Origin of the sequence: Paenibacillus oryziterrae, assembly GCF_042610485.1 — a bacterium.
In the GTDB taxonomy this organism is placed as follows: Bacteria; Bacillota; Bacilli; order Paenibacillales; family Paenibacillaceae; genus Paenibacillus_AQ.
Map to the genome: position 1 here is coordinate 1 of NZ_JBGJZO010000018.1, position 96,233 is coordinate 96,233.

General features: G+C 48.5%; 72 protein-coding genes, 1 rRNA gene, 1 pseudogene and 1 riboswitch. Of the genes and pseudogenes, 17 read left to right on the forward strand and 57 right to left on the reverse strand.

Translation table 11 applies throughout. The features are described 5' to 3' along the window. Window positions 1-71, reverse strand: a 16S ribosomal RNA gene (locus ACAN55_RS17155); the annotation flags it as partial. A 677-nt stretch (window positions 72-748) separates the two neighbouring features. Here ACAN55_RS17155 and ACAN55_RS17160 point away from each other — a divergent pair. Next, window positions 749-2,023, forward strand: a complete 1,275-nt coding sequence (locus ACAN55_RS17160; protein ID WP_379135402.1) for a molybdopterin-dependent oxidoreductase — start codon at window positions 749-751, stop codon at window positions 2,021-2,023. Window positions 2,024-2,077: 54 nt separating this feature from the next. Here ACAN55_RS17160 and ACAN55_RS17165 read toward each other — a convergent pair whose 3' ends face one another. The 25 genes from ACAN55_RS17165 to ACAN55_RS17285 all read right to left on the reverse strand — a co-directional run bounded on the left by ACAN55_RS17165 (window position 2,078) and on the right by ACAN55_RS17285 (window position 30,320). Further along, on the reverse strand, window positions 2,078-3,067 hold the full coding sequence (locus ACAN55_RS17165) for a hypothetical protein (RefSeq protein ID WP_379135405.1): 990 nt from the start codon (window positions 3,065-3,067) through the stop codon (window positions 2,078-2,080). 13 nt (window positions 3,068-3,080) lie between these two features. Next, window positions 3,081-4,310 (reverse strand): ABC transporter permease, encoded by a 1,230-nt coding sequence (locus ACAN55_RS17170; protein WP_379135408.1) that lies wholly within the window; start codon window positions 4,308-4,310, stop codon window positions 3,081-3,083. After that, complete coding sequence (locus ACAN55_RS17175; protein WP_379135412.1) at window positions 4,297-5,022, reverse strand: ABC transporter ATP-binding protein; 726 nt, start codon at window positions 5,020-5,022, stop codon at window positions 4,297-4,299. Before ACAN55_RS17175 ends, ACAN55_RS17170 begins: the two co-directional genes overlap by 14 nt. Before the next feature lie 12 nt (window positions 5,023-5,034). Further along, window positions 5,035-6,756: an alkaline phosphatase gene (locus ACAN55_RS17180; protein ID WP_379135415.1), complete on the reverse strand. Its 1,722-nt coding sequence runs from the start codon at window positions 6,754-6,756 to the stop codon at window positions 5,035-5,037. 788 nt (window positions 6,757-7,544) lie between these two features. Continuing rightward, the gene (gene ligA, locus ACAN55_RS17185) at window positions 7,545-9,557 is read right to left on the reverse strand and encodes an NAD-dependent DNA ligase LigA (protein ID WP_379135418.1); all 2,013 of its coding nucleotides are present in this window, start codon (window positions 9,555-9,557) and stop codon (window positions 7,545-7,547) included. 81 nt (window positions 9,558-9,638) lie between these two features. Beyond that, a complete protein-coding gene (gene pcrA, locus ACAN55_RS17190) occupies window positions 9,639-11,990 on the reverse strand; it encodes a DNA helicase PcrA (protein ID WP_379135420.1) in 2,352 nt (783 codons plus the stop codon). A 39-nt stretch (window positions 11,991-12,029) separates the two neighbouring features. After that, window positions 12,030-12,743, reverse strand: a complete 714-nt coding sequence (gene pcrB / locus ACAN55_RS17195) for a heptaprenylglyceryl phosphate synthase (RefSeq protein WP_379135423.1) — start codon at window positions 12,741-12,743, stop codon at window positions 12,030-12,032. Window positions 12,744-12,899: 156 nt separating this feature from the next. After that, complete coding sequence (locus ACAN55_RS17200) at window positions 12,900-13,748, reverse strand: phosphatidylinositol-specific phospholipase C/glycerophosphodiester phosphodiesterase family protein (RefSeq protein ID WP_379135426.1); 849 nt, start codon at window positions 13,746-13,748, stop codon at window positions 12,900-12,902. Between the two features lie 35 nt (window positions 13,749-13,783). Further along, window positions 13,784-15,190, reverse strand: a complete 1,407-nt coding sequence (locus tag ACAN55_RS17205; RefSeq protein ID WP_379135429.1) for an undecaprenyl-phosphate glucose phosphotransferase — start codon at window positions 15,188-15,190, stop codon at window positions 13,784-13,786. Next, window positions 15,187-16,140 carry a glycosyltransferase family 2 protein gene (locus ACAN55_RS17210; protein ID WP_379135432.1) on the reverse strand — a complete coding sequence of 318 codons (954 nt, stop codon included), beginning with the start codon at window positions 16,138-16,140 and terminating at the stop codon, window positions 15,187-15,189. The genes ACAN55_RS17205 and ACAN55_RS17210 overlap by 4 nt, the downstream gene beginning before the upstream one ends. A gap of 120 nt (window positions 16,141-16,260) precedes the next feature. After that, a complete protein-coding gene (locus ACAN55_RS17215) occupies window positions 16,261-17,217 on the reverse strand; it encodes a glycosyltransferase family 2 protein (RefSeq protein WP_379135435.1) in 957 nt (318 codons plus the stop codon). Window positions 17,218-17,317: 100 nt separating this feature from the next. Further along, window positions 17,318-18,175: a dTDP-4-dehydrorhamnose reductase gene (gene rfbD / locus ACAN55_RS17220; protein ID WP_379135593.1), complete on the reverse strand. Its 858-nt coding sequence runs from the start codon at window positions 18,173-18,175 to the stop codon at window positions 17,318-17,320. An 8-nt stretch (window positions 18,176-18,183) separates the two neighbouring features. After that, window positions 18,184-19,206, reverse strand: coding sequence for a dTDP-glucose 4,6-dehydratase (gene rfbB, locus ACAN55_RS17225; protein WP_379135438.1), 1,023 nt, complete (start codon window positions 19,204-19,206; stop codon window positions 18,184-18,186). 38 nt (window positions 19,207-19,244) lie between these two features. Continuing rightward, window positions 19,245-19,793 (reverse strand): dTDP-4-dehydrorhamnose 3,5-epimerase, encoded by a 549-nt coding sequence (gene rfbC / locus ACAN55_RS17230; protein ID WP_379135440.1) that lies wholly within the window; start codon window positions 19,791-19,793, stop codon window positions 19,245-19,247. Window positions 19,794-19,814: 21 nt separating this feature from the next. Then, window positions 19,815-20,558 carry a sugar phosphate nucleotidyltransferase gene (locus tag ACAN55_RS17235; RefSeq protein WP_379135443.1) on the reverse strand — a complete coding sequence of 248 codons (744 nt, stop codon included), beginning with the start codon at window positions 20,556-20,558 and terminating at the stop codon, window positions 19,815-19,817. Window positions 20,559-20,580: 22 nt separating this feature from the next. After that, on the reverse strand, window positions 20,581-21,591 hold the full coding sequence (locus ACAN55_RS17240) for a glycosyltransferase family 2 protein (RefSeq protein WP_379135445.1): 1,011 nt from the start codon (window positions 21,589-21,591) through the stop codon (window positions 20,581-20,583). Beyond that, window positions 21,588-22,541, reverse strand: coding sequence for a lysylphosphatidylglycerol synthase transmembrane domain-containing protein (locus ACAN55_RS17245; RefSeq protein WP_379135448.1), 954 nt, complete (start codon window positions 22,539-22,541; stop codon window positions 21,588-21,590). Before ACAN55_RS17245 ends, ACAN55_RS17240 begins: the two co-directional genes overlap by 4 nt. Continuing rightward, complete coding sequence (locus ACAN55_RS17250; RefSeq protein WP_379135450.1) at window positions 22,538-22,951, reverse strand: DUF2304 domain-containing protein; 414 nt, start codon at window positions 22,949-22,951, stop codon at window positions 22,538-22,540. The genes ACAN55_RS17245 and ACAN55_RS17250 overlap by 4 nt, the downstream gene beginning before the upstream one ends. A gap of 1 nt (window position 22,952) precedes the next feature. After that, entirely contained in the window at window positions 22,953-23,654 is a 702-nt protein-coding gene (locus ACAN55_RS17255; protein WP_379135453.1) for a glycosyltransferase family 2 protein, read from the reverse strand. A gap of 17 nt (window positions 23,655-23,671) precedes the next feature. Next, window positions 23,672-25,114 carry a DUF2142 domain-containing protein gene (locus ACAN55_RS17260; protein WP_379135456.1) on the reverse strand — a complete coding sequence of 481 codons (1,443 nt, stop codon included), beginning with the start codon at window positions 25,112-25,114 and terminating at the stop codon, window positions 23,672-23,674. A 19-nt stretch (window positions 25,115-25,133) separates the two neighbouring features. After that, window positions 25,134-25,700 (reverse strand): hypothetical protein, encoded by a 567-nt coding sequence (locus tag ACAN55_RS17265; RefSeq protein WP_379135459.1) that lies wholly within the window; start codon window positions 25,698-25,700, stop codon window positions 25,134-25,136. 10 nt (window positions 25,701-25,710) lie between these two features. Continuing rightward, window positions 25,711-27,912: a glycosyltransferase gene (locus ACAN55_RS17270; protein ID WP_379135462.1), complete on the reverse strand. Its 2,202-nt coding sequence runs from the start codon at window positions 27,910-27,912 to the stop codon at window positions 25,711-25,713. Between the two features lie 13 nt (window positions 27,913-27,925). After that, window positions 27,926-28,786: a glycosyltransferase family 2 protein gene (locus tag ACAN55_RS17275; RefSeq protein WP_379135465.1), complete on the reverse strand. Its 861-nt coding sequence runs from the start codon at window positions 28,784-28,786 to the stop codon at window positions 27,926-27,928. 17 nt (window positions 28,787-28,803) lie between these two features. Further along, window positions 28,804-29,541, reverse strand: a complete 738-nt coding sequence (locus ACAN55_RS17280) for an ABC transporter ATP-binding protein (protein ID WP_379135468.1) — start codon at window positions 29,539-29,541, stop codon at window positions 28,804-28,806. A gap of 14 nt (window positions 29,542-29,555) precedes the next feature. Next, the gene (locus ACAN55_RS17285) at window positions 29,556-30,320 is read right to left on the reverse strand and encodes an ABC transporter permease (RefSeq protein WP_379135595.1); all 765 of its coding nucleotides are present in this window, start codon (window positions 30,318-30,320) and stop codon (window positions 29,556-29,558) included. A 142-nt stretch (window positions 30,321-30,462) separates the two neighbouring features. Here ACAN55_RS17285 and ACAN55_RS17290 point away from each other — a divergent pair, with 142 nt between their 5' ends. Further along, a complete protein-coding gene (locus tag ACAN55_RS17290; protein WP_379135470.1) occupies window positions 30,463-32,919 on the forward strand; it encodes an O-antigen ligase family protein in 2,457 nt (818 codons plus the stop codon). A 127-nt stretch (window positions 32,920-33,046) separates the two neighbouring features. On the opposite strand, the gene galU is transcribed toward ACAN55_RS17290, so the two are convergent. From galU to ACAN55_RS17315, 5 genes are all read right to left on the reverse strand, one after another. Beyond that, the gene (gene galU, locus ACAN55_RS17295) at window positions 33,047-33,931 is read right to left on the reverse strand and encodes a UTP--glucose-1-phosphate uridylyltransferase GalU (RefSeq protein ID WP_379135473.1); all 885 of its coding nucleotides are present in this window, start codon (window positions 33,929-33,931) and stop codon (window positions 33,047-33,049) included. Between the two features lie 257 nt (window positions 33,932-34,188). Next, window positions 34,189-36,747: a U32 family peptidase gene (locus ACAN55_RS17300; protein ID WP_379135475.1), complete on the reverse strand. Its 2,559-nt coding sequence runs from the start codon at window positions 36,745-36,747 to the stop codon at window positions 34,189-34,191. Window positions 36,748-36,997: 250 nt separating this feature from the next. Then, window positions 36,998-38,908, reverse strand: coding sequence for a stalk domain-containing protein (locus ACAN55_RS17305; RefSeq protein ID WP_379135478.1), 1,911 nt, complete (start codon window positions 38,906-38,908; stop codon window positions 36,998-37,000). A 27-nt stretch (window positions 38,909-38,935) separates the two neighbouring features. After that, window positions 38,936-40,108 carry a S1C family serine protease gene (locus ACAN55_RS17310; protein ID WP_379135598.1) on the reverse strand — a complete coding sequence of 391 codons (1,173 nt, stop codon included), beginning with the start codon at window positions 40,106-40,108 and terminating at the stop codon, window positions 38,936-38,938. A 156-nt stretch (window positions 40,109-40,264) separates the two neighbouring features. Further along, complete coding sequence (locus ACAN55_RS17315) at window positions 40,265-40,474, reverse strand: hypothetical protein (protein WP_379135481.1); 210 nt, start codon at window positions 40,472-40,474, stop codon at window positions 40,265-40,267. 429 nt (window positions 40,475-40,903) lie between these two features. On the opposite strand from ACAN55_RS17315, the pseudogene ACAN55_RS17320 reads away from it, so the two are divergent. Next, window positions 40,904-41,954, forward strand: a pseudogene (locus tag ACAN55_RS17320) (oxidoreductase). 110 nt (window positions 41,955-42,064) lie between these two features. On the opposite strand, the gene uvrA reads toward ACAN55_RS17320, so the two are convergent. Both uvrA and uvrB read right to left on the reverse strand, forming a co-directional pair. Next, window positions 42,065-44,944: an excinuclease ABC subunit UvrA gene (gene uvrA / locus ACAN55_RS17325; protein WP_379135483.1), complete on the reverse strand. Its 2,880-nt coding sequence runs from the start codon at window positions 44,942-44,944 to the stop codon at window positions 42,065-42,067. Window positions 44,945-45,315: 371 nt separating this feature from the next. After that, window positions 45,316-47,307, reverse strand: coding sequence for an excinuclease ABC subunit UvrB (gene uvrB, locus ACAN55_RS17330; protein ID WP_379135485.1), 1,992 nt, complete (start codon window positions 47,305-47,307; stop codon window positions 45,316-45,318). 218 nt (window positions 47,308-47,525) lie between these two features. Between uvrB and ACAN55_RS17335 the strand changes: the two genes are divergently transcribed. Further along, window positions 47,526-48,296, forward strand: coding sequence for a flagellar motor protein (locus ACAN55_RS17335; protein WP_379135490.1), 771 nt, complete (start codon window positions 47,526-47,528; stop codon window positions 48,294-48,296). After that, window positions 48,293-49,171 carry a flagellar motor protein MotB gene (locus ACAN55_RS17340; protein WP_379135492.1) on the forward strand — a complete coding sequence of 293 codons (879 nt, stop codon included), beginning with the start codon at window positions 48,293-48,295 and terminating at the stop codon, window positions 49,169-49,171. Before ACAN55_RS17335 ends, ACAN55_RS17340 begins: the two co-directional genes overlap by 4 nt. 156 nt (window positions 49,172-49,327) lie before the next feature. On the opposite strand, the gene gcvH is transcribed toward ACAN55_RS17340, so the two are convergent. Next, on the reverse strand, window positions 49,328-49,720 hold the full coding sequence (gcvH, locus tag ACAN55_RS17345) for a glycine cleavage system protein GcvH (RefSeq protein WP_379135495.1): 393 nt from the start codon (window positions 49,718-49,720) through the stop codon (window positions 49,328-49,330). Window positions 49,721-49,903: 183 nt separating this feature from the next. Further along, window positions 49,904-50,002: riboswitch (glycine riboswitch) on the forward strand. A gap of 181 nt (window positions 50,003-50,183) precedes the next feature. Between gcvH and gcvT the strand changes: the two genes are divergently transcribed. From gcvT to gcvPB, 3 genes are all read left to right on the forward strand, one after another. After that, the gene (gene gcvT / locus ACAN55_RS17350) at window positions 50,184-51,293 is read left to right on the forward strand and encodes a glycine cleavage system aminomethyltransferase GcvT (protein WP_379135498.1); all 1,110 of its coding nucleotides are present in this window, start codon (window positions 50,184-50,186) and stop codon (window positions 51,291-51,293) included. 380 nt (window positions 51,294-51,673) lie between these two features. Beyond that, the gene (gene gcvPA, locus ACAN55_RS17355) at window positions 51,674-53,026 is read left to right on the forward strand and encodes an aminomethyl-transferring glycine dehydrogenase subunit GcvPA (protein ID WP_379135501.1); all 1,353 of its coding nucleotides are present in this window, start codon (window positions 51,674-51,676) and stop codon (window positions 53,024-53,026) included. Then, window positions 53,023-54,525: an aminomethyl-transferring glycine dehydrogenase subunit GcvPB gene (gene gcvPB / locus ACAN55_RS17360; protein ID WP_379135504.1), complete on the forward strand. Its 1,503-nt coding sequence runs from the start codon at window positions 53,023-53,025 to the stop codon at window positions 54,523-54,525. The genes gcvPA and gcvPB overlap by 4 nt, the downstream gene beginning before the upstream one ends. A gap of 100 nt (window positions 54,526-54,625) precedes the next feature. Here gcvPB and ACAN55_RS17365 read toward each other — a convergent pair whose 3' ends face one another. Beyond that, on the reverse strand, window positions 54,626-55,438 hold the full coding sequence (locus tag ACAN55_RS17365) for a helix-turn-helix domain-containing protein (RefSeq protein WP_379135507.1): 813 nt from the start codon (window positions 55,436-55,438) through the stop codon (window positions 54,626-54,628). A gap of 221 nt (window positions 55,439-55,659) precedes the next feature. On the opposite strand from ACAN55_RS17365, the gene ACAN55_RS17370 reads away from it, so the two are divergent. Beyond that, entirely contained in the window at window positions 55,660-56,847 is a 1,188-nt protein-coding gene (locus ACAN55_RS17370; RefSeq protein WP_379135509.1) for a copper amine oxidase N-terminal domain-containing protein, read from the forward strand. Between the two features lie 401 nt (window positions 56,848-57,248). Here the strand turns inward: ACAN55_RS17370 and ACAN55_RS17375 are convergent, their stop codons facing one another. Together ACAN55_RS17375 and ACAN55_RS17380 are read right to left on the reverse strand one after the other, a co-directional pair. Beyond that, window positions 57,249-57,956 (reverse strand): hypothetical protein, encoded by a 708-nt coding sequence (locus ACAN55_RS17375; protein ID WP_379135512.1) that lies wholly within the window; start codon window positions 57,954-57,956, stop codon window positions 57,249-57,251. Window positions 57,957-58,110: 154 nt separating this feature from the next. Continuing rightward, window positions 58,111-58,605: a hypothetical protein gene (locus tag ACAN55_RS17380; RefSeq protein ID WP_379135515.1), complete on the reverse strand. Its 495-nt coding sequence runs from the start codon at window positions 58,603-58,605 to the stop codon at window positions 58,111-58,113. Between the two features lie 540 nt (window positions 58,606-59,145). Between ACAN55_RS17380 and ACAN55_RS17385 the strand changes: the two genes are divergently transcribed. From ACAN55_RS17385 to ACAN55_RS17395, 3 genes are read left to right on the forward strand one after another with little or no spacing between them, the layout of a single operon-like run. Beyond that, window positions 59,146-60,180: an ABC transporter ATP-binding protein gene (locus tag ACAN55_RS17385; protein ID WP_379135517.1), complete on the forward strand. Its 1,035-nt coding sequence runs from the start codon at window positions 59,146-59,148 to the stop codon at window positions 60,178-60,180. Beyond that, window positions 60,177-60,977 carry an ABC transporter permease gene (locus ACAN55_RS17390; RefSeq protein WP_379135520.1) on the forward strand — a complete coding sequence of 267 codons (801 nt, stop codon included), beginning with the start codon at window positions 60,177-60,179 and terminating at the stop codon, window positions 60,975-60,977. The genes ACAN55_RS17385 and ACAN55_RS17390 overlap by 4 nt, the downstream gene beginning before the upstream one ends. An 18-nt stretch (window positions 60,978-60,995) precedes the next feature. Then, window positions 60,996-61,793, forward strand: coding sequence for an ABC transporter permease (locus ACAN55_RS17395; RefSeq protein WP_379135523.1), 798 nt, complete (start codon window positions 60,996-60,998; stop codon window positions 61,791-61,793). A gap of 84 nt (window positions 61,794-61,877) precedes the next feature. On the opposite strand, the gene ACAN55_RS17400 is transcribed toward ACAN55_RS17395, so the two are convergent. The 5 genes from ACAN55_RS17400 to ACAN55_RS17420 form a co-directional block, all read right to left on the reverse strand. After that, window positions 61,878-64,886, reverse strand: a complete 3,009-nt coding sequence (locus tag ACAN55_RS17400) for an efflux RND transporter permease subunit (protein ID WP_379135525.1) — start codon at window positions 64,884-64,886, stop codon at window positions 61,878-61,880. Window positions 64,887-65,101: 215 nt separating this feature from the next. Next, window positions 65,102-66,232 (reverse strand): cation:proton antiporter, encoded by a 1,131-nt coding sequence (locus tag ACAN55_RS17405; protein WP_379135528.1) that lies wholly within the window; start codon window positions 66,230-66,232, stop codon window positions 65,102-65,104. A 142-nt stretch (window positions 66,233-66,374) separates the two neighbouring features. Beyond that, a complete protein-coding gene (locus ACAN55_RS17410) occupies window positions 66,375-67,532 on the reverse strand; it encodes an ABC transporter permease (protein WP_379135530.1) in 1,158 nt (385 codons plus the stop codon). Next, window positions 67,525-68,694 (reverse strand): ABC transporter permease, encoded by a 1,170-nt coding sequence (locus tag ACAN55_RS17415; RefSeq protein WP_379135534.1) that lies wholly within the window; start codon window positions 68,692-68,694, stop codon window positions 67,525-67,527. The genes ACAN55_RS17410 and ACAN55_RS17415 overlap by 8 nt, the downstream gene beginning before the upstream one ends. A 16-nt stretch (window positions 68,695-68,710) precedes the next feature. Continuing rightward, the gene (locus tag ACAN55_RS17420; protein ID WP_379135537.1) at window positions 68,711-69,646 is read right to left on the reverse strand and encodes an ABC transporter ATP-binding protein; all 936 of its coding nucleotides are present in this window, start codon (window positions 69,644-69,646) and stop codon (window positions 68,711-68,713) included. A gap of 125 nt (window positions 69,647-69,771) precedes the next feature. Between ACAN55_RS17420 and ACAN55_RS17425 the strand changes: the two genes are divergently transcribed. Together ACAN55_RS17425 and ACAN55_RS17430 are read left to right on the forward strand one after the other, a co-directional pair. Further along, the gene (locus ACAN55_RS17425; protein ID WP_379135541.1) at window positions 69,772-70,971 is read left to right on the forward strand and encodes a sensor histidine kinase; all 1,200 of its coding nucleotides are present in this window, start codon (window positions 69,772-69,774) and stop codon (window positions 70,969-70,971) included. A 47-nt stretch (window positions 70,972-71,018) separates the two neighbouring features. Beyond that, window positions 71,019-71,678, forward strand: coding sequence for a response regulator transcription factor (locus ACAN55_RS17430; RefSeq protein ID WP_379135544.1), 660 nt, complete (start codon window positions 71,019-71,021; stop codon window positions 71,676-71,678). Window positions 71,679-71,748: 70 nt separating this feature from the next. Here ACAN55_RS17430 and ACAN55_RS17435 read toward each other — a convergent pair whose 3' ends face one another. From ACAN55_RS17435 to ftsE, 5 genes are all read right to left on the reverse strand, one after another. After that, window positions 71,749-73,056 (reverse strand): PDZ domain-containing protein, encoded by a 1,308-nt coding sequence (locus ACAN55_RS17435; protein ID WP_379135601.1) that lies wholly within the window; start codon window positions 73,054-73,056, stop codon window positions 71,749-71,751. A gap of 188 nt (window positions 73,057-73,244) precedes the next feature. Next, window positions 73,245-74,714: a S41 family peptidase gene (locus ACAN55_RS17440; RefSeq protein WP_379135547.1), complete on the reverse strand. Its 1,470-nt coding sequence runs from the start codon at window positions 74,712-74,714 to the stop codon at window positions 73,245-73,247. Window positions 74,715-74,834: 120 nt separating this feature from the next. After that, window positions 74,835-76,094 carry a murein hydrolase activator EnvC family protein gene (locus ACAN55_RS17445; RefSeq protein WP_379135550.1) on the reverse strand — a complete coding sequence of 420 codons (1,260 nt, stop codon included), beginning with the start codon at window positions 76,092-76,094 and terminating at the stop codon, window positions 74,835-74,837. Between the two features lie 62 nt (window positions 76,095-76,156). Next, window positions 76,157-77,071, reverse strand: coding sequence for a permease-like cell division protein FtsX (gene ftsX, locus ACAN55_RS17450; RefSeq protein WP_379135552.1), 915 nt, complete (start codon window positions 77,069-77,071; stop codon window positions 76,157-76,159). Next, window positions 77,061-77,747 (reverse strand): cell division ATP-binding protein FtsE, encoded by a 687-nt coding sequence (gene ftsE / locus ACAN55_RS17455; RefSeq protein WP_379135555.1) that lies wholly within the window; start codon window positions 77,745-77,747, stop codon window positions 77,061-77,063. Before ftsE ends, ftsX begins: the two co-directional genes overlap by 11 nt. Before the next feature lie 285 nt (window positions 77,748-78,032). Here ftsE and ACAN55_RS17460 point away from each other — a divergent pair, with 285 nt between their 5' ends. Further along, entirely contained in the window at window positions 78,033-79,448 is a 1,416-nt protein-coding gene (locus ACAN55_RS17460; RefSeq protein ID WP_379135557.1) for a VanW family protein, read from the forward strand. A 144-nt stretch (window positions 79,449-79,592) separates the two neighbouring features. On the opposite strand, the gene ACAN55_RS17465 is transcribed toward ACAN55_RS17460, so the two are convergent. The 7 genes from ACAN55_RS17465 to ACAN55_RS17495 all read right to left on the reverse strand — a co-directional run bounded on the left by ACAN55_RS17465 (window position 79,593) and on the right by ACAN55_RS17495 (window position 87,214). After that, a complete protein-coding gene (locus ACAN55_RS17465; protein ID WP_379135559.1) occupies window positions 79,593-80,186 on the reverse strand; it encodes a hypothetical protein in 594 nt (197 codons plus the stop codon). After that, window positions 80,170-81,786, reverse strand: coding sequence for a pilus assembly protein PilM (gene pilM, locus ACAN55_RS17470; protein WP_379135562.1), 1,617 nt, complete (start codon window positions 81,784-81,786; stop codon window positions 80,170-80,172). Before pilM ends, ACAN55_RS17465 begins: the two co-directional genes overlap by 17 nt. A gap of 15 nt (window positions 81,787-81,801) precedes the next feature. Continuing rightward, a complete protein-coding gene (locus ACAN55_RS17475) occupies window positions 81,802-82,542 on the reverse strand; it encodes a prepilin peptidase (RefSeq protein ID WP_379135565.1) in 741 nt (246 codons plus the stop codon). 73 nt (window positions 82,543-82,615) lie between these two features. After that, on the reverse strand, window positions 82,616-83,053 hold the full coding sequence (locus ACAN55_RS17480) for a type II secretion system protein (RefSeq protein ID WP_379135567.1): 438 nt from the start codon (window positions 83,051-83,053) through the stop codon (window positions 82,616-82,618). A gap of 198 nt (window positions 83,054-83,251) precedes the next feature. Beyond that, window positions 83,252-84,457, reverse strand: coding sequence for a type II secretion system F family protein (locus ACAN55_RS17485; protein WP_379135570.1), 1,206 nt, complete (start codon window positions 84,455-84,457; stop codon window positions 83,252-83,254). Continuing rightward, complete coding sequence (locus tag ACAN55_RS17490) at window positions 84,457-85,506, reverse strand: type IV pilus twitching motility protein PilT (RefSeq protein WP_379135573.1); 1,050 nt, start codon at window positions 85,504-85,506, stop codon at window positions 84,457-84,459. The genes ACAN55_RS17485 and ACAN55_RS17490 overlap by 1 nt, the downstream gene beginning before the upstream one ends. A 43-nt stretch (window positions 85,507-85,549) precedes the next feature. Further along, entirely contained in the window at window positions 85,550-87,214 is a 1,665-nt protein-coding gene (locus ACAN55_RS17495; RefSeq protein WP_379135577.1) for a GspE/PulE family protein, read from the reverse strand. Window positions 87,215-87,583: 369 nt separating this feature from the next. On the opposite strand from ACAN55_RS17495, the gene ACAN55_RS17500 reads away from it, so the two are divergent. Further along, window positions 87,584-92,140 carry a collagen-binding domain-containing protein gene (locus ACAN55_RS17500; RefSeq protein ID WP_379135579.1) on the forward strand — a complete coding sequence of 1,519 codons (4,557 nt, stop codon included), beginning with the start codon at window positions 87,584-87,586 and terminating at the stop codon, window positions 92,138-92,140. Between the two features lie 121 nt (window positions 92,141-92,261). On the opposite strand, the gene ACAN55_RS17505 is transcribed toward ACAN55_RS17500, so the two are convergent. The 3 genes from ACAN55_RS17505 to ACAN55_RS17515 are packed head-to-tail and all read right to left on the reverse strand — an operon-like array spanning window position 92,262 to window position 95,142. Further along, entirely contained in the window at window positions 92,262-94,070 is a 1,809-nt protein-coding gene (locus ACAN55_RS17505; RefSeq protein WP_379135581.1) for a hypothetical protein, read from the reverse strand. Window positions 94,071-94,085: 15 nt separating this feature from the next. Further along, window positions 94,086-94,610, reverse strand: a complete 525-nt coding sequence (locus tag ACAN55_RS17510) for a prepilin-type N-terminal cleavage/methylation domain-containing protein (protein ID WP_379135584.1) — start codon at window positions 94,608-94,610, stop codon at window positions 94,086-94,088. Further along, window positions 94,594-95,142, reverse strand: coding sequence for a type IV pilus modification PilV family protein (locus ACAN55_RS17515; RefSeq protein WP_379135587.1), 549 nt, complete (start codon window positions 95,140-95,142; stop codon window positions 94,594-94,596). The genes ACAN55_RS17510 and ACAN55_RS17515 overlap by 17 nt, the downstream gene beginning before the upstream one ends. A gap of 186 nt (window positions 95,143-95,328) precedes the next feature. On the opposite strand from ACAN55_RS17515, the gene ACAN55_RS17520 reads away from it, so the two are divergent. Further along, complete coding sequence (locus ACAN55_RS17520) at window positions 95,329-96,126, forward strand: alpha/beta hydrolase (protein ID WP_379135590.1); 798 nt, start codon at window positions 95,329-95,331, stop codon at window positions 96,124-96,126. The last annotated feature ends 107 nt before the right edge of the window (window positions 96,127-96,233 follow it).

A 96,233-nucleotide genomic window follows, 5' to 3' on the forward strand; every position in this document is an offset into this window, starting at 1 on the left:
ATCCGCTCGACTTGCATGTATTAGGCATGCCGCCAGCGTTCGTCCTGAGCCAGGATCAAACTCTCCAAATTGGTATTTAGAAAGAACGATAGCTCATTTTGAAACTGACGATTCATTAAATGAATCAATAAAAATTAACGCGTTCCATTTGTTCAGTTTTCAAAGAACTTGCTCCCGGCAGTTGAGTAATTTATCTCGTGCACAGGAATTATAGGATAACATCTTTACTACTTCGTTGTCAACTTATTATTTCATCACGTCTTTTTCAAAACCGCGATGTCTCATAAGCACAAGAGATAATATAACATGCCATTTCAATCTTGGCAACCCTTTTTATTTCTTTACCGTTATGCTTCACTTGTAGCCAAAATAGGGGCCAGTTATGGGCTGCCATTCTTCTGCGGATTGGAGGCTTCATTCTATTGTCCAGCTTTATGGTCACTGATATCTATACACAGAGGCTGTACCTCGGACATCTAATTGACTGGGCCGGGATTTCAAGCGTGTTCATTCCCTGCGGCTTATTCCTCTGCCGGGGCTGCTGGCACTCCTGCTGCCTAACGATGAAAAACCGGAGTAATGGACTGCGGATTAAAGGGTGAAAATGAAGCTCACTATCCTGTTTTTTAGGGAGAGCGGGCTTTTTTAGGTCTTGCATCCCGGATATTATTCAAAGCAGAAATTTTGATGTACAATTAATTAAAAGTTGAAATAGATGATGCCACTCTGAACGATGGGAGGACTCCCGGTGAAGAAAGGTTTAGCACGATTCCGAAAAGGTTACGGGAAAAAGCTTGTCTCTATCCATAAGTGGAATGCCTGGCTGGTATTGTTTCTGGCGCTTAGCGGTCTGATGCTGCTCGGGGGATTTTGGCGTGAAGTACTTGGTGAAGGCCGGGTATGGTTGAAGTGGAGTCATATTGTATTCGGATTAGTCTTGCTTCTTCCTGTCATCTACTATTTATTGCTTGCGGCAAAGCATTGGAAACAGCTCAAAGGACGCACCTCGCAAAAAGCCAATGTTATTGCTGTTCTGGCACTGCTCATCGGCTGGATTGTATCAGGTATTGTCTTATGGCAATTCAAGATGGCCGGACCACGCGCTGCCAATGCCGCATTGTTTATCCACGACCTTCTTACATGGATAGGATTGCCCATTATCATCTACCACTCGATCACCCGGACGAAATGGCTGAAGGAGCCAAAAAAACGTGTGATCCAAGCTACTGTTGAAGAGCCCGGGGAGGGCTCGGCTATTCCAGTCAAACCGAATGCCAAAACCCCCGCCACTCCACAGCCCGTGTACACACGCCGCAGCTTTATCAAGCTCGCCGTTGGAGCGGGGCTGGCGGTAACACTTGGTCCTACCTTTGGACGTTGGCTGGGACAATCCTTTAGTCTGCCAGGAGTTAATGACGAGGCTGTAAACAACGCAAATACCCTCCTACCTGAACCCATCCCTCTTCCGGAGTCAGCTCCTCCAATTGGCGGCGGTGCAGATGGACATTTCCGCGTATATACAGTGACGGATATCCCCTCCTTTGACAATTCCAACTGGTCTTTTACCGTGGATGGCCTGGTAGACAAGAAGTTCAGCTGGAACTGGGAGCAATTCGTACAGCTGCAACGGGAGGTTCAGGTGAGCGATTTCCACTGTGTGACCGGCTGGTCCGTGTACAAAAATACCTGGGAGGGCATCCCGCTCGCCAAACTTTTGGGGATGGCCGGCGTCCAGAATCAAGCAACAACCGTAAAACTGTACTCGGGCGATGGTGTCTATACGGACTCCCTAACGATTGAACAGGCATTAATGGAAGATATTATGGTAGCCGTAATGCATGACGGCAAACCTATTACCAATCAGCTAGGCGGCCCTGTACGACTTGTAGTCCCGCAAATGTATGCCTACAAATCTGTGAAATGGCTAAACCGGATTGAACTTATCGAAGGCGATCACATTGGTTATTGGGAGGAGCGGGGATACGATATCGATGCGTGGCTTCCGGATGCGAAACGGGTATAAGTCACAAAACAAACTCCCGCATGGATATCAGCATGTGGGAGTTTGTCTGTCTAGCTATTCTATTTCCTTAAAAGATGCGTCATAGAGACGGAACATGGTCTTATAACCGGATTCGTCTATTTTGATGCCAACGTCCAGCCGGCCTGTAATCTGAAGAGGCCCGGACTTGTGCCTCAGCTTCACATCATCAGGGACAAAAACAATCATAATCTTGTTCCAATACGTCTCGTCGCCATTATCAAAAGGGCATTCGGCTCCCGGCTCTGGAATCAGCAGGAACCAGCGTTTCTCGAAGGATAGCACCTCTCCCATAAAGCCTTTAATCGTTACTGTACTCCCATGGAGATCCCAAAAACGTTCTGAAGGCCGGGTCTGATTCTCACCGTCAAAAAAATCCGACCAGCCAATCTCAGTTATCCCCTGCGAATTCGATTTTGGAATGCTTGTTGTTCGAGCGAGCGGAGCCGTTGATTTCTGTTCTTCACCGCTACCCGCCTGATCTCCAACAGCAATTTCTTTAGTACCGGACTGCGTCTGTATTTGAGATACCGGTTTTGCATTGCCGGAATGCGCCTGTGCCTGAGAGACCGGTTTTGCAGTATTGAACTGTGTTTGTGATGTTGTGGTTATGGTGTTCGCGGCAGTCTGCTTTTGAGGTGTAACTGTTGGTGTTGGTGCTGCTTTTATTGACTGCAGTGCAGATGCCTTTTGAACCTTATCTTCCGAACCGGAAGCCGGAGAGCTAGCCGCAGCTTCGTTGTCAGCGTCAGGAGTAATGGATGGAAGACTCGATGCGACTGTTGCCGCTTCACTATTGGTATACGTATTTTGAGCGCCGGAAATCACACCCGTTGCCGGGTCAGTGGCTTGTGGAGAAGCAGTTACGGCTATTGCCTCCTCACCTGGATCAGCAAAATCACTAACCGCAGCAAAGGATTCCCCTCCGTTAGCCTCCTCATTGTTCTGTCCGCATCCCTGCAGAAGTCCAATCACACTTACCATAGCCACTAAGACCAGACCCCGCCTTATTCCCTTTATCTTCAAAAGAGCCGACCTCCTAGGATTTAAAAAGAGCCAACGGGCTAAGCCGATACATTCTAAACGCAGGCCCGATCGAAGACAACAATCCAATGAGCAAGGTTCCTACAGCAATCATCCCGTGATTAGCCGTCAAATGAAACGGTTCAATCTGAATTCCGGCTTGAGCAAACAAGGCATCCTGAAGCAAATAAGCTCCCAAATGTCCCAGCACCAGACCCAGCACCAGACCTGTAGCAGTTATCAAAAGTCCTTCGCTTGTCAATGTCATCCATACATATCCCCTGGATTTTCCCAAGAGACGAAGCAGTCCTACATCTTTGGTTCGTTCACCGGCCGCAGCAATCAGGGACAATAAAATAGAAATGGCTGCAAGTACAACACATAAAGACGTCAGAATTCCAATAAGCCGTGAGCCTTGATCTACTGCATTTACCACATCAGAGACAGCCTTACTGGTATATGTGGCTTGTACTCCATTCGACCCGTCGAGCTCTTTTTTAAGATCATGAGCGCCGAGCAGACTGCCAGGCTTCACCAATACTGCTGTAATTTCTCTATCATCAGCTTCCAGTCCATGAACAGCCCAGGCATAATCTACTGTTGTGAAAATAGCCCGATCATCAGGCGTATTCAGATGGGGCAGTATGCCTACGACCGTATAACGAAAGCTCTCATGACTATGCCCCTCACCCTCATGTGCCTCTTGCTCCTCAGCACCGGCATGTTCATCTTCGAGGTGCCCCTCCTGGACAAGACCGTGCGCTCCATTGAAAACATCACCCACCTTCAAATTCAACATACGGGCAATATATGAGCCAACAATGGCCTCACCAGTCTTCCTAAACAGAGTTCCCTGCTCCAGATGGCGATCTCCATAACGGGTTAAAAAATACTCCGGATCTATGCCTACTATCGGAAATCCGTTGTGATTATCTCCTGTTGTCATTGCATAAGCCTTATCTACACCAGCATCCGCTTTAGCCTGCTCCAGTACCGAAAGCGGAATATTGCCGGTAGGAGCGCCGATATGATAGAACGTATTCAGCACAAGCTGGGTTTCGCTGCCCTCTGCGCCAATGACAAGATCAAATGGGCCATATCCCTTCTCCGCCCCCTGCTCTACACTATCCTGCGCTAGAGATGCCAATACAATAAATGCAACGGTGACTGCGACTGCACAGATCGTGAGCAGAGATAAAAACCGGCGATGCAGCACATTGCGGAGGGTAAGTTTAAAAAGACTCATTCCCTAATCTCCTTCCGCTCGTCCCTGCAACAAATGCACTTCCGTTAACCCCGTAATTACGGTTAATATCCAAAATACTCAGGCATACCGGAAAGCGCCGTGCCATATTCAAATCATGGGTGACAACAATTAGAGTTTGAGATTCACTGGACCGAAGATGGAGTAAAAGGTCAGCAATCTCATCTGCTGTCTCCCAGTCCAAACTGCCAGTAGGTTCATCAGCAAGCAAAAGAGGCGGATCATTAACAAGAGCGCGTACAATTGCTACGCGCTGCTGTTGACCACGGGATAACTGGGAGGGAAGGTGGCTGCTGCGGTCCTGCAGCCCCACCTTCTCCAGCCAATTACCGATGAGCTCATTCTTTTGTTTAGCTGATAAGCGCTTGGTCAGAGCAATTTCAATATTCTGCTGAACCGTCAGCGAAGGAATGAGATGGAAATCCTGCAGCACATATCCGATTTGGCGGGCCCTGAGCTTATCCCGCTCCGCCTCCTTCAGTTGATGCAGTGGAACATCATCCAAAACTATTTCTCCCTTGTCCGGCTGCAAGATTCCGCTGATTAGATGGAGCAGTGTACTTTTACCACTGCCACTGGGGCCGGTAATCGCTACTTTCTCCCCCTTGCCCACATGCCATTCCGCAATATCGAGGATCGGCAGGGAACGCCCATCTATCCGAAATTGTTTCTCCAGACCGCGAATAACCAGCACTAAACTTCACTCCTATCGTAATACAATCCGTTCGGAGAGCGTATCCCATTTCAAGGTTTTACCCGTCAAATCACTGAATGCTGAAAGCGGGAGATACAACTTACCGTTATCAATATCCACCGTGTATGAAGTTGTGCTGCCGTTCAGAGTTGCAGTTTTGGCCGTCAGGTTCACGGTGACAATGTTTTTGCCAATGGTAAGAGTTACTGCTGAAGCATCACCGTTAAAGGTTCCGTCCAGTGCTTTAACCAGAGCATCGGCAGGATAGAGAACCTCGTTCTCCCGGTTGATTTTAAATTTAGGATAGACATATTTGGATTGAAGTTCGGAAGATCTCTTATCCAGGTCAACGCCGATAATGCTTGCCCCAACCTTGGCGATTTGGGTGTTGTCTACCTGGCCCTTGATCTTATCAGCCATCGGTCCGTATGCCCAAATCCCAACATCCACCGCGGAGTGCCCATGACCGGACCAGCCGACTAGCAGGCGTTTGGAGATCACAGCGTTATAAGCTCCTTCGCGTTTGTAAGAAGAACCGTCCCCCGCCATAATCTGCTGAATCTCTGCATCAGTAAGATCAGTAATCCAAGTATTTGCGGTTACGATGCTGCGAATTTCTTCAGGTGTCTTGGCCGCTTCAAGTGAAGCTGCAAGGCTTTCGGAAGAGTGCTTTTGCTTATCCCAAAGATCGATGTTGACTTCGTAAATGTTGTCCCGGGACAGGGAGAGTCCGCCCGTTTCATGATCCGCCGTTACTACAACGGAGGTATTGCCGTCTTTTTTCGCGAATTCAATGGCTGCCTTAAAGGCGGCATCAAAGTCGAGCACCTCTTGCACCATAGTCGGCAGATCGTTGGCATGTCCGGCATGGTCGATCCGTCCGCCCTCGATCATCATCACGAAGCCATCTTTATCTTTTGAGAGAATATCCAGCGCTTTCGTGGTCATTGCTGCAAGGTTCGGGATTTCAGGCGTGCGGTCTGGAACATAAGCTACGTGGGAGTTGCCGAACAAACCGAGTACTTTTGTCGTATTCGCCGGAAGGGAGTTAAGGCTTGTGGTATTCTCTACAACCGTATATCCCTTCGCCTGGAAGTCAGGCAGCAGGTTTTTATCCGTGCGTTTGCCTTTCTCGGCTGTCGTTACAAAAAACTGCTTGCCTCCACCTAAAAGAACGTCAACGCCACTCTCCAGGTATTGCGAAGCGATGGCCGATTCATTATCGCGGTTCCGGACGTGGGAAGCATAAACTGCTGGTGTAGCATGAGTAATTCTGGCCGTGGTTACCAGCCCTGTAGCTTTGCCGGTATTCTCAGCTGCTTCAATAATTGAGGCAAAAGGCTTCGAGACGTCCTCATTGGATACACTGATGCCTGCATTATATGTCTTATGGCCTGTTGCAAAAGCCGTTCCTGCAGATGCGGAGTCGGTTACGATACCAGAAACGATTTTGCCGCCGTCTTCACCGCGATCCGCGTATGTAGTGGCTTGCCCGACATAGTAAGGATCTAAACTAAGATGGCTGATGCCTTTCGTATACTGCTGAAAATAACGTGCGGCGGAGACTTGGGCGGGTCCCATGCCATCGCCAATCAGAACGATAAGATTTTTGGACTGGGCTTTGGCGGGAGCCGGTGTTTTCGTTGTGCTAGTTGCTGCTCCGACGATAGTAGTGCCTGATACCAATGCTACTGCTAATCCACTGACTACCATACTCTTCATGAATTTATTCATTTCGTTCCCCTTCCTGTTATCGAGATCTCATCAAGCTTACCTCTGGAAGATTAACGAATTGTCAAATATAGTAACCTAATAGATTAAATTTTTACTATTTTATCAATTTTGTAAAGGCTCATGCCGTACGGATTAACTTATAACTGAAGACTCATTCAATAAAGCGCCGAGGGGGGTGAAGAAATCAATAGACTGTTCAAGTAACTATTCCAGGATGGAAATATTGAAAAAGTACACAAGCTGCGTGGTAGAGATAATATGAATGTATATGAAAAACAGCAGCCGCCCTGTGATCAGGACAGCTGCTGTTTGTCTTATAAACCTAAGGTTCCTCTGTAAAGGTAATCCTTGGGTTAGGAGGTTTGAAGTTACGACTGGTTCGCTCGAATTTACCTTGAAAAACTGGAGGTAATCTCAAGGGGAGGGCGTGTTTTGAACGTTTACATGGAATAATCGGCGCTAAATTAAGAATTACGCTCAACAAAGTTTATTTTACAGTAGATTAGCGGTACTTTTTCCTGTTAATTTATCTTCGAAATAGGAATCTCGTTATTTAACGGTACTTTTTCCTACTAATACACTTTTACGGTGATAATACGCCCGTGTTGTTAACTGATATGGCCAACAGGTGGGTAACATGCCTGCCGCAATCTGCTGGACCTACCAGGAACCGTTGAACTACTGGGAACTGCTAGCCTACGAGTAACTCCGGGACTGCCGGGTTCTCCATTGGTGCAAGAAAACAGGCTGGTACTTGCGTCTTGTCTTGTGGATTGGAAGGATGGCCTTTAACCGTTCAGAAGCCGCAGCAATTCTTCCTCGTCCTCGATGACTTGAATGCCAAGCTGCTGCGCTTTAGCCAGCTTGCTGCCAGCTTTTTCACCGGCGATCACGAGATCCGTCTTCTTGCTGACGCTGCCGGAAACTTTCGCTCCCAGTGCTTCCAGCCGCGCAGCCGCTTCCTCACGCGAAAGCTGCTGCAGCGTTCCGGTCAGGACGACTGTTTTACCGCTGAAGAAAGAATCCGTACTAACAACACGCGGTGCCTCAGGCGCCTTGGCTTCAACACCGAGTGCCAGCATGCGCTGAATGCTCGTAACTACAAAAGGATCGGAGAAAAAGCCCACGATACTCTCGGCAACAATGCCTCCGACATCTGGCAGACCCGTTAATTCCTCGACGTCCGCTTTCATTACAGCTTCCAGACTGCGGAAATGATCGGCCAGCATCCGGGTAGTCGCTTTTCCGGTATTCGGGATGCCCAGGGCATAAAGGAACGAAGCCAAATCCCGGCCTTTGCTCTGTTCCAGCGCCTGAATGAGATTACTTGCTTTCTTCTCTCCGAAACGTTCCAATGTTACAAGCTGCTCGAAGGTAAGTTCATACAGGTCTGCTGGCTCACGTACGCTCAGTTCCTCATGGAGCTGCCCCGCTGTTTTTTCACTGAAGGTCTCAATATCCATGGCGTCTCTGGAGGCGAAATGAGTAATGCGGCTAATAATTTGCGGCTTACAGTCCAGCTTATTGTTGCAGAACAGGTGCGCGCCACGCATCTCCAGCGGAAATCCGCAGGCCGGACATTGCTCAGGAAAGATAATCTCTCCGCCATCATTCTCTTCTGTTACCTTACCAAGAATTTCCGGAATAACATCGTTCGAACGCCGAATGAAGACGCGAGTGCCCAAGGCAAACTTCAGATTCTTGCGTTCAATATCTCCGACATTGTTCAACGTACAGTTCTGCACCGTCACACCGGCAAGCTCTACTGCCTCAACACGGGCCAGTGGAGTTACTTTGCCGGTCCGGCCTACATTCCAGCTCACGGATTCCAGAATGGTCGTGGTCTCTTCTGCCTCGAATTTGTACGCTACCGCCCACCGCGGGAACTTGTCCGTATAGCCCAGCACTTCACGCGTACGAAAATCCGTGATTTTAATGACTGCTCCGTCGATGAGATAATCCAAGCCGGAACGCTTCTCTACAATCTCAGCAAGCTGCTCGGCCACATCTTCAAAATTGCTGAAGTACGTCAAATAAGGATTTACTTTAAATTGGTTACTGCGCAGGAAGTCCATCATTTCCTGATGATCGGCGAACTGCACCCCTTCCGCATAACCCACATTATAGAAAAATGCGTTCAGCCGGCGCTCGGCCGTCGTCTTAGGATTCAGGTTCCGGAGGGCTCCGGCTGCCCCGTTACGGGCATTCTTCAACGGTTCTGCCGCCCGGGTATTATAATCTGCGAGCACCGACAGATTCATGATGCCTTCGCCTTGTACCTCGATTACGCCTTCTTTAAAAGGAATCGTCAGCGGAACGGATTTAATCGTCTTCACCTGAGCAAGAATTCCTTCCCCCGTTACCCCGTTACCCCGCGTAGCCGCCTGCACAAGCACACCATCGCGGTAAGTCAGGTTAAGGGTTAAGCCATCGAACTTCAGCTCCACGGCATAAGAAGGATCCGGGAGTGGATGATCCGGATTGCGGGTGTTGTAATCATTCACCAGCTTCAGCACTCGGGTATTCCAACTGCGGAGCTGCTCCACATTCTGTGCTTTATCAAGACTCCAGAGCGAGGCCAGGTGGCGGTGAGGGGTGAAGCCTTTCAGCAGTTCCCCTCCAACCCGCTGCGTAGGAGAATCCGGGAGTATAAAGCCGGATTCCGCTTCCAGTGCCACAAGCTTGTCATATAAAGCATCGTATTCCTTATCGCTGATCTTGGGCGCATCCAGGGTGTAATAGTGATAGTTAAGTTGATTCAGTTCCGCCACAAGCTCTTCCATCGTATGCATCAGATCCATGCGGGAATATTCCTCCGTCCATATATTTCGTATGGTCTAGCGTGATCCAAAAGTAAACATCTTACTCCTGCTGAAGACGCCTTATTCCACTTTAGAGATCGGCGCAAATCCGGCGAGCAGCCGCTTGATGCCTACCGGCGCCGGGAAAGCGATCTGCAGCTCGGTATCATTGCCGCTGCCTTTAACGGAGACTATGGTGCCCACACCCCATTTACCATGGGATACTTTGTCGCCCGACTTGAAGCCGCCGGATTCTCCAGCCGCTGCTCCGGACGCACGCTGCGCTCCGGTGCCGGAGGTGACCACTACGCGGTTGTTGCCTGCTGCGAGCGGGCTTGCCTTGGCGGTGCTGCCGCCAAGCGATGATGCTGCAGCGGATGCCGATGAACCTCCGCCGCCGAAGTTGCCACGCCCTCCGCCGCCGAAGCCACGTCCGCCATAAGCCCCCCCTACATCCGTACCGCCCCGCCGGAATCGGTCAGAGGTCATCACGGTGTCTTCCTTCAATTCTTCCGGAATCTCTTCCAGGAAGCGGGACGGCGGATTCGCCGTTGTCCGTCCGAACAGAGTACGCATGCGCGCGCAGGAGAGGAACAGCTGCTTCTCTGCGCGGGTAATTCCCACGTATGCCAACCGGCGTTCTTCCTCCAGCTCCGCATTATCCTGGAAAGCACGGCTGTGCGGGAATACGCCTTCTTCCATACCTACGATAAAGACGGTCGGGAATTCCAGACCCTTGGCACTGTGCATGGTCATGAGCACTACTGCGTCACTGCGTTCTTCATCGTCGTTCACACTGTCAATGTCGGCGATAAGTGCAAGATCAGTGAGGAAGGAAACCAGAGATTTATCTTCATTATTCTTCTCGAACTCCATAGTCACTGACAGGAACTCATCGATATTCTCCAGCCGGGCACGTGATTCAAGTGTGTTCTCCGTCTGCAGCTCGATCCGGTATTGGGACAATTCTAATATCTTCTCTGTCAATTCAGTAACGGAGAGGAATTCCACCATCCGGTGCAGCGCCTCGATCATATCGTAGAACTCTACGAGCGCATTCCGGGTCTTACCGGCAAAGCCCAAATCGTCCACGGTCTCCAGAACCCGGAAGATGGAGACTCCGCGTTCCGCTGCTGCAGCAGCCAGCTTGCCCACCGTTGTATCGCCCAGTCCACGCTTGGGAACATTGATAATGCGCGTCAGGCTGATATCATCATCCGGATTGGACAGAAGGCGAAGGTAAGCCAACAGATCCTTAATTTCTTTGCGGTCGTAGAACTTGATCCCGCCCACAATCTGATAAGGGATGTCGGATTTAATCAGAATTTCCTCGATCACCCGGGACTGGGCATTGGTCCGGTAGAGAATGGCATGACTCTGGTAGTTCTTGCCGAGCTTCACATTCTTGCTGATCTCCCCGGTTACGAAATACCCTTCATCATGTTCGGAGTCCGCACGGTACACTTTGATCTTCGGACCGTCTTCGGAGTCCGTCCACAGCTTCTTAGGTCTGCGGCCCGTGTTCAGCGCAATTACGCCGTTTGCTGCATTTAGAATATTTGAAGTGGAACGGTAATTCTGTTCCAGCAGGATGACTTCGGCTTCCGGGTAATCCTCTTCAAAGTTCAGAATGTTGGAGATGTCCGCTCCGCGCCAGCGATAGATTGACTGGTCACTATCACCGACTACACAGATGCGATGATGGCCGTCCGCCAGCATTTTACACAGCATATACTGCGCACGGTTCGTATCCTGGTACTCATCCACATGAATGTATTTAAATTTCTTCTGGTAGAAATCCAGTACTTCCGGAACATCCTTGAACAGCTGGATGGTCAGCATAATCAGATCGTCAAAATCAAGAGAGTTGTTGCTCTTCAGACGTTTCTGGTATTTCTTATAGACCTTGGCTACGAGTCCCTCCAAATAATCGCCGATCTTCATTTCATATTGCTCAGGAGTAACCAGTTCATTCTTCGCCGTGCTGATCATAGCCTGAACAGCTTTCGGTTCAAACTTCTTCGTATCAATATTCAGATCCTTCATGCAGTTACGGATAACGGAGAGCTGATCACTGGAATCCAGAATAGAGAAATTAGATGTAAAACCGATACGCTCAATGTCCTTACGCAGGATGCGCACACACATCGAGTGAAAGGTCGATACCCAAATGTCCCGGCCCTCAGGTCCGACCAGACGGGAGACACGTTCCTGCATTTCCCGGGCAGCCTTATTCGTAAAAGTAATTGCGAGTATCGCCCACGGTGGAGCTTTGCGGCTGGCAATCAGCCAAGCGATACGGTGCGTAAGCACACGGGTCTTCCCGCTCCCCGCTCCGGCCATAATAAGCAGCGGATTCTCGGTGGATTCCACCGCCTGCCGCTGGGGAGGATTGAGCCGGCTTACGGCTTCTTGTATGTTAACAAGTTGCATGTTGAACATGCTCCTTTCCAAATAGAAGTGAATGTAAAACTAAGACCAGGGCTCCGTCTTCTTGACAGCCTGAACCGTAAGCAGTGCCTGCTGAATATCACGATATATAATATTGCCCACAACAACAGTGTCACATAAGGCTGCAGCCTGTTCTGCCTCAGCTTCAGTGGTAATGCCGCCTCCATAAAAAAGCTGTGCATGCTCCACAGACTCCCGTACGCTCCGCACTGTCTCCATATCTCCAAATCTGCCGCTGTATTCCAGATAAACGATGGGCAGAGACATTAGCTTATCCGCAATTTGGGCATAGGCTTCCGCTTCTTCGGCGGTAAGAGCAGTCTCCGCTCCGGTGAGCCGTGCCACAGAGGAATCCTCATTAAGCACGATATAACCTTCCGTCAGCAGCAGCTCCCACGGGATAAAACTGCCGTACCGCTCAATCGCCCGGCGGTGATGGCCTACAATCCAGGAGGGGTCCGGGGTATTCAGCACCATAGGTATCATATAGAGGTCAAAGCCGGGAACGGCCGCTTCCAGATCCGACACTTCCAGCGCACAAGGCAGGCCAAAATGGCGCACACGGGACAGAAGGTCCACCGTATTCTCGTAGGTTACCCCTGTAGAGCCGCCAATCAGGATGGCATCACTGCCTGATAAGCAGACAGACTCCAGTGCCTCATCGCTAATGGACCGGTCCGGGTCCAGCTTGAACACATGCCGCCACGGCTTTATCTTTGACTGAATTGATTTCATCTAGTTCATCCTTATTATTCATTTGAACACATCAAAACGCTCTTGCCGGGGCAAAAGTTATAAATCTAGTCTATGTCAGGAGGGGTAGCCTGTCAATTTACTACAACAAAAAAATGCGAACATTTCTTCGCATTTTTTTCACAAGATATGTATAGACTACATTTCACTTTCCGAGATGAAATCTGTGTAGAAGCCGTCGACTCCCATACGGGAGAGCTTGCGTATTTCTTCCTGGTCATTGAGTGTGTGGACGTAGACATTCGATCCGGCATGCTTCAAAGCTTTGACGAATTTGCTTGTCGCCCGGTTAACGGGCATCGTAATATCAACACCGCGCTCCTTCGCAAAGCTAATCACCTGATCATCACTGTCCTGCGATTCGTATAACGTATAGATGATATGAGGGAAAGCATAAATATCATTCAGCTCATCAAGCATGGGACGATTGTAGATTTGCGGAACGATCCGCGTTAGCAGAGCAGGATCACGGCGTCTTGCCGCATCTGTCAGCATCTGAAATTCCTGCATCATCAGGCCGGAGTCAAACTCCTTGGTATCTGTCACGATGTATATATCGGGATAATGCTGCATCAGATCCAGAATCTTCTCAAAATCCAGCGGAGTATACAGATCAAGAATAGGCGTCTTCATAAACTGATCATAATCCAGTACTGTTCCCTGCTTGTCGACAGGCAGCACCTCCAGTTGACCAAGCAGCTCACTCATATAGGTTGTCCATTCATGCCGGGCCACAAGCTTGCCATCCGCCGTCAACAGAAGATCGGTCTCAAAAATCCGTGTGCCCTGTTCATAATTAGCGACAAAGGCCTCAAACGAATTCGTATAGGTGTGGCCGTTAATACCACCCATGGCGTGAGCCACGATGCGGTAATCATCAAATTCGGTACCGGAATCCTTCTCCTCCCAGGGTGCAAGCGTGATAACCACCAGCAGCCCGAAGGAGAGGAGCATAATAACAGATGCGAGGATCTTTTTATTGTTCATCATTTAGAATTCCTTTGCAGATCAGCAAGACTGATTTAGTAGGCGTTCTTATTGATAAATCCGTTATGAATCGTTTTGACGATAATCCGTATATCAAACAGCAGCGACCAATTCTCAATATAAAAAATATCATGTTTAATCCGGTCTTCGATCGAGGTGTCCCCGCGGAGGCCGTTACTCTGCGCCCAGCCCGTAATCCCGGGCCGCACATGATGTTTAACCATGTATTTCGGAATTTCGCCGCGGAACTGCTCCACATAAAAAGGACGTTCCGGTCGCGGGCCTACCACGCTCATATGTCCCATAAGCACATTAAAAAACTGCGGCAGCTCATCCAGGCTGGTCCGGCGGATAAAAGTTCCGAACCGGGTCCGGCGGGGATCCTCCGGGGTACTCCATCCCGTATCCTCTTCACCATCCTGCTGAAGCCGCATGGAACGGAACTTGTACATCATGAAGTTGCGGCGGTTCAGGCCGACTCTCTCCTGCTTAAAGATCACCGGTCCCCGGGAGGTAATCCGGACACCCATGGCAACAATAATCATAATCGGCAGCGTGACGATGATGGCGAAGAGTGAGAAGAGAATATCGAAGATTCTTTTGGACAAGCGGTTGCCTGTCATATCTAAAGGAATATCACGGACATTAATCATCGGCATGCCGGCAAAGTTATCGAAATAAGGACGGGCCGGCAGATAGTCGAAGAAATCCGGAATAATCAACGTCCGTACACCCGCGCTCTCACAAGCGGCAATAATCGCCGGATATTTGAAATGGGCATCCAGCGGCAGCGCCAGAATAACCTCGTCGATAGGCATACTCTCCAGCTTCTCAGACAGCTCGTCCACCGTTCCAAGGATCGGTTTGTACTTCCGCTCCTCAATCCCGTCCCATCTCTGGTAATCATCCAGGAAGCCGACGGCTTCATACCCGAGTTCAGGGTACAGTTCCAGATTGTTGTAGAATCTTTTACCCAGCGTACCCGCACCGAGAATCAGCACAAACTGCCGGTTGTACCCTTTTTCACGAAACGATATAAGAATCTTCTTCAGCACGAAACGGTACAGCATTGTTAAGAACAGGTTGAAGGTCATATAAATCGCAAGATACATCCGCGAAATATCCAGTTCCTTCACAAAAAACATCAGGCCCAGAACTACAAAAATACTGAAGATGTGGACCTGAAAAATTTTGAGGGATTCATCGGCAAACCGCTTTTTGCGTTTCGGCAGGTAGAGAGACACTACAACCCCTGTCAGAACAGCGACCATCCCGTAAATCAAACTCCAGTAAGCATAGGACTCTACCGGAAGCGGGTTGATATAGGGAATCCAGCCGCTTCTGAATTTAAGCCACCACGCGATCAAAAAGGAGAGCTGGATCACGGCAAAGTCTGCAACCATATAAAGTTGTGTCAGAAACCGCTGATTCCGGCGGATCATAATTTCACCTCTTCACTCGTTTGGGACTTCAGGGTAGCATCGGATGCCGCCGACAGACTCTGTGCTGGAAGAACTGCCGGCTTCGGAGCGACCAAGGCATTCTTAAGCAGCGCTGCTGCGAATTTCATGGCAATTCCCGCGTATACCGCACTGTTCACCAAAATATTGTAACGTTTGCTGTAGTGCTTACGGTGGAATAATACCATGGCCCGGTGAAACTCATAGACAATCTTAAACGGTCTCCGCCGGGCGCTGCCGCCCTTTAAATGCACAATACTTGTTCTCGGATAATAATAAATACCCCAACCGGCTTCTTTAATCCGGTAACACCAGTCCAAATCCTCACCGTACATAAAAAAATTCTCATCCAGCCCGCCCACCTCAGCAACCGTCTCCCGTCTGACCAGCATAAACGCGCCAACCAGACTGTCTACCGGGTATTCAGCATCCGGGTCAAGATATCCGAGCTGATAGCCGTTAAAGCGGGGCCGGTCCGGGAACATTGCACTAAAGCCGAAGGCATAATAAAACGAAGCTGAGGGAGTAGGAAATCCTCTCCGGCAGGCCTTATCGAGCGAACCATCCGGCAGGATCAGCTTGCATCCTGAAGCACCCAAGTCGGGCCTGCGGTCCATTAAGGAAATCATCGTCTCCAGCGTGTCTGTTCGTACAACGGTATCTGAGTTCAGCAGCAAGATATATCTTCCCTGTGCTGCCGCCATCCCCTGATTATTAGCCCGGGCAAAGCCGGTGTTCTCCTGATTAGCTATGAGCGTAATATCCGGAAACTCAGTTCGAATCGTCTCTACGGAATGATCCCGGGAGTTATTATCTATTAATATAATTTCATAGGAATATTTCGTTTCTGAAGCATACACCGACCTTAGACAGTCCGTCGTCAGGCGGCAGGTGTTGTAATTAACTATGATGATGCTGACATCGGCATTCACACAGGCGCACTCCTGACATTTATAGTAATCTATCGACAATAATTATAGCACAAAACCTTCCCAAGAAGACCGTGACCGGCAGGAAGGTTTTGTAAGATATACATATAGACTGACACTACCTCATCCGTTGTTCAGCTTGTTAATCCTGCTCTGAATCAGCTTCCGCTTTCTGCTTAAAACGGAAAGTTGAGAGAAGAACAACCACCATGCTTTTATCAGACCCGGTTCTCTAAGCAGCATGTAGCCAAATGCTGCCGTTTCATAGGGAAGCGACAAGAGGAGTGTCTTCATCAGACTCCGTGCCGGCTCGTTTTTATAGATCATTTTATAACGGTTAATATAAGAAATTCTACGGATAAACATCGCCTTGCCGCTCCGTCCGGACGGTTTCCATCCGCGTTCATGATACCCTAGCGCATCGGCATCGAAATACCCGTGCCAGCCCATGAGCTCCGCTCTCCAGGCCACATCGACATCTTCCTTGTATGCAAAAAAATCAGCGTCGAAAAACTCCCCTTCCACACTGATATCCTCAATCATCCGCCGTGAATACATCGCTGCAGCGCCGGATACGCCGAATACTCTACCCGATTTAGTCCAGTCACTTGCAAGCTGGCCCGCCCCACGGTCAAACGCCCTGCGGGCTTTGTTCATCGTCAGCCCTGTGCTGTCCACAATTTCCGGTTGTGCCTTCAGCACCAGCTTGCCTGTGCCACTTCCGATTTCCGTATCTTCTTCCAAACGCCGGACCAGCCTTGAAACATAGTCAGGGGCAAGGGTCACATCGGGATTGAGTACCAGTACATAATCGCACGGATTGCAGGCTATAGCCTGGTTATGTGCGGGGGCGAAACCCGTATTAACTGAATTCTCGATAAGCAGGAGACGGCTTGTCTCCTCACCGGCGAACCAGCCGCTACATTCTCTGGCTCTGGCTACCGATTGATCGGAAGATGCATTATCGATCACAATAACCTGAGCAATGTGATAATCCTGGGCTGCTACCGCCCGCAGACAATCCGTAATATCATCTTCACTGTTGTAGGTAACAATATTTACGCTAACGGTTTTGTTCATGTCATCTTCCCCGAACTTCTCTATATTTCTCTCTATTATAACGAAAACTCCCGGACCGTATGACACGATTCGGGAGTTTCCATAAATTAATGTTTTATCCTTACAGCTCCCGCAGAAAATCCCGTAATCCTTCACGCCAGTGACGCAGATCCTGGAGGCCGTTCGTGCGGATGGCCATGTGCTCCAGCACTGAATTAGCCGGACGCGGCGCTGGACGCGGGAACTGCGAGGTATCGCATGGCTCCAGACGTGCAGACATACTGAGATGAAGAATATCCTGCGCTTCGGCAAAAATAGCTTCCGTAAATTCATACCACGTGCAGACCCCCGTGTTAGAGGCATGGTAAATACCGTATTTCTCAGTCTGCACCAGCTCCAGCAAAAACTCAGCCAAATCGGCGGTATACGTCGGTGAACCCTTCTGATCGTTGACTACCTGCAGCAGCGGCTTCTCCTGACCAAGTTTCAGCATCGTTTTGACAAAGTTATTTCCGTATTTACCGTAAACCCAGGACGTCCGGACAATAAACCAGCGGGAACACAGGCTCTGCGCCAGAATCTCCCCGGCACGCTTGGACTTTCCATAAATGCTCTGAGGGTCCGCATTATCATATTCATGATAGGGAAGAGAACCTTGCCCGTTAAAGACATAATCTGTGCTGATATAGATCAGCTTGGCCCCAGCCTTCTCTGCGGCAAGCGCTACATTCCGGGTTCCCATGGCATTGATGGCATATGCGCTGTCGATGTCAGTCTCAGCAGCATCCACTGCCGTATGAGCCGCGCAATGGATAACTGCATCCGGCACAAAAGCGCCTATGACCTCTGCACACTGCTCCAGATTGGTAATATCCATCTCCTGACGGTCACAGCCCAATACCTGATGACCTTCCCGCTGAAGAAGCAGTATTAATTCCTGTCCAAGCTGACCGGCTGATCCCGTAACAAGCACCTTCATCCCGGCCATTACAGGGCCTCTCCCAAACGGCTGCCGTACTGCAGCTCCGCATACTTCATGTATTCTCCCGACTGGATCCGGGTCCACCATTCCTTATTGTCCAGATACCACTGAATAGTTTCCTTGATGCCTGTCTCAAAGGTATGCTTCGGTTCCCAGCCCAGCTCATTCATAATCTTAGCCGGATCAATGCCATAACGGCGGTCATGGCCCGGACGATCCTGAACGTAAGAGATCAGTGAATCCGGCTTGCCCAGCTCCTGCAGAACCGTATTGACAATATGCAGGTTGGTGCGCTCATTATTGCCACCGATATTGTACACTTCGCCAACCACACCTTTATGGATGACGAGGTCAATTGCACTGCAGTGATCCTCCACGTAGAGCCAGTCCCGGATGTTCAACCCGTCCCCATATACCGGCAGTGCCCCATCGGCTAATGCACGTGAAATCATCAGCGGGATGAGCTTCTCCGGGAACTGGTAAGGACCGTAATTATTCGAACAGCGGGTGATATTCACCGGAAGCCCAAAGGTCTCATGATACGCGCGTACCAACAGATCCCCTCCTGCCTTACTGGCAGAGTATGGACTGTTGGGAGACAACGGGGTTTCCTCGGTAAATAGACCCGTGTCGCCTAGTGATCCGTATACTTCATCCGTAGAGACCTGTACAAACTTGGTGACACTATATTTTTTAGCAGCATCCAATAAGACCTGTGTTCCAAGTACATTGGTCTTCACAAATATGCCCGGGTCAAGAATGCTCCGGTCCACATGGGACTCCGCCGCGAAATTCACTACGATATCTATCCCCTGTGCCATTAGAGAATCCATTGCCGCTGCATCGGTAATATCGGCTTTGACAAAGGTATGTTTCGGGTGGCCTTCCGCCGACTTAAGGTTTTCCAGGTTGCCCGCATAGGTCAGGGCATCTACATTGACAATTTCATAATCCGGATGCTTCTTTAGCATGTACAATACAAAGTTGCTTCCAATAAATCCGGCTCCTCCGGTGACAAGCAGTTTCATCAGGGGACCTCCTGTTCACATGATTATATAGGAATATTCTAGTCAAAATTCAATTCGGCATCTTTCAGCAGAGGGTGGCGCTTGTCTTTGTCGGACAAAATAGGACTTGAAACCGGCCAATCCACACCAAGCTCCGGATCATTCCATAATATGCCGCGGTCATGCTCGGGGGAATAATATTCGTCTACCTTATACATAACCAGTGTATTCGGCACAAGCGTACAAAAGCCGTGAGCAAAACCTTGCGGCACAAGCAGCTGGCGCTTGTTATGTTCACTCAGGATTACCCCGACCCATTCACCAAATGTAGGAGAACCGCGCCGGATATCGACAATAACGTCGTAAATAGCACCGGCCAGTACACGGATCAGCTTCGTTTGGGATTTGGGATTCAGTTGGTAATGGAGACCGCGAAGGACTCCTGCCTCTGCAGAAAGGGATTGGTTATCCTGAATAAAACGTTCTGTAATTCCCAGCTTATGAAGTACATCCTCATTGTAGCTTTCCATAAAATAACCGCGTGCGTCCCCATGAACGACCGGTTCGAGGAGCTTGGCACCTTCAAGCTTTAACGGAATACCTTTCATCTCCAGCTTCCTTTCCAGACTTTATATTTTCAAGGTTCCGAATTCGTTGCCGAATACCAGACCTTGCGCCAACTCATTTGCCCGTGCAAGTGAAGGATGCGTTCCCGCATCGGTCCACCAGCCTTGTAAAATATCAAAGCTCAAAGCCGCTCTTGTAATATATGCATTATTTACGTCAGTGATCTCCAATTCGCCCCGTGCCGACGGCTTTAATGTTTTAACGATGTTGAATACTTCGCTGTCGAACATATAAATACCCGTTACCGCATAATTGGATTTAGGGTTCGCCGGTTTCTCCTCAATGGAGAGAATTCGGTCTCCCTGAAGCTCAGGGACTCCAAAGCGAGCCGGATCGGCAACTTCCTGGATCAATATTTTAGCTCCAGACCCTTGTTCAATGAAATTCTGTACATAAGGTGTGATATCATCCTCAAATACATTATCCCCGAGGATAACCACCATTTGATCGTTCCCTACGAAATGCTCAGCCAAATCCAGTGCCTGCGCGATGCCGCCTGCCTCGTCCTGAACCTTGTACGTGAATGTAACACCCATCTGGCTTCCGCTGCCGAGCAGATTGACTACATCCCCCATATGCTCCTTGCCGGTTACGATCAGAATATCAATGATACCCGCCTGCTTCAGCTTATAGACGGAATGAAAAATCATCGGATACTTGCCGACTGGAAGGAGATGCTTGTTCGTTACTTTGGTTAGAGGATAGAGACGGGAGCCTGTACCTCCAGCTAGTATGATTCCTTTCATCGTTTAACCTCCAGTTTAGGGTTCAGGAATTGAATAAGCTCTTTAAAGATATATGATGCTGCTTCATCCAGCCCTTGATTTGTTTATTTGTAACTTTCTTAGTCCGGTAGATTCTCTTTCTCTTCCCAAGCATTACAAAGACCGACTTCCACGCATCCCGGTGTGCCCTAAGCAAAGTGAAAGCCAGTTCTTTCTTAGGAGTGTTGCTCATCAGCTCGCTTGTTGCACTCTGCTGCCTAAACATATTGATAACTTGATAGAAATAAAGGGATACCGTATATACCGGATTCATAAACACAATAGACGGAGGGAAATTCTTCAGGACCACCCAAAAGTGATTCCGCTCGATCAAATATGTCTTGAACATCGAATACTTGCCTGCTGTTGCCGAGTATCTATGATAAACAACCGCCTGGCTCACATACATGCATTTCCATCCGGCAATCTGCAGCCGCAATCCGAGATCCGTATCCTCACAGTAACAGAAGAAATCCTCGTCGAATAATCCCGTCTCTTCCAGTGCCTGTCTTCTATAAAGAGCTGCGCAGCCGCTAGGAATTAGAATTTCTTCAGGGCTGGCGTACAATTCGCTTCTCTCGTTCCGTCCCCTGCCCCGGGACATTCCGCTGGCATGAAGCACAAGCCCCGCCGAATCCAGCAGGTCCTGTTCATAATAAGACAAGATCCGGCAGCCGCAGCTTCCAAAGTCAGGGTGATCATCGAGTACCCGCGCCATCGTCTCTAGCCAGTCAGGCTCTGCTGTCGCATCATTATTCAGCAGCGCTATGTACTCTCCCTTGGCCTTCTCAATTGCAAGATTATTACCTTTGGCGAAACCATGATTTTCCTCAGCTTTAATCAAATGTACAAAGGGGTACTTCTGAATTAATTCGATGGAATTGTCTTTTGAATCATTATCGAGGATGACAATCTCCCAATGGGTGTATGTTTGAGCCACGACGGATTCAATACATTCTTCAATATAGTCTGCACCGTTATAATTCACGATAATGACTGAAATTAACTTATTCATTCTTCACCCGCTTTTGAAGTCAGTTTTCGATTCCTGATGATCGTTATGCTATAGGGAAGCAGTGGAAGAGCATAAAGTATCAGAATGAAATAAGTGAACAATTTGCTGGCCAAAATAGGCGTCAGCACATTAATAGTAGTAAATCCCCACAGGTGTAATATAGCAATCATTGAAATCTCCGTGCTCCCCTGGCCCCCCGGTATCATGCTAATGACACCGATGATCATGCCAAACGAATGCACAATAATAACCTGCGGCAGGGAGATGCCGATATTAAACGCATGAAAAATAAAATACAAATAACTATACTCCAATATCATCGTGAATAGCGACACTACAACAATAGTAAGTCCCAAAACCGGCTGTTTGAAGGGGATCAGCAGGCTTTGCTTAATATTATTCACAATCGACGCCAGTTTCGGTCCCATAAACCGCTTCAACAGGAAAAGAACGATAATAAGCACAAGAACGGCTGCAATATACCAGTATTGACGACCGGAGCCTTCATTTCCGTTAAAGAGTCCTGAGAAATAGGTCAGCAGATCCTTGGAGAAGAACAGAATCGATACCGCCGAATATAACAACACGCATAATAATTCAATGATTTTATCTAAGAATAAAAGTGGAAGCACCTTAGAGATATCAACGGCATGCTTCAGCTTCAAATATGCAGAAATCAGAATTTCGCCTGCCCGGCCTGGAATAAATGCACCCATCAATTGGCTGGAAGCCGTTAACGTTACCGTGTCCTTATATTTGGCAGGTGTATATACATTGATCATCTTATTCATTTTAAATGACCGCAGGCCCAGAACCATAGAATAGACCAGGAGAGCGATAATGAAATAGGAATAATTGATATTCGAATAAAATTTATGGACAATCCACAAACCAGACAATACTGCACCTATGCTAATCAATACAATGTATAACGATTTTCTTGTATTCAACGCTCATCATTCTTCTCTCCGCAGGGTATGGATTCACCGGATGAGGATGCTTGTGATTCTTTGATACCCAGTTGTTTTTTTAACAGTCCGATCTCCTGGCTCATTTGCCTTACCTTCGAGGACAGGCTGGAAATCGATAAGCTGAGGCTAAAAATTATAATCAGGCTGATTAGAATCCCCAATAGAAACACAAAGTTCACCGGCTGCTGAAAACCAAATAAATGGGTGAAAAAATAAGCTATATTCGGCGCAACAGAAAGCACCAGCATAATGAGAACTAGAAAAATCCACAAAATAGCATACTTCAGCTGAAGCTCATATTTCTTGATCATATTAAGCAGCAGCAAAAGGAATACAATGGATATAATAAACAGAAACAATTGCAGCTTTAGCGGGAACATCTGAACCATCCTAACTCACCTGTTGTCTTCTGGTGAAATCGATTATGATCGCGAGCGTCACCTTAACCATATAATATAGAGATCTAAAGGCTTTAATCGACGAAACCCCGCCGCCCCGTTCTCTCATGCGCACCGGGATCTCTTGGATGTTATAACCGTTTCTGCTGAGAGCCATAATGGATTCAGGTTCCGGATAATCCGTCGGATAGTGCCTGGAGAAGTAGTCGATAATTCGTTTATTGCAAGCTCTGAAACCCGATGTCGGATCGCTCACTTTCTGCCGGGTCAGCAGCCGCAGCAAGCCAGTGAAGTATACAATCCCCATTCTCCTTGTAAAAGAGGACTGAAAGCCCTCCTTGTTGATAAACCTCGAGCCGATCACAAAATCAGCCCTGCCTTCTATAATAGGTGCTATTAAATCCTTTATATATTTAGGGTCATGCTGACCATCCCCATCGATTTGAATGGCGATATCGTAATTGAATTGCCTCGCATAAATATAACCGGTCTGAACGGCTCCACCGATCCCCAAATTACACGGAAGATTAATAACATTGGCGTTGGCGCGTTCACACAAGGCAGAAGTGGAATCTGTCGAATGATCGTTAATAATGACAATGTCCAGCAGGTCGGAATAATGGGATAACTCCTGAATCAGGGCTTCAATGTTATCCTGTTCATTGTAGCAGGGAACAATTCCGAGAATTTTCACAGTTCACACTCCTTTCGTTACAGTACCGGTATCCAATATCGTAATAATAGTATAATCGTTGTCAGGATCATAGAGAAAATGACAAAGCTGGGAACTACAGCTTCCAAAGTGTCTGAAATCCGGCCTGCATATTTGCTTCTGCTGAGCAGATTATTCTTGGCAATAATCAGGAGAGTGAGAGAGATCGGCAGAAAGTACCTGCTCTGTACGCCGGATATTACCGGTGCCCCGACCCCGCCGATTCCGTCAACGGATGTCCAAATGACATAGAGTGCCGTTTCAATGAGGACAATGATCAGCAGACCCATCAAAAAGATGATCCCTTTATTCCGCATGCTTACCTGAATCCCAGGTTTCACTCTATCCAGTAAGACCGAAGCTATCAAAACAAAATAATACATGAAGATGAACAAGTACGGGAAGTTCGTGTCCAGCCAGCCTAAATTCCCGACAAAGCCGATAAAATAGAACTTGGCGCCTTCCAGCAGGGAATGAACCAGAATACGCGCATACTCCATTGGCGAACCAAGAATGAACTTGACCTGGTCCAGTGCATGACTAACGGTAGTACTGCTCCCCCCTGCCAGCAGCAGCTTCATGAAGATGCTCCAGAGAACATAAGAGGCGATCCCGGAAGCCAGAATAATGAAGAACCAGCGTATTTTTTCCTTCTGGTCCTGAAATTTGCTTAATGGAATCAGCCAAACCAGCAGCATCAAAGGATAATAAACCTGTTTGAACTGGATTAGCAGAATGGAAAAGACAATAAAGGTGTACAAGTCCCTTTTGGTTACCTTCGGAACGCCGGAATCGAAACATAATCTGAACAACACCGCGACGAATAGTAGAATGGTGCTGATAATTATGGCATCATAGCTCAGCGAGGCGGCCAGACTAAAGGTCATCGGCATTAGCGCAATCAGAAACAGCGTTGTCTTCATGAAAGGGATGATTCGGATTGCAAAATAACAGGCAATCAGATAGAACAGAAGATTAAACATTCTTCCCGCATAAATATAATTCGCCGGAGATATACTGTCACCCCAATGAAATACGGGATTATCCACCGTGATCTTGAGAAGGAACATTCCGAGTGATTGCGGAAGGAAAAGAATAGGATTAGCACCCGATGTCGAATACTCCGCAAATACGCCTGCACCCTTATTTACTTCCAAATGGGTATCAAAATATAGACTCTTGTACGTGTACTTGGCATCCATATTGCCCATTAGAAACCGATGATTACTCTCGAAATCCAAAATCGATTGGGGGATATAACTTCCAATAATCCCGTCCTGGTTAACTTCAGGAAATAAATGAAGGGATGAGATCATATACGATTTCTTAAAATGGCTGTCTTCATCGGCCGTCTGCAGCGGGGGAATAAGGAATACAAACAGCAGGCCAAATATGAGTCCCAGGGAAAGAAAGGTGTTCTCCAGCTTGTTTCGCACTCCCACGAAATTAACCTCCTATGTTCTAAAACCACCCGCTTATATTCTCATAGATATAAGCGAATATTGTCCGGTTGTAATAAGCCTTAAAGGCAAGATCGCCAGGTTGAGGTTCGCCGTTAATCGTAAACTCTCCCCCGGCATAAGTATCTTCTGTACTGGAATAGGCGGTTATGGCCTGGTCCACCGGGCTGTCCTCTGACTTGATATACACATAGTAGTCATTGCCCTTGGAGAACTTAACCGGAGGAAATCGGAAGTCAAACCATTCATTATCGATAATGCTGTCTGCCTGAATGGATGTCTGATAGATATCTCTTGTGCTGCCAAGATTTCTTATCCCCACGACCAGCGTACCTTCATTCTTCCGCATAAAGGTTCCCAGCTGAAAGGAGACCCCGCTTAAATTATTTTTGTTGAAATGAAAGGTTTGGCCATACTCATCCTGTGCAGCAAGACCATCTGACGCAATATCTGCTTGATTCTGTGTAATGCTTTCACTGATTAACCCTGCATTCCCCACATAGACGTACAGAAAAAACACGCTCAACAGCAGCAGAAAAACCGGCTTAACCCACTTCGTTTTTGTCATAGGACACCCCTCATTCCAGACCTGCTTCAGGTGTATAGCCGTATAGCCGCAGAATATCCTCGTGCAGATGACTCCATTCTCTCGACGCAGCAGTCTCCAGACCTTTAGCAACCAGATGGTTTCTTAATTCCTCATCCTCGCACACGCGATGAATCATCTCTACAGCACTTTGAATATTCCCTTGTTCATACAGCAGGCAGTTCTCACCGTGCTCTAAATATTCGATATTGCCGGCATTAGGGGCTACAACAGCTATGCCACCCGTTGCCATCATCTCTAAAGGCGGATAAGAGAAGCTTTCGAGAAGACTGGACTTAATCAATATGTCGCAGCTGGAATAAATACTGCTTACTTCTTCATAAGGAACCTTGTTGAAGAACTTGTCCACGCGGTACTTCTCTTTCGGCGCTCCGTTATAGGAGAGATACCAAATTTCAAACCGGTCTTTATCCAGAGCATTAACGATTTCGAAGCTCTCATCTACATTTTTGTAGTGGTCCTTTGAATTGCCTTCCACAAGGATCTTCACTTTGCCTGTCGGATTGAAATTTCTTGGCTTATAGCTGAACAACGCCGGATCAATCCCGTTGGGGGCAAAATGAACGTCTTTATGAAAATCATCTCTCAGCCAGTCCTCGCACCATTTGGATATGGTTATATACTTCATATTATTAAAAGAATTATAGGTTGAATTCGCACCCCGCCGCGAATAATTACCCGCCTCATAAAAATCCGTTTCATAGTTTTGCACTAGATAATATCGATCCCGGATTTTGGTGTAATTGTCCAGAAAAGCGGTTGTGGTCCATAAGGTCGCCACACATTTATGAAAGTACCCATGGAAGTGATGCCGATGATAGGAAATTACATTGATCTCCCCATCTTTAGTTATAATGTTATCCTCTTCTTCACTCATGGAAATAATCATTACATCTTTTCCGGCATCCTGAAGGATAGTGCAGTGTTTAATGACTACATTAACGCCGCCGCTGATTTGGGTTGACGGCAGGACGAATGCTATATTCTCGCTGAGCCGTGCTTCAATAAATTCAGCCAGAGCATAACCCGTTCTCGCAGAAATCCACTTCGCTGTTACTTTGTCAAAAGCTTTCTGCCCCAACTGCAGGCGGTAGGGTTCATTATTCACCAGCTTCGACAGCTGGGACTCCCATTCTTCGGAATGATCACATAGAATACCGTTCTCCTTATGGGTCATGACTTCCTTAAAAGCACCGACATTACTTGCGATCGTAGGAACTTTGACCAATGCGGCTTCCATCCATTTGTTCTCGGACTTCGCCTCATTAAAGACCGTGTCTACCAATGGAGCCAGGTTTATATCCACACTCGCTATTAACTCAGGCAGATGCTTCCAATCTGTGAATTTCTCGACAATAATCCGGTCCTTAAAAGCTTGCAGCTCCTCAGGGATATCCAGAAAGCCAACAACCTTCAGATATACATGGCTGTTCTTCTCAAAGATCGCTCGTACTGCCGGTAAAATCAGTTCAAAATCTTCATTATGCGTAATGCTTCCGCTGAAATAGCCTAAAACAATACGATTGTCTTTAGGCTTGTCCAGCTTTGCCTTATTGGCCTTTAAAGACAGCTCGAACATCTTCTCCGACGCCACATTCCTGTTAATAAATACATCTTTCACATAGGGCTGCAGCTCCTGTGCCAGTCTTCCCGTCGTGGTAATCGCGTAGTCGCATAGTGTAAGTGTCTGGCGGGTGCGGTCGACCCCATCCATATACATCTCCATCTCATGATCGCTCAGGGTTTTGAGATGCTTGATGTCCTTAACATATTTATGGTCGATCACCAAATCATCGATATCAAAGAATACCGTCTTGTTAAAGGATTTGGCCCGCTCTATGAAATTCCCCACCATTTCCGTATGAGGACAGCGGAAAAAGACAAATGCCCGGTAATAGCCTACCAAGTTCATTGTCAAATTCTCGTAATATACGGAATCGCAGGTATATCCATTGAATTCAAGCTGCTCCATCTGATGGTCCACTCTGTACCTTTGAGGGTGAGGCAGCGTACAGCCATTGATAAATAGAATATCCTTAAAAGCAAGCTTGCTCATACTGCCGGATCGCAGCAGCCTTTTCTTCGTATAACGGAAGGACTTCTTCACAAAAGCGTCCAGTCCCTCATATTTAATTGCCGTCACCGATTTCTTGATCAGATTATCTATACCCACTCGTTACCATCCTTTAGCGTTTGATATCGGAATTCTGGAGCATCCTCCTGCGTGCCTCTTTGACATAGGACTTCCTGTGTTCTCCTCCCGCTGTGGAGGTTTCAGTAATCCGCCAATGGTACAGGATCTTGGGGATATGCTTGACCCGGTCACTTTTAGCCATAACCCTGAGGGCAAGATCCCAGTCCTGTACACCTTCATAACCTTCCCTGAATCCATTGACTTCATGAAGCAATGAGGTCCGGTAGACGGCCAAATGGCATATATAGTTGATTTGCCGCAGCAGACCGGGTCCGTATGCTCTTTTATAAAAAGGAAAGCACCGTTGGCCGTTAAGCAGCTTATCTTCATCACTGAATATTAAATCAGCATTAGGATCGTTATTTAGCAGCTTCACAACTTCATATAAGGCGAAGGGAGCAAGTGTATCGTCATTATCGAGAAGTGCAGCAAATTCCCCCTCAACAATCTGAAGCGCTGAATTACTGCAAGCCGAGATATGTCCATTGAAAGTACGATACACTACCTTTATCCTGCTATCTGCCTTAGCATATTCATCCAGAACTTTACGGACATGCGGCATGGAGGAATGATCATCTGCGATGCATAGCTCCCAATGCGGGTATTGCTGCTGAATAACCGAATCAATACATTCCCGAAGATACTCTTCTTTAACATTGTATACTGGCATGATGATAGAAATAAGCGGGGAATAGTGGAAGGTTACCGGATGATCCAGAGCAGTCTCATGTCTTGCAATCCACGCTTGGTAGCCTTTGTTCCCCGTAATAAACTCAGTAATGATATATTTTTTAATTTTGGCCCGTATGAGCAGAGAATACAATTTATAAAACCATGCGCTCCAGCTATTCACGGCCCTAATCTCCTTGATCAGTTATATTTAGTGAAATAAAAATTGCAGATTTCTTCAATATTGCCGGAGCTGATTAGCTTCCCGTGCTCTAAGATTACACCCTGACTGCACATATTTCGGATCTGATCAATGGAATGGGAGACCAGAATAACGGTTGTGCCCTGTTCCATCATCTCTTTAATCTTCTTCTCGCATTTCTCCTGGAACTTAAAATCCCCAACAGATAATATCTCATCCAGAATTAATACATCAGGAATCGTAGCCGTAGCGATCGCGAACCCTAGTCTTGCATACATCCCGGATGAAAAATTCTTAATGGGAACATCTATAAAATTCTGCAACTCGGAGAACTCCACAATATCATCAAACTTGGCTTTCATTTCTTTTTTACTGTAGCCCAGAACTGCGCCGTTTAGGAAAATGTTCTCCCTTGCTGTCAGTTCCGCATCAAAGCCTGCTCCCAGTTCAATTAACGGGGCCATTCGGCCAAATACCTCGACCTTGCCTTTGGTAGGCTTCATTACTCCGGCAATAACCTTGAGCAATGTGCTTTTCCCAGCCCCATTCAGACCCAGGACACCAAAGATCTCACCTTTGTTAATGGTAAAACTGACGTCGTTCAGCGCCCAGAACTCATTATATGAAATCTGCCGTTTAAACCGTTTAATTAAATACTCTTTCAGTGTGCTTATCTTCTCCGTGGTCATATTGAATCGCATTGAAACATTATGAACATCGACTATAACTTCTTTCATTGGTTCTATGCTCCTTAAATGTACAAGATGAATTTATCTTGACGTTGTTTAAATAAGTAGACACCGATAATGAGCGTAACCAGGGCATAATTAAAACACTGCAGATTAAGCTCAGCAGAAGGAATACGTCCATATAGAAGGCCTTCACGAAAATGAGTTAAGAAGTAGAACATGGGATTGCCGTACAGCAGAAACATAAATTTATCCGGCATTGTAGTCACAGGATAGATAATTGGGGTAGCATACATCCACGCGGTCATCAATACACCGTATAAATGCTCAATGTCTCTGAAAAATACCACTACGCTGCATAAAATCAAACCAACCCCTATACAAAACACAAATAGATACCCGATGGACACGAAGCTGAAAATCAGCGTCCACTTAATGGGTACACCTGTGAACAGACAGACAATAATGACTGCGCAAAAGGAAAATAACATATTGACTAAGGAGTAGGCGATTTTGGACAGAGGAAAAATATACTTTGGAACATAAACCTTCTTAATGATCTGTCCCGACGAAAAGATTGAGCTCATGGCCATCGAGGTTGAATCGGAAAAAAACGAAAAAAGGACTTGTCCGCTAATCACATAAGCAGAGAAGTACTGAATGTTGAATCTGAATAATTCTTTAAAAACCAATGTAATGATAATCATGATAAACAGCGGATTTAATATGCTCCAAAGAATACCAAGAACCGATCTTTTGTATTTTATCTTGATATCTTTTAGAACCAATAATTTAAGCAGCTCCTGATACTTCAGGAAATTTAACATATACTTCCTAAGTTCGCTCACAGTAACATTCACCTATTCATCTTTATTTTTCAAGCACTGGCTGTTAATGGATAGCTATAGCCCCCACAAGTGCCTATATGCTAAAATATTGTCGTAACTACAAGAAAAGGAGATTAGAACGTTGTCGAAACAAGTATACGGTAAAAAAGCCGCACCGTCGAGAAATGGTGACAAGATCCCTGACCTGGTTTGGGTGTTAGTGATTGGCCTTATTTTATTTTTGGCGTGGGCTCCCTTTCAGGTAGGGATTTATAATGGTCAGTTGGTAGACTTTGATGTGCCGATCTATGCAGCTTCCTTCGTCAGCGCTCTTTTGCTGCTGTTCGGGACAGTTATTTATTTCAAAAGCTTTAAGCTGGCAGAGCAGCGGGATGTATTGGCGATTCTAGCCTTATTGCTTCCACTTACTTATGCCTTATCGCTTTCGGTTGCAGTCTCGCATTATATGGCTATGAATATGCTGTTTATCCAGTGTACATATGCTTCGGTATTTATTATAGGCCTTTATCTTCTGAAGAAAAAGCAAGTAAATCTTGTCATTCAGCAGGCTGTCATCACGATTTGCTATCTGGTCGTTGGTTTCGGGCTGATGAACTGGCTGGGATTATCCAAATTGGCTGGCGCTCTGGTTGGCTGGTTCTCCAATACCGTCGTGGACAGCATTTATCTGGATGCAGTGATGACGGATGCCAACGGGCTGCGGCTCACTTCGATTTTCCAATATGCCAATACGTACGCCGCCTTCTTGATGGCCTTCTTGTTCGTTGCAATATTCGCGTTAATCCGGTCCAGAAAATGGTACGGCACGCTGATGCACGGGTTTATGCTGGTGCCGATTATCGTATCACTGCTGCTTACGCTCTCGCGCGGTGGTCTTGTTATGCTGCCTGTGGTTTTCGTGCTGCTGCTATTATTCCAGAAGCCGGCGAAGCAGATTCTTTGGATCCTTCATACCGGAATATCGGGGCTTGTCGCATTGGCAATCAGTATCCCGGTTACCAATGTAGGTACAGATCTGAATGAAGCCTTCAGTTCATCTGCTGCATTGCTTGGTTGGGGAGTCCTCATCGGGGCATCGCTGCTGATGGCTGGAATCAGCTGGCTGCTTCAGCGTTACTTGGCTCCTTGGCTGGAACAGACCTTCGTCGGCTGGAGCAAGCGGAAAGGAACCGGAATGTGGATTCCACTCGGTTCGGTAGTATTGGTTGTACTTGCTGCGTTCCTTCTGATTGGCACACCGGTAAAAAGCATTCTTCCCGCTAACATGGAAAGCCGCTTGGAAAACATCAATTTTAAGCAGCACAGCGTGCTGGAACGGATTACCTTTTACAAGGACGCTGTAAAGATCTCCAAGGATCATCTGCTGCTCGGAGCAGGCGGCGGAGGTTGGGCGGCACTTTACGAGCAATACCAGAACAATCCGTACACAAGCCGCCTGGTGCACAACTTCTTCCTTCAATATCTTCTTGAGGTCGGAATTATCGGGTTCCTTGTGTTCATGGTCTTCATTGTCTTGATCTTCTATAAATACATCCGCGGTTATCTGAAGAATGATAAGGATGATTTCGAGAACGGGTTCTTTTATCTGATTCTTGCCTTATCCATTCTCGGCCACAGTCTGCTGGATTTCAATATGAGTTATGTGTTTATGGGTATTCTCGTATTCCTCGGGCTTGCCGGTATGGGTGCAGTGATGGAGAGCAATCTCCTTCCTGACCGATGGAATAGCAAGAAATTCAGCAATAGCTATGCTGCCGTACTCGTTGTATGCACTCTTTTCCTGCTGGTTCTATCCGGTCGTTACATCAGCTCCGGGAATGCGGCGCTAAATGCCAAGCAGGTTGCCGCTTCGAGCCAATCGTATGATGAGATCAAAACAGCGCTGCTCAAAACGATGAAGGTGCGTCCTACCCATCCGGAGTCAGTAACCACTCTTTCATCCATTGATCAGCAGATGTACGGCATGACCAAGGATACACAATATACAGATGAAGCCCTTTCGGTATTAACGCGGGCGCTTAAAGATGAACCTCACAATAAATATATCCTTACCGAGCTGGCAGGAGCTTACGATCTTACGGATCAGCCGGAACGGGCTTATGAATTATACCGCGACAATATATATAAGTTCGTCTGGGATATTAACTGGTACGAGATTCTGATCCACCGGTCTTTCGACCTCGGTTATGAAGCGTACATCCAGAAGAATGAAGGCAAGGAACAGGAGTACTTTACCTCAGGACTGGAAGCTTTCGCCAAAGTGCAGGCAGGCATTGAGCATCTGAAGACACTCCCGCCTGAACAACTTCAAGGACGTCCGTTTGGCATTACTCAGTCGATAGCCCTGAATGCGGGAAAAATACTGATGATGTCGGGTGAGAGTGAAGCCGCGGCGGAAATTATGAAGCAGGCAATCACCACTGATTATACCGATCTGAACAATCGTGAGATGGTACGCTGGTATTTAGCCCTGCTGCAGCAGGGCGGAGGAAATGATCAGGGATTATACGATCTGCTAATTGCAGCTGATCCCACAGAGGCCCAGAAGATCAAGGAAATTGTGAATATGAAATTCTAAGCAATGTGGATAGTATGATAGTAATCATGCATATTGCAAAAAAAAGAGTGGCCACTGTCGTTGGACAGTACGGCCACTCTTTTTGAGTTTATATTAGGTTGCGTGTTGGCAGCTGCACTATGTTATCTCAGAGAGCTTTCTCCGCTTCCTGTTCCACAACCTCCAGCAAATAACGCAGCAGTTCTTCCTTCAGCTCTCCGCGCTGAAGCGCGTAATGGATGGTTGTCCGGATGAATCCCATCTTCTCACCTACATCATGGCGTTTACCCTCGAAGTTATAGGCAATAATCCGTTCAACTTCGCTAAGACGGGCAATAGCATCGGTAAGCTGGATCTCTCCGCCTACGCCCACCTGCTGCTCACCAAGCATGTCGAAGATACGTGGGGTCAATATGTAACGGCCCAGGATCGCCAGGTTGGAAGGCGCATCCTCTCTCTTCGGCTTCTCAACAAGACGGTTGGCTTTGAAGACCCGCTCTGCGAGAGGGGTACTATCAACCACACCATACCTCGAGACCTCTTCCCAAGGCACGGGCTGAACCCCTACGATGGAGGACTTGTATTCGTCGTACACATCAATCATTTGCTTCAAACAAGGCTTATCGGCTTCCACGATATCATCGCCGAGAAGAACGGCAAACGGCTCATTGCCGATGAATTTGCGGGCGCACCAGATGGCGTGTCCCAGGCCTTTGGGTTCTTTTTGCCGGATATAATGGATGTCCGCCATTTCGGAGGACTTACGCACCGAATCCAGCAGCTCCCACTTTTGCTTCTCGGCCAGTCCGAACTCGAGTTCAAAGGAAGTGTCGAAGTGATCCTCGATGGAACGTTTGCCTTTCCCTGTTACGATGATGATATCTTCAATACCAGATGCAACAGCTTCTTCAACAATGTACTGGATCGTAGGCTTGTCTACGATCGGCAGCATCTCTTTAGGCATCGCTTTCGTTGCGGGCAGGAAGCGGGTACCGAGACCTGCGGCAGGAATAATGGCTTTGCGGATTTTCATGGCATAAGCTCCTTTTCGTGTACTCGCTTAGTTCCTCACCATTTCTATAAAGATTATCTTTTAATTATAGCAGTTTTGACCTATTCAAGGCAAAAATTCTAGTAGTTTACATGACCTTAGTTATATGAAAAAGAAGGCTAAAGGGATTGATGCCCTTTAGCCTTCTTTTGTGTATAACGTGCTCTGCTGTTCCCCCTGCGATTAGGAGCTAATGATCACAAGTGGCCGGGGGCCGAAAGCGCTAGATCAAGCGGACATTATTTGGCGTTCACCAGTTGTCCGCGGGTTACGCCAAGCTGGTTCGTCGCTTTCAGACTCTTCCATACCTGGGTTCCGGAAATTTCGCCGCGCAGCGCACGGCTGTACAGATTGATGACTTCAGCCACCTGCTCCGGCGTCTCTTCCAGGAATTCCACGCGGAATGAATTCACTCCGAGCTCACGGAAATTGTTCAGGTATTCCGCACCGGACTGTTCAACGGCGTTATACACCGTGTTGCGGCAGCCTTCATCCACACGAACAGGGTGGGCCATACCGATACGGTCCTGCAGAGATGCGCGCTGTTCTTCGCAAGGGCGGCCGCAATTCGTAAAGTCTGTGCCTTCACTCATGAATGTGCAATATACACAGTGCTCCGTATGGAACATCGGCAGATGCTGGTGGATTACCACCTCCATGCGTGAGGTATCGCTGTGTCCCAGCAAATCAACCATCTGCTGGATATTCAAGTCGTAGGATGGAGTCACCATATCCAAACCTGTTTCAAGGAACAGCTCCACGGCCCGGTGATTGGCGATATTTAAGGAGAAATCACCAATCAGGCGGGGATGCACAGCATCCGGCTGTTCCATCCGGCGGCGCAGATAATAGTACAGCGCGCCTGTATTCCGCACCAGCACGGCGTCCGGCTCCAGGCGAAGAATATTCGCATGGTAGCCGTTCTCGCCGGGCATGTGGATACGCGGGGTTGCCAGCGCGATGCTGGCGCCCGCTGCCCGTACGGCGTCCACCGCCGCCGGGAACTGCTTGATGAACTCGAAGTCGGCGTAAATATTCGTCACGCCGGCCTCGAGCGCAGCCTGCACCTGCGGCAGGCTGCGGCACAGCACGGTGAGCTCCGCGTCACCGCGCGCACCCAGTCCGTCCCGCTGCGCAGCCGTCGGGACGGCACCGCCTGCGGCGCCCCCTTGGGCCGCGCCGCCGTACACCTCTACCGCCCGTTTCACGTAGACGGGCGGTTTCGGGCGCTCGCCCGCAAGCAGCTCCACCGCGCTGCGGCGGATGCTGTTCAGCTCGCGCATGGGCACAATGACGTCGCCTTCCAGATGCGACTCCAGCTCCTCAAGCTGGAAGAGGGTTCCGCCCAGGCGGCCGAATTGTTCTTCCAGCAGCGCAGCATCCATCGGACGTTTTTGCGCAGGTTCCAGCGCAAGCTCCGAATCCACGCGGACCGTGACGTTCTTCTGAACGTCCGTCCACCAGGTCGCAAGCGGCTCTCCGGCGCGGCCTTCCACCTTCACACGGACCGGAAATACACGGTACGGCTTCTCGGTCTCATACGTCTGGCGCAGCGCCTTGTCGAGCGCCGGATCGTTCGTCTTCCAGATGCGGTCGCCAACATGCAGGCGGCGCAGGTCGACATCATTCCGTCCCGGAACGATGTCGATAATCCAGCCCTCTCCGGCTTCACCTTCGAGCTTCACGCCTTTGCGGCGCAGGTCGTAGACGCGTCCGCCTTCTTCCTTTTTCGTCGGATCGCCGGCGTCGAATACAATTCCGTCCCCGCGCTTCAGCGGTGCGTGAATACGGCATACTACTCCGTCACGCAGAATCTGCTCCACTGTCCCGAGGTATACGCCCCGGCTTTTAGGAAATGTACCGTCCACCAGCTTCTTATTGTTGGTTCCTTCCAGGAAGCCGTGCGTGAACCCGCGGGAGAAGCTCTGCTGCAGCTCGCGCATTTCTTCCTTGGAAGGTTCGCTCCAGTTACCGTCGAAATACCGGTCGATCGCTTTGCGGTATTTACCTACCACGTTGGCTACATATTCCGGGCTCTTCAAGCGGCCTTCAATTTTGAATGAAGTCACGCCCGCTTCAATCAGCTCCGGCATAATATCAATCGCCGCCAGATCCTTAGGCGAGAGCAGATAAGCCACATCCCCCATCGGCTTCACTTCGCCGTCGATCATCAGGTCATACGGCAGACGGCAGGCCTGCGCACATTCACCGCGGTTCGCGGAACGTCCGCCCCACATCTCTGAGGTCAAGCATTGACCGGAATAAGAGACGCACAGCGCGCCGTGAACAAACACTTCCATCGGCAATTTAGCCTGTTCCCCAATCACCCGAATCTGCTTCAGGTTATTTTCACGGCCCAATACGACTCGTTCCAGTCCCCATGGCTTCGTAAACTCCACAGCCTCCGGGGAAGTAATGGTCATCTGGGTCGAACCGTGAATCGGGAAATCCGGAGAAATCTCGCGGATCAGCTTCACGAGGCCCAAATCCTGTACAATCACCGCATCCACTCCGGCATCCACACAGGCATCAATCAATGCTTTGGCTTCCGCCAGCTCATTCTCAAACACCAGTATATTAAAGGTCAGGAAGCCCTTCACGCCATAACTGTGCAGAAACGCCATAATCTCCGGCAGCTCGTCTGTGCGGAAGTTGTTCGCTCTTGCCCTTGCATTAAACTTCTCTACGCCAAAAAAGACAGCGTCTGCACCATTAGCCACCGCCGCACGCATGCAGTCCCAATCGCCCGCCGGAGCCAGCAGCTCCACGTCTTCCCTGCGTAAGCCTTGCTCGTTCATTTATATCCTCCTAAACCGCTATTGAAGCGGGTTCTATCTAAGTCTTTAACCTAGTTATTGTATCAAATATCACACCTCCACGCTATGTGTTTGCCAGCATTTCCATAAGAATATCTACAATTTTGAACATTTAAAAGATTGAGCTGCTGTAAAAAGTCAAAAAAACGCCTCCCGAATGCGGATCAGGAGACGCTTATGGACGCAAATATTTACAGATTAGAACAGTTATCCGCGAAACTCCCCGAAGTGACTAGCGGCTTTCCCTAAACCGGAATGACTGAAGTGTCTCCTCCAAGGTCTTCAACTGGACAGGAGTTGCATTATAATCATTCAGCGTAACCGTAAGGGTATAGACAGCATTTCCTTTGCTGAAGACCAGCGTTTGAATCCGGCAAGGTGAGCCGCCTTTTTCAAGATGCACCATAATTTCGGTTGCAGGCTCTCCCGCAAGCGTTGTTTGTTTTATATTTTCTATAACCGGACCTTTGGGGTCATTACCTTTATTCCCGTAAAAGTCCTTAAGCTGATTCACCGTGTATTCTACAGAGCCCTCCGGATTTACAGCAAGCTGAAATCTGCCGCCAGTGAAACGGTACTCTATATTCTGCATTTCAAAAATATCCTGATAGGGTGTCCACAGCAGTGGTATATCAATCACATAATCGAACGTCTTGGATATTTTAGTTACTGTCTTATCCTTTAGGGTCAGGTAAGAATCTTCTGCCAGGCGCCCAAAGTTCTCCTTGATCACATCATAATCAATATCCAGAGAAGAGAGGATCGGTTTGAACAGCACCGCGTCTTTCTCCTGCCCGGCAGGAACGGTAAATTGGGCATAGTACCGGTAACCCTTGTTCAGAAGCAGCATCTGGTACTCGGTTGCCCAGCCGTTTCCGTAATTGTATTCCACTTGATTAACCTGTGCTTTCACACCGGCTATTTCTTGAATCGTACTCTCCTTCAGGTGATAGGCATCCGGAACAAAACTGTCTTCGAGCTGTGCCTTTCGTTCCTCTCCCCAACTAGCGAGCGTTGAGCCTGCAGACGCCGTACTCACTTTCAGCTTCAGACTACTGCCTTGTCTGCTCTCAAAATACAGCTGCCGGTTATCTATACTCCATTCTGCCGGGATATCCAGCGATATTCCGTAATCTTCGTTGACCGCTTCACGAAATCCGTTCTCTACAGTGGAGAGGTCGCGGATACTGCGGTCCTTCTCGTCAAAGGAAGGCTGAAAGGAATTTAAGAGTCCGGAATACTTGGCAAAATCTTTATAGTTAACCGCATTATCATCGGTCAGATACAGCTCATACAATCGGCCTTCCGCGTAGTATTGCCGCCCTTCCCAAAGGGCTCCGCTGGAGTCCTTGCTGATAATCATGGCATAGGGTACTTTGGCATTGGGATAAATCTGGCGGTCCAATACAATCTCTCCGCCCTCCTCCGAGCTCCGTACCAGTTGCTCGAGCAGTTCGTCCGGATCGGCCTTCACTTCTTGAAGGGTCACATGCACCTCCAGGTAATACGTATTCTCTGCACTCATAAAGGTAGCTACGCTTTCCTCTCCACCACTGTCTCCCACGATGAGACCGGCCGGATAATTCATACTCCACCGGTAATAGCTGTTGCCAATCTTTGTTTTCCCCACATCACTATCAATGCCTTGATCTTCTCCCGCCAGAACCTCCTCGTCCGGAGCCACAAGACTAAGAACAATCTCCCCGCTGCTCCGCACCGATACTGCTGCACCGATTACCCCAGCTACAAAACGAAGCGGCACCATCAGAACGCCGGAAACCATCCTCGGCGCTGCCGGCAGCTTCACCTTCACGCCATCCTTCCAGGCGATGGTCTCCCCAATCGTCATCGCCCCAGTATGCGCGCGGTACATAACCTTAACCACATTGTCTCCTTCAAGTGCCACTGTGCTGCCGAATGTTTTTTTGAATACACCAAGCGGCACCATTACCGTTCCTTTTTCCGAATAAGGCTTGGCAATCGTTATCTTAGTTCCATTCACAGAAGCACTGCTGCTTCCCGCTTTGAGGATTAGTTCAAACCTGTTATTCTCGGCTGCCTGCACAGCTTGCACCGGAAGCAACGAGAACAGAAGCAGTAATGCCAACCATGTATACAGTCCGCGGGTTATTGTTCTTCTCATCTTCATATCCCCCTGTCCCTCTCAGCATTACTCTTCTGTCGATCCGAATGTTTTGTTTTCTTCGTTTCCCTCTCCGCTAATCACAGGATCGCCTTGGCCAAGAATAAGCTTACGGATGACAATATCACCATCACTTTGCATAGTTAGCCGGACAGCGCCCCCAGGTGCGTATTGTTTGAACAGCTCATTAATATCCACATTCGAGGTGACACGGTGCCCGTCGATCGCATAGAGAACATCTCCTTCAGAGATCCCGGCTTTTCGGGCAGCACCTGAATTCACTTTGGTCACCGTTAAAGGATCTTCCGTAGGCAGTCCAACCAGACTCGACCAGCTTTCCTCCAGAGTCAACCCCAGGTTCGGACGTCTAACCTCCCCATACTTGAGCAGTTGGTTCATGATATATTGCACGGTTTCTGAAGGTATGGCGAACCCCATATTTTCTACCCCAACCGCCGAATACTTTAAACTATTAATACCCAGTACCTCACCCTGCATATTAATTAACGGACCGCCGCTGTTTCCCGGGTTAATTGCCGTATCACTCTGAATTAGGCGGTAAGAGGCATCTATCGTACGCCCCAGACCGCTGATTATACCGGTGGTTGCAGAATTGCGAAGAGCAAAGGAGATCGGTGTTCCGATAGCAATCACCTTCTGGCCTACCTTGGCGGCTGATGATGATTTCGCCAGCTTGGCAGGGGTCAGCGACGTGGCATTGATTTTAATTAGCGCCAGGTCGCTGAACTCATCCGGATACACGGCAGTAACCGCATAGGTTTTACCATTTGAGGTCACAACAACGATATTCTGCAGATCTTCCACCACATGAGCATTCGTGATAATCCAGCCTTTGCTGTTCACGATAACCCCGGAACCGTGCGCCAAATTAAACCGATCATCAATGGCTCCGTAACGTTCACCCGTAGCTTTGCCAATGATCCCCACTACCGAGGGGGCGATACTGCGGATGATCTGAGGCACAATATCTTCGATGGAGGTGCTGCCGAAGCTCCCCGCCGCCATACTTCTTACCTCTCGCACCGTAACCCCGGACACCCTATTATCGGCTGCATCCATCTGATCCACTCTGCTTACATTGGACGCGTCCGCTCTCCCTGCACTTCCTGACCATGCCGCACTAATCAATATCCCGCTAAGCAGGAGCACTACCATTCCTCTCTCCTTCATTCCGCCCATTCTCATTGCTTATTCACCGGGCCTCTCTATCCCATAGTGGATCTAATATGCCTAATAATAATAAAAGACGCCTTCATTCGCTTGCAGCGGTAAAGGAGTCTTCGGAGTGTATGTCTATACGATTGTAGTTCATTGATCGCTGCTGCAATTACCGGACTAACTTATCCAGTTCATGACCATCGCATAATCGGAAATCAGGAATACCAGCAGGCTTACCAGTGCAAAACCGATGGCAAATTTATTTCTCTGCGGAGCTTTGATTAGCCGGAACAGACCAATGGAAATAATAATGGTAAACAAGATCATGAATACATCAAATGTATGAAACTTGGATGCTCCTGTTGCAACGGCTTCTGCAAGCAGCATGGCGTTACCTCCTCAGAAATTTTATCTGCAATTGATCATTATCCCTAGTTCATCATCTTTCCTGTTCACCTTCTATGTTATCGTCAGGATTTCACTCGCGCAACAAAAAAATCTCAAATATTATGTATTTGCCATAAAAAGTTTACGCAAAGCATCATAATTCCCGCTTTTGAATGATATAAATCATTGCCATAGTGAGTATATTAAATTATCAAGGTGCAGCAACTTTAGTCTCTAAGGCAGACCCTCACTAGATATATCAACGAAAAAAGCCCACCTTGAATCTTACGGCGGACATGCTTCGCTTATGCCATTTTCACTGTTTCTATTTCAAGTAATAGGACCTTCTAACACTTTGCCTATGCCGCGTTATTTGCTGTACAATCAGAATCAATAACTATTCCCTACATATCAAAGGAGCTAAAAGGTATGCACAAAGTTCGTGTCGGTCTGATCGGCTATGGCTTCTCATCATCCACATTCCATGCCCCATTGCTGGGCGTTATCGAGGGGTTCGACATTACTGCGGTATCCTCCTCCAAACCTGAGCTTGTTGGACGTAAGCTGCCAGATGCCGCCGTGGAAATTTCGCCGTCAGCTCTGATTCAGCGCAGCGACGTAGATTTAATCATCATCACCGCTCCGAATGAAGCTCACTTTCCGCTGGCCAAAGAAGCGATCGAGGCCGGAAAACATGTCGTAGTGGAGAAACCGTTTGTTCTCACCTTTGAAGAAGGCACAGAGCTGATTGAACTTGCGCGCAGTAAAGGCGTGCTGCTTAGCGTTTATCATAACCGGCGGTGGGATAATGATTTCCTTACCCTCCAAGAGATTATCGCCTCCGGACGGCTGGGTACTATCTTCACTTACGAAGCCCACTACGACCGCTATCGCCGTGAAGTTCGTGACCGCTGGAGAGAACGGGCGATTCCAGGCTCCGGTCTGCTCTATGATCTTGGAGCACACTTGATTGACCAGGCACTTGTCCTGTTTGGCAGACCCGAGTTTATCACTGCGGATATTCTTTCTCAGCGGGACAATGCGCAGGCCGACGATTATTTCCATATTACCCTGAAGTATGAGCGGCTTCGTGTCATCCTGCACTCAGGCATGCTGGTAAAAGAGCCTGGCCCTCACTTCCTTGTACATGGAGATAAGGGCAGCTTCTGCAAATATGGACTGGACTCACAGGAAGAGACGCTTAAGAGCGGCGGCCTCCCGGGTACGCCTAAGTATGGGGAAGACAATGAGCGGAACTTTGGACCTCGTTTGGGAGAATAGTAAAGGGTTGACCATTCGGGAGACCATCCGCACCCTGCCTGGACGTTATCACTCCTATTATGAAGGAATCTACCAAGCTATTGTTGCCGGCACTCCATCTCCAGTCAGCGCCGAGCAAGCACTCGATGTTATCGCAATCATCGAATGCGCACGGCAGAGCAGCAACGAACAACGTACCCTGCCCTTTCCTCAACATTAGTATTGAAGATTACATAATGCTTGATGCCCGGAATTCAGATGTCATAGCATGCAAAAAAGAACGGGTGCCACCCATTAAAGGGGTGACACCCGTTCTTTCGTTGTTGCTCATTACGCTTCGCGAAGGGAGACGGGTTCCTCCTGCAGCTTCTTGGTTCGCTCCGTGTCACGGATCAGAACCGGTTTCAAATACTTGCCTGTATAGGACTCCTCTACTTTCACAAGCTGCTCCGGTGTTCCGGTGGCCAGCACGGTTCCTCCACCGCTTCCGCCCTCAGGTCCCATATCAATAATATAATCCGCCGTCTTGATTACATCGAGATTATGTTCAATTACCAGTACGGATTCACCCGAATCGACCAGCCGGTGCAGCACTTCCAGAAGGCGTCCGATATCATCCACATGAAGGCCTGTCGTAGGCTCGTCCAGGATATACAGCGTCTTGCCTGTACTGCGTCTGTAGAGCTCAGATGCCAGCTTCACCCGCTGTGCCTCCCCACCAGACAAGGTGGTTCCCGGTTGACCCAGATTAATATAGCCCAGTCCAACATCAAGCAGCGTCTGCATCTTACGGTGAATGCGCGGGATGTTCTTGAAGAATTCCGTCGCATCCTCCACCGTCATTTCGAGAACATCAGCAATATTTTTTCCTTTATATTTCACTTCCAGCGTTTCACGGTTATACCTTTTGCCTTTGCACACCTCACAAGGCACATAAACGTCCGGCAGGAAGTGCATCTCAATCTTGATAATGCCGTCACCGCGGCAAGCCTCGCAGCGTCCGCCTTTTACGTTAAAGCTAAACCGTCCTTTTTGGAATCCGCGCACCTTCGCTTCGTTAGTCTTAGCGAACAGGTCGCGGACATCATCGAACACGCCGGTATAGGTTGCCGGGTTGGAACGCGGGGTCCGTCCGATTGGAGACTGGTCAATATCAATTACTTTATCCAGATGCTCCAGACCGCGAATCTCCTTATGGAGTCCGGGGCGGACCTTAACGGCCTTATTCAGCTGGCGGGCCAGGCTCTTATATAGAATCTCATTGACCAGCGAAGATTTACCGGAACCGGATACACCTGTTACTGCTGTGAACACACCCATAGGGATCTTGACGTTCACATTCTTCAGATTGTTCTCCTTGGCACCGCGTATTTCCAGCCATCGGTCATCGGTTGCCCGGCGTTTGTCACTGACCGGAATAAACTTCCGGCCGCTTAAGTATTCGCCGGTCAAGGATTTAGGATCGTTCATGATCTCTTCCGGTGTTCCCTGGGCGATTATATTCCCACCATGTATTCCCGCGCCTGGTCCAATATCAATAATATAATCTGCCGCCATCATCGTATCCTCATCATGCTCAACCACGATCAAGGTATTACCTATATCTCTCATATGAGCCAGCGTGGAGATTAGGCGGTCATTATCACGCTGATGCAGACCAATACTCGGCTCATCCAGAATATACAGGACGCCCATAAGACTGGAACCAATCTGCGTTGCCAGCCGGATGCGCTGCGCTTCACCACCGGATAACGAGCCCGCCGCACGGCTCAGCGTCAAATAATCAAGCCCTACATTGACCAGGAATCCGAGACGGCTGCTGATCTCTTTAAGAATCAGATGAGCAATTGCAGTTTCTTTCTCGCTAAGCTCAATAGATTGAAAGAACTGCATGCATTCCCCGATAGAGAAATCCGTAACATCGGCAATATTACGGCTGTTCACGGTTACCGCCAGAATTTCTTTCTTCAAGCGTTTGCCTTTGCACACATGACATGGCTTAGCGCTCATAAATCCTTCGATGAATTCACGGATACCTTCCGATGCGGTCTCACGGTATCTGCGCTCCAGGTTAGGAATAATACCTTCAAAGGCTACCATCGCATCTTTCTTCTGTCCGAAATCATTCTCATAACGGAAGCGTATCTTCTCATTGCCCGTACCATGAAGCAGCTTAGCCATCTGCTCCGGTGTTAATTCGCTAACCGGGATATTCTGCGGGATATGGAAATGCTCGCAGACGGATTTCAGAAATTGAGGATAATAATTGGATGTGCTTCCCGTCCAAGCCAGAAAAGCACCTTCCTCTATCGACTTGCCTGGATCAGGAATTAGCAGATCCGGATCGACTACCATCTTTACTCCTAGACCGTCACACTCCGGGCAAGCCCCAAATGGACTGTTAAAGGAGAACATCCGGGGAGCCAATTCCTCAATACTGAAGCCGCAGACCGGACAAGCAAAACTGGCACTGAACAGCAACTCCTCCTGTCCAATGATGTCTACAATGATCTGTCCACCGGAGAGCTTAAGCGCCGTCTCCAGGGAATCAGTCAGACGGGTCTGCACATCCTCTTTAATCACAATACGGTCGACCACCACTTCGATGGTATGCTTCTTGTTCTTCTCCAGCTCAATATCCTCAGACACATCCCGCTGTTCGCCGTCAACACGGACGCGCACGAAGCCCTGCTTTGAAATATCGGCAAACAGCCCTTTATGCTCCCCTTTGCGTCCTGAAATAATCGGCGCAAGGATCTGCAGGCGGGTCTTCTCCGGATACTGCATAATCCGGTCTACCATCTGCTCTACCGTCTGGGAAGTAATCTCGATTCCGTGCTCCGGACAATGCGGATGACCAACACGGGCAAAAAGTAGCCGGAGGTAATCATAGATCTCTGTTACCGTACCTACCGTAGAGCGGGGATTGCGGCTGGTCGTCTTCTGGTCGATGGAGATTGCCGGTGACAGGCCCTCGATGGAATCGACATCGGGTTTCTCCATTTGTCCCAGGAACTGCCGTGCGTAAGCGGACAGGGACTCTACATATCTCCGCTGTCCTTCTGCATAAATCGTATCAAACGCAAGCGAGGACTTCCCGGAACCGCTTAGTCCCGTCAGCACGACGAAGCGGTCACGGGGGATCGTCACGTCTATATTCTTCAAATTGTGCGCCCTCGCGCCTTTAATCACTATGTTCTCGATCGCCAACGGAATACATCTCCTTCATTTCGATCCCTCCCAAACCCTCCCTTAGCCAAGGGAGGGCCCCAAGGGTTGCACCCTCTGGACACCCGCAACAATGATTGGCGGAAGGAGATATGGGGATCGTTCTTTGTTACTTTCTATTGCCGAGCGCTTGTCCCTAAAGGGACCGCTTGGACTTTAGGCGCTCCCGAGGGCTGCGTTTCCTGCTACACCGTGCGTAGAGGCGCTGTCCCTTCGGGATTCGCTTACTTTACTGAATGGTGACTCCATGCAGTGTGTTGGTGACTTTCCTGCTACAGCGTGCGTAGAGGCGCTGTCCCTTCGGGATTCGCTTACTCACTGATAAATCATGGACGTAGTATCTAAGATGACTACTACTCTGCTCGGAGCTCCAATAGAGCGTCGCGAAGCTCGGCGGCACGTTCGAACTGGAGGTTCTTCGCCGCGTCTTTCATCTCGGCCTCGAGGCGCTGCATCAGGCTCTGACGCTCCTTCTTGCTCAGCTTGCCGTCAGCACCGGTAAGATAATCGGCTTTGGATTCTGCGACCTTGGTTGCTTCGATGATCTCGCGGACTTTTTTGTTGATGGTTGTAGGTGTAATTCCGTGCTTCTCATTATAGGCTATTTGTTTCTCTCTGCGGCGGCTGGTTTCACTGATCGCCTTCTCCATGGAATCCGTAATCTTGTCGCCGTAGAGAAGCACCCGTCCCTCAGAGTTCCGGGCCGCACGGCCGATCGTCTGAATCAGTGAACGTTCCGAGCGGAGGAAGCCCTCTTTGTCAGCATCGAGAATCGCTACAAGCGATACTTCCGGCAGATCTAGACCTTCCCGCAGGAGGTTGATCCCGATCAGGACATGGAAGGTTCCCAGCCGCAAATCACGCAGTATCGCCATCCGCTCCAAGGTTTTAATATCCGAATGCAGGTAACGCACTTTGATGCCGATCTCCTTCAGGTAATCGGTGAGATCCTCTGACATTTTCTTGGTCAGCGTTGTGATGAGTACACGTTCATCGCGCTCAATCCGCAGCCGTACTTCTGCGATAAGGTCATCAATCTGCCCTTCGGTCGGACGAACCTCGATAATCGGATCCAACAATCCGGTCGGGCGGATAATTTGTTCCACCATCGTCTCGCAATGCTCCATCTCGTAAGGTCCCGGCGTTGCCGACACATACACAATCTGCTTAACTTTATCCTCAAATTCCTCGAATTGCAGCGGCCGGTTATCCAGCGCGGAGGGAAGCCGGAAGCCATGCTCTACAAGGACTGTCTTACGCGCCCGGTCACCATTGTACATCCCACGAATCTGGGGAAGCGTAACATGTGACTCATCAATAACAATAAGCATATCGTCCGGAAAATAATCCATCAGTGTAAAAGGAGTCGCTCCAGGCTCCCGGAAAGTGAGCGGTCCTGAGTAGTTCTCAATGCCCGAGCAGAAACCCACTTCCTTCATCATCTCGATATCATACCTCGTCCGCTGCTCAAGCCGCTGGGCCTCCAGCAGTTTGCCGGCATCACGAAGCACGGCCAGCCGCTCTTCCAGCTCCCGTTCGATATTAACCAGTGCTACCCGCATAGTCTCTTCTTTGGTAACAAAGTGAGAAGCCGGGAAAATCGCCACATGATCACGCTCACCGATTAATTCACCCGTCAGAACATCAATTTCTGTAATCCGCTCGATCTCATCGCCAAACAATTCCACCCGTATCGCATGCTCTCCTTGCGATGCCGGGAAGATCTCGATAACATCGCCACGAACACGAAACGTTCCGCGTACGAAATTCATATCATTGCGCTGGTATTGGATATCCACGAGCCTGCTCAGTATCTGGTTTCGCGGCTTCTCCATCCCTACCCGAAGCGATAACAGCAGACTGCTGTATTCCTCGGGAGAACCCAAACCGTAAATGCAGGATACGCTGGCTACAATAATGACATCACGGCGTTCGAACAGTGAGCTTGTCGCCGAGTGGCGGAGCTTATCAATCTCTTCATTAATACTGGAATCTTTCTCGATATAGGTATCGGAGGAAGGGATATACGCCTCCGGCTGATAGTAATCGTAGTAGCTGACAAAGTAGTCTACTGAATTATTCGGAAAAAAATCCTTGAATTCACTAGCCAGTTGAGCGGCCAATGTCTTGTTATGAGCAATGACAAGGGTCGGCCTGTTAAGTTTGGAAACCATTTGTGCGATGGTAAAGGTCTTCCCTGTCCCTGTCGCTCCCAGCAGCGTCTGGTGCTTCTTGCCCTGCCGGATGCCTTCTACTAGCTGCTCAATGGCACGAGGCTGATCGCCCTGGGGTGTATATTCGGACTGCAGTTCAAAAGTCTGTTTGCTAATGACAATATCACTCATTTGCCCGTCTCCCCTCAATCGACTAAAATATATTAATATATAACCACGTTCTACAGTTCATTGTCGTCTTTAGGTACAATCTCCATACGACAGTGAAAAATATACAATAATAGTATGTTGCGATAACAAATATAAGAATACTTGTTCCCGTACATTATACATTGTTGCCAGTACTGATGCAAACCATAATATAGAACAGAATAGGAGCACGGATGAATATGGATATTACCGCAGTTATCGGCTTATTAGCCGGACTGGCTGCCTTGATCGGCGGTTTTTTCTGGGAAGGAGGAAGCATCTCAGGCATCCTGCAGCCTAACGCGGCGCTGATTGTATTTGGCGGTACGCTCGCCGCGGTCATGATCAGCTTCCCTGCCGCCCGACTGCGGACCATTCCTGCCGCACTCCGCATGGCCTTTGGCAGAAACAGGGAGGATGTGAAGGAAAGAGCGGACGAAATCATTGCCATGTCGGCACTTACCCGGCGGGGCGGTGTTCTTGCATTGGAACAAACGGCCGAGGAGCATCCCCATTATTTTACCCGGGAGGGGCTGCAATTAATTGTTGACGGTAATGACCCCGACCAGGTGAAGCAAATCCTTGAACTTGAAATGGATGCCACCGAACTGAAATTCGACGGTTATGCCAAAATATTCGAAGCTGCGGGCGGATATGCGCCTACGATGGGGATTATCGGTACGGTCATGGGCCTTATCCGTGTTCTCGGGAATTTGTCCGATCCTTCCCATCTCGGACCTTCGATTGCCGTTGCTTTTACCGCAACCCTATACGGTGTGGCCAGCGCCAATCTGATCTTTCTGCCGATTGCCTCCAAGATCAAGTCGCGAGGTCAAAGCCAGATCCATCTGATGGAGATGCTGCTGGTCGGTATCCTCTCCCTGCAGAACGGAGAACATCCTCTGCTGGTCCGCAAAAAGCTGGCTTCCTTTACCCCCGAATCGGACGGAGAACAGCGAGGTATGTTATGAGACAGCGGGGCCGCAAAAAATCTCCACTGCGCACTAGAGACATCCGCGACCGCTGGATGATTACGTATGCCGATCTGATAACGCTTTTACTGATCTTTTTTGTTGTTCTATATGCAATGAGCAGCCTGGACGGCAACAAGTATGGCATTGTTACCGATTCACTGTCCCAGACCTTCCGTTCCGGCAATCCGGTATTGGAGGGAGGTACGGGCATCCTGGATTCCGGTCCGGGAGAATCCGGTTCCCAGAATGCCGGAACTGGCGGACAGACTGCGGGAAGCAACTCAGACTCAGGCGGTGGACAAGCAGGAAATGGCGCCGGAACAGGGGGCACAGATGCTGGAACGGGGAACTCCAGCACCGGATCAGCGGAAGAACCAACCGCGAGAGAGCAGGCCTTCAAAGAGCAGGAAGCGAAACTCGCCGATCTGATGGGTGTCATCACGAAGTATGTGCAGGAAAACAACTTGGGGGACCAGATCTTTGTGGAGGATAAACCGCAGGGAATCGCCATTACACTAAGCGACCGTTTTCTTTTTGATGTGGGAGACGCCACCATTAAGGCTCCTTCACTGCCTGCGCTGCGGAAGTTATCCAGCCTGTTTGACGAAATTGGAGCAGTCATCAGCATCGAGGGACATACGGATAATACGCCGGTTCTAGCTTCGTCACTCTATAAAGATAACTGGGAATTATCAGGCGCGAGGGCACTGTCGGTCCTGCGTTTCTTCCTGGAGAAACAGAAGCTAAATCCGGATAAATTTCAGTACGCAGGATACGCGGATACCCGCCCTACCGCTGACAATTCGACGGAAGCCGGACGCCAGAAGAACCGACGGGTTGAATTAACCGTACTGCGCCAGCTGCAGGAGTAACGCGAGAGTCTTAACTCCAGCAGAGCAGACTGTCTCTATGTCGGAACGGCAACGACAATATAAATCAAAGCAGACCTTGCACATCAGTAACATCCTGATGTGCAGGGTCTGCTTTTTTACAACCATCATATAATAATTCCGCCAAGGGAATTCCTGTTATTCTCCTACCAGTTCACGGTAAGCGGCTGCATTCAGCAGTCCGGCTGCTGCATCGGCGAACTCGCCTTCGATCTCCACTTCAAAAATCCATCCGCCGCCATAAGGCTGCTCATTAATCAGCTCAGGGCTGGCTTCAAGTGCGTCATTGATTTTGGTTACCTTGCCGGTTACTGGTGAATATAATTCAGATACCGTTTTTACAGATTCGATGCTGCCAACACTGTCCCCAGAGGTTATGGCCGCCCCTACTTCAGGGAATTCCACGAATACGATATCACCTAGCAAATGCTGGGCATGGTCCGTAATCCCGATGCGCACTACGCGTCCTTCACCCTGCTGTGCCCATTCGTGCTCTTCGCTGTATAGCAGGTTGTCTAACACTTCACTCATTCCAAAGCCGCCTCTTTTCAAATGTGGAGTTGTAAATTCAGTTATAGACTAAGTTATCGCTGAGCTTAATGTCAATATAACTGACAGGAAATTTAAATTTGTCATCTTTTCGACGTTTTTATGTTGACATTGCGGCGGCCTAGCCGTTTTAATGGAGACAGTAGAACACAATACGTTTTGCGAATGATGGTACAGGGAGAGACTGACTTCACTTGAAGTCGGCGCCGAAGGAGTAAGCCCGGGAAGGGTGAATCTCTCAGGCAAAAGGACCTGTGCCGGACGCAACTCTGGAGAGCATCTGGCGGTACTTAACGCCGGGTCACCAACGGGGAAACCTGACTGCTTCAGGCAGCGGGGCAACTCTCAGGTACAAAGGACAGAGCGGAAGAACAGAATGATGCGTAAGCATATCTGTCTTCCGCCTGTCCTTTTTAGCATGTAATCAGACCAAAGGAGTGACAAGATGGACGCTTTGAAAAGAACGCCTTTTTACGAGCTTTACTCCGCTTTTCCGGAGGCCAGATGCATTGATTTCGGGGGCTGGGAGCTGCCGGTCCAATTCACTGGCATCGTTAAAGAACATGAAGCGGTGCGGCAGGCAGCCGGGCTCTTCGATGTTTCGCATATGGGCGAGTTCATGGTTACAGGGACCGGGGCAGAAGCTTTTATTCAAAAAATGACCACCAACGATGTCACACGCCTCTCGGATGGTGCGGCACAATACACGCTGATGTGTTATCCGGACGGCGGAGTTGTCGATGATCTGCTTGTCTACCGTTTGGGCACTGAGCGTTACATGCTCGTAGTAAATGCCTCCAATATCGAAAAAGATTATGCCTGGCTTGCAGAGCACCTGCCTTCCGGCGGCGAAGTTACGCTAGTGAACGTTTCGGACGAAACGCTGCTGCTCGCGCTGCAGGGTCCGCTGGCTGAAAGGATTCTTGCAACGGTAACCGATGCTGATCTAAGTACATTGAAACCCTTCCACTTCGTAGAGCATGCCACGGTATGCGGTGTGGATGTACTGCTCTCCCGCACCGGCTACACCGGTGAAGATGGCTTTGAACTGTACGCGCCGTTGAATGCCGCATCTGCATTGTGGAACGGCCTGCTCTCCGCAGGTGAACCTTTCGGTCTGACGCCTTCGGGTCTGGGTGCACGCGACACCCTTCGTTTTGAAGCCAAACTGCCGCTGTACGGTCAGGAATTATCGGCTGACATTACGCCACTTGAAGCTGGGGTACAGTTCTTCGTGAAGCTGGAAGGTGAAGATTTCATTGGCCGTGATGCTCTTCTGAAGCAAAAAGAATCCGGTCTCCCCCGCCGCCTGGTCGGGCTGGAGATGATTGACCGGGGCATTCCACGCTCCCATTATCCCGTCTATGCAGACGGCGTGAAGATCGGGGAAGTCACAACCGGTACGCAGTCCCCGACGCTGAAGCGCAACCTGGGTCTCGCCCTTCTGGACGCGGCTTATAGCGGGCTCGGTACAGAGGTGTACGTGGAGATCCGCGGCAAACAGCTGAAGGCTGCCGTGATCAAAACGCCATTTTACAAGAGAAGCGTGAATTAATTTAGAGAGCACATTGACTTCAAGAGTTAGTATTATAGCGGTCAAGTTGAAGCGGCTGGCCTCCATACTGGGGCGAGTGTCAGATTACATGGAATTTCTACCGTTAATTCGGATGAATAATTAGCTGATACAAGGTTAACGGTAAAAACTGGAGGTAAACATATGATTTCTTCCTCATTCCGCTCCTATGTGAACTAATAACGCCAGTTTTTCCATCTAAATATTGAAATCAGCCTAAATTCATTACATTACCTCCGGTTTTTCCTGTTAATCCAGACGAACGAACCGCTGCTCAGATAAATCTAAACGAATCGCTATTTTTAAACCAATATATAAACCCGGTTTTAAAACAAATATAAAAATTCAGGAGTGAAGCCACCATGAAGCACCGCTATCTGCCGATGACCGAGCAGGACCGCAAGGAGATGATGGAAACCGTCGGCATTCAGTCCACGGAGGAACTGTTCTCCGATATTCCGGAGGCCGTCCGGTTCCGGGGAACCCTCCCGATGTCTGAAGCGCTCGATGAATATGCACTGCTCCGCCATATGAGCAGTCTTGCCGCCAAGAATGCTAACTTTGACAGCCATGCCAGCTTCCTCGGAGCAGGATTGTACGATCATCATATTCCAGTGGTTATCAACCATGTCATTTCCCGCTCAGAGTTCTACACCGCCTATACTCCTTATCAGCCGGAGATCAGTCAGGGCGAGCTTCAAGCCATCTTCGAGTTCCAATCCTATATTTGCGAACTCACCGGCATGAAAGTAGCCAATGCCAGTATGTATGACGGAGCCACAGCTTTTGCGGAAGCAGCGGTTCTCGCAGCCGGATCTACGAAACGGGGCAAGCTGGTCGTATCCCGCGCTGTTCATCCGGAAGCACGCCAGGTGCTTCGCACCTCAGCCAATGCCTGGGGCCTTGAGGTTGTGGAAGTCGACTATAAAGACGGAGTAACCGATCTTGAACAACTTGCTGAAGCCATTGATGCTGATACAGCAGCAGTGCTCGTGCAGTCGCCCAACTTCTTCGGCTGTATCGAGGATCTTGGTGCCATCTCACCATTGATTCATGCCGTTAAAGGACTGTTTGTCGTCAGCGCCAACCCGATTGCCCTCGGCGTACTGGAGACCCCCGGTGCGCTCGGCGCCGACATTGTTGTCGGCGATGCCCAGCCGCTAGGAATTCCGGCTTCGCTCGGCGGTCCGACGTGCGGTTTCTTCGCTGTAGCTGAGCCATTGATGCGCCGTATGCCGGGCCGCATCGTCGGCCAGACCGTCGATCGTAACGGCAAACGCGGTTTCGTATTGACGCTTCAGGCACGGGAGCAGCATATCCGCCGTGAAAAGGCGACATCGAACATCTGCTCCAACCAGGCTCTTCTCGCACTGTGCGCTTCCGTCTACCTGTCCGTCATGGGCAAGGAAGGCATGCGCGAGGTGGGCGAGCTGAACATCCGCAAGAGCCATTATGCAGCAGGCAAGCTAAGTGAAGTAGCTGGTGCTGAACGTACCTTCTCCGCCCCATTCTTTAATGAATTCGTATTGAAGCTTCCTGAAGGAAGCAGCATTAGCGGCATTAACTCCAAGCTGCTTCAAGAAGGGTATCTCGGCGGCTATGATCTTGGCCAGGATTATCCGGAGCTCGCCGGACATATGCTCGTCGCTGTCACGGAAAAAAGAAGCAAATCCGAAATCGACCAATTCGCAAGCGCACTGGAGGGCTGTCTATGAAACCGGAACAAGAATACATGACCCCCGGGCTGCCGGCCGCCAAGCCAGAGCAAAGCCTGATCTTTGAACTAAGCCGTCCCGGACGCTCGGCCTATTCCCTGCCGCAGTGTGATGTTCCGCAAGAGGATAGCATGGAATCCATGATTCCATCAGGACTGCTGCGCAGTCAGCCTGTCGTTCTTCCCGAAGTGTCTGAAGTCGATGTTATCCGCCACTATACTGCCCTTTCACGCCGCAACTTTGGTGTCGATAACGGGTTCTACCCGCTAGGTTCCTGCACGATGAAATATAATCCGAAGATCAACGAGGACGTCGCCCGTTTCACGGGTCTCGCCAAGATCCATCCCTACCAGCCGGAAGAGAGCATCCAAGGTGCGCTTGAGCTGATGTATACCCTGCAAAATGATCTGGCCGCGCTGACCGGCATGGATGCCGTATCGCTCCAGCCTGCTGCAGGCGCACATGGCGAATGGACCGGTCTGATGATGATCCGCGCCTACCATGAGAGCCGCGGTGAGACCCGCACCAAGGTCATTGTGCCGGACTCTTCACACGGAACCAATCCCGCTAGCGCCGCGGCTGCCGGGCTCGAAACGGTAACGATCCCGTCGAACGATAAAGGGATGGTTGACCTGGAACAGCTAAAAGCGGCTGTCGGCAGCGATACTGCCGCGCTTATGCTAACCAACCCGAGTACTCTTGGCTTGTTCGAGACGCAAATCGTCGAGATTGCCGCCATCGTCCATGAGGCTGGCGGTTTGCTCTACTACGACGGAGCGAACTCCAACGCCATCATGGGCATTACCCGCCCCGGTGATATGGGCTTTGACGTTGTACATCTTAATCTGCACAAGACGATGAGCACCCCACACGGCGGCGGCGGCCCTGGAGCCGGACCAGTCGGCGTGAAAGCAAGACTTATTCCATTCCTGCCACAGCCAACCGTAGCTAAGAACGAAGACGGAAGCTTCCGTCTCGATTCCGGCGGCCCGGAATCCATCGGGCGCGTCAAAGCATACTACGGCAACTTCGGTATTCTCGTCCGCGCCTATGCCTATATCCGCACCTACGGGCCGGACGGTCTTCGTGAAGTTTCTGAAAATGCCGTGCTCAATGCCAACTACATGATGCACCGTCTGGCACCGTATTTTGAAATCCCGTATCCGGGGGTCTGCAAGCATGAATTCGTCATGTCCGGCAAGAATCTTAAGGCATATGGTGTCCGTACACTGGACGTAGCCAAACGCCTGCTCGACTTCGGTTACCACCCGCCAACCGTCTATTTCCCGCTGACGGTAGAGGAATGCATGATGATCGAGCCTACCGAGACCGAGAGCAAGGAAACGCTCGACGGCTTCATCGAGACGATGATCCAGATCGTCAAGGAAGCGAAGGAGACACCGGAGGTAGTTATTAACGCTCCGCATACCACGGAGATCAGCCGTCTCGACGAGACGCAGGCAGCGCGCAAGCCGGTATTGAATTGCTCCTGCGGTTGATTGACCGGATTTAAATACAATTAATAAAGCGGCTGATCCAAGTCTGTATTCTGACTTGGATCAGCCGCTTTATTGGCGTTGGCATTACATTTTCCGCAGTCTATGACGTTAACTTCTTGGTAAATTGCCGGCGGTCATTCACATTCATTTTGGTATATATGCTTTTAACGATATTACGAACCGTACCTTCACAGATATCCAGTTCGTTAGAAATGTACAGCGCGCTTTTTTCTAAAAACCACTGGTACGCTACGTCCTTCTCTCTGGCTGTCAGGTTGTATTCCTGAAATTTAGTCACTATTCTGTGCTGTTGCACCTCAGCGTTCTGATTCATCCATTTGCCCGTAACATTCTCTGAAACTTGCTGGATAAAAGGAATGGCAAATTCGATCGGCTGTTGCTTATGAAAGGAGATATCGACATAACCCTGGACAATACCATCTAAATATAAGGGGGCGCACACACAATTCCAGTGCTTGAACGTTGGATCTGAATGTTCATCTCCCTGCACAACTCCAATACAATTCATCTCCATGGCCAGGGACACGGCATTCAAACCGGCACTTTGTTTCGCCAAGGATAGTCCGGCACTAAAACCAGCCTGTTCCATCTCGTCCCGAAGAGATTCCGCTGAAGATACCACATCAAGAATCCGGCCGGTCTTATCGGTTAGAAAGATAACAAAGGGCAGCGGTATAAATTCACTTATTCGTTTCATTTCATTACGGATAGATAAGATTAATGCTCCTTGATAGTTATATACCGGCTCAGTACTAGTTATTTCATTCGTTCCTATTAAATAATTTGTTGATTCTAAACTATCCGCATTATTGAATTGAAAAGCGTTCCTCTGCTCTTCTGTTAATCCGTCCACTGCGCACCATGTTCTTGACTTGTTTAGGATTGTTAACAAAATAAGTAGGCCTCCTAAATTCAGTGTCATCCTCTCGTGCTATTATTGTAATATAATACCAAGATAATTAGAGGCCATTTGTGAAATTAATCACTAAGTATAAGCTGCTACCTCTGTTTCTTTATGTAAATAGCCAATGTTGTATATATAAAATGCTCACTCGTTGAGTTAGTGTAGTCATTAATGAGTAAAAATTGATCACAAAAAGGAGACAGACTTCAATGAAATTTAAAATCTTCAACAGTCTATTAGCAGCCCTCGTCTTATCCGGCATGATCAGCTTATCTGCATTTGCTGCGGAGCAACCGATTACGGTTCTGATTGATCAGCAAAAACTTGAGCTTAGCGGCAGTGCACCTGTTAACGACCACGGATCTATCCTTCTTCCCATGCGCGCTATATTTAAAGAGCTTGGACTTGATGTGAAATGGGACTCCAAAACCGGCTCTATTACCGGCACGAAGAACGGCCTGATCATTAAGCTCAAGGTGGGTAGCAAGCAAGCGAGCATCAACGGAACCGCCAAACAGCTGACCTCCTCTCCTCAAGTGATCGACAAAGTTACGTATGTACCGCTGCGTTTTGTGAGTACAGCGACCGGCAGTGATATTAAATGGGATCCGAAGAATAACACCGTCACCATTCTTACTAAACAGAACACCGTTGATCCTAAAGAAATTTCAGCCTTTTTCGAAAATTATGTTGCCTATTCCAACAAAGAAAATTACGACGGATTTATGAGTCTCATTGATCCGCAATCTCCGCTGGGACAGATTGGACCGCAAATCAAGGATCAAATGGCACAATATGATTTTCACACCACGATTGATCAATTAGATATCCTTAGTCTGAAGCCGGGCGAAGCCACTGTTCATACCATCGAATCTTCACACAAAATCAGCGGCCCCTTCATGCTGGACAGCAAATCGGACTATACCTATTCACTGGTCAAAAAAGAGAATAGTTGGTTGATCAGCAATCTGCAAATTAACGGCACGCAGTATATCCTGCCTGATGAGATGCTGAAAGCTGCAATCACGGTTCCGAAAGCGGATGAGGAAGGAATCATGGCCGTTCTTCAAGCCAACCTTAAATACTCGAATGAAGAAAATATGGACGGCGTGTTATCCACCATCGATGCAGCATCACCTGCATTTGCACAGAGCAAAGAGGCCTATGGCCAAATCTTCAAAGTGTATGATTTATTATTCGCGTTTGAATCTACCAAGATCATCAGTTATTCGGAGAACGAAGCTGCGGTTTATGTCGTTCAGACGACTAAAAAGGTAAAAGGCCCAGACTTCCAGGATAACCGTACTACCAGCGTTTCAACCTTGAAGAAAACCAAAGACGGCAAATGGGTTGTAGAGCAAACCTTTCTGATCAAAAGCGAGGCACTGACCCAATAAAAATCCCTGTTTTTCGCACGGCTGATCAACGTCCCGCATATCAATGAGATCAGCCATCTCGACGAGATTCAGAATGCACACAGGCCGGTGCTGAACTGTTCCTGCGGCTGAAGCCACCGATTGAACTTCACATTGAATAACAGAAAGCGGCTGATCCAAGTCTGAATAACAGACTTTGGAATCAGCCGCTTTTGGGGACGGGATTATTCAGCTTTGCCAGCTATGTTGTAAGTTTCCTGGAAAACTGCCGGCGATCATGCGCGCTTTTTTTCAATAACCACTGATAAGCACAGCCCCGAACTGTCCAATCCGAAGGATGGTCACTTTTTTTCAAAGTGTCCATCCTTCGGATCACTATTCCTTTTAGTCAAAGAAACGGTGCTTAAAACTCGAATTTACGATCAATTCCAAAAAGTGCAAGAATAAGAACCCGTCGTATACGGACAGTCGATAATATTATGTGAAAACACTCCATAGATTCCCCACTTTGACTTAACTGTTATATTTGGGCCTGATCCTCCTCCAACATAAGTTACGATACCTGAGTGGCCTCCTGCACCATAATCCACTTTACTTCCAATTTTCCCCGTTCCACTGGTATAACTGCCATCAGTCCTATATGCACTTGCGCTATCCATCCAATGAGTATTAGTCGAACTTGTTGAATACCATGCATATGAATGGCAATTATAACTAGGATTCTGAGGACTTAAAACTGTTGCATTAGGATAAGTTGCTGCCATTGTAGCTTGTAACGCCGATGCCTGTTGCGAAGTAATGCCATGATCAGCCCAAGTCAAATCTTTATATGTTGGCACACTAGTGCCCCTAGGTGTTGTTACAGAACTGTAAGTAAAGTATGGAGTAATAACACTATTTGGATTAACAATACTATTGGAACTAATACCTTCAAGTAGGATTTCAACATGAAGTCCTTGAGTAATTACTTTAGTATCTGTTGTATTTAAAAGACCTATCATATCCTGGTATTGCTCAAGTTCGAATATGGCGTCAGTTCTCTTTGTCAATTCTTGTAAGCCGTTAAAACTGCTGTAGATTGCATTGAATCCCTCTTGCTTAGTATTAAATGCATACATATTTACTAACATCCACAGAAGCAGAATCTCTATTTGAGCACAATCCATATTTCTAGATGCGGGCCTCTGTTGATATTAAAAATCAGTCATTATTCCAAATATATAAGGGTAACACTTCGTAGAATAAACTTTCATCAAAAATGCTTCTCTATGTCTTTCTAACTTATCAATATGCATCTGCTTTTATCACAAATGCATAAATTACTTTATTCAGGCCCCACGTCGCTATAATTTTAAACCCTCTGAAATCTATCCTTGTATTATCAAATTTTGAATTCAACAGAGATGCTGGATTTTTTTGCAGTAGAAAACTAAATTTATCATCTTCATTAGTTAATGAAATATCGGTAGACAACTTATCGGGATACAAATACCCCCCCTCTGAATTCAACAATATGTCTTTGACAGTAACATTGTCAGGTGGGACTTTTCCAAAATCTAAAGTTATTTTCTTGTTGATTTCTATATACTTAGTTTCAGATAAAGTGAGTTGTTCAGATTTAAAAATATCCTTTTCACTTTCTGAAATGCTATCCTTCGAATAATTGAAGGAAATGTTTTTAATACTCTCATCCCCAATAGTCACTGTTAATTCATGACTTTCATCATGCATCTGTACTTTACTAGTACTTATTAAGTTGTTACTTTCATTAGTTATCATACAACCACTACATCCCAGTGAAGTAATTAGCAATAAAATGACCAATCCATGTTTCACAAAAAACATTCCCTTCATTTATATTTCATGATGGCAGCAAGGCATGACCTCTTTTTTCTAACGTTAGCAAGATTATTGTGAAAATGTTCACACATATACGTTCGTCTTTCCGCCTTTAATTCCATATTATTAATATATATTTATTTTTTTAATATATAAAGAATTTATTTACAAATATTAGCCATTTCATCTGGAGTCCCATCAACCGTTTTGGATAGGTAGAAAAATATAAGTGTCGGAAGATCAACAATCGGCAAATCACCAGAAATCAGTACAAACTTATAGATTACATGTTGAAGGCCGATTGAATATTTAGATAAAGCGGCTGATCCGACTGGATCAGCCGTTTTTTGGGTATGCACCATCCGCCAAATACATTAAATTCCTTTATTTCTTCGCTATATTGCGACAGCCTTCGATACTATACCTATGCTATATTTGCCAATAGTTCTTTTGAGGCGTCAGGATAAGGGAGTGAATTTCTTGAGTATTATTGAGGCCAGACAATTATCCAAATCGTTCATGCAGGCGGTGAAGGAGCCCGGACTAAAGGGGGCGGTCAAGCACTTATTTGTACCAAAGCATATTGAAAAGATTGCTGTACAACCGCTTGACCTCTCCATTGAAGCCGGTGAAACAGTGGCCTATGTAGGGCCTAACGGGGCAGGCAAATCCACCACCATCAAGATGCTGACGGGCATACTGGTCCCCTCTTCCGGCACCGTTTCTGTAAACGGTATCAATCCCCACAAGAAGAGAATGGCTAATGCCGCACAGATCGGCGCAGTATTCGGTCAACGCACCCAGTTGTGGTGGGATATTCCGATTATTGAATCCTTCTCTTTGCTGAAAGATATCTATCATATTCCCGAACACGTATACCAAAGTAATCTGGACCGGTTCATTGAGCTTCTCGGCATGAATGAATTTATCCACTTGTCGGCCCGAAAGCTCTCCCTGGGTCAACGCATGCGTGCGGACCTGGCCGCTTCATTATTACATAATCCTCCGATCCTCTATCTGGATGAACCCACCATCGGGCTGGATGTATCGGTCAAGCAGAAAATCCGGGAATTTATTAAGCAGATCAATCAGGAGCAGAGAACCACCGTTATGCTTACAACTCATGATCTGGGCGACATTGAGGATCTGTGCAGAAGGCTGATCATTATTGACCACGGCTCCATTATCTATGACGGCAGTTTAGCAGAGGTCAAATCCCGGTTCGCCGGTAAACGCACCATTTTCTTTCAAGTAGAATCCCCTTTACCTGATTTGTTCAAGCAGCTGGAGCACACTCCCGGGATGAAACTGGATATTCAGAGCGGATTAGAGTTCTCCGTTTCCTTTGACCGTCATGAGTACACTGCCAGCGAAGTGGTAAGCCGGGTGATGAAGCATGGCGAAGTGGTAGATTTCCGGATGGAGGATGCCAACATTGAGCAGGTAATCAAAGCCGTGTACGACGGCAAGCTGGACCTGAATTCGGACAGGACATACGGGAGTGCCAGCTCATGATCACACTGAAGAAATACAGCAGTATTGCCAACCGCTCTTTGCAAAATATTTTGGCCTACCGGGTTTCGTATATCATTTCGTTCCTTGCTAATTTCATCAATTTACTGGCTATCTATTTCTTATGGCAAGGGATTTACCATGGCCGCGACTCGCTGGGCGGATACACCTGGGATGAGATGAAATCTTACCTGCTCGTAACCTTCCTGGCCAATTCGGTTCTGACCTGGTATTCGGAGACGGCCATTTCCGGCAAAATCCTCGATGGCAGTGTCGCCGCCGATTTGCTGAAGCCGCTGGATTTTCAAAGCGCTCGGTTCGCGGAGACATTAGGATCAAGCCTCGTAGAAGCTGGAATGAGCGCTTTTCTCATCGGCATTTTTGCCTTGTTCAATTCCGGAATATCCGTGCCGCACGATCCGCTTGTATACCTATTATTCGTCATCAGCCTGCTGGCAGCTATGGTCGTCAAATTCGGAATTGTATATCTGGCCGCCCTGCTCTGTTTCTGGTCAACTGGCTCGCTGGGCATTGTCTGGACGAGGATTGCTGTTACCAATTTGCTCTCCGGGGCACTTGTTCCTTTGGCCTTCTTCCCGGGTTGGCTGGAGAAGCTGGCCCTGCTGCTGCCTTTCCAGAGCATTATCCACACTCCCACTGTGATTTTCCTGCAGCAGGCTGAAGCATGGGAAGCGCTGAAGCTCATTGGCATCCAATGTTTTTGGGGAGCTGCACTATGGATTTTAGGGAAATGCATGTGGAACTGGGCAGTCCGCCAGGTCACCATTCATGGGGGATAGAGAGGAGGAATCAAGGACATGTCGCTGCAACGGATGTTTTATTTATATAAAAGACTGTATGTACAGCAGCTAAAGGTCATCCTGGAATATAACAAGGACTTCTATATTCTGATGTTCTCTGCTGCATTAACACAGGTGCTTGGATTCATCTTTCTCTGGGTGATTTATGACCGGATCCCCGACATCAACGGATGGCAGTTTTGGGAAGTGACGTTTATGTATGCGATGATTTATCTGACAGAAGGAGTTGCGTCCTTGTTTTGCGAAGGAATCTGGAGAATGAGCAGACTGGTGAATCAGGGGGATCTGGACAGGTATCTGCTGCGGCCGGTGCCGGTGGTTCTGCAGATCTTCTGTACGGGTATCGGTATCAATGGCCTCGGAAACCTGCTGATCGGCGGTGTGATTGTTTGGCAATCTCTTGCCCACAGCACGCCTGACTGGTCACCTGCGAAAATATTGATCATCATGCTGCTGATGATAATGGCGGTCATTATCCGTGTATCCATTATCCTGGCGGGAAACTCAGCCGCTTTCTGGATTCGTAACGCCCGCAACGCTTTTCCGCTCATGGTCCATAACCTGGCTGACCTGGCTAAATACCCGATCTCTTTATTTCCCCAAGCGGTACGCATCTTCATTTCGACGGTGCTTCCTTATTCCTTTATCAGCTTCTTTCCGGCAACCTACATTTTCGGCAAAAGCGAATGGTCCGGCTGGTGGATGCTCAGCCCCGTCGTGGCCATCGGAAGCGCGTTCACTGCCTACGGCATCTTCCGCTTTGGACTTTCCCGTTATGAGAGCACGGGAAATTAACGTGACCTCAATTGATACAGGCCCTTCCTTCGGTCATCGACGATGACGAAGAAAGGGCCTGCCTTTTTCCTAAACAGCTACCTATTAAGCCTCTTGCGCTTTAGCCTGAACAGCCACCTTACGTTCCTTAGCTGACTTGCGGAAGTAGAACAGCTCATAGATGGCTGGTACTACGATCAACGTAAGCAGTGTAGCAGCGGTCAATCCGCCGATAACGACGATTGCCAAACTCTGCGAGACGATGCTTCCCTGCTCGGAGTGTCCGAACAAGAGGGGAGTCATCGCGAAGATGGTGGCAATGGCGGTCATCAGAATCGGACGCATCCGGGTTCCGGCTGCTTCAAGGATCGCTTCGCGGATGCTCATATGGGTTTCATTTTGCTTGATGCGGTCTATAAGCACGATGGCGTTCGTCACGACAATGCCGATGAGCATCAGTGCCCCGAACAATGCGGTGAAGTCAGGCGTTACACCGGAGACAAGCAGTCCGACAATCGCCCCGATAGCCGCCAGCGGCAGAGAGAACATAATGGCGAATGGAGCCCGCAGCGTTTTGAACGTCAGCACCATGATCAGGTAGACGAGTCCGATGGAGATCAGCGCGGTCATTCCAAGGTCTTTGAAATCCCCTGCTTGATCTACCGAGGCGCCGCCTGCGTACAACGTTACCCCTTCCGGAAGGGTAATAGCGTCCGTTTCTTTCTTAATATCGGCTCCGATTTCGGAGACCTTCTTCGGATCGACCTCTGCCGTAATTCGTACATAAGGTTTGCCGTCCTTGTGGTACAGCATTGCTGGCTCATTCTTCACTTCAAGTGTGGCCAGCGCCGAAAGCGGCTGTGGTCCTTCACTGGTCATAATGGTAATACCCTTTAGATCTTCTTGTGTCTTAGGCTGAGCGATCGGGTCCATCACTACTGCGGCAGGAGTGCCGTTCAGGTCGATTTGTCCCAATGGCATCGGGTTCAGCACCGCTGCCAGCTGCATGGAGATTTCCTGTGCATTGGCTTTAGCAGGGTCTACTTTGAAAGAGAACACCGGCTTGGTGTCATCCATGTTGCTGCTGACCTTCGCCACACCATCAACGTTTTTGATTTTAGCGGTAACATCATCGGCTACAGTTGTAATTGCAGCCAGGTCATCTCCGACAATATCAATATATTCGGTCGTTGAAGCCGAACCCATCATGCTCGATTCATTCGCAGTCAGGGTTGCTCCTTTATAGGAATCCTTGAGGCTGCGGATATGCTCAATAAACTTCTCTGCATCGGCATTTTCTTTCATGACCACAGTATAATCCACCTGAGTCAGCGCACTGACGCTTCCCCACTTGGCGGAGTCTGCACTGTTGCCGGATTGCATCAGTACCGTTTTGGCCTGATCCTGCTTCATCAACTCCTGCTCCAGCAGCTTGCCGTTTGCAATGACGTCCTCTACCGGTACATCGTTCGGATATTTCAGCTGAACTGCTACCATGCTGGCATCGGAGGCATCGAGTGCTCCTTTTGGCATTGTAATATAGGCTGTAACTGAACCCGCAAGAAGAATCAGACCCAAGGACAGTGTGATCCACTTCCGCTTCAGATTCCACTCCAGGAACCGGGTGAATTTACGGGAAGGCTCATGCTCTTTCATCGAAGTGTTCCGCAGCAGCCATGAGCTAAGCAGAGGAACGACCGTCAAGGCTACAACCAGCGAAGTCAACAGAGAATAGGTTACTGTCAGTGCGAATGGAAGCAGGAACGCCTGTAGCCCGCCTCGCAGCAGTCCCATGGGCAGAAATACGGCTACTGTAGCAATGGTAGATGAAGTGATGGCTCTAGCTACTTCCTTGGTAGCACTAATAACCATCTCAAAGGAGAAAGATTCCTTCTGTAATCTGCGGTAGATATTCTCGATCACTACGATGCTGTCGTCAACCAGACGACCGACTGCTACCGCGACGCCCCCGAGCGTAATAATGTTCAAGGTGATACCGGAGATATCCAGCAGATATAGAGTAACTGCGAGTGACAGCGGAATAGACACTGCAGTAATAATGGTTGCCCGGATATTACGGAGGAACAGCAGGATCACGATCGTCGCGAACAATGCGCCAAGAAGTACTTCACGCATCATGCTGTTGACCGAGGTGACAACCATATCCGAAGTGCTGAAGACAACAGCCAGTTCGGCATTTTTTACGTTGGAATTAATCGTCTTCACGGCATCCTTCACTTTGTTGCCAACATCCACTGCATTGGCATTGGCTTCCTTGGTTACAATGGCGAACAGCACATCCTTGCCGTTCGACCGGCTGATGCTCTCCTGATCATTTTTCCATTCCACAGCTGCAATATCCTGCAAGGTTACACCCGCCGCAACCGGGAGCTTTTTCAGAGTATCGATGTTATCTATTGCAGATACTACATTCACATTTCCGCTCTGTCCGCCGATCGTCTGCTCTCCAAGAGAAGCCGATACACTACGGCCCTGAAGCAGACCCATCACCTGTGCGACAGACACTCCTTTGGCAGCCATAAGCTGCGGATCAAGCTTCACTCCGACCTGCGGAGCTACCTTGCCGTACAATGCGACATTCGATACGCCGTCAATCTTTTGCAGCTCCGGAATAATTCTGTCTTCTGCAAGCTCGAGGTTCTCTTTAGTCAATCCCTCGTCAAACGAAAGCGTTGCCTCCGAAACCGGGATCATCGAGGTATTCAGCTGCAGCACATACGGGTCCATAACCCCCTGCGGGAACTGCAAGGCGTCTACCGCCTGCTGAACCTCCTGCGCTGCGTCTTTCATATTGGTTGTGCCGTCAAAATAAATATCAACCTTCGCATAACCATCTCCTGAAGTGGAGAGCAGCTCCTTCTTGCCCTTAACATAAGCTGTTGCCGCCTCAATAGGCTTCGTTACATTCGTCTCCATGGAGTGTGCATCTTGCCCCGGACCCAGTACCGTAACGGTAACCTGCGGGTTATCCGCCTCCGGCATAAACTCCATTGGCAGCGAGGTGTAGCTCATCAGCCCCACCACAATTGCCATTACCACCAAAAGCCCGACCGCCGCCTTATTGCCGAACGCCCATTTCGTTAACCATGTCATTGTATACTTCCCCTTCCACTCTGTATCTTCTGGATTTAGTTTAGGGATTTTTCTCAAATGTCAAAACCGTCCAGCGGATGGTTCTTTACTCAGACCTAAGGCGGGGGTTTCTCCCCGGCTGAAGACAGAGAAAAAGCCACTCCCCGGAAGGAGTGACCCCTATGGATTGATCTATAGCAGAACAAAACAGCCGTATTGGCACAGTATCGACTTCATTACCGGAACATATATTTAAGCAGCGGCGGGGTGATGAGCGTAGTTACGATGACCACAATAATGACAGAGGTGAAGTACTCCTGTAGAAGGAGACCGCTTTGCAGGCCCGTGGCAGCAATGATCAAAGCCACTTCACCCCGTGACACCATCCCGGAGCCGATAATAGCCGCGGAACGGTTATTAAAACCGGTAAGCCGCGCGCCCAGCCCGCCCCCAAGCATTTTGGCAAGGATAGCAACCAGGGTAAGCACGATGACGAACCCGAGCTGCCCGCCCACTCCCGTAAAGGAAACACTCAGCCCGATGCTTACAAAAAAGACCGGAACAAAAATGGAATACGCGATCGGCTCGAGCTTCTCCTCAACCGTATGCTTGAATGGGGTCTGGGATATCGCGATCCCTGCAGCAAAAGCACCAATAATTCCGGCCATCCCCATCATTTCCGCGAAATAAGCAAACGCAAAGCATACCACAAGGGCGGCCGTTATCGTCGCCTCCGTGACCCGGAGTGGAGCCAGCCATTTCATCACGCGCGGAACCACGAACCATCCGGCAATGATGGCGATTACGAAGAAAAGAACCTTTTTTCCAATCAGAAGGCTAACAGACACTTCCTCTCCCGTACCGAACAAGCTCATCAGGACCGCAAGCAAGATAACTACCAGAATATCATCGACCACGGCCGCCCCAAGAATCGTAGAACCTTCACGGGAGTTCAGCTTGTTCATATCCTTCAGCACCTGCACCGAAATACTAACCGATGTAGCACTTAGAATTACACCCATGAACAATGCATTATGATAAGCGAAGCCGAACCATTCACCAAGTGCATATCCGCCTGTAAAAGGCAGTAGAATCCCCCCGATGGCTACGGCAAACGCCGACTTCCAATTCTTTCGCAGTTGCTCCAGATCCGTCTCCAGACCGGCGATGAACATCAGCAGCAGTACGCCAATCTCCGAGAAGTAATGTATAAATTCCCCGTCCTGAACCCAGCCGAGAACCGCAGGTCCCAGTACAATTCCGACAATCAGCTTCCCCAGCACAGCGGGTTGCCCCAGCCTCACCACGAGATCCCCGGCAAGCTTCGTACATAATAAAATCAGTATAAGATATAGAATAAACTCCATAACCTCTCCTCCCCACTTCTCTGTATTTATCCCTGAAAAAAGACAAAAGGAGCCCTTGGTGACAGGCTCCTCCGAAAAACAAACGTTCCTTTATTCAGTTATTACATATTATACATTAAATTTGAAAAAGGTGAAGCGCGGCTTATGCGCCGACACCCGGTTCACCCGGACGAAGTACCGTCGAACCGATGGTAAGCAGCACTGCAGCCATTGCACCCAGCACAGCAAATGGAAGCCAGAGCTCACTCCAACCGCCGCCGGTCGAAGCAATATCCACCGCCTGGATCGCCCATTTCTGGGGTACAAAGTTAGCCGCCTTCTTCATATAATCCGGCATGATGGACAGTGGCCAGAAGCATCCTCCCAGCATGCTGGTCGGCATAATGATGAGCATATTAAGCATTCCGGCATTGTTCGGATTGCGAATCAGGCCAACAACGGTGCTGGTAATGCCCATCGATACCAGCATAAAAGCGGACAGGATCAGGAAATACGTAAACATCGGCAGACCGTAATCGTAGCGCAGCACCCATTTACCCAGCACAAGCATGAAGATGATCTGCAGCATCCCAACAGAGAAGCTGCCCAGAAAATTGCCAATGGCCATTTCATATGACCGAACCGGAGCGCTGAATATCCGCAGCATCGTGCGATTCCGGCGGTCATCCATAATAATCGTCACGGAGCTTACCACAAGACCCATCAGAAACATTAGCGTAAATCCGGTAATGGTGGTAAGACCCATTTTACTGTAGAGATTATAATCCGTCCGAACACTGCCTATATTATGCTGTTCTACCTGCTGCAGCACTTCCGCTAAACGAGCCTGCCCGTCAGCAGCTCCAGCAGAAGAAGCTACCATGACAGCCGTTTCTTCCAGCCGGTCCCCAAGCTCCGACATTTTCATCTTCAGCATGATGGATGCTTCCGTTGCCTTCAGCTCATACAGGCTCAGCTGCGGTCCTGCACCGGCAAGTAATTTCTCGGAGTAATCAGCAGGAATAAAGATGCCTGCAATGCCTTTCTGCTCAATGACGGCATCCTTAAGCTCAGCCTCGTCACTTTTGATGACCAGCTTATAATCTCCCGTTGCTTTCAGCTCAGCAAGCACATGCTGGCCTGCCCGCCCCTGATCCAGATTCATAACCAGCAACGGGGAAGCGTAATCCGCCGTACCTCCGGTAACGGATACCAAACCGGCTACAATAAGACTGGGGAGTAAGATATACGTGAGCAGTCCCTTGCGGGTGCCAATGGTCCGTTTCACCATATTCAAAGTAATCGTTACTATGTTATTCATGGTAACCCACCTTCCGGTACGAGATCAGCGCAGCAACGAACAGGAATAGGCAGATGTACGAAAGCATAAGGATATTCGGCAGAATCTGCGGCAGCTCCGCATGCAGAATAATCCGTACAATAGCTCGCAGCGCCCAGTGATTGACGGTAAAGCTTCCGACCGAATCCACCCAGGATTCCGGCAAGGGGAACATCCCGCCGCTGATAAAGGTCATCACAACGGTCAGTATGCTGATAAAGGTTCTTGCACCCGCCGCCGTTTTGAAGAACATGGCCACGATGATGGAAATGGTCATGGACGCGATGATCATCAGCGCGCACGTAAGAATCAGCAGACCCGGACGATTACCCCAATCGACGCCATACAGCCAGTCGGTCAGCAGGATAATTGCGGAGCATTGCAGAATTGTCACGAGACCAATGCCGAGAATTTTACCGGTGAACAGCTGAGTACCTTTGACCGGCATGGAGTTGATCCGATGTAATGTATGATTCTCCCTTTCTGAATACAGCGAAGAGATAACCGTCAGGCCGGAATAGAGTAGGAACATCAGAAGCATGGAAGCTGCATAAAACTGCACTGCCGTATAGGTATCTCCCTCATCGTTCAGCTTACCTAAAGCTACGGAAGAGCGTTCATCTGCAGCAGGAGCCGCTGCGGTCAGCACCTCCGTTCCTAGCTTCATGGCCGCCGCCTGTCTGTAATTGATGCTCCCAAGGAAATTGTCGAATACCGTGCCTGCTACCAGATTATCCATAGAATCCTTGCCCAGAATGAACTCAAGCTTCGCTTCTCCGCCGCGCTGAACCTGAGCATCAAAGTTCGTAGGAATGACAACGCCGTACCCGTACTTTTCCGACCGCAGGCCGCTTTCCAGATCACTCCGGCTATCTGACTGGATTGGAATAATGATCTTCTTCAGCTCTTCCGAACCCAGAAAGGAATCTATCATTTTAGAGCTTTCCGTACCATTCTCAGCTGTCCACAAAATACCTACACGTACCGGATCCACCGCAGAAGTTTCTTTCATGCCCACGACTCCGGACAGTGCCGACCCCAGTAGGAAAATAAGCACCAGCGGCAGCAGAAACTGATTAATCAGCAGCGAGCGGGACCGCAGCAGACGCCGCAGTTCATAGTTCATGATCGTCCATATCTTCATGTTCGTGTCTCCTCCATTAATCCCGTAACGTCCGACCGGTCAGGCTCAGAAACAGCGTCTCCAGATCAGGCTCCTCAATGTTAAGTGAAGCGATAACCCCTTCATGCTTGGCGAAAATAAACAATATATCCTGAAGCTCCGTTTGTGAAGAAGAGAGGTACAGTCCCACCATATCCTCCTTCACCTCTACGCGGTTGATCCGCGGGTGAAGGCCCAGCTCATTAATGAGCGCCGGACTGACATTGGACGCTTTGATGACGATTTTCTCTTCTTGGGCGACTCTCTCCCGCAGTTCTTTTTCCGTACCACAAGCAATGATATGCCCCTTATCCATAATGGCTACCCGGTCGCAGATCGCTGCAACCTCCTCCATGTAGTGACTTGTATAAATCACCGTTGAGCCCATCTTGTTCAGTGCTTTGACGGATTCCAGAATATGATTGCGGGACTGGGGATCAATGCCGACGGTTGGTTCATCCATAATAATCAGCTTGGGACGATGCATGATGGCGCAGGCGATATTCAGCCTTCTTTTCATCCCTCCGGAGAAGGTGGCAGGTTTCTCTTTGGCCCGGTCACTAAGACCTGTGAATTCCAAAGCTTCTGCGACCCGCTCCTTCAGCAGCTTCCCGCTGAGGCCGTATAATCTCCCGAAAAAGGTTACATTCTCTGCCGCTGTCAGTGCATCATAAAGGGCCAGTTCCTGAGGAACCAGACCAATTCTCCGTTTGACCTCCAGCGGATTCTTCCCGACCGAAATGCCATCGATGACAATGTCGCCTCCATCAGACTTTAGCAATCCGCAAATCATACTGATGGTTGTGCTTTTTCCCGCACCATTTGGGCCGAGTAGACCAAATATTTCTCCCTGACTGATACTAACGTTCACATGATCGACCGTTAATTTACCGTCATACCGTTTCACCACATCTGTTAATACCGCAAATGTCATTTCTCCATCTCTCCTGTCTCTGATCGTTCCATGCTTTTATTGTATCTCGCTTCACCCTTTACCGAAGGTACACAAGGTCATCTTATGGAGGTGACTAAAGTCATCTCCTGCTAGTGGAGGCAAGTATGCTAAGATGGAAGAAAAGAGGCGAAAAGGATGAGTATGCAGTGAATCGAGAGCTGACCTTGCTGCGGTACGGACTTATTATTGCTCCTTCCATCATTTCAATTTATCTTCATGAGTATACAGACTATGGATTGTTCACCTTGAGTTTCCTCCTTCTGCTGCTGCTCGCTGCGCTGAGTTTCAGGCTTTCAGGTACTATTCAATTATTGGCGGTCTCTATTGAAATGCTCCTTACCGCTTGGCTCTGCTATCAGTACGGAGGTCTTATGTTTTTTCCGGCGGTTTCTGTACTGTTGTTCTATTCCCAGTTCCGCCCGGCCTACATTCCCAAGTTATACGCATGCCTTCATCTGCTCGCATTGAATTTGGCCACGATGGATTCTTCCCCGCTCCTGCGGATCTATCATAATTTCTCCTTCCTTCTGGCAGCCTTGCTGATTACCCAGATCCGGCGGACCGACCAGAAGAAGGATGAGACGTTACATCTATACGATTCTCTGCGCAAAAAACATTTCGAGCTGGATGAGACCCGCAACCGGCTGCTGCAGTATGCGGCACAGGTGGAGAATGCGGCACAGTCGGAGGAACGGGTACGTATCGCCCGCCAGCTGCATGATGATATCGGACACCGGCTGATTCGCGTCAAAATGATGCTGGAGGCTGCTATCCATACGCTTCCTGCTTCTCCAGACACCGGAATGGCCATGATGGGCCAAATCCGCGACCAGGTAGCAGCCAGTATGGATGATATGCGTGCAGCCGTGAAACGCATTAACTACTCCCCCCAGTTGGAAGGCGCGTATGCTCTTGACCGGCTGCTAGAGGAGACCGGACGGGATACCGGAGTGATTACTTCCTATAAGGTTGAGGGAATACCTTTTGCCCTGTATCCAAGTCTTCAAGTCGTTCTTCATAAAAATGCCCAGGAAGCCATCACGAATGCCTTGCGTCATGGTGAGGCAACAGAATTATGGATTACGCTGAGCTTCAGTGAATCCGAAGTCGTGATGGAGGTTGGCAATAACGGCGTCCTGCCGCAAGGGGAAGAGCTTGAAAGACTGCAGAGCAGAGGCGGAATGGGACTGAAGGGCATGACAGAGCGGACACGTCTTGTCGGCGGAACGCTGGAGCTGCGGCTGGCGCCGCAATTCAGTGTGATTACGCGACTTCCTGTGGTCAGACCGTCTGAGATTAGATAATGAGTGGATCCCGATTATAGAATCAACCGATAAGAGAGGGCTGGCTTATGATCAACGTAGTCATTGTAGACGATGACTCCTTTATACGCGAAAGTCTGAAGGTACTGCTTGGATTGGATCCCTCGATAACCGTTACAGGCGCTGCCGGCCATGGGCATGAGGTTATGGATTTACTAAGAGACGGAACCGCAGCCGATGTGGTACTGATGGATATCCGTATGCCGGAGTGCGGCGGTGTAGAGGGAACCCGGTTGATCAAAGCAGCCTTCCCGCATATCTCCGTCCTGATGCTGACTACCTTTGATGACGACGAATACATCATTGAAGCACTGCGGAATGGCGCAAGCGGCTATTTGCTCAAAAATATTCCCCCGGACCGTATTATCCAGGGGATCAAAACCGTGTATGAAGGTAATATGCTGATTCATCCCGACATCGCACGTAAGCTGGCGACCTTTCTCCAGCCTATAAACCAGCAGGCCGTACCGGCACAACCTCAGCCGCTTGATGCCTTCGGCCTGACTAAAGCTGAACAGGTGGTAGTCGCCGCCATTGCCGAAGGCCGCTCCAATAAAGAAATCGCCGGAGAACTGTTCCTTAGTGAAGGAACCGTCAAGAATTATATCACTGATATCTTGAGCAAGCTGGGACTGCGGGACCGGACGCAAATTGCGATCTTTTATTTGAAGAACTGCCAGCAGTCTTAATCTGTGGAGCCTGCGCTGCAGAGTACCTGACCCTGCTGCGCAGGCCCCTCAGATCGGCAAAAAGCGCCGGTCAGCCTTTGGCTGATTCGGCGCTTTTGCTGCGTGTCGGGAAGGCGGCGGTAGGAGTATCCGGGTTCACTACCTTACCTGCGGTACCAGTCTTTAGTTTGGGCATGCCATAAAGGGTAGACGGGTAAGCCCGTATCGACTGCGGTTCATCAATGTCCGGTGCAAGTATCATGCCAAGCTCATGATGGTCCCCATCATAGATCGCTCTTTGAAGATACTTGCTCTCTCCAGCAGCATTCTGCACTTCCAGCTTGCAGAATGCCGGGTTCATGCGCAGCGCCTCGTGCAGCTGCGCCTTGCGGGTCAACAGGACTCCGTTGACCTTCAGTACAATCTCTCCGGGCAGGATGCCCATCTCCTGCGCGGGACTGCCCGGCAGCACGGCCAGAACCATGAGGCCGTGCTGCGGATGCACGAAGAAGGGGCTGCTCTGGCGCTCTTCCAGAGCGCTGTACCACGCCAGCCCTTCGTGCAGGCCAACCGCTGCCAGCGAAGCAAGCAGCGTCAACGGGCTCCACCATGCGGCAAGCATGCTGAGCCCCAGGAGGACGGCGCTGTACACCAGCAGCCGTCCTGAAGTGCGTGCTGCCTTGCGGCGCGGCAGCATGCTCTGCGTCATCCCGCTGAAGCCGATGATGACCGGCAGGGACACCAGCCCTAAGCCTCCGCCCAGCAGCGGATGCCAGGGTAATTCTCCGATTCCCGCACCCTGGGGAATCAGCAGGAATAGCGGCAGCGGCCAAAAGTTCTGCAACTGGTAGCCGCCGACTACCTTACCGCGCTTCCCTTCCAGATACAGTGGTGATGCCTGACGCGCCCCATTCCAGCGGAGTAGCAGCGCTTCCACCAAATGGAGCACAGTAGCGAGCACAAGCAGAGCCGGAATGTCCATTTCCCTTAATGCCGTCAATACTTCCCCTAGACTGCCCTTCGCCACAGATTCAGGGAACCAGGACAGAACCACCTGAATCACACCGAGTACCCCAATAGAACAAGCAAAACATAAATAACGGACGCGAATCAACAGCAGAATCACAGTTACTGCCCATATTAACGACACTGCTGTACCGGATAACGAAATGCCCAATGCTACCCCTGCAAGTGAGACAAGTAGTCCTACGGCCAGACCGGTCCAGACGGTACGCCAGGTCTCCGTAATCCAGTTGTGCAGCTTCCCATGCAGCAGCTTCCGCTCAAGCAGGACTTGCCTGCGGTATATAAATGCAATACATATCACGGAAATATAATAATAAGGCTGTGTCAGCAGGTTTAGAACGGCATTGCCTAAGCTTTCGAGCAGTTCTGGCATCGCATTCAATGCTTACGTCACGCTCCTTCAAGAATTACGGTTCCTGTTACAGTCCAAGCTACATATCATTTTATCTCAAAACAGCCCATTTCAGAAGTAAGAAGTTGCTGTCTTTATATCATTTAAAACTTATATTTTCTTGCATTTAAAAAAAAGAAGGCTGACCTCAGCCTTCTTTTTAAGCTTTATTATTTTTTCGACGCTGTGGCTTTGATTTCCTTCCGCACCTCTTCGATTCCCTTGTTTCGCTGATTGTCCTTAGCAGGGTCTTGAATGACCTTGATCAGCGCCAGTTCCAGCGATTCCGCTGTTTTAGCGTTGATTGAGCCGGTAACCGGAAGCTTCGCAGCCGCTTGGAATTTCTTCACCGCTTCTTTAGTAGCGGCGTCAAAATATCCGTCTTTACGGCCCGGCTTGTAACCGAGACCGTCCAGCATGATTTGCGCATTCTTCACATCCGCGCTGTTCATGTTGTACTGCAGTGTCACCTTTTTATTAATCGGCGCTACCGAGAAATAATCCGGCTGGGCTACGGCAATATCCGGTTTGATTCCTTTGCCGTGAATCCATGTACCGTTTGGTGTCAGCCATTTCGCGATTGTAATCTTCAGCAGGCTTCCGTCCTTAAGCTCTTTATCAAAACTCGTCTGTACGGTTCCTTTGCCGAAGGAGTTCTCGCCGATCAGCTTGGCTCCAGCAGATTGCTGCAAGGCTCCAGCCAAGATCTCCGATGCACTCGCGCTGCCTTTATTCATCAGCACGACAACCGGATACGCTTTGCCTTTACCTTCCGATTTGCTGACATCGCGCTGCTTGTTCTTATCCTCAACCTGCACAATCGCCTTGCCGGAAGGAACAAACTGCTCTGCCATATCAATGACGACAGGAAGTACGCCGCCCGGGTCATTCCGGACATCAATGACAAGTCCTTTCATGCCCTGCTTCTCCAGCTTAGCCAGCTCTTCCTTGAAACGTTCTCCTGTATTCATGGAGAACTGGGTGACTTCGATAACACCAACGCCGTCCTTCTCCATGGTAGCATACACGGTCTCCAGCTTCACATCATCACGAGTGATTACAAGCTCGATGGGAGTCGCGGATCCAGCACGCTGAATTTTTAGTGTTGCCTTGCTTCCTTTAGGCCCGCGAATTTTGGCAACTGCCGCATTCAGCTCCAGGCCATCCAGAGATTCTCCGTTAACGGACAGGATAATATCCTTCGGCTGAACACCGGCTTTCTCTGCCGGAGAGCCTTTGATCGGAGACACTACAACTACCTTGCCGTTATCCGAGGATACCTCAGCACCAATACCCGAGAATGAGCCTTCGATACTCTCTTCAAACTGCTGAGCAGTTTCTTTGCCCATATAATTGGAATAAGGATCACCGAGAGCTTCCATCATGCCGTTGACTGCACCGTCGATCAGTTTGTCCCGGTCCACATCCTGATAATAATTCCCCACAATCAGATCCAGGGCGGTTCCAAGCTTTTGCGATTCCTTCTGCTGAAGTCCGCCGCTTGTAACAGCAGCCGCAACCGCTTCACCAGCTGCCTGTCCCGAAAAAAGGCTGGTGCCGTTCGTCACTCCAAGAGTAAGCACACTTCCGCATAGCAAGGCGGCAATGATCATAAACACCGCTGTACTTTTCTTTAACATCTTGTCCCACCGTCCCTTCTTGTCCATCTTTGATTCCTAACTTAAGGTCCGTCCAATCCAAGGGCGGTATCTCTTCCAGTATATGCCGTATGCTTCATTAATATTTATTAGGCCTGTAAATTACAAGTAAGGCATTGGATCAACCGCTTTACCGTCAATACGTACTTCAAAATGAAGATGTGGTCCTGTAGAACGTCCGGTCGAACCGGATTCAGCGATGATCTCACCGCGTTTAACACTGTCGCCTGCTTTCACTTTCAGGCCGCCCTCGCGGATATGCCCGTATAGTGTCCACATCCCACCGCCGTGATCAATAATAACGCAGTATCCGTAGCCGCTCCACCATTCGGCAACCAGCACCGTACCGGAATCCGCTGCATGAATGCTTGTCCCTTGAGGAACTGCAAAGTCAGTACCGGTATGCACCTTGCCCTTCTCACCCGTGACCGGATGGGTACGCGGACCAAAAGGTGAGGAGATCCGTGCGCTGCCAACCGGCAGCAGCAGGGGACCATTGCCCCCAGCATAACTCGAGTTGGAGGATGAGGAGCCGGAAGCCGCTCTGCGCGCTGCCTCCGCCTTGGCCGCAGCCGCCTTGCGTGCTGCTTCCTCAGCCTTAATCTTGTTCTTTTGCTGCTCCAGATTGGAACGTTCACTTGCCAGCTGTACCAGCTTCGCGTCCTGCTCCTCACTAAGCTCGTCGGACTCTTGAATCTCCTGATCATAAAAAGCGATAAGCTGCTGCTTCTCGTCTTCCTTCTCTTTCAGTACACTCCGCTGCGACTCCAGATCGGTATAAAGCTGTTTGGCCTGAGCATACTGCCCTTCCAGCTCCTGCTTCTTGGATACAACCGTCTCCTTGTCCAGCTTGTGCTGCTCCAGCAGATCCTGATCCTGATCCACAATACTCTTCAGTGAATCCGCCCGGTTCAGGAAATCTGTAAAGCTGGTGGAAGACAGCAGAACATCCAAATAAGAAACCCCGCCATCTGTGTACATCAGCCGCACTCTGGATTCCAGCAGCTTCTCACGCGATGCCACACGTTCCTCGGCAGCCGAAAGCTCATCCGCTGTAGCCTTGAGAGATTCTTCCGTGCTGGCAATCTTATCTGATGTCTTCGTCATTTCGCCTTTAACCTGCGTAATTTGGTCCAGGACATATTGCAGATTTAGCGTTGTCTTATTCTTGTAGTGCTGGGCTTCCTGCCCTTTAGCTTCCGCTTTCTCCTGCTGGGCCTTAGCATCCTGCACTTCTTTCTGCAGCTGCTTCAATTGCTTCTCAATTTCAGCAACACTTTTCTTCTTGGCGTATCCGTCTGAGGGCTGGAATATGGTGACAGCCAGCAACACAACAGCGACTCCGGCAGCAATCTTTTTCAACTCGCGCTCCCCATCCTTTATCTTGCTAAATAAAATGATTGTTCGACAACAGTTTCTCGCATCTACACTCTAAGGAATTTGCGGATCGACACCGTACTTCCCCATACTCCGATTAGAACGCCGAGGCCTACTAATAACCCACACAGCAGAAGCCAAATATCGCTGAAAGATATCAGTTGAAGTCCCAGCATGGGATCTCCCTGCACCGATGCCACCAGGCTGCCATATCCGATATAAAGCGCGCCGACGGTGACGAGTGAACCGATCAGACCAATAAGCGCACCTTCAATAAAAAATGGCCAGCGAATAAAGTAATTCGTCGCCCCTACCAGCTTCATAATGCCAATCTCCTTGCGACGGGCCAGTATGGTTACCCGGATGGTGTTGGAGATCAGGAACATTGACATTAAAGCGAGTCCTGCCACAAAGATAAATCCGATATTGCGGACCGCTTTTGTTATTTTGAACAAGGTCTCTATCGAGCCTTTGCCATATTTCACTTTATAGATTGGCTTCTCGGGATGAGTCTCGTTGAGTGCCAAAATCTTATCGGCCACAAAAGGAACCGTCGTAGGCTGAATCACTTCCACCCGGAGCGTATCGGGAAGTGGATTGTTATCTACATCAAATCCATCGAGAAGGTCTCCGGCATCCTCTCCCAGGCTTTCGCGGAACTCTTGCAGTCCTTGCTCCTTAGAGACAAATTCGATTTTGCTAACCTCCGGCATGCTGCCGATTTCATTCTGTAAGGCTTCGCGCTGCTTCTGGTCCGTATTCAACGTCAGATGCACATTGATCTGTACTTGACTGTCCGCTTTATCCGCTACCGCATTTACATTAAGAACTAGAAGAATAAATACACCTAGCACGAATAGAGAGACGACAATGGACGTGATGGAAGCCACCGACATCCAGCCGTTGCGGAATACGTTCTTGAAGCCTTCCCGCACATGACGCAAGAAGGTTTTAAAACTCATAACCGTATTCCCCCCTCGCCTGGTCTCTGACGATATTACCGTTCTCGATTGCCAGTACACGCTTGCGCATTTTGTTCACAATATCGCGGTTATGCGTGGCCATGATGATCGTTGTACCGCGGAAATTAATCTCATCCAGCAGCTGCATAATACCCCACGAAGTCTCGGGATCCAGGTTCCCTGTAGGCTCGTCCGCTACGATAACGGAGGGATTGTTCACAATCGCCCGGGCAATGGCAATGCGCTGCTGTTCACCGCCGGAGAGCTGGGAAGGCTCACGGTTGGCTTTATTCCGCAATCCCACCAGATCAAGCACCTCATTGACACGTTTCTTAATCACTTTCTTCGGCGCTTCAATCACTTCCATGGCAAAGGCAACATTCTCGAAAGCCGTCAGCTTCGGCAGCAGCCGGAAATCCTGAAATACGACGCCGATATTGCGCCGGACATACGGGATTTTGCGTGGTTTCAGCTTGCCAATATTAAAGCCCCCTACGGAAATCTGACCTTTGGTAGGCACTTCTTCTCGATAAATCAATTTCATAAAGGTCGATTTCCCCGCACCGGAAGGACCGACAATATATACGAATTCATTGCGGTCAATTTTAACAGAAACGCCTTGCAGTGCATGGGTTCCATTCGGGTAAGTCTTCCAGACATCCTGCATTTCAATCATTTTATCACTTCCTAGTTTATGACATTTTCCACTTGGACCATTCGACAGTGTACGGCTCAAGCTTCCATATAACGCACGTTTACCGCAACGTATCTATTGTAACAAATCCCTACCAGCTTGAGTACCCGAAAGTTTTGGGATGGACTGGCATATACATAGGAATACCATGAATCGGCACATTCTTCAGTAGTGGAGAGCAGGCCATAACCTGCTGCACCAGACTGAGGATTCCCATACTTATTTATCGGCAAATGAAGTGAAATCAGAACACCGGAGGAAAAATTTATGAAAAAAGCACACATTGCCCTCATCGCAGGTGCCTCCTTGCTGCTAACCCTCTCGCTTGGCTTCGGAGCACTTCATTACTACAGCTCACAGCGGACTCTACCGGAAGGAACTGTTCTGGCAGGCTGGAATGTCGGAGGAATGGACAAGGATAAGGTCCGTACAGAGCTTGAAGAGAACATTACTGAGCTGCATCAACTCCCCCTCGTGCTGACTGCCGATAATAACACCGAACTGAAACTTACTCTGCACGAGGCTGGGCTCAGCTATGAAGCAGAAGCTTTCCTGCAGGGATTACAAAAGCTGGAGGAAGGCGGACTCCTCGACCGCGTTCAAGCCCGCAGAAACTTTCCCTTGAGCTGGAGCTTGAACGTACATTTGGACCTTACAGAGCTGCAGCGCAGACTAAGCCCTACGTGGGAGAAAGAAACCTTTGGTGAAACTGTGGATGCGACGAGGAGAATAACAGAGAATGATCGGGTCGTCTATACACCAGGGAGAACCTCTCGCCAGGTAGACTGGGAGGTTCTGGAGAAGTCTCTGCAGCACGCAGTTCCCAAAGAACTCGGCAGTCTGGAGGGGCCGAAGAATAAAGGGATTACCGTTCCAATACCACTCACTGTCGTACAGCCCGAAGTCACCGTAAAGTCCCTGAAACAAGAAGGCATTGAACGTAAAATCGCCCAGTTCAGCACTACCCTCGGCTCCAGCGGCCCGGGACGAATTTATAATGTGGACTCAGCGGCGAAAGCGGTAGACGGGACAATCTTGCCCCCGGGAGGTATCTTTGATTACGGCAAAGCCATCGAGAAAGCGCGGAAGATATACGGCTTCCGTGAAGCGCCGGTTATCGTGAACGGTAAGCTTCAACCGGGCATGGGGGGCGGAATTTGTCAGGTATCCAGCACCCTGTACAATGCAGCACTGCGTTCCGGCCTCGAGATTGTCGAACGGCGCAATCATTCGCTTCCGGTCAGCTATCTGCCTAAAGGCCAGGATGCCACCTTCGCTGAAGGTTACATCAACTTCAGGTTCCGTAATAATACCGGGAAGTTCCTGATTATCCATGCAGCCGTGCAGAACCGAACGCTTACCGTAAAACTGTTCGGGACCTTCCCGCGTAACGTCACTTACCGCATTGAATCAAGCATCGTGGAGACCCTGACTCCACCCGATAAATTCATCATCGATTCCTCGCTGTCTCCGGGAAGCTCACGGATTCTTCAAAGCGGAAAAACCGGTTATATCGTCGAGACTTATATTACCCGTATGGTAGATGGCCAGCCGGTAGAGAAGAAAAAGCTGTCCCGGGACATCTACAAAGCTCAGAAGCGGTTGATCGCCGTGAGCAAGGTAACCCACAACAGAACAACAAAGCCGGAGTCTACGCATAAACCATTCTGGAAGATGGGGTGAGCAGTGAGTGAGTAAGACGGGAGGATGAAGTCAAACCGACATAAAAGCAGCTTTTCTTGAATGGACAAAAACAGCCAGCCCTGATAAAAGACAAAAACTCCGAATCTCCCACGCAGGGGAATTCGGAGTCTTCTTTAGTGCTTGTTACTCTGCCGGCTCTTCTTCAAAATAAGCCGTAAATGAAACATTTGCGGTTAATATTCCGTCTGCCCCCTGCATCGTTTGCTCTACCGGCTGCTGGAAGTTGAAGGAATCTACATTAATGATCCGGGGCAGCAACTGCAGCTCCTGGATCCAATTATAGATTTCTGTATATCCGCCCTCAACGATAGCGGTCATTTTGATCTGCTTAACCGTAGGAAACTGGACATCTGTGGAACCTGTCATTTCCTGAATCGGATTGGCGTCATCCAGACTGAAGCTGACATCCTTGATGCGGGCATATGTCTTCGCTTCAATTTCACGGAGACTCAGAATCAATTGCTCGCTGTTATCCCCACGCGGCAGTGCCTCCATCAACGCTGCCTGCGCTGCATTTTCTTCATCATCATTCTTCAACTCATCAATGCTCTTCTGAAGTGTGTTATTCTCCAACTGAAGCTGCGAGATATTGTCCTTATTCACCGAGGACTGTTTGATGTCTGGCTGAATTCCCAGTACATAGAATGCGAACAGCAGCAGGAACATAACGAGGACCCCGAGTACAATGGGAGAACGGTATTTATTGATCTGTTCCATCGCCGCTCACCTCCTCCTGGCTTTTCTGTGCGCTATCCTGCTGCTGGAGTGCTGACATATTCACCTTATAGACCGCGGTGTATGTCTTCTGAAGGGAACTAGCAGCCGAACCTCCCACGCCGGAAGCCGTATCGCCTTCCGTTAGCTTTTGAATGGACGCGTCTACTGTAAACGACATTGCTCTCAGCTCGGCCAAATAGGCCGATGCGGACTCCATGCTTGGCACGCTCACGGTCAAATCGATCGAAGTACGGTACGTATAGACGATGTCTCGCAGTACGCCTCCTTGCGGAAGTCTCTGAGCCAGTTCAGCCAGAACAGCGACCGCGCTCAGCTTATACTTTAAAATTTCGTCAATCGCCGCTTTACGGTCTAGTAATCCCCCGCCGCTATTGTTCGATTTGTCGAGTTCCTGATGAAGCATGAGATTCCGGTCCTGCAACCCCTGGATCTCCTGCTCCTGATTGGAGATCTGTCCTTGGTTAACCATATAATACATCCCGGTACCAATAACGCCCAGCATCCAAATTCCCACAAGTGCCAAAGCAACGTATGGAAACATGATCGCTTCCCGGTCTTCCCGCGGCAACAGGTCGATAATCTTCTCTGTGCCTGCGATGGCTGCTCCAACTGCTACCCGGTAGCTGTTAAGCTCTTTATCCTGTTGAGATTGTGCTCCCAGCTGTTCCAGGACAATCGGAGATATTTCGACCTCGGCGAGCGCCTGTTTCAGCTCCCGGTCAAGCTGCTGACGAAGCTGTTCAGACCCTGTGATCAGGATATTCCGAATCTTTGTCGTTCCATCATGCAGACTGTATTGATAGAAGTTCAGCATCCTTGAAATTTCCGCCGTAATCTCGACAATCTGCTCCGGTGAGAGATGCTCTTCCGCTCCAGCGCTGGCCGCTGCCGCTTCAAGCAAATACTCTTCCGAAAGCATCATACCGGACGGTTTGTCCTGATGCAGATCCTGAAGGCTAATCGTTCGAATAAATACGGGTTCGCCACTGCGGAACATATAGATGTCCATCACGGACTGCTCCATATGAATCAGCATCGTTTCGGAGAAACTCGTCTCCAGACCCATGGATAAACTGCGGGCAAGTGCTGTTGCGGAAATCTCTACTCTGCCTACACGAATACCGGCTTTCTCCAGAATTTCTATGTAATCCTGGATTGGTTTGCGCGGGGCAGCAAAAACAAGCAGTTGGCTCTCATTCTCCCCAGCTTCAGTAATAACATAGTCGTATACCGGATTCTCAAAAGGTAAATGAAGTCCCGTCTCTACTTCAAGCTTCACCAACTGCTGCAGTTGCTTCTCGTTGGTCGCTGGAAGAGTCATTTTTCGGATAATGATCTGTGAAGGTGGTAGAGTCAAAGAAACCCTTGTGCCGCGCAGACCTTCCTGCTTCACCCAAGCCTTGATTGCTTCCAGCAGTGCCTCGCTATCCGCCACCCGGTTCTCAATGATCATGCCTGGCCGCAGGGGGAGAAACCGTTTTTTTCGGATTTCCCATGCCTTATTCTTCTTTAAGCTGATGTAGCGGATGCCCGATTCCTCAATCGAGAGACCGTCCGCCCTGTGACCTAGTCCAAGCATGCTATGTTAATCCTCCTAACCGATGAGCGAAAGATATAAGTCGATGATCCATGAACCGTACCCGTAGGCAATAAGCGAACCGGCAGCAAGCCATGGTCCGAAAGGGATCCGCTGTTTACGCTCTGCTGATCCCAGCAGAATCATTATACCACCCGCTATGGTCCCCAATAGACAAGCGAGCATGAAAGCCAGAATGACATTCGGAAAGCCGATGACCCATCCGAACAGGGCAAACAGCTTCGCGTCTCCGAGACCCATTCCCCCAAAAAGGGCAAGCAGCAGAATCACACCGCCACCGAGTACAGCACCCAGCAGATGATGCCACAAGAGTTCATCCGTTACGAACGGTACTGCTATAAGAACAAGCGGCAGGAAAAATAACAGCACTTTATTCGGGATCAGCATGTACTTTAAATCCGAGACTGTGATTATTACCGCAAGGCTGACCAGCAGAAAACCTACCAGTCCCTGTCCCGTCAACCCGAAGGTAAGGTATACCCATAGAAACAAAAGACCTGTTGCTGCTTCTCCCAAGGGATACAGTAGCGATACGCGAATCCCGCAATACCGGCACTTACCGCCGGACAATACGTAGCTGAGCACCGGAATCAGATCCCGCCGTTTTAGTTGCTTTTCGCAACTGGGGCAGTGAGATGGGGGACGCACCAGAGATTCCTGCACTGGAACCCGCAGCCCAACCACATTATAGAACGAACCCAGAACCAGCCCCAGCAAGGTAATATATATAGCTATCATTATCGTCATAATTAATAGGGTTACCCTTCGGTCATTTTAAAAAAGGAACCGGAATGGTCCGATTCCTTTTGGTTCACTTAAGCTCTGCTGCTGTAAAAACTCCATCCGTTGATTGACTTGCTGGATGAGGTGTAATTGTAACGTTCACCAAAGTTCCATCTGCATTAAATGTAACGGATGTGGTTCCAACTGTTAGGGCTGCTTTTGTACTTGGCAGTACCAAGTTATCGTCAATATAGTTTGCTCCTTGAATAGTCGATAGAAGAATTGGATCGGCCGGATAGACTCCGTTTAAATCACCTACCACATATAAACGTGCAGCATCTGCTATCTGTTGCGCCATTGCTTTGTCCGAATTAGTACGTGAATTAGTAATTACATTCCCGATCAATGGAACCGCAATAACCGCGATAATACCCAAGATAACGATAACCGCCAGTAACTCAATGAGTGTAAAACCCTTCTGATTCTCTTCCTTACTCAGTCTTTTCTTAATTGCTTCTGCCAACATGACATTTCCCCCTTGATTATAGTTATGATTAGGTGTCTTTCCGATAAAGAAGTCTTATCTACGAACGTCATTCTTGCTGCCTTACTTGATATAGAAATAACTCTTCCATCGTCCAGCCCTTGCGAAAGTCCCATGATCCATCCTTCCGCTCCGCCTTCCCGGCGTCACCCCTCTCAATATGTACAATGCACGGAAAAATTACATATTCCCGTACAGGCTAAACATTGGCAGCATAATGGAAGCAACAATAACCCCAACTACGCCAGCTAGAAAAGCAATAAGCAGCGGCTCCAGCAGCGATTTCAGACGGTCGACCGTATTCTCGACGTCCATTTCGTAGAAATCGGCCACCTTGGAAAGCATCGTATCCAATGCGCCGGTCTCCTCACCAATCGCAATCATTTGTGTGACCAGAGGCGGAAATACCCAAGCTTTCTTCAGCGGCTCGGAGAGCGGATTCCCTTTTCTCAGAGAATCACCGGCACTACTAATGAAGCGGCCGATCACTTTGTTGCCCGCTACTTCCTCAACGATCGTCAAAGACTGCAGAATGGGAACAGAGCTTGCATAAAGGGACGCGAAAGTACGGGTAAACTGGGCAATGGAGCCTTTCTGGTTCAACTTGCCGAATACCGGTATTTTCAGTTTGGCATAATCCAGGGCATATGCCCCCTTCTCGGTGCGTTTGGCAATCTGGTAAGCAATTACGATAGCCAGTACACCCAGAAGCCAGAAATACCATTGGCCTTGAATGCTTTTGCTAAGTGCAAGAACCATCTTGGTAATGGCCGGAAGCTCGGCATTCATAGACTCGAACATGGTTACAAACTGCGGGACAATGGCCCATAACAGATAAACAACGGCAGCAATCGCCATCACCCCAACCGTAATGGGATACGTCAGTGCGGATTTGATCTTCTCGGTTGTGTTGTGCTGCTTCTCGAAGAACACCGCGAGCCTGTCTAGCGTCCCTTCCATATCCCCCGATTCTTCACCAGCCCGAATCATGCTGACAAACAACTGTGGGAAAATCTTCTTGTGATCCTGAACCGCCTGCGAGAAGGAAACCCCGCGCATCAAGTTGGAATTGACATCCTGCAGCGCTTTACGCAGCGGCTTGCTCTCTGTCTGTTCAGCCAGAATTCTTGTAGCGTCAACAATGGATACGCCTGCGCGCATTAACGTCGCAAACTGACGGCAATAGATAATGAAATGCATGGTCTTCACCGGATTACCGATGTAGATGTCCATGGACAATACGCTTGTCTTACGTTCGACCAGGGAGAACACGGTTAATCCGCGTTTCCGCAGCTCTTCCATGGCTGTAGGTTTGTTGGTCGCGGTCAGCGTTCCCTTTATCGCCTTGCCACTAGAAGTCTTGACCTGATATTCAAATAAAGGCATCAGCCGTTCACCTCCGCCATGTACGCTTTAGCAGTATCCGGCTGAATCAGTCCAAGAGACAGGTATTCCCGGATGCTCATTTCCAGCGTATGCATGCCGAGGGAACGCCCGGTCTGCATCACATTCTTGATCTGATGAGTCTTCTCGGTGCGGATCAAATTGGCTACAGCCGGTGTGTTTACCAGAATCTCCGTCGCACAGAGCCGACCACGGCCTCCCGCTCTCGGGAAGAGTCGCTGACTTACTACTGCCAGCAGGACAGAAGCCAGCTGGGAGCGTATCTGCCCCTGTTGATGACCAGGAAAAGCATCAATAATCCGGTCAATTGTCTGCGGGGCGTCCGTGGTATGTAACGTCGCCATTACCAAGTGTCCAGTCTCTGCTGCCGTAACGGCAGCAGAGATGGTCTCCAAATCACGCATTTCACCAACAAGAATAACATCGGGATCCTGACGCAGAGCAGCCCGCAATCCATTGGCGAAGCTGGCCGTATCACTACCCACCTCCCGCTGATCGATCAGGCAAGAGCCGTGGCTGTGCAGAAATTCAATCGGATCTTCAAGCGTAACAATATGCTTTTTTTCACTCTTATTAATATGATGGATCATGGCCGCCAGGGTGGAGGATTTGCCGCTCCCGGTCGGTCCCGTAACCAGAATCAGGCCCTGTGGTTTCTTCGTCAGTGAAGACAGCACCGGGGGCAGAGAAAGCTGCTCCAGGCTCGGGATTTCAGCCGGAATTGACCGGGCAGCAATACTGACACCTGCCCGCTGGCGGTATACATTAACGCGATAGCGCACGCCATTCTCAAGCGGAAAGGAAAAGTCGAGCTCTCCTGCGTTCTGGAAAGCCAGGCTTCGTTGGTCACCCATCAGAACTTCCGCCATGTGCAGGGTCTCTTCAGATGATAATTTCTCGCCTTCCAACGATTGAAGACTACCATCGATCCTTATGACCGGCGGTGAACCTGCAGAAATATGCAAATCGGAGGCTTTGGAGGAATAAGCCATGTGCAGCAGCTGTATGATGTCTCTTGTGAATGACGGCACGATTGTCTTCCCCCTTGATAAATTGAGCTCTTAATGGGCCTTGCTAATGCGAAACAGTCTCACGAATAACCTCCTGCAGTGTGGTTACACCCTGGGCAACCTTCAGGAAGCCGTCCTCCATAAGCTGAATCATCCCCCGCGCTTTGGCTGCATTTCTAAGATCTTCGACCGACGCGGAGTCGGCAATCAGCTGGCGCATATGATCATCAACAGTCAGTACTTCATGAATAGCTACCCGGCCGCGGTAACCTGTTGTGTTGCAGCTGCCGCAACCACGTCCGCGGTGCAGCACATTTGCTGGAAGGCCGTTATTCCGCAGCATAATTGATTCTTGCTCTGTTGGCTTGTACGTATCCTTGCACTCCGGGCATATTCTCCGCACAAGGCGTTGCGATACAATTCCAATCAATGAGGAAGCAATAAGATAAGGCTCTACTCCCATATCCCGCAAACGTGAAATCGTGCTGATCGCATCATTCGTATGCAAGGTAGATAATACAAGATGTCCTGTCAGTGATGCGCGAACGGCAATTTCCGCCGTCTCCGTATCCCGGATCTCTCCGACCATCACTATATTGGGATCCTGCCGCAGAATGGATCTCAGTCCGGCGGCGAAGGTCAGCCCGATTGACGGGTTGACATGCACCTGATTGACACCTTCGAGCTGATACTCTACAGGGTCCTCAACGGTAATAATATTGGCACTTTCTACATTAAGCTGATTGAGCGCCGAGTATAAGGTTGTGGTTTTGCCGCTTCCCGTTGGCCCAGTAATCAAGAGGATTCCATAGGGACGCGTGATCATGGTCTTAAAAGCCTCGGCATTGCTGTCGCTGAATCCAAGCGTATCGACCGACTTCACTCCCGTGCTTAAGTCAAGGAGCCGCAGAACAATCTTCTCGCCATGCATGGTCGGTAGTGAGGACACGCGGATATCGATCATTTTATAATCAAATTGCATCTTGATCCGTCCATCCTGCGGCAAACGCCGCTCGGCAATGTTGAGACGGGCCATAATCTTCAGGCGGGCGGTAATGAAACCCTGCATTTGTTTGGGGATTACACGCTCTGTTCTCAAAACGCCGTCTATGCGGTAGCGGATGGAGAGATTGTTCTCGCCCGGGTCAACGTGGATGTCCGAAGCCCTAAGGGCTACAGCTTGCTGGATCATCTGATTGACCAGACGCACAATAGGAGAATCCTCATCGGTAATCTCTGTTTCTTCTATTTCTTCCTGGGTCGGCAACTCTACCATCATCTGACTCATGGAATCACGCATGCCGTAGTGCCGCGCTATAGCCCTCTGCAGCTCATCTCGTGTGGAAATTGCAGGCTCGATCTTAAACCCTGTACTCATCCGCAAATCTTCTATTGCAAAATAATCTAGCGGATCAGCCATCGCGACCATCAGCTTGCCCCCGTCCTTCAAGAATGGCAGCACCTGATAGCGCTTGGCCATACTCTCCGGAATAATCTGGGTAATCGCTGGATCAATTTGATATTTAAACAGGCTTACATGGGGAATTCCCAGCTGAAATTCCAGCACTTCGATTAACTGCTGCTCTGTAATGTAGCCTTGTGTAATGAGCAGGTCACCGAGCTTGCGCTTACTTTTTCGTTGTTCGGCAAGAGCTTCCGTCAGCTGTTCTTGTGAAATAATTCCATTTTCTACCAGCAAGTCTCCTAGTCTCTTTTTCACAATGGCCAAATTCTGTCAACTCCATGCCGTATAGGTTATGTATACTTATCGACTTCTTTTATTGAAATATTTAGAAAAAAATGAAAAAATCCTATTCATTTATGATCCAAAATACCCGATATATCCTTTATATTTCATTATTTTTCGCAAAGTGTGGCGAACTTTAAAACTTCCCAGTTCACAGGTCTCGAGACCTGTATTTCTGGGTATTTTTACATATAAAAATATTGCCTATCATTGGCAGATGTCCTAGAATGATATATAGCATAGAATGGATATTTTTACAACGACATGTCATTCTTGTCTATCAAAACGACCCACAATTTATACTTATATGACGAATGTTGCCAATACATAACGATCGGGGAGAGATTTGCAATGAAGCTCGAACGCAATAAGGCACTATATTTTCTATCTGGCCTGATCCTGCTCAGTCTGCTGCTTGTCTTACCGGTGAGGCACTTCCTCTCGAACGTTAACGCCACAGGAGAGAGTTACCAGATTCGCATGCTGGAGATTACACCTTCAGGAAACACTGAGCTTGCCAATTTGAAATCGGGCATGTCCGATGTAACAATTGACACTATGAGTATGAAGCGATTTGTGTCACTTCGTGATACTTTAGATGGAAAATACGATGCCGTATATTTCGGCAAGGGTAGTACCAGTATCAAATATAGCACTGCAAGCGTTACTGACAAGAACCACAATACCACAGCCATCATGAATGATATTACCAATTTGAAGGCTCAAGAAATTATAAATACCTTTATCGACAAGGGCCTCTATGTCTTCTTTCACAAGGATACCTTTACGAATACGTCATATATGCAGACCGACGGTAAGCTGTATAAAACCTTCAATCCGTATCGTGTGAACGCCACAAGCCATAATGTAATTTTTCTTAACGATAACGAATTAAGCACAATGATTACCAGTTTGAAAGCCGGAACCTCTACTTACATGGCGGGACTGAAGCAGCGTCCTCGACTCCAAATCCTGAACAAGGATGGAATTAAAGATTATAGTACGGACCAATCGATTATTTACAAGCCGGGGGACGTACTTGATTTCAACTTTAGGGTTACTAATGTACAAAACTTTGGTGCCAATCCTATTGTTGCGAAACTATATATTAGTGTTGATAAATCTATTCCGATGACCGAATTACAGGTTGTTGCCGTTAAAACACTTAACCAGAACGGAAATGGAGAGATCAATTACACACTCCCTAACACCTATTCCGGGCTACTTTATTGGAAACTGGAGATTACAGACTCTTTAAATACGAGTAAGCTGAAAGATTTCGACAGCGGAACCATTCGCTTCCGCGGCCAAAAGACCATCGTCAATATTTTGCAGGTACTCCCAAATACCGGCGATCAAAGCAGCTTGCTGAAATCCAGCAATATGAATCAGAGCTATCTTAATACTGACGATTACCAGTTAAACATAGAAACGAAGTCTATGACGGATTTCAACAATTATGTGGCTGCAAAATTCGCAGCTAACGGTTCGTATGGCCTAAACGGCGTTTACGATATGCTGATCTTCGGATTCAGGGATGTATATAACGATAACGCGCCAATCAGTGATCGTGCTGCCGCGGCCGTACTAAATTTCGCCAATGTTACGAAGCAGAGTGTTATGTTCACCCATGATACGGTATATAACAATTCCAGCAAGTGGGTCAATTTCTTTAAAGATACTACCGGACAAATCGCACCGGAAACTAATCTTGGACTCGGCGCACCGAATACTTCACAATCAGTAAAGCCTGTCAATGACGGCTTACTTACCCAGTATCCTTTTTATCTGAGCGCACTTAATAGTAGCAATGAACAGTACAGTGTCATCACGCCTCAGGTAGCTACCACCCATAATCAATACTTCACACTGAATTTAGAGGATTCCACAATTGTCCCTTGGTACAACATTTCGGGGAGCTCCCGAGATACCAATGACAGTTGGAATCATTATTACACGTACTCCAAAGGAAATGTGACTTACTCAGGTACAGGTCATATTTTTGGCACATCCAGCGAAACCTTCCCGGATTGGGAACAGAAGTTATTCGTCAATACGATGTACCGGGCGTATATTGGTGCAAACCATTCACCCGAGATCAAGGTTAATACACCGAAACAAAATGAAATCAAACCCTCTTATCAGAAGGAACTGCTTATCGATTATACAGTAGAAGATTCTGATTTAAATGACCATGATTTGTACACAACAGTGCGCTTTAAGTCAGGAGACGTTTATCTTCCAGATACTTCTGTAACAGAAATGGCGGTACTGTCCGGCAAGAATGTCCATCAAACTTTTCCTAACCCCTTGCCTGATGGAGGTCCGCTAAGAATTGAAATTACGGCTCATGATAAACAAGGAGCCTATGCGACCCCTCAAATTATTAACATTACGGTTCTTAAAACGAATGCGAACCTTGAAGTATCTCGTGAGCTGTCTGCTAATGTCAATGCCAAAAGTGAAGTCGGCAAAGATGAAATGTTCACTATCACCTACAATGTTAAGCCAAAAACCGTACCGTTTAATCAAGTCAGCAGTGCGGATCAGCTGGCGGTGAATCAAGTGATTTCTGATATTAAGTTCCATGAGACTCTTCCGGCCAATATTGAGATTGTAGGCAGCTTACCCGCAGGCATCACTTCTACAGGGAGCGTGGCTACGGGATATGTACTAGAAAAATCATTGCCGGATGTAACCTATACGCTGCAAGTAGCAGCAAATGGAGTCAAGACCTTTGAGCCGACTTCAACTGATCCTGTCAAATTCAGTATCAACGTCAAGGCTATTGAGGCAAAGACCTTTAACTTTGATACCGCATATATAGACTTTTTAGATATTCATGCGGCCATATCTACAACTGCTACCGCTACTCCGACGCCAGTGCCAACAGCTGCATTCGACCCTTCCAAAACGACGACAAGATCCCCTCTTGGCATCGCGGGAGATTATAACGCATTTGTATTCGGTACCGCCCGGGTAACCGCTTCGCTAAAAGGTAATCTTGCAGCGGGAGGTACAACCACAACAAGTGGAGTGGATATTAATCAATCAAATGGCCGAAACGTGCCATACGCAATTGTCACAGGTGGTGACCTCAATTTCACCAACGGTAGCGTCTATGGTAACATCCTTCACCAGGGAACTTACAACAAAGTCTATTCCGGAAATATTGTGAACGGAAGCTACACCCAAGGAACACTAATCGACTTTGAAGCAGCTCGTCTTTATTACGAGGATTACTCAGATCTTATTGCAGCTATTCCTGCCAATGGGACCAGCAGGTACGAATACAGCAATTTGTATTTGAATGGAACCCAGGCTACCAACGTATTCCGATTCACGTCCGACACATTCCAATCCGGATGGCCTAATGTAACAGTCCCCAACAACTCATCAATGATTTATAATGTTACGGGGACAACCATTAATTTTAACAAAGCATTTCCACTTCCAGGTGGTACTACTGGGAACAATGTAATATTCAATTTCCCGAATGCTACTACTGTCAATATATCCGGTGCTACGATATACGGTTCGATCCTAGCGCCAAAAGCAGCCGTAAATATTTCCAACGGACAGGTACACGGTAACGTGATTGCAGCCTCTCTGAATGCTTCATCGCTAATTGATATTCTGCCTTATAGCAAAACGTTACCTGTGGCGCTTCCAACTCCTACGCCGACGCCAACACCTACGCCGACGCCAACGCCAACTCCACAGGTGCGTACGCCGATTAACTTTTTATCGATGACAATAACTGCTCTGGACAGAATAACATTCTTAAACATTGAGAAGACAGATCTTTTACTTGGCGATACCCAGAAACTATCAAGGACTGTTACTCCTCCCGACAAAGCAGATAAATGGTTGAGCTGGAGTTCTAACAAACCGGAATTTGTAAGTGTGGACTCTAACGGTGTTGTGACCGCCCATAAAGTAGGATCCGCAGACATAACTGTCGTAGCTACAGACGGAAGCTTTTTAAGTTCAACTGCAAAAGTAACTGTGGTGAATCCTGAACTTGATATTAGCGGGCCGGATAGCACACTTGTAAATAGTCCGATAGAACTTTCTGCCAATTATCATCAAACGAAGGAGACCGGCATTCAATACACCTGGCATGCTGTCTCTGCAGACGGAGCTGTTGCTAGCATGACTAGCGCCGAGGAACCCAATAAGATTATATTCAATCCATCAAAATCGGGTGTATATACCGTGAGTGTGCTGGTTACTACAGATATTAATCAAATGGGAGTACTCGAGAGCAAGATAATTACTGTAAAACTTGAATCTCTCACGATATCAGGTCTAAACAGTGTGTTTCCGGGGGGAACAATCGTACTAAATGTGACTCCTAATCCAGCCAGCGCCAATCAAGAACTCTACAAGTGGTCACTCGTTGATACTGGAAATCTTAACTATGCAGGATTTGTCACCTCTGACAGTGATACAGTATTAAAAGCAAGCATCGAAACTTCCGGGAATACCATTATCCTTAAAGGCATTTCACCTAAGGATTCAATCGGCATTACAGTAAGTGTCGGAGATTCTATCAGCGCAGCCTTTATAAAAAGCCCTGAGTATATCGTAAGTGTCTCACAGCCTGGTCTTGCATTTAAACCTAACCACAGCATCTTACTTCCTGGAGAGAGTTTGTCACTGCAACAATTTTTACTAATGACCAACCCGTCAGGTACAGTGCCATCGAACATTATCAGCAGCTTAACTTGGGAAAGCGACAACACTGCTGCTGCCGTAGTCGATCAGGCAGGTAAGGTGACTGCTAAAGCTAAGGGGATCGCACATATTAAGGCTTTCTATACGGCTGCGAACAACTTGGAAATATCTGCGGTCTACACGCTTTCAGTCAATAATGCTGAAGACGCTACAAACAATCGTTATTAACATCTGAAAGACACTCTTCAGTTCCACAACTGTATTCAACAGTACCTAAATAGGCTGCCCTCAACTTGACGAGGGCAGCCTATTGTATATAACTATAACGAATGATTACAAGCAATTCTGATTAACTTCCCGGTTGCAACAACTCTATCGGGCCTACCTTGATGTTGACTTGATTAATGCGCGGAAGACCAATCTTTTGATCCTCGAATACATTCTTGTTGTAATGGACAATAAAACGCGGATCCGCCGACTCTGTTTGAGGGTCAAAATTAAATTCATCATATCCCTCTTTCAAACCGACCTTCCCGACCACCGCATTGATAATCAAATCTCCTTTGGCGAAAAAACCTCCGTCCAAAGAGAAGATAGAACCTACGCCATACAACTCAGCCGTACTGTCAGTATAGAAAAATGCTCTCAAAACTGTCGCTGTATCCTTGAACTCCTCTACACGGTTAATCAGGATGGAACCCTTGGAAATGAGGACCAGTTCTTTCTGGTCGATGCCTGTTACTGTAGCGTTGACGACCTCCGTCTTTCCGAGCACAAACATTGTTGAATCGAAGGATACGTCACCCTTAATGTACAAATTGCCGGTTACCAGAATATTGCTTTGAACTTTTATCGCTTGCGAAGCGTAGTTGTCCAGTGTTAAATCACCATTAACAATAAACCAATTCGAACTGCTCTGACTTCCAGTCTTATCTGTATCAACTATTCTATCAAAGTCTACTCCGTTCAATTCCAGGCTACCATTAAATATGGTGCTTACTGAAAGTCCACTTAAATCGCTCTTCAGTTGCTGTAGCGCCTCTTCATAAAGTTGCTGCTTCTCCTCATCCGTGGCGTCTTTCTTCGGGTCCGTTGGTGATTTAATCCCATCATAATCTGCAAGCAAGGGCTGCTTTAGTGTAGGCATGCCTACACCTGTTGCCTGAAGCGATGTGATTAGCCTTTTTCCGCGAATCGTAGCACTCTCATTACCGTCTCCTCCGGTCGATCCATAATAAATGTTGGAGTATTCCCCTTTCTTGCCTAATGCATTTGTAGCTTCAGTCACTTTATCCAGAAAGGAATCCTCTACATTGATCTGGACAAAGGTTGACTTTTTCTTAATTACCGCACCTTCACTAATTTCTTTTACCCTTTTATCCAGTGTCACTCCAGTTGGCACTTCGGTGATAAGAGTATAATCTTTCCCATTCTCCGAGTATTCTATATTCTTCATGGATTGAACCTGTGCTTCACCGTCAATCTTCGGGAATTGGCTGGTCTGAGGAAGTTTGGTATTATGCACATAGTTGGCTACCTTACTCAGTTTCAATTTGACTCCCGCGTATATATTGCCGTCTATTTCTGGAGAACCATTTAAATAGACTGTCCCCTCAGAACCCAGAGAATAATTAAGGAAATCAGGAAAAGTTGTAATCACAATCTTTTGCTGAAGTGTCCTCAGGACTCCGTTTATTGTGGCATTAGCTGTAATGGTCACTTTCTGCTCACCATTGATCGGGTCTTCCTCAACAGAAAAATCGGTTATCCCATTAGTGGCACCCTGAAAGTCGGTTGTAGCAACAAACTCATCTTTATTATCATTCAGCGACTCAAGGAATCTGCTAATGTAATCGTCAATCTCATCTTGGGTCATCGTGCTGCTATTTTGGATTTTATTATTTAACTCTGCCGTAATATATGCCAGGGCTTCATCAATCGTTTTCTGGGCAAGATGTAAGCTCTGGACATCACTCTCCCTAGTCTCTGTGAGCCTTGCTCCCCCAACCGCGGCACCTAACACACTAACTCCAAGTATGGTTAACAGCAGAACAATAAACATCACCAGAACGAGAGCAGAGCCTTGCTCGGAAAGGACGTTGATCTTTCTTGAAATAGATCTTTTGGCGTTATCAGCATTACTTTCGTACCTCTGCATACCGGCGACAGCCTCCTAGAATCCGAATCGGCTTTCCATTTCCAAACGGTCTTCTTCGATTCCTTTATATTTAAGATCAAGTTTAATCCGTATTAGTCCTGAGTTACATGTGGTTGTCGCATTACAGGGTCTGCCATCTGTCGTCACAGCTGAGATAACAGAACCTCCAAGCTCGGAGTCCACATCGATAGGAGAAGCAACTTCAGCCCCACCCACTAATTTGGATATCAAAATATGATTTCCTGCAATCCGAATCGTCCGCCGTGTGGACACTCCAGTTTTGATCAATTCAATCCCACCATTTGTATTCTGAACCCGCTCAGCCCCGTAAGTATATAATTCCGTAATAATTGAGGACATGATTAAGTCCGCCTCATATCGTAGGTCATTTTCCACTGTGATTTTATGATAACTGCGGAATCCGAACATGGTAACTCCGGAAATCAGACCAGCGACCAAAGAGAATAGAGTCAAAGCTACAATCATCTCGATTAAAGTGAAGCCCTCTTCCGATTTGATGCCTTTATCGAATCCTTTCATCGGTGATGTATCCCTCCACATTCACAGTATAATTCGGCTGGTTTCCACCATCGACCCGGGTAACAACTGCTTTTATTGGCAGCAGGTATTCATTAATTCTCGACTTATCCACTGTTGAGCTGCCAGAAGACTCAGACGTGCCACTCAACAATGCCGGCTGATAAATTATATTAATGGAGTACCATATGTTGTTTATTTGAAGATTAAGTATATTGGATAGTGCTTCAGTATCTTCAAAGGCATCTGAATAATCACTGGTCCCGCAGCTCCCCGGCCTGCAATCTGCAGCCAAAACATCTTTATTCTTATCATCAAGAAAAACTTTCATTTTATCAAAATCCTGCTTCTCCATATAAAAGAGCGCATTGCGCGCCAGATTGACCATAATCGTCTTATTCTGGTTGGATTTTGAATATGTCATGGCCTGTGTAAAATAGGACGTAAGGACCAGGGATACAATCGACAAAATGACGATAGCTGCCAGAACTTCGATTAAAGTGAATCCCTGCTCCTGGTTTCGGCCCGGTTGCATCGTGCTTCCGCCTCTCTAGTAATCTGCTATTACATATTTGCACACATTCAGGAGACTTTGTCCCCATTCCATTATATTCCGCGGTATGCGGCACCAGCAATCCCATCTGGTAAATAATTAGTAGACTTCTACAATTCATATCGGCATTTGGCTGTGCTATTATTTGGGCGGGAGGAGGATACAATTATGGCTTTGATCGAATGTCGTTTTTATTCAGAAGTACTTCAGTTAAGCACATCGATGACGGTGATTTTGCCGCAGCAGACTACCACGCAGATCGGAATGAGCAATGTGACCAGAAATGGCCTGCATCCCACATTATTTCTTCTGCACGGCTTATCCGATGATGATTCCATCTGGCTGCGCCGCACGTCTATTGAACGGTATGTCGCTGAGATGGGCATTGCGGTGGTGATGCCGCAGGTGCACCGGAGCTTTTACACAGATATGGCCTCTGGAGGCAAGTATTGGACCTTTATTAGCGAAGAGCTGCCGGCGCTGGCACGTTCGTTCTTCCCGCTATCACCGGCACGACAAGATAATTTTGTCGCCGGATTGTCGATGGGAGGTTACGGGGCGATCAAGCTGGGACTGCGCAAGCCGGAGACTTTTGCCGCGGCTGCCAGTCTTTCAGGTGCTTTAGATATGGCGCATCACTATATGAACTGGGAAGATCCGACTGCGAAGACTAAAGAGTATGAGCTGATCTTCGGCACGAAGGATATCAGCGGAACCCCTGACGACCTGCTCTGGCTGCTGGAACAGCATCATGCGTCCAAAGGTCCCAAAACAAAACTGTATCAATGTTGCGGCACAGAAGACTTCCTGTTCGAGGATAATCAGCGTTTTCGTAAGGCTTGCAGCCAAACCTCGTTGTCTTTGACTTATGAGGAAGGTCCGGGGGCACATGAGTGGGGATACTGGGACGCCAAAATCCAGGATGTCCTGAAATGGTTGCCGCTGGATAAACCGGAGCGCGTATAACCAAAAGCTTCGTGTACTCATGATCGAGTAGGAGGGGGCGGCGAGCCCCCGACCTCTCACACCACCGTACGTACCGTTCGGTATACGGCGGTTCATGGAATATTCCG

Coding starts and splice junctions, on each gene's coding strand:
- ACAN55_RS17425 (WP_379135541.1), top strand. CDS start 69,772: ATGCTAAGATGGAAGAAAAGAGGCGAAAAGGATGAGTATGCAGTGAAT.
- ACAN55_RS17205 (WP_379135429.1), bottom strand. CDS start 15,190: ATGATCCGCCGGAATCAGCGGTTTCTGACACAACTTTATATGGTTGCA.
- ACAN55_RS17400 (WP_379135525.1), bottom strand. CDS start 64,886: ATGACATGGTTAACGAAATGGGCGTTCGGCAATAAGGCGGCGGTCGGG.
- ACAN55_RS17485 (WP_379135570.1), bottom strand. CDS start 84,457: ATGCCTTTATTTGAATATCAGGTCAAGACTTCTAGTGGCAAGGCGATA.
- ACAN55_RS17500 (WP_379135579.1), top strand. CDS start 87,584: ATGAAGCTCGAACGCAATAAGGCACTATATTTTCTATCTGGCCTGATC.
- ACAN55_RS17335 (WP_379135490.1), top strand. CDS start 47,526: ATGGATATTACCGCAGTTATCGGCTTATTAGCCGGACTGGCTGCCTTG.
- pcrB (WP_379135423.1), bottom strand. CDS start 12,743: ATGAAATCAATTCAGTCAAAGATAAAGCCGTGGCGGCATGTGTTCAAG.
- pcrA (WP_379135420.1), bottom strand. CDS start 11,990: ATGCAACTTGTTAACATACAAGAAGCCGTAAGCCGGCTCAATCCTCCC.
- ACAN55_RS17300 (WP_379135475.1), bottom strand. CDS start 36,747: ATGAACGAGCAAGGCTTACGCAGGGAAGACGTGGAGCTGCTGGCTCCG.
- ACAN55_RS17410 (WP_379135530.1), bottom strand. CDS start 67,532: ATGAATAACATAGTAACGATTACTTTGAATATGGTGAAACGGACCATT.
- ACAN55_RS17430 (WP_379135544.1), top strand. CDS start 71,019: ATGATCAACGTAGTCATTGTAGACGATGACTCCTTTATACGCGAAAGT.
- ACAN55_RS17465 (WP_379135559.1), bottom strand. CDS start 80,186: ATGGAACAGATCAATAAATACCGTTCTCCCATTGTACTCGGGGTCCTC.
- rfbD (WP_379135593.1), bottom strand. CDS start 18,175: ATGAAGGTGCTTGTTACGGGATCAGCCGGTCAGCTTGGACAGGAATTA.
- gcvH (WP_379135495.1), bottom strand. CDS start 49,720: ATGAGTGAAGTGTTAGACAACCTGCTATACAGCGAAGAGCACGAATGG.
- ACAN55_RS17340 (WP_379135492.1), top strand. CDS start 48,293: ATGAGACAGCGGGGCCGCAAAAAATCTCCACTGCGCACTAGAGACATC.
- ligA (WP_379135418.1), bottom strand. CDS start 9,557: ATGGATCTGATGCATACGATGGAAGAGCTTGTGGCGGAACTGAATCAA.
- ACAN55_RS17215 (WP_379135435.1), bottom strand. CDS start 17,217: ATGAACAAAACCGTTAGCGTAAATATTGTTACCTACAACAGTGAAGAT.
- ACAN55_RS17420 (WP_379135537.1), bottom strand. CDS start 69,646: ATGACATTTGCGGTATTAACAGATGTGGTGAAACGGTATGACGGTAAA.
- ACAN55_RS17505 (WP_379135581.1), bottom strand. CDS start 94,070: ATGCAGAGGTACGAAAGTAATGCTGATAACGCCAAAAGATCTATTTCA.
- ACAN55_RS17240 (WP_379135445.1), bottom strand. CDS start 21,591: ATGAATAAGTTAATTTCAGTCATTATCGTGAATTATAACGGTGCAGAC.
- ACAN55_RS17315 (WP_379135481.1), bottom strand. CDS start 40,474: ATGCTGCTTGCAGAAGCCGTTGCAACAGGAGCATCCAAGTTTCATACA.
- ACAN55_RS17515 (WP_379135587.1), bottom strand. CDS start 95,142: ATGCAACCGGGCCGAAACCAGGAGCAGGGATTCACTTTAATCGAAGTT.
- ACAN55_RS17370 (WP_379135509.1), top strand. CDS start 55,660: ATGAAATTTAAAATCTTCAACAGTCTATTAGCAGCCCTCGTCTTATCC.
- gcvPB (WP_379135504.1), top strand. CDS start 53,023: ATGAAACCGGAACAAGAATACATGACCCCCGGGCTGCCGGCCGCCAAG.
- ACAN55_RS17415 (WP_379135534.1), bottom strand. CDS start 68,694: ATGAAGATATGGACGATCATGAACTATGAACTGCGGCGTCTGCTGCGG.
- gcvT (WP_379135498.1), top strand. CDS start 50,184: ATGGACGCTTTGAAAAGAACGCCTTTTTACGAGCTTTACTCCGCTTTT.
- ACAN55_RS17285 (WP_379135595.1), bottom strand. CDS start 30,320: ATGTTAAATTTCCTGAAGTATCAGGAGCTGCTTAAATTATTGGTTCTA.
- ACAN55_RS17390 (WP_379135520.1), top strand. CDS start 60,177: ATGATCACACTGAAGAAATACAGCAGTATTGCCAACCGCTCTTTGCAA.
- ACAN55_RS17310 (WP_379135598.1), bottom strand. CDS start 40,108: ATGGGCGGAATGAAGGAGAGAGGAATGGTAGTGCTCCTGCTTAGCGGG.
- ftsX (WP_379135552.1), bottom strand. CDS start 77,071: ATGAGTTTTAAAACCTTCTTGCGTCATGTGCGGGAAGGCTTCAAGAAC.
- ACAN55_RS17435 (WP_379135601.1), bottom strand. CDS start 73,056: ATGCCAGAACTGCTCGAAAGCTTAGGCAATGCCGTTCTAAACCTGCTG.
- ACAN55_RS17520 (WP_379135590.1), top strand. CDS start 95,329: ATGGCTTTGATCGAATGTCGTTTTTATTCAGAAGTACTTCAGTTAAGC.
- uvrB (WP_379135485.1), bottom strand. CDS start 47,307: ATGAGTGATATTGTCATTAGCAAACAGACTTTTGAACTGCAGTCCGAA.
- rfbC (WP_379135440.1), bottom strand. CDS start 19,793: ATGAAAGGTATTCCGTTAAAGCTTGAAGGTGCCAAGCTCCTCGAACCG.
- ACAN55_RS17280 (WP_379135468.1), bottom strand. CDS start 29,541: ATGAAAGAAGTTATAGTCGATGTTCATAATGTTTCAATGCGATTCAAT.
- ACAN55_RS17510 (WP_379135584.1), bottom strand. CDS start 94,610: ATGAAAGGATTCGATAAAGGCATCAAATCGGAAGAGGGCTTCACTTTA.
- rfbB (WP_379135438.1), bottom strand. CDS start 19,206: ATGAAACTGCTTGTCACCGGAGGAGCCGGATTTATTGGAAGCAACTTT.
- ACAN55_RS17405 (WP_379135528.1), bottom strand. CDS start 66,232: ATGGAGTTTATTCTATATCTTATACTGATTTTATTATGTACGAAGCTT.
- ACAN55_RS17265 (WP_379135459.1), bottom strand. CDS start 25,700: ATGACAAAAACGAAGTGGGTTAAGCCGGTTTTTCTGCTGCTGTTGAGC.
- ACAN55_RS17305 (WP_379135478.1), bottom strand. CDS start 38,908: ATGAGAAGAACAATAACCCGCGGACTGTATACATGGTTGGCATTACTG.
- gcvPA (WP_379135501.1), top strand. CDS start 51,674: ATGAAGCACCGCTATCTGCCGATGACCGAGCAGGACCGCAAGGAGATG.
- ftsE (WP_379135555.1), bottom strand. CDS start 77,747: ATGATTGAAATGCAGGATGTCTGGAAGACTTACCCGAATGGAACCCAT.
- ACAN55_RS17375 (WP_379135512.1), bottom strand. CDS start 57,956: ATGTTAGTAAATATGTATGCATTTAATACTAAGCAAGAGGGATTCAAT.
- ACAN55_RS17250 (WP_379135450.1), bottom strand. CDS start 22,951: ATGGTTCAGATGTTCCCGCTAAAGCTGCAATTGTTTCTGTTTATTATA.
- ACAN55_RS17475 (WP_379135565.1), bottom strand. CDS start 82,542: ATGATAGCTATATATATTACCTTGCTGGGGCTGGTTCTGGGTTCGTTC.
- galU (WP_379135473.1), bottom strand. CDS start 33,931: ATGAAAATCCGCAAAGCCATTATTCCTGCCGCAGGTCTCGGTACCCGC.
- ACAN55_RS17380 (WP_379135515.1), bottom strand. CDS start 58,605: ATGATAACTAATGAAAGTAACAACTTAATAAGTACTAGTAAAGTACAG.
- ACAN55_RS17480 (WP_379135567.1), bottom strand. CDS start 83,053: ATGTTGGCAGAAGCAATTAAGAAAAGACTGAGTAAGGAAGAGAATCAG.
- ACAN55_RS17170 (WP_379135408.1), bottom strand. CDS start 4,310: ATGAGTCTTTTTAAACTTACCCTCCGCAATGTGCTGCATCGCCGGTTT.
- pilM (WP_379135562.1), bottom strand. CDS start 81,786: ATGCTTGGACTAGGTCACAGGGCGGACGGTCTCTCGATTGAGGAATCG.
- ACAN55_RS17460 (WP_379135557.1), top strand. CDS start 78,033: ATGAAAAAAGCACACATTGCCCTCATCGCAGGTGCCTCCTTGCTGCTA.
- ACAN55_RS17235 (WP_379135443.1), bottom strand. CDS start 20,558: ATGAAAGGAATCATACTAGCTGGAGGTACAGGCTCCCGTCTCTATCCT.
- ACAN55_RS17395 (WP_379135523.1), top strand. CDS start 60,996: ATGTCGCTGCAACGGATGTTTTATTTATATAAAAGACTGTATGTACAG.
- ACAN55_RS17200 (WP_379135426.1), bottom strand. CDS start 13,748: ATGAACAATAAAAAGATCCTCGCATCTGTTATTATGCTCCTCTCCTTC.
- ACAN55_RS17180 (WP_379135415.1), bottom strand. CDS start 6,756: ATGAATAAATTCATGAAGAGTATGGTAGTCAGTGGATTAGCAGTAGCA.
- ACAN55_RS17440 (WP_379135547.1), bottom strand. CDS start 74,714: ATGTTAAAGAAAAGTACAGCGGTGTTTATGATCATTGCCGCCTTGCTA.